Origin of the sequence: Bradyrhizobium oligotrophicum S58 (assembly GCF_000344805.1) — a bacterium.
GTDB lineage: Bacteria > Pseudomonadota > Alphaproteobacteria > Rhizobiales > Xanthobacteraceae > Bradyrhizobium > Bradyrhizobium oligotrophicum.
Window position 1 is genome coordinate 6,412,154 of sequence record NC_020453.1, and the last position, 114,745, is coordinate 6,526,898.

108 protein-coding genes (2 of these 108 cut by a window edge) are annotated in these 114,745 nt (G+C 65.8%); 37 read left to right on the forward strand and 71 right to left on the reverse strand.

The features are described from left to right. The 17 genes from S58_RS27655 to S58_RS27735 form a co-directional block, all read right to left on the reverse strand. On the reverse strand, positions 1-280 hold the start of the coding sequence (locus S58_RS27655; protein ID WP_015668709.1) for a hypothetical protein. 434 nt of this gene lie to the left of the window's left edge; the window shows 280 of its 714 coding nt (coding positions 1-280); the start codon lies at positions 278-280; its stop codon lies off the left edge, out of view. Between the two features lie 277 nt (positions 281-557). Further along, positions 558-2,369, reverse strand: coding sequence for an ABC transporter substrate-binding protein (locus tag S58_RS27660; RefSeq protein ID WP_015668710.1), 1,812 nt, complete (start codon positions 2,367-2,369; stop codon positions 558-560). Positions 2,370-2,441: 72 nt separating this feature from the next. Continuing rightward, the gene (locus tag S58_RS27665; RefSeq protein WP_015668711.1) at positions 2,442-2,768 is read right to left on the reverse strand and encodes a DUF2160 domain-containing protein; all 327 of its coding nucleotides are present in this window, start codon (positions 2,766-2,768) and stop codon (positions 2,442-2,444) included. A gap of 191 nt (positions 2,769-2,959) precedes the next feature. After that, entirely contained in the window at positions 2,960-3,766 is an 807-nt protein-coding gene (locus S58_RS27670; protein ID WP_015668712.1) for a carbohydrate ABC transporter permease, read from the reverse strand. After that, positions 3,766-4,668, reverse strand: coding sequence for a carbohydrate ABC transporter permease (locus S58_RS27675; protein ID WP_015668713.1), 903 nt, complete (start codon positions 4,666-4,668; stop codon positions 3,766-3,768). The genes S58_RS27670 and S58_RS27675 overlap by 1 nt, the downstream gene beginning before the upstream one ends. A 3-nt stretch (positions 4,669-4,671) precedes the next feature. Next, complete coding sequence (locus tag S58_RS27680) at positions 4,672-5,751, reverse strand: ABC transporter ATP-binding protein (protein ID WP_015668714.1); 1,080 nt, start codon at positions 5,749-5,751, stop codon at positions 4,672-4,674. 12 nt (positions 5,752-5,763) lie between these two features. After that, positions 5,764-6,846: an ABC transporter ATP-binding protein gene (locus S58_RS27685; protein ID WP_015668715.1), complete on the reverse strand. Its 1,083-nt coding sequence runs from the start codon at positions 6,844-6,846 to the stop codon at positions 5,764-5,766. Beyond that, positions 6,843-8,396, reverse strand: a complete 1,554-nt coding sequence (glpD, locus tag S58_RS27690; RefSeq protein WP_015668716.1) for a glycerol-3-phosphate dehydrogenase — start codon at positions 8,394-8,396, stop codon at positions 6,843-6,845. Before glpD ends, S58_RS27685 begins: the two co-directional genes overlap by 4 nt. A gap of 153 nt (positions 8,397-8,549) precedes the next feature. Beyond that, the gene (locus tag S58_RS27695; protein ID WP_015668717.1) at positions 8,550-9,383 is read right to left on the reverse strand and encodes a DeoR/GlpR family DNA-binding transcription regulator; all 834 of its coding nucleotides are present in this window, start codon (positions 9,381-9,383) and stop codon (positions 8,550-8,552) included. Positions 9,384-9,519: 136 nt separating this feature from the next. Continuing rightward, a complete protein-coding gene (locus tag S58_RS27700) occupies positions 9,520-9,711 on the reverse strand; it encodes a hypothetical protein (RefSeq protein ID WP_015668718.1) in 192 nt (63 codons plus the stop codon). Between the two features lie 161 nt (positions 9,712-9,872). Continuing rightward, positions 9,873-10,115 carry a hypothetical protein gene (locus tag S58_RS27705; protein WP_015668719.1) on the reverse strand — a complete coding sequence of 81 codons (243 nt, stop codon included), beginning with the start codon at positions 10,113-10,115 and terminating at the stop codon, positions 9,873-9,875. A gap of 407 nt (positions 10,116-10,522) precedes the next feature. Then, a complete protein-coding gene (locus tag S58_RS27710) occupies positions 10,523-10,951 on the reverse strand; it encodes an acyl-CoA thioesterase (protein WP_015668720.1) in 429 nt (142 codons plus the stop codon). A gap of 50 nt (positions 10,952-11,001) precedes the next feature. Further along, positions 11,002-11,625, reverse strand: a complete 624-nt coding sequence (locus S58_RS27715) for a flavin reductase family protein (protein ID WP_015668721.1) — start codon at positions 11,623-11,625, stop codon at positions 11,002-11,004. A gap of 136 nt (positions 11,626-11,761) precedes the next feature. Next, positions 11,762-12,373 (reverse strand): TetR/AcrR family transcriptional regulator, encoded by a 612-nt coding sequence (locus tag S58_RS27720; RefSeq protein WP_042340265.1) that lies wholly within the window; start codon positions 12,371-12,373, stop codon positions 11,762-11,764. A 21-nt stretch (positions 12,374-12,394) separates the two neighbouring features. Further along, on the reverse strand, positions 12,395-15,529 hold the full coding sequence (locus S58_RS27725; protein ID WP_015668723.1) for an efflux RND transporter permease subunit: 3,135 nt from the start codon (positions 15,527-15,529) through the stop codon (positions 12,395-12,397). A 139-nt stretch (positions 15,530-15,668) separates the two neighbouring features. After that, positions 15,669-16,775, reverse strand: a complete 1,107-nt coding sequence (locus S58_RS27730; RefSeq protein WP_015668724.1) for an efflux RND transporter periplasmic adaptor subunit — start codon at positions 16,773-16,775, stop codon at positions 15,669-15,671. 174 nt (positions 16,776-16,949) lie between these two features. Continuing rightward, positions 16,950-18,281 carry an MFS transporter gene (locus tag S58_RS27735; RefSeq protein ID WP_015668725.1) on the reverse strand — a complete coding sequence of 444 codons (1,332 nt, stop codon included), beginning with the start codon at positions 18,279-18,281 and terminating at the stop codon, positions 16,950-16,952. Positions 18,282-18,409: 128 nt separating this feature from the next. Here S58_RS27735 and S58_RS27740 point away from each other — a divergent pair, with 128 nt between their 5' ends. Next, positions 18,410-18,859, forward strand: coding sequence for a ribosomal maturation YjgA family protein (locus S58_RS27740; protein ID WP_042340972.1), 450 nt, complete (start codon positions 18,410-18,412; stop codon positions 18,857-18,859). On the opposite strand, the gene S58_RS27745 is transcribed toward S58_RS27740, so the two are convergent. Both S58_RS27745 and S58_RS27750 read right to left on the reverse strand, forming a co-directional pair. Continuing rightward, positions 18,844-20,016, reverse strand: a complete 1,173-nt coding sequence (locus tag S58_RS27745) for a winged helix-turn-helix domain-containing protein (protein WP_042340973.1) — start codon at positions 20,014-20,016, stop codon at positions 18,844-18,846. The genes S58_RS27740 and S58_RS27745 overlap by 16 nt on opposite strands. Before the next feature lie 72 nt (positions 20,017-20,088). Beyond that, the gene (locus S58_RS27750) at positions 20,089-20,319 is read right to left on the reverse strand and encodes a hypothetical protein (protein WP_015668728.1); all 231 of its coding nucleotides are present in this window, start codon (positions 20,317-20,319) and stop codon (positions 20,089-20,091) included. 380 nt (positions 20,320-20,699) lie between these two features. Between S58_RS27750 and S58_RS27755 the strand changes: the two genes are divergently transcribed. After that, positions 20,700-21,350, forward strand: a complete 651-nt coding sequence (locus tag S58_RS27755) for an OmpA family protein (protein ID WP_015668729.1) — start codon at positions 20,700-20,702, stop codon at positions 21,348-21,350. Between the two features lie 66 nt (positions 21,351-21,416). Here the strand turns inward: S58_RS27755 and S58_RS27760 are convergent, their stop codons facing one another. Further along, positions 21,417-22,751, reverse strand: coding sequence for a phospholipid carrier-dependent glycosyltransferase (locus S58_RS27760; protein WP_015668730.1), 1,335 nt, complete (start codon positions 22,749-22,751; stop codon positions 21,417-21,419). Positions 22,752-22,883: 132 nt separating this feature from the next. Here S58_RS27760 and S58_RS27765 point away from each other — a divergent pair, with 132 nt between their 5' ends. From S58_RS27765 to S58_RS39480, 5 genes are all read left to right on the forward strand, one after another. Beyond that, positions 22,884-23,582, forward strand: coding sequence for a FecR family protein (locus S58_RS27765; protein ID WP_042340266.1), 699 nt, complete (start codon positions 22,884-22,886; stop codon positions 23,580-23,582). Then, positions 23,579-24,727: a hypothetical protein gene (locus S58_RS27770; protein WP_042340267.1), complete on the forward strand. Its 1,149-nt coding sequence runs from the start codon at positions 23,579-23,581 to the stop codon at positions 24,725-24,727. The genes S58_RS27765 and S58_RS27770 overlap by 4 nt, the downstream gene beginning before the upstream one ends. Positions 24,728-24,878: 151 nt before the next feature. Then, positions 24,879-26,333 (forward strand): MATE family efflux transporter, encoded by a 1,455-nt coding sequence (locus tag S58_RS27775; RefSeq protein WP_015668734.1) that lies wholly within the window; start codon positions 24,879-24,881, stop codon positions 26,331-26,333. 291 nt (positions 26,334-26,624) lie between these two features. Then, entirely contained in the window at positions 26,625-27,854 is a 1,230-nt protein-coding gene (locus tag S58_RS27780) for a TadE/TadG family type IV pilus assembly protein (protein ID WP_015668735.1), read from the forward strand. Positions 27,855-28,240: 386 nt separating this feature from the next. Further along, a complete protein-coding gene (locus S58_RS39480; protein WP_015668736.1) occupies positions 28,241-28,489 on the forward strand; it encodes a GTP-binding protein in 249 nt (82 codons plus the stop codon). A gap of 15 nt (positions 28,490-28,504) precedes the next feature. On the opposite strand, the gene S58_RS27790 is transcribed toward S58_RS39480, so the two are convergent. Further along, on the reverse strand, positions 28,505-29,023 hold the full coding sequence (locus S58_RS27790; RefSeq protein ID WP_042340268.1) for a cupin domain-containing protein: 519 nt from the start codon (positions 29,021-29,023) through the stop codon (positions 28,505-28,507). Positions 29,024-29,225: 202 nt separating this feature from the next. Between S58_RS27790 and S58_RS27795 the strand changes: the two genes are divergently transcribed. Further along, positions 29,226-29,441 (forward strand): CsbD family protein, encoded by a 216-nt coding sequence (locus S58_RS27795; protein WP_015668738.1) that lies wholly within the window; start codon positions 29,226-29,228, stop codon positions 29,439-29,441. Between the two features lie 362 nt (positions 29,442-29,803). Here the strand turns inward: S58_RS27795 and S58_RS27800 are convergent, their stop codons facing one another. Further along, positions 29,804-30,274, reverse strand: a complete 471-nt coding sequence (locus S58_RS27800; protein WP_244440649.1) for an FKBP-type peptidyl-prolyl cis-trans isomerase — start codon at positions 30,272-30,274, stop codon at positions 29,804-29,806. 852 nt (positions 30,275-31,126) lie between these two features. Beyond that, a complete protein-coding gene (gene ggt / locus S58_RS27805; protein WP_015668740.1) occupies positions 31,127-32,713 on the reverse strand; it encodes a gamma-glutamyltransferase in 1,587 nt (528 codons plus the stop codon). 132 nt (positions 32,714-32,845) lie between these two features. Between ggt and trhO the strand changes: the two genes are divergently transcribed. Both trhO and S58_RS27815 read left to right on the forward strand, forming a co-directional pair. Continuing rightward, a complete protein-coding gene (gene trhO, locus S58_RS27810) occupies positions 32,846-33,625 on the forward strand; it encodes an oxygen-dependent tRNA uridine(34) hydroxylase TrhO (RefSeq protein ID WP_015668741.1) in 780 nt (259 codons plus the stop codon). Further along, positions 33,612-33,839, forward strand: coding sequence for a SlyX family protein (locus S58_RS27815; RefSeq protein WP_015668742.1), 228 nt, complete (start codon positions 33,612-33,614; stop codon positions 33,837-33,839). The genes trhO and S58_RS27815 overlap by 14 nt, the downstream gene beginning before the upstream one ends. Before the next feature lie 13 nt (positions 33,840-33,852). Here S58_RS27815 and S58_RS27820 read toward each other — a convergent pair whose 3' ends face one another. Together S58_RS27820 and S58_RS27825 are read right to left on the reverse strand one after the other, a co-directional pair. Continuing rightward, a complete protein-coding gene (locus S58_RS27820) occupies positions 33,853-35,763 on the reverse strand; it encodes a diguanylate cyclase (protein ID WP_015668743.1) in 1,911 nt (636 codons plus the stop codon). Between the two features lie 170 nt (positions 35,764-35,933). After that, positions 35,934-36,182, reverse strand: a complete 249-nt coding sequence (locus S58_RS27825; protein WP_015668744.1) for a hypothetical protein — start codon at positions 36,180-36,182, stop codon at positions 35,934-35,936. A 171-nt stretch (positions 36,183-36,353) separates the two neighbouring features. On the opposite strand from S58_RS27825, the gene hemE reads away from it, so the two are divergent. Continuing rightward, positions 36,354-37,448 carry a uroporphyrinogen decarboxylase gene (hemE, locus tag S58_RS27830; RefSeq protein WP_377812026.1) on the forward strand — a complete coding sequence of 365 codons (1,095 nt, stop codon included), beginning with the start codon at positions 36,354-36,356 and terminating at the stop codon, positions 37,446-37,448. Between the two features lie 4 nt (positions 37,449-37,452). Here hemE and hemC read toward each other — a convergent pair whose 3' ends face one another. The 3 genes from hemC to S58_RS27845 form a co-directional block, all read right to left on the reverse strand. Then, a complete protein-coding gene (hemC, locus tag S58_RS27835) occupies positions 37,453-38,430 on the reverse strand; it encodes a hydroxymethylbilane synthase (RefSeq protein ID WP_015668746.1) in 978 nt (325 codons plus the stop codon). A 15-nt stretch (positions 38,431-38,445) separates the two neighbouring features. Then, entirely contained in the window at positions 38,446-40,071 is a 1,626-nt protein-coding gene (locus S58_RS27840) for a GMC family oxidoreductase (RefSeq protein WP_015668747.1), read from the reverse strand. A gap of 93 nt (positions 40,072-40,164) precedes the next feature. Further along, complete coding sequence (locus S58_RS27845; RefSeq protein WP_144058558.1) at positions 40,165-41,358, reverse strand: acetate/propionate family kinase; 1,194 nt, start codon at positions 41,356-41,358, stop codon at positions 40,165-40,167. Between the two features lie 164 nt (positions 41,359-41,522). On the opposite strand from S58_RS27845, the gene S58_RS27850 reads away from it, so the two are divergent. Both S58_RS27850 and S58_RS27855 read left to right on the forward strand, forming a co-directional pair. After that, on the forward strand, positions 41,523-42,557 hold the full coding sequence (locus S58_RS27850; RefSeq protein ID WP_042340977.1) for a uroporphyrinogen decarboxylase family protein: 1,035 nt from the start codon (positions 41,523-41,525) through the stop codon (positions 42,555-42,557). 138 nt (positions 42,558-42,695) lie between these two features. Further along, positions 42,696-43,316, forward strand: a complete 621-nt coding sequence (locus tag S58_RS27855) for a hypothetical protein (protein ID WP_015668750.1) — start codon at positions 42,696-42,698, stop codon at positions 43,314-43,316. Between the two features lie 12 nt (positions 43,317-43,328). Here the strand turns inward: S58_RS27855 and S58_RS27860 are convergent, their stop codons facing one another. From S58_RS27860 to S58_RS27880, 5 genes are all read right to left on the reverse strand, one after another. Then, complete coding sequence (locus tag S58_RS27860) at positions 43,329-44,309, reverse strand: PDR/VanB family oxidoreductase (protein WP_015668751.1); 981 nt, start codon at positions 44,307-44,309, stop codon at positions 43,329-43,331. Between the two features lie 11 nt (positions 44,310-44,320). Then, positions 44,321-45,073 (reverse strand): GntR family transcriptional regulator, encoded by a 753-nt coding sequence (locus S58_RS27865; protein WP_015668752.1) that lies wholly within the window; start codon positions 45,071-45,073, stop codon positions 44,321-44,323. A gap of 5 nt (positions 45,074-45,078) precedes the next feature. Then, positions 45,079-46,122 (reverse strand): aromatic ring-hydroxylating dioxygenase subunit alpha, encoded by a 1,044-nt coding sequence (locus S58_RS27870; protein ID WP_015668753.1) that lies wholly within the window; start codon positions 46,120-46,122, stop codon positions 45,079-45,081. 399 nt (positions 46,123-46,521) lie between these two features. Continuing rightward, positions 46,522-47,130: a nuclear transport factor 2 family protein gene (locus S58_RS27875; protein ID WP_015668754.1), complete on the reverse strand. Its 609-nt coding sequence runs from the start codon at positions 47,128-47,130 to the stop codon at positions 46,522-46,524. An 867-nt stretch (positions 47,131-47,997) separates the two neighbouring features. Next, positions 47,998-48,636, reverse strand: coding sequence for a hypothetical protein (locus tag S58_RS27880; protein WP_244440650.1), 639 nt, complete (start codon positions 48,634-48,636; stop codon positions 47,998-48,000). 464 nt (positions 48,637-49,100) lie between these two features. Here S58_RS27880 and S58_RS27885 point away from each other — a divergent pair, with 464 nt between their 5' ends. After that, positions 49,101-49,580: a VOC family protein gene (locus S58_RS27885; protein WP_015668756.1), complete on the forward strand. Its 480-nt coding sequence runs from the start codon at positions 49,101-49,103 to the stop codon at positions 49,578-49,580. A gap of 37 nt (positions 49,581-49,617) precedes the next feature. Here S58_RS27885 and S58_RS27890 read toward each other — a convergent pair whose 3' ends face one another. Then, entirely contained in the window at positions 49,618-50,337 is a 720-nt protein-coding gene (locus tag S58_RS27890) for a class I SAM-dependent methyltransferase (protein ID WP_015668757.1), read from the reverse strand. Positions 50,338-50,620: 283 nt separating this feature from the next. On the opposite strand from S58_RS27890, the gene S58_RS27895 reads away from it, so the two are divergent. The 4 genes from S58_RS27895 (at position 50,621) to S58_RS27910 (ending at position 52,832) form a co-directional block, all read left to right on the forward strand. Beyond that, positions 50,621-50,926, forward strand: a complete 306-nt coding sequence (locus S58_RS27895) for a hypothetical protein (protein WP_042340978.1) — start codon at positions 50,621-50,623, stop codon at positions 50,924-50,926. Positions 50,927-51,339: 413 nt separating this feature from the next. Continuing rightward, complete coding sequence (locus S58_RS27900) at positions 51,340-51,582, forward strand: hypothetical protein (RefSeq protein ID WP_015668759.1); 243 nt, start codon at positions 51,340-51,342, stop codon at positions 51,580-51,582. Positions 51,583-51,657: 75 nt separating this feature from the next. Then, positions 51,658-52,428 carry a sensor histidine kinase gene (locus tag S58_RS27905; protein WP_015668760.1) on the forward strand — a complete coding sequence of 257 codons (771 nt, stop codon included), beginning with the start codon at positions 51,658-51,660 and terminating at the stop codon, positions 52,426-52,428. Between the two features lie 32 nt (positions 52,429-52,460). Further along, positions 52,461-52,832 carry a hypothetical protein gene (locus S58_RS27910; RefSeq protein ID WP_015668761.1) on the forward strand — a complete coding sequence of 124 codons (372 nt, stop codon included), beginning with the start codon at positions 52,461-52,463 and terminating at the stop codon, positions 52,830-52,832. A 33-nt stretch (positions 52,833-52,865) separates the two neighbouring features. Here S58_RS27910 and S58_RS27915 read toward each other — a convergent pair whose 3' ends face one another. Beyond that, the gene (locus S58_RS27915) at positions 52,866-53,771 is read right to left on the reverse strand and encodes a LysR family transcriptional regulator (RefSeq protein ID WP_015668762.1); all 906 of its coding nucleotides are present in this window, start codon (positions 53,769-53,771) and stop codon (positions 52,866-52,868) included. 151 nt (positions 53,772-53,922) lie between these two features. Then, complete coding sequence (locus tag S58_RS27920) at positions 53,923-55,086, reverse strand: PcfJ domain-containing protein (RefSeq protein ID WP_015668763.1); 1,164 nt, start codon at positions 55,084-55,086, stop codon at positions 53,923-53,925. Positions 55,087-55,703: 617 nt separating this feature from the next. Here S58_RS27920 and S58_RS27925 point away from each other — a divergent pair. The 7 genes from S58_RS27925 to S58_RS27955 all read left to right on the forward strand — a co-directional run bounded on the left by S58_RS27925 (position 55,704) and on the right by S58_RS27955 (position 61,985). After that, a complete protein-coding gene (locus tag S58_RS27925; RefSeq protein WP_015668764.1) occupies positions 55,704-57,452 on the forward strand; it encodes a hypothetical protein in 1,749 nt (582 codons plus the stop codon). A 132-nt stretch (positions 57,453-57,584) separates the two neighbouring features. Further along, positions 57,585-58,547, forward strand: coding sequence for a PDR/VanB family oxidoreductase (locus tag S58_RS27930; RefSeq protein ID WP_015668765.1), 963 nt, complete (start codon positions 57,585-57,587; stop codon positions 58,545-58,547). Positions 58,548-58,560: 13 nt separating this feature from the next. Further along, positions 58,561-58,764, forward strand: coding sequence for a hypothetical protein (locus S58_RS27935; RefSeq protein ID WP_015668766.1), 204 nt, complete (start codon positions 58,561-58,563; stop codon positions 58,762-58,764). 184 nt (positions 58,765-58,948) lie between these two features. Beyond that, a complete protein-coding gene (locus S58_RS27940; protein ID WP_042340270.1) occupies positions 58,949-60,598 on the forward strand; it encodes a nitroreductase family protein in 1,650 nt (549 codons plus the stop codon). A 65-nt stretch (positions 60,599-60,663) separates the two neighbouring features. Further along, positions 60,664-61,407: an ankyrin repeat domain-containing protein gene (locus S58_RS27945; RefSeq protein ID WP_198409264.1), complete on the forward strand. Its 744-nt coding sequence runs from the start codon at positions 60,664-60,666 to the stop codon at positions 61,405-61,407. After that, a complete protein-coding gene (locus S58_RS27950; protein ID WP_015668769.1) occupies positions 61,404-61,718 on the forward strand; it encodes a hypothetical protein in 315 nt (104 codons plus the stop codon). The genes S58_RS27945 and S58_RS27950 overlap by 4 nt, the downstream gene beginning before the upstream one ends. 24 nt (positions 61,719-61,742) lie before the next feature. Beyond that, complete coding sequence (locus S58_RS27955; RefSeq protein ID WP_015668770.1) at positions 61,743-61,985, forward strand: hypothetical protein; 243 nt, start codon at positions 61,743-61,745, stop codon at positions 61,983-61,985. 131 nt (positions 61,986-62,116) lie between these two features. Here the strand turns inward: S58_RS27955 and S58_RS27960 are convergent, their stop codons facing one another. Then, entirely contained in the window at positions 62,117-62,566 is a 450-nt protein-coding gene (locus tag S58_RS27960) for a Rieske (2Fe-2S) protein (RefSeq protein ID WP_015668771.1), read from the reverse strand. A gap of 195 nt (positions 62,567-62,761) precedes the next feature. Between S58_RS27960 and S58_RS27965 the strand changes: the two genes are divergently transcribed. Further along, positions 62,762-63,406 carry a glutathione S-transferase family protein gene (locus S58_RS27965; protein WP_042340979.1) on the forward strand — a complete coding sequence of 215 codons (645 nt, stop codon included), beginning with the start codon at positions 62,762-62,764 and terminating at the stop codon, positions 63,404-63,406. Here S58_RS27965 and S58_RS27970 read toward each other — a convergent pair whose 3' ends face one another. Together S58_RS27970 and S58_RS27975 are read right to left on the reverse strand one after the other, a co-directional pair. After that, entirely contained in the window at positions 63,407-65,125 is a 1,719-nt protein-coding gene (locus S58_RS27970; protein ID WP_015668773.1) for an ATP-binding protein, read from the reverse strand. Positions 65,126-65,150: 25 nt separating this feature from the next. Next, positions 65,151-66,767: a flavin monoamine oxidase family protein gene (locus S58_RS27975; RefSeq protein WP_042340271.1), complete on the reverse strand. Its 1,617-nt coding sequence runs from the start codon at positions 66,765-66,767 to the stop codon at positions 65,151-65,153. 136 nt (positions 66,768-66,903) lie between these two features. Between S58_RS27975 and S58_RS27980 the strand changes: the two genes are divergently transcribed. From S58_RS27980 to S58_RS27995, 5 genes are all read left to right on the forward strand, one after another. Further along, the gene (locus S58_RS27980; RefSeq protein ID WP_015668775.1) at positions 66,904-67,308 is read left to right on the forward strand and encodes a nuclear transport factor 2 family protein; all 405 of its coding nucleotides are present in this window, start codon (positions 66,904-66,906) and stop codon (positions 67,306-67,308) included. 276 nt (positions 67,309-67,584) lie between these two features. Then, positions 67,585-68,103 (forward strand): hypothetical protein, encoded by a 519-nt coding sequence (locus S58_RS27985; protein WP_042340980.1) that lies wholly within the window; start codon positions 67,585-67,587, stop codon positions 68,101-68,103. A 92-nt stretch (positions 68,104-68,195) separates the two neighbouring features. After that, complete coding sequence (locus S58_RS38705) at positions 68,196-68,357, forward strand: hypothetical protein (protein WP_015668777.1); 162 nt, start codon at positions 68,196-68,198, stop codon at positions 68,355-68,357. Between the two features lie 69 nt (positions 68,358-68,426). Then, entirely contained in the window at positions 68,427-69,017 is a 591-nt protein-coding gene (locus S58_RS27990) for a cysteine dioxygenase family protein (RefSeq protein WP_015668778.1), read from the forward strand. Beyond that, positions 68,974-70,593, forward strand: coding sequence for a rhodanese-like domain-containing protein (locus tag S58_RS27995; protein WP_015668779.1), 1,620 nt, complete (start codon positions 68,974-68,976; stop codon positions 70,591-70,593). Before S58_RS27990 ends, S58_RS27995 begins: the two co-directional genes overlap by 44 nt. A 163-nt stretch (positions 70,594-70,756) precedes the next feature. Here the strand turns inward: S58_RS27995 and mmsB are convergent, their stop codons facing one another. From mmsB to S58_RS28085, 18 genes are all read right to left on the reverse strand, one after another. Continuing rightward, positions 70,757-71,947 (reverse strand): multiple monosaccharide ABC transporter permease, encoded by a 1,191-nt coding sequence (mmsB, locus tag S58_RS28000; RefSeq protein WP_015668780.1) that lies wholly within the window; start codon positions 71,945-71,947, stop codon positions 70,757-70,759. Between the two features lie 22 nt (positions 71,948-71,969). Then, entirely contained in the window at positions 71,970-73,520 is a 1,551-nt protein-coding gene (mmsA, locus tag S58_RS28005; protein WP_015668781.1) for a multiple monosaccharide ABC transporter ATP-binding protein, read from the reverse strand. Between the two features lie 83 nt (positions 73,521-73,603). Continuing rightward, positions 73,604-74,674 (reverse strand): multiple monosaccharide ABC transporter substrate-binding protein, encoded by a 1,071-nt coding sequence (gene chvE / locus S58_RS28010; protein WP_042340272.1) that lies wholly within the window; start codon positions 74,672-74,674, stop codon positions 73,604-73,606. Positions 74,675-74,783: 109 nt separating this feature from the next. Beyond that, positions 74,784-75,665 carry an SMP-30/gluconolactonase/LRE family protein gene (locus tag S58_RS28015; protein WP_042340273.1) on the reverse strand — a complete coding sequence of 294 codons (882 nt, stop codon included), beginning with the start codon at positions 75,663-75,665 and terminating at the stop codon, positions 74,784-74,786. Next, positions 75,665-76,747, reverse strand: a complete 1,083-nt coding sequence (locus S58_RS28020; RefSeq protein ID WP_015668784.1) for an aldose epimerase family protein — start codon at positions 76,745-76,747, stop codon at positions 75,665-75,667. The genes S58_RS28015 and S58_RS28020 overlap by 1 nt, the downstream gene beginning before the upstream one ends. A gap of 4 nt (positions 76,748-76,751) precedes the next feature. Then, a complete protein-coding gene (locus tag S58_RS28025) occupies positions 76,752-77,678 on the reverse strand; it encodes a Gfo/Idh/MocA family protein (protein WP_015668785.1) in 927 nt (308 codons plus the stop codon). A 1-nt stretch (position 77,679) separates the two neighbouring features. Continuing rightward, complete coding sequence (locus tag S58_RS28030) at positions 77,680-78,609, reverse strand: dihydrodipicolinate synthase family protein (protein ID WP_015668786.1); 930 nt, start codon at positions 78,607-78,609, stop codon at positions 77,680-77,682. Between the two features lie 9 nt (positions 78,610-78,618). Further along, complete coding sequence (locus S58_RS28035; protein WP_015668787.1) at positions 78,619-80,355, reverse strand: IlvD/Edd family dehydratase; 1,737 nt, start codon at positions 80,353-80,355, stop codon at positions 78,619-78,621. Continuing rightward, a complete protein-coding gene (locus S58_RS28040; RefSeq protein ID WP_015668788.1) occupies positions 80,352-81,092 on the reverse strand; it encodes a FadR/GntR family transcriptional regulator in 741 nt (246 codons plus the stop codon). Before S58_RS28040 ends, S58_RS28035 begins: the two co-directional genes overlap by 4 nt. Further along, positions 81,089-82,084, reverse strand: a complete 996-nt coding sequence (gene yjfF, locus S58_RS28045) for a galactofuranose ABC transporter, permease protein YjfF (protein ID WP_015668789.1) — start codon at positions 82,082-82,084, stop codon at positions 81,089-81,091. The genes S58_RS28040 and yjfF overlap by 4 nt, the downstream gene beginning before the upstream one ends. Beyond that, entirely contained in the window at positions 82,081-83,073 is a 993-nt protein-coding gene (locus S58_RS28050) for an ABC transporter permease (protein WP_015668790.1), read from the reverse strand. Before S58_RS28050 ends, yjfF begins: the two co-directional genes overlap by 4 nt. Further along, entirely contained in the window at positions 83,070-84,620 is a 1,551-nt protein-coding gene (locus tag S58_RS28055; protein ID WP_015668791.1) for a sugar ABC transporter ATP-binding protein, read from the reverse strand. Before S58_RS28055 ends, S58_RS28050 begins: the two co-directional genes overlap by 4 nt. Positions 84,621-84,749: 129 nt before the next feature. Continuing rightward, positions 84,750-85,715: a galactofuranose ABC transporter, galactofuranose-binding protein YtfQ gene (ytfQ, locus tag S58_RS28060; protein ID WP_015668792.1), complete on the reverse strand. Its 966-nt coding sequence runs from the start codon at positions 85,713-85,715 to the stop codon at positions 84,750-84,752. Positions 85,716-85,954: 239 nt separating this feature from the next. Beyond that, a complete protein-coding gene (eda, locus tag S58_RS28065; protein ID WP_083938689.1) occupies positions 85,955-86,599 on the reverse strand; it encodes a bifunctional 4-hydroxy-2-oxoglutarate aldolase/2-dehydro-3-deoxy-phosphogluconate aldolase in 645 nt (214 codons plus the stop codon). Continuing rightward, positions 86,596-87,492 (reverse strand): sugar kinase, encoded by an 897-nt coding sequence (locus S58_RS28070; protein ID WP_042340981.1) that lies wholly within the window; start codon positions 87,490-87,492, stop codon positions 86,596-86,598. The genes eda and S58_RS28070 overlap by 4 nt, the downstream gene beginning before the upstream one ends. 47 nt (positions 87,493-87,539) lie before the next feature. Next, positions 87,540-88,571 carry an L-idonate 5-dehydrogenase gene (locus S58_RS28075; protein ID WP_015668795.1) on the reverse strand — a complete coding sequence of 344 codons (1,032 nt, stop codon included), beginning with the start codon at positions 88,569-88,571 and terminating at the stop codon, positions 87,540-87,542. 28 nt (positions 88,572-88,599) lie between these two features. Further along, on the reverse strand, positions 88,600-89,367 hold the full coding sequence (locus S58_RS28080) for a glucose 1-dehydrogenase (RefSeq protein WP_042340274.1): 768 nt from the start codon (positions 89,365-89,367) through the stop codon (positions 88,600-88,602). Between the two features lie 8 nt (positions 89,368-89,375). Beyond that, complete coding sequence (locus S58_RS28085) at positions 89,376-90,572, reverse strand: mandelate racemase/muconate lactonizing enzyme family protein (protein WP_015668797.1); 1,197 nt, start codon at positions 90,570-90,572, stop codon at positions 89,376-89,378. Between the two features lie 154 nt (positions 90,573-90,726). On the opposite strand from S58_RS28085, the gene S58_RS28090 reads away from it, so the two are divergent. Next, positions 90,727-91,479 carry a GntR family transcriptional regulator gene (locus tag S58_RS28090; protein WP_015668798.1) on the forward strand — a complete coding sequence of 251 codons (753 nt, stop codon included), beginning with the start codon at positions 90,727-90,729 and terminating at the stop codon, positions 91,477-91,479. A 33-nt stretch (positions 91,480-91,512) separates the two neighbouring features. Then, positions 91,513-92,883 (forward strand): MFS transporter, encoded by a 1,371-nt coding sequence (locus S58_RS28095; protein WP_015668799.1) that lies wholly within the window; start codon positions 91,513-91,515, stop codon positions 92,881-92,883. A 43-nt stretch (positions 92,884-92,926) separates the two neighbouring features. On the opposite strand, the gene uxuA is transcribed toward S58_RS28095, so the two are convergent. The 4 genes from uxuA to S58_RS28115 form a co-directional block, all read right to left on the reverse strand. Then, positions 92,927-94,123: a mannonate dehydratase gene (uxuA, locus tag S58_RS28100; RefSeq protein WP_015668800.1), complete on the reverse strand. Its 1,197-nt coding sequence runs from the start codon at positions 94,121-94,123 to the stop codon at positions 92,927-92,929. Between the two features lie 35 nt (positions 94,124-94,158). Further along, positions 94,159-94,881 carry a GntR family transcriptional regulator gene (locus tag S58_RS28105; protein WP_015668801.1) on the reverse strand — a complete coding sequence of 241 codons (723 nt, stop codon included), beginning with the start codon at positions 94,879-94,881 and terminating at the stop codon, positions 94,159-94,161. Between the two features lie 18 nt (positions 94,882-94,899). Then, positions 94,900-96,762 carry a TRAP transporter large permease gene (locus S58_RS28110; RefSeq protein WP_015668802.1) on the reverse strand — a complete coding sequence of 621 codons (1,863 nt, stop codon included), beginning with the start codon at positions 96,760-96,762 and terminating at the stop codon, positions 94,900-94,902. A 72-nt stretch (positions 96,763-96,834) separates the two neighbouring features. Continuing rightward, positions 96,835-97,851 (reverse strand): TRAP transporter substrate-binding protein, encoded by a 1,017-nt coding sequence (locus S58_RS28115; RefSeq protein WP_015668803.1) that lies wholly within the window; start codon positions 97,849-97,851, stop codon positions 96,835-96,837. Positions 97,852-98,024: 173 nt separating this feature from the next. On the opposite strand from S58_RS28115, the gene S58_RS28120 reads away from it, so the two are divergent. Further along, the gene (locus S58_RS28120) at positions 98,025-99,035 is read left to right on the forward strand and encodes a Zn-dependent oxidoreductase (RefSeq protein WP_015668804.1); all 1,011 of its coding nucleotides are present in this window, start codon (positions 98,025-98,027) and stop codon (positions 99,033-99,035) included. A 14-nt stretch (positions 99,036-99,049) separates the two neighbouring features. After that, positions 99,050-100,531 (forward strand): mannitol dehydrogenase family protein, encoded by a 1,482-nt coding sequence (locus tag S58_RS28125; protein ID WP_015668805.1) that lies wholly within the window; start codon positions 99,050-99,052, stop codon positions 100,529-100,531. A gap of 61 nt (positions 100,532-100,592) precedes the next feature. Here the strand turns inward: S58_RS28125 and nikE are convergent, their stop codons facing one another. The 8 genes from nikE to hydA all read right to left on the reverse strand — a co-directional run bounded on the left by nikE (position 100,593) and on the right by hydA (position 110,894). After that, positions 100,593-102,254, reverse strand: a complete 1,662-nt coding sequence (gene nikE / locus S58_RS28130; protein WP_042340982.1) for a nickel ABC transporter ATP-binding protein NikE — start codon at positions 102,252-102,254, stop codon at positions 100,593-100,595. A gap of 96 nt (positions 102,255-102,350) precedes the next feature. Continuing rightward, positions 102,351-103,211, reverse strand: a complete 861-nt coding sequence (locus S58_RS28135; protein WP_173424463.1) for an ABC transporter permease — start codon at positions 103,209-103,211, stop codon at positions 102,351-102,353. A gap of 2 nt (positions 103,212-103,213) precedes the next feature. After that, entirely contained in the window at positions 103,214-104,245 is a 1,032-nt protein-coding gene (locus S58_RS28140; RefSeq protein WP_015668808.1) for an ABC transporter permease, read from the reverse strand. 17 nt (positions 104,246-104,262) lie between these two features. After that, positions 104,263-105,882 (reverse strand): ABC transporter substrate-binding protein, encoded by a 1,620-nt coding sequence (locus tag S58_RS28145; protein WP_015668809.1) that lies wholly within the window; start codon positions 105,880-105,882, stop codon positions 104,263-104,265. Between the two features lie 149 nt (positions 105,883-106,031). Continuing rightward, positions 106,032-107,459: an NAD(P)-binding domain-containing protein gene (locus tag S58_RS28150; protein ID WP_015668810.1), complete on the reverse strand. Its 1,428-nt coding sequence runs from the start codon at positions 107,457-107,459 to the stop codon at positions 106,032-106,034. Next, the gene (locus S58_RS28155; protein ID WP_015668811.1) at positions 107,456-108,217 is read right to left on the reverse strand and encodes an SDR family oxidoreductase; all 762 of its coding nucleotides are present in this window, start codon (positions 108,215-108,217) and stop codon (positions 107,456-107,458) included. The genes S58_RS28150 and S58_RS28155 overlap by 4 nt, the downstream gene beginning before the upstream one ends. A 1-nt stretch (position 108,218) precedes the next feature. After that, positions 108,219-109,190 (reverse strand): NAD-dependent epimerase/dehydratase family protein, encoded by a 972-nt coding sequence (locus S58_RS28160; RefSeq protein ID WP_015668812.1) that lies wholly within the window; start codon positions 109,188-109,190, stop codon positions 108,219-108,221. Positions 109,191-109,424: 234 nt separating this feature from the next. After that, a complete protein-coding gene (hydA, locus tag S58_RS28165) occupies positions 109,425-110,894 on the reverse strand; it encodes a dihydropyrimidinase (RefSeq protein ID WP_015668814.1) in 1,470 nt (489 codons plus the stop codon). 155 nt (positions 110,895-111,049) lie between these two features. Here hydA and S58_RS28170 point away from each other — a divergent pair, with 155 nt between their 5' ends. Further along, complete coding sequence (locus S58_RS28170) at positions 111,050-111,709, forward strand: aspartate/glutamate racemase family protein (protein WP_015668815.1); 660 nt, start codon at positions 111,050-111,052, stop codon at positions 111,707-111,709. 229 nt (positions 111,710-111,938) lie between these two features. On the opposite strand, the gene S58_RS28175 is transcribed toward S58_RS28170, so the two are convergent. Both S58_RS28175 and S58_RS28180 read right to left on the reverse strand, forming a co-directional pair. Then, on the reverse strand, positions 111,939-112,865 hold the full coding sequence (locus S58_RS28175) for an N-carbamoyl-D-amino-acid hydrolase (RefSeq protein ID WP_015668816.1): 927 nt from the start codon (positions 112,863-112,865) through the stop codon (positions 111,939-111,941). Between the two features lie 135 nt (positions 112,866-113,000). After that, a complete protein-coding gene (locus S58_RS28180) occupies positions 113,001-114,230 on the reverse strand; it encodes an amidohydrolase family protein (protein WP_015668817.1) in 1,230 nt (409 codons plus the stop codon). Between the two features lie 258 nt (positions 114,231-114,488). On the opposite strand from S58_RS28180, the gene S58_RS28185 reads away from it, so the two are divergent. After that, on the forward strand, positions 114,489-114,745 hold the beginning of the coding sequence (locus S58_RS28185) for a GTP cyclohydrolase II (protein ID WP_015668818.1). It continues 1,000 nt past the right edge of the window; the window shows 257 of its 1,257 coding nt (coding positions 1-257); it begins with the start codon at positions 114,489-114,491; the stop codon falls past the right edge of the window.

A 114,745-nucleotide genomic window follows, 5' to 3' on the forward strand; every position in this document is an offset into this window, starting at 1 on the left:
CGCGGGGGTGCCCTGCGGTCGCAGGCGCCGGAATGTCCCAGTCCCAGGAGAAGGCGCCGCGCTCGACCTGGATGTCGCAGGGCAGCAGGATCATCACGCCATGGGCCATCGCATCGACGAACGGCGGACACTGCTTGACGGTGCGGATGTCGCGGCCGTGCAGATCGGAATGGGCCGACGCCGGCATCCGGCGCAGCCAATCCGGCAGCGTCGTGCGCGCAGGCACCGGCCGCGGCAGATGCGGCTCCAGCGCGGGATCGCAGCGGAAGGTCATGCGCATGAACGGACTCCAAGCCATCCGGCGAACCCAGACCGATAATAGCCGTCATTGCGAGCGATAGCGAAGCAATCCAGCGCCACTCAAAGATTCTGGATTGCTTCGCTTCGCTCGCAATGACGAATGGCAAAAGGCCGGGATTGCTCCCGGCCTTTCGTGTTCATTTCCTCTCATGCCCCCCGCAGGCGAGGCATCCAGTCAACGCCGGCGGTCCAGAGCTGAGACGCCGCGGTGTACTGGATCGCCCGGCCGAGCCGGGCGATGACAGCCGAGCGTTGGCTCACTTCGCCTCGGCGCGCTTCGGCGGGCTGGCCGGCCACGACTTGATCAGCGTGTCGTAGTCGATGGTTTCGCCCTTCGGCTTCTCGTTCGCGAGCTTGCGCTGCGGAGCGATGTTGCCGTCCTTCGCCGACTTGGCGAACCAGTACTCCGCGGTCTCCTTCTTGTTCAGCTTCGGACCGCAATCGCCCTGCACCTTGGACTTCTCCAGACGCTCGAGGACGGAGTCCTGAGCGGCCGCGAGCGCGTCCATGGCCTGCTGCGGGGTCTTCGCACCGGACGACGCATCGCCGATGTTCTGCCACCACAGCTGCGCCAGCTTCGGATAGTCGGGCACGTTGTTGCCGGTCGGGGTCCACTGCACGCGCGCGGGCGAGCGGTAGAACTCGATCAGGCCGCCGAGCTTCGGCGCACGCTCGGTGAAGGACTTGTCCCAGATGTCCGACTCACGAATGAAGGTGAGACCGACATGGCTCTTCTTCAAGCTGACCGTCTTGGAGACGATGAACTGCTGATAGAGCCAGGCCGCCTTGCGGCGGTCGACCGGAGTCGACTTCAGAAGCGTCAGCGAGCCGACGTCCTGATAGCCGAGCTTCATGCCTTCCTTCCAGTACGAGCCGTGCGGCGACGGGGCCATGCGCCATTTCGGCGTGCCGTCGGCGTTCATCACCGGCAGGCCGGGCTTGACCATGTCGGCGGTGAAGGCGGTGTACCAGAAGATCTGCTGAGCGACGTTGCCCTGCGACGGCACCGGACCCGACTCGGAGAAGGTCATGCCTTGCGCCTGCGGCGGGGCATACTTCTTCATCCAGTCGAGATATTTGGCGATCGAGTAGACCGCGGCCGGGCCGTTGACGTCACCGCCACGCTCGACCGAGGAGCCGACGGGGCGGCAGCCTTCCATGCGGATGCCCCATTCGTCGACCGGCAGGCCGTTCGGGATGCCCTTGTCGCCGTTGCCGGCCATCGACAGCCAGGCGTCGGTGAAGCGCCAGCCGAGCGACGGATCCTTCTTGCCATAGTCCATGTGGCCATAGACCTTGGCGCCGTTGATCTCCTTGATGTCGTTGGTGAAGAAATCGGCGATGTCCTCGTAGGCCGACCAGTTCACGGGCACGCCGAGATCGTAGCCATACTTGGCCTTGAACTTGGCCTTGTAGTCCGGGTTGGTGAACCAGTCGTAGCGGAACCAATAGAGGTTGGCGAACTGCTGGTCCGGCAGCTGATAGAGATGGCCGTTCGGCGCGGTGGTGAATGACTTGCCGATGAAGTCGTTGACGTCGAGTCCGGGATTGGTGACGTCCTTGGCCTCGCCGGCCATCCACTCCGTCAGATCGACGGCTTGCCCGTAGCGGAAGTGGGTGCCGATGAAGTCGGAATCGTTGATCCAGCCGTCATAGACGTTCTTGCCGGACTGCATCTGGGTCTGGATCTTCTCGACGACGTCACCCTCCTGGATGATGTCGTGCTTGACCTTGATGCCCGTGATTTCCTCGAACGCCTTGGCCAGCGTCTTGGATTCGTATTCGTGCGTGGTGAGGGTTTCCGACACCACGTTGATGTCCATGCCCTTGAAGGGGGCAGCGGCCTTGATGAACCACTGCATCTCCTTCAGCTGATCGTCCTTCGACAAGGTCGAAGGCTGGAATTCGCTGTCGATCCACTTCTTCGCTGCCGCCTCATCGGCATAAGCGGGCGCGGTGATCGCGGCTGACGCCGCCATCAGCGCGAATGCGCTCGTCATCATCAGCGCTCTGGTCTTGAAGACCTTGGCCCTGGGCAAGGGCTTCTTCCCTTCCGGCAGATATCGCATGGTGTTCCTCCATTGCAGCGACACGTTTTTCAGGCCCGGGTTGCTTCCCGGATCTGCTCCTTTTCGTTCGCCTCAAACGGTGCGGAAGATCGCAACGGCTGACGCCAACGAAATCACGGTTGCGAGCCAGAGGCTCGAAAGTTCAAGTCCCTCTCCGATCGGGAGAGTCGTCAAGGGGTCGGTCCCGACGAAGCCGATCCAGGCCAGATGAATCACGGCCGCCGATATCAGCGACACGAACAGGCGATCGCCGCGCGTGGTCGGAATGCGCAGGATCCCGACGCGCTCGGCCTCCGGGTAGCGGGCGGCGAGCCAGGTCATGACAGCGAGCGTGCCGCCGAGCGCAACGAAGAAGATCGCCGTCGGCAACGTCCAGGCCATCCATGCGATGTTGTCCATGGCTCAACCCTTTCTGCTCGAGCGATCGAAGGCTCTAGCGCCGAATACGGTGCGCTCCCCTCCCCCTTGCGGGGATGGGTGGGGGGTGGGGGTCCCGACGAAGACTGCCCGTGGGGTACCCCCCTCCCCAGCCCTCCCCCACAAGGGGGGAGGGAGCGCACTGAACTTGTGGCTATGAGTTCGCACCATCATCACACCCGTCCCAGCGCGAAGCCGCGCGCGATGTAGTTGCGGACGAACCAGATCACGAGTGCGCCGGGAATGATGGTGAGCACGCCGGCGGCGGCGAGCAGGCCCCAATCCATGCCGGCCGCCGACACCGTGCGGGTCATCACCGCCGAGATCGGCTTGGCGTCGACCGAGGTCAGCGTGCGCGCCAGCAGCAGTTCGACCCAGGAGAACATGAAGCAGAAGAACGCGGCGACGCCGATGCCGCTCGCGATCAGCGGCACCAGGATCTTCACGAAGAAGCGCGGGAACGAGTAGCCGTCGAGGAACGCCGTCTCGTCGATCTCGCGCGGGACGGACGACACGAAGCCTTCGAGGATCCACACCGCGAGCGGGATGTTGAAGATGCAATGCGCGAGCGCCACCGCCCAGGGCGTATCGAACAGCCCGATCGCCGAATAGAGGTTGAAGAACGGCAATGCGTAGACCGCGGCCGGCGCCATGCGGTTCGACAGCAGCCAGAAGAACAAATGCTTGTCGCCGAGGAAGCGGTAGCGCGAGAACGCATAGGCCGCCGGCAGCGCCACCGCGATCGAGATCACCGTATTGATGATGACGTATTTCAGCGAGTTGATGTAGCCGGAATACCAGCTCTCGTCGGTGAAGATGCGCGCGTAGTTGGCCAGCGTCGGCTGATGCGGCCACAGCGTCATGGTCGAGACGATCTCGCCGTTGGTCTTGAAGCTCATGTTCACGAGCCAGTAGATCGGCAGCAGCAGGAAGACCAGGAACACCGACATGATGACGCGACGGCCGGGAATCGTATTCATCACGCGCCCCCGTTCGCCGGCCGGCGCTCGGCGCCGGCATTGGTCATGATGGTGTAGAACACCCAGCAGACGATCAGGATGATCAGGTTGTAGACCAGCGACAGCGCCGCGGCCTTGCCGAGGTCGAACTGGCCGAGCGCGATCTTGACGAGCTCGATCGAGATGAAGGTGGTGGAATTGCCGGGCCCGCCGCCGGTCACGACGAACGGCTCGGTGTAGATCATGAAGCTGTCCATGAAGCGCAGCAGCACCGCGATCAGCAGCACGCGGTGCATCTTCGGCAGCTGGATCGCGGTGAACACCGCCCAGCGCGAGGCACCGTCGATCTGCGCCGCCTGGTAATAGGCGTCGGGGATCGACTTCAGACCGGCATAGCAGAGCAGCGCCACCAGGCTGGTCCAGTGCCAGACGTCCATCACGATGACGGTGGCCCAGGCGTCGAGATCGTTGGAGACGTAATTGTAGTCGATGCCTATGCTCGTCAGCGTATAGCCGAGCAGGCCGATGTCGGGGCGGCCGAAGATCTGCCAGATCGTGCCGACCACGTTCCATGGAATCAGCAGCGGCAACGCCAGCACGACCAGGCAGAACGCCACCGTCCACCCGGACCGCGGCATCGACAGCGCTACGACGATGCCGAGCGGCACCTCGATGGCGAGGATCGCGGCCGAGAACACCAGATTGCGCCCGAGCGAGGCCAGGAAACGGCCGCCGAGATCGGTCGAGGGATCGAGCAGCTCCTTGAACCAGCCGACGCCGTTCCAGAAGAACTGGTTGTTGCCGAAGGTGTCCTGCATCGAATAGTTGACGACCGTCATCAGCGGCAGGATGGCGGAGAACGCGACCAGCAGGAACACCGGCAGCACCAGGAACCAGGCCTTGTTGTTGATGGTCTTGTCCATCACTCAGGCTCCTTCGACGAGACGGCTGTCGGCATAGACATGAACATAGGCCGGATCGAACTTCAGACCGATCGCCGACCCCGACGGCGAGAAGCCGGCCGGCAGGCGGGCGGCGAATTTGACGTCACCGACCCGGACACGCGCAAAGCGGATACGGCCGAGATCATCGACGCGCTCGATATTGGCGGCAAGCAGGCCCGGCGCCGGCGCTGCGACGTCGACGAATTCAGGCCGCACGCCGATCTCGATCTTGGCACCCGCCGGCAGCGCATCATAGCTGCGCGCAAGCGTCAGCGTATGACCGTCGATGCGGGCCTCGCGGCCCTTCACCTCGGCCGAGAGGATGTTCATGCCGGGCGAGCCAATGAAATAGCCGACGAAGGTGTGCGCGGGCTTGTCAAACAGCTCGGCCGGGGTGCCGCTCTGCACGACGCGGCCGTCATGCATCACGACGACGGTGTCGGCGAAGGTCAGCGCCTCGGTCTGGTCATGGGTGACGTAGATCATGGTGAGGTCGAGCTCACGATGCAGCGCCTTCAGCTTCGAGCGCAGCTGCCATTTCAGCTCGGGATCGATCACGGTCAGCGGCTCGTCGAACAGCACCGCGGCGACGTCAGAGCGCACCAGCCCGCGCCCGAGCGAGATCTTCTGCTTGGCGTCGGCCGTGAGCCGCGTCGCCTTGCGATTGAGGTCGGGCGTCAGGTCGAGCAGCCGCGCGATCTCGGCGACGCGCTTGTCGATCTCCGATTTCGGCACGCCGCGATTCTTCAGCGGGAAGGCGAGATTCTCGCCGACCGTCATCGTGTCGTAGATCACCGGGAACTGGAACACCTGAGCGATGTTGCGTTCCCGGGTCGAGGCTCGTGAGATGTCGACGCCGTCGAACAGGATCTTGCCGCGCGAGGGCGTGACGATGCCGGAAATCAGGTTGAGCAGCGTGGTCTTGCCGCAGCCGGACGGGCCCAGCAGCGCATAGGCGCCGCCCTGGCGCCAAGTCATCGTCACCGGCTTCAGCGCGTAGCTTTCGGGATCGTCGCCATTGCCGTAGGAGTGGGCGAGATCGACGAGGTCAATGCGGGCCATGCGGCATCTCCCTCAGATCTTGGGCGCCGCGACCAGACGGTCGCCGGCGTCGAACACGAAGACATTGGCGGGATCGAGCACGGCATCGAGGACCTCGCCGGGCTCATATTCATGGACACCGTGCAGCACGGCGACCCAGTTCATGCCGTCGCGCGTCAGATGCACGAAGCTCTCCGATCCCGTGATCTCGGTGACCGAGACGGTGGCCGGAAAGGCATGGCGGCCATGGCTACCGTCGCCTTGGGCCAAGCCGAGCTGATGCGGCCGGAAGCCGGCGCGGTAGGCGCCATCAGGCAGATCGGCATAGAGCCCGACCGCGGGCGCCTTCACGCCGCCGGCATAATGCACGCTGTCGCCGCGCTTTTCGATCTCCACCGTGTTCATCGGCGGATCGGAGAACACCTGCCCGACACGCAGCGTATCGGGACGGCGATACACGGACGCAGTGTCGCCGGTCTGCAGCGCCTGCCCTTCCCACATGCAGATGGTGCGGCCGCCGAGCAGCAGCGCTTCCGACGGCTCGGTGGTGGCGTAGACGAAGATCGCGCCCGAGGCTTCGAAGATGCGCGGCAGTTCGGCGCGCAGCTCCTCGCGCAGCTTGTAGTCGAGGTTGGCGAGCGGCTCGTCCAGCAGCACCAGATCAGCCCCCTTCACCAGCGCCCGCGCGATCGCGGTGCGCTGCTGCTGACCGCCGGAAAGCTGCAGCGGCGTACGCTTCAAGTAAGGCTCGAGCCGGAGCAGCCTGGCAGCCTCCGCCACACGCTTCTCGATTTCGTCGCGCGGCTTGCCCTGCACGCGCAAGGGCGAGGCGATGTTCTCGTAGACCGTCAGCGACGGGTAGTTGATGAACTGCTGGTAGACCATCGCGACCGAGCGCTGCCGCACGTCGGCGCCGGTCACGTCCTTGCCGTCGACGAGGACGCGGCCGGTGGTCGGACGGTCGAGGCCGGCGAGCAGCCGCATGATCGAGGTCTTGCCCGACAGGGTCGGGCCGAGCAGCACGCTCAGCGTGCCGCGCTGCAGGGTCAGCGAGACGTCGCGAATGGTGGTGACGCCGTCGACGATGCGGGAGACGTGATCGAGCGTGACGCTCATGCGCGTCCTCCCGCCTCACGCGCCTGCATGGCGGAGCGCTCCCGGTCGGCAACGATCCACGCGTCGAGCGCGGCAATCTCGGCCGTCGACATTCGCAACCCCAGCTTCGATCGCCGCCACACGATGTCCTCGGCCGTCAACGCCCACTCATCCGTCATCAGGTACCTGACTTCACGCTCCGTCAAGGTGCCACCGAAATCCTGGCCGAGATCGGCGGAAGATGTCGCACCAGCGAGCATGGTCGCAGCCCGCGTGCCATAGGCGTAGGCGATCCGCTTCGCATGTGCATCTGACAGGAACGGATAGGTCTTGCGGAGATCGGCGATCAGCGGCGCCACGGCCGAGACCTTCATATCGCCACCGGGCAACGGCGACTTGCCGGTCCAGCCCTCCTGCGCCTTGGTGCCCTTCAGATAGGGCGCGAGGCGCTCAAGCGCCTCCTCCGACAACCGCCGATAGGTGGTGATCTTGCCGCCATAGATCGACAGCAGCGGCAGGCCGCCGGGCGCGTCGAGCTCGAACACATAGTCGCGCGTCGCAGCCTTGGCCTCGCTGGCGCCGTCGTCATAGAGCGGCCGCACCCCGGAATAGCTCCACACGACGTCGCTCGGCTTGACCGGCTTGGCGAGATACTCCCCGAGCGCGGCGCAGAGATAGGCGATCTCCTCGTCGGTCGCCTTCACCTTCGCCGGGTCACCCTGATAGTCGCGGTCCGTGGTGCCGATCAGCGTGAAGTCCTGCTGATAGGGGATCGCGAAGATGATGCGGCCATCGGCGTTCTGGAAAATGTAGGCGCGGTCGTGATCGTACAGCTTGCGCACCACGATGTGCGAGCCCTGCACCAGCCGCACTTTCGCTTTTGCATTGACGCCGGCACCGGTCGCCAGCACCTGCTCCACCCAGGGCCCTGCGGCATTGACCAGCGCACGCGCCTTGATGGTCTCGCGCTCGCCGGTCTGGGTGTTCTCGGTGGTGACCAGCCAGACGCCGCCGTCCTGCCGGATCTCGGTCGCACGGGCGCGCGTGCGGATCACGGCGCCACGGTCGGCCGCATCGCGGGCGGTGAGCACGACGAGACGGGCATCGTCGACGAAGCAATCGGAATATTCGAACCCCTTGCTATAGCGTCCGGCGATCAGGGGACGGCCGACCTCGTCATGCCGCAGGTTGACCGAGCGGGTCGGCGGCAGGAGCTTGCGGCCCCCGAGATGGTCATAGAGGAACAGGCCGAGGCGCAGCAGCCAGGCCGGACGCAGGCCCGAATGGTGCGGCAGCACGAAACGTAGCGGACGGATGATGTGGGGCGCGATCTGCCACAGGATTTCGCGCTCGATCAGCGCCTCCCGCACCAGACGAAACTCGTAATATTCGAGATAGCGCAGGCCGCCATGGACGAGCTTGGTCGACCAGGACGAGGTTCCGCTCGCCAGATCGTTCATTTCACACAGGAAAACGGAATTCCCGCGTCCGGCCGCATCGCGCGCGATGCCGCAGCCGTTCACGCCGCCTCCGACAATGGCGAGGTCGTAGATCCGCTCCAACAGACGCATCCCCCGAGCAATCGCCTTCGACCGGCGATTTCACTTTCGCTTTCGAGTTAAACACAAACGAAAGTGAAAGCAAATCGAAATCCGCATGTTGGACCGAGATTGGGCAGAACCTGCCCAATCAGGGATCAAACAGCCCGGGATGATGGCGGAGCGTCAGGCGCGGCGCAGCACCGTTGACGAGGTGGTTTCGGTCGCGTCTGCGGCCTCATCCGTGTCGTCCGCGGGCATCGCCGAGATCACCTCGATGCCACGGCTATGGCAGAGGCTGGCCAATCCGTCCGGCAAGGGACGATCGGTGACGAAGGTCTGGATCTGGCTGAGATGGGCGATGCGCACCGGCGCACTGCGATGCAGCTTGGTGGAATCGGCGACCAGCATCACGCTGCGCGCATTGGCGATGATGGCCTGCGCGACCTGTACCTCGCGATAGTCGAAGTCGAGCAGCGCGCCCTCCTCGTCGATCGCCGACGCGCCGATGATGGCGTAATCGACCTTGAACTGGCCGATCAGCTGCGTCGCGGTCGAGCCGACCACACCGCCGTCCGAGCGCCGCACCGTGCCGCCGGCCACGATCACCTCGATGCGCGGATGCGGATACAACAGCATCGCGACATTGAGATTGTTGGTGATGACGAGCAGGTCCTGATGCGAGGACAGCGCGCTCGCCACCTCCTCGGTCGTGGTGCCGATGTTGATGAAGAGCGAGGAGCCGTTGGGAATGCGGGCCGCCGCGGCGGCGCCGATGGCCTTCTTCTCGTCGGCAGCGACGAAGCGCCGCGCCTCGTAGGCGAGATTCTCGACCCCCGAAGCGATGATGGCGCCGCCATGGATGCGTGTCAGCGCGCGCTGTTCGCAGAGATCGTTGAGATCCTTGCGGATGGTCTGCGCCGACACTTCAAACCGGCGCGACAGATCCTCCACCATGACGCGGCCAGAGGCGCGGGCGATGTTGAGGATGTCGGTTTGGCGTTGAGAGAGGACGGCCATGGCGAGCTTTCACGACGAGCTGCACCATGGTGAGGCTGATCGAGTCAAGCGTCAATCAACGAAGCGTCCCGGCGCAGTGCAGCATGACCGCCCCCCGCATCCATAGCCGAGGCGGCGCATCCTCCATCAGCGGGGCTCAGGCCGCAGCGCTGAACTCGCCGGCGATGAGACGAATCGCAGCCCGCTCGGCCTCACGCGCGGTACGAAACACCTGCCCCTCGAGCGCATTGAAACGGTGGGACGCTGCGAAGAAGCGGAAGCCACCGCGATCGCGGATGACGATCCCCGCCGCCTGGGAGCTGACCTCGATGATGTAGGTGTCGGACATTGCGCAATCCCGTCGTTCATTCCGGGGCGTATAACCGAGCTCCATGACGAATGTTCCGTGCAGGGAGCCACCGGCTATTCCGATGTGCATGCCAACAGGCAATTGTGTGGATGTTATGTTGGCTGCGCTGCACGCACTCACGCCGTGATACCCTTGCCGAATCAGCGAGGATCATCCGGAACGAGCGTGGCCTTGCGATGCGATGCATCGGCTCCGCCCAGCCGGTCGTGGTGCTGACCCAGCAACTGATAGATCGTGCGCAGATCTCTCAGCACCTCGGCGTGGTGTTCACGATACACACTGAGCTGAACTTCGTAGACACCGATTCGGCGCTCGGCATGGAGCAGCCGCTGTTGCAGCTTCTTGAGGACCTCCAAGGTCAGCTTCTCGTCGACGTCCGACATTGACCTGCTCCCACCCTGTTCTCGCAACACGTCCCCCAAACTATTCCCCTGTGTCGGCAATTTTTTCCGACTGGCCTGTTTTGCCGTTATGATCAGAAAAGGCGCCGCTGTCATCGATCGCCCGGTCGATACGCAATCAGAACGCGTAATGGGGCAGAGACGCGGCGGCGCGCGTCCAAACAACCAGAACTTGTAATCATCGTAAAGACGTCACCCCTGTGGACAAGGCGCACATCGCGCGAGATTGATCGGCAGCAGCTGCTGATGGCCGCGGATGATCACTCTCGCGAGCGTTTCGCACGATGAAAGTTAACGTGCGCGGTCAGATCGCGGTTCCTATGTCGGGCGATCGTCATATGCGACACCATTAACTGATGTTATTCCGGCGGGCGCGACGCGGATCGTGATCAGGCCGTGATCGCACCATCGCGCCGGATCGGCTGCGGCCGCCCGTCATCGTCGATCGAGACGTAGGTGAAGTTGCCGTCGGTGACGAGGATCGGCTGCTCCTCCTTCCGGCGCAGCACCCAGGCCTCGAGACGCACGGTCATCGAGGTGCGGCCGATGCGCACGAGGTGCGCGTAGACCGAGACGAGATCGCCGACATAGACCGCCTTGCGAAAGTTCATCGCCTCGATCGCCACCGTCACGGTGCGCGACTTCGCGAGCTTGGCGGCGAACACGCCGCCGCCGACGTCCATCTGGCTGAGCAGCCAGCCGCCAAAAATGTCGCCATTGGCGTTGGTGTCGGCCGGCATCGCCAAGGTGCGGATGCAGAGATCGCCGCGAGGCTCGGTCGGCGCCGACAATGCGGCATGAACGGTCGCTTCGGTCACGTCAGGTCATCTCCCCCGTAATATTCAGCAACGATGAGAAGTGGCGCGCATCAGTCCGGCCTGATCATCTCGAACATGTCTTCGGCCTTGATCTCGAAATAGTCGCCGCGGCGGCCGGCGCGCACGATCGGATGCGCCAAAGCGGTCTGGTAGACACCGTCCTTGATCAGCGCCTTGTCGATATGCACGGCGACGACCTCGCCGAGGGTCAGCCAGGCCTGGGCCTTGGTCCCGTCAGCCCCCTGCAGCTGGATGATCTGCGTGACCTTGCACTCGAACGCCACCGGGCTCTCGCCGACGCGCGGCACGTTGACGAATTTGCTTGGGACGGCGGTGACGCCGGCGAGCTTGAACTCGTCGACCTCGCGCGCGACATGCGCGGCGGTCGCATTCATGTGGGTCGCCAGATCGCGCGTCACCAGATTCCACACGAACTCGCCGGTGTCCTTGATGTTGGCGACCGAGTCCTTCCACTGCGTCGAGGAGAAGCCGATGATCGGTGGCGTGTAGTTGAAGGCGTTGAAGAAACTGTAGGGGGCAAGGTTGACGTGCCCATCCGGATCGCGCGACGAAATCCAGCCGATCGGACGCGGCGCGATGATGGCGTTGAAGGGATCGTGGCGGAGGCCGTGGCCATTCTTCGGTTCGTAGAAATGCAGGTCCCGTTCAATCACGCCGTCATCCCTTTCGTCATTGCGGAGAACGCAAGCGACGACTTGTCCGCCATAGCCCGGAGGGCGACGGCGGAAGCCATCCAGAGCTGCGCGAGCCGCCCTGGATTGCGTCGCTTCGCCCGCAATGACGGAGAACTTAGCTTGCAGCGCCCGTCGAACCAAGCCCCGCCAGGACGAAATCGATCATCTCGTCGATCGTCGGCCCGGGCTTGGTCGCGCATTGCGCGATCATCTGGGGGTGGAAGAATCGCATCATTGCCGTGCACGCGCATTTTGCCGCCACCGGCAGGTCGCTGACCGCGAACTCGCCCGAGGCGGCGCCCTGCCCGATCACGCGGCCGACGGTCTCGGTGATCAGCAGCATGTGCGCTTCGCAGACCTCCCAGCTCTGCTCCATCGCCACCGCGACCATCTCGTGCAGCTTGTTGTCGCCGACATAGCGCTCGGTGTTCATGCTGTGGATCGTGCCGAGCAGTTCGCGCAGGCGCGGAGCGGCGGGCCCGCCGCGATTGGCGATGACCATCGCCGCGACCTCGACCTGCCCCATCAGCGTGCGCGCGACTCCCTCGTGGATCGCCTTCTTGGAGTCGAAGAACCGGTAGACGTTCGCCGGGCTCATGCGGAGCTCCTTGGCGATGTCGGCGACCGTCGTCTTCTGGTACCCGATTTGCCGAAACAGGCGTTCCGCAACCACGAGGATTCGTTCGCGCGTATCGGGTTCGATATGGTCGGAAACCAGCGTCATCATGCCTGCTATCGTGGTCGTCCTCTATTCGGCTGCCTGGGCCAGCGGGATCTGCGGTGCATCAACGTGCTGCGGTGCAGAACGATCCTGCTCACCTGTCCCGCGCTGATCGAGGCTCTTACGGAACCATAGGGCATACAATCCAGGCAAGTACAGCAGCGTCAGGAAGGTTGCAACGAACAACCCGCCCATGATGGTGATCGCCATCGGCCCCCAGAAGGCGGAACGCGACAGCGGGATCATGGCCAGGATCGCCGCCAGCGCGGTCAGCACCACCGGCCGGGCGCGGCGGACCGTGGCCTCGATGATCGCCTCCTTGCGGGTCAGGCCATGGGCGACGTCGGTCTCGATCTGATCGACCAGGATCACCGCATTGCGCATGATCATGCCGGCCAGCGCGATCAGGCCGAGCAGCGCCACGAAGCCGAACGGCGCGTTGGCGACGTTGAGCCCGAGCGAGGCGCCGACGATGCCGAGCGGCGCGGTCAGGAACACCAGGATCAGCCGCGAAAAGCTCTGCAGCTGGATCATCAGCAGGGTCAGCATCACGATGACCATCAGGGGAAACAGCACGAAGATCGAGGCATTGCCCTTGGCGGATTCCTCGAACGCGCCGCCGGCCTCAATCCGGTAGGCGGGCTCGAGGTGGCTGCGGATGTCCTGCAGCTTCGGCGAGATCTGGTTGGTGACATCGGGCGCCTGGACGCCGTCGGCCACGTCGGCGCGCACCGTGATCGCCATGTCGCGGTTGCGCCGCCACAGGATCGGCTCCTCGTGCGAATACTCGATCTTGGCGATCTGCTGCAGCGGCACCGCCACGCCGTTCTTCGAGGTAATGGTGAGGTCACCGACATGGGCGAGATCCAGCCGCTCGGACGGCGCGGCACGCGCGACCACGCCGACCTTTTCGATACCGTCGCGGATGGTCGTGACCTGCACGCCGGAGATCAGCATCGCCAGCGCCTGCGAGACGTCCTGCGGGGTCAGGCCGAGCGCGCGCGCACGATCCTGGTCGACGACCAGCTTCAGATAGGGCGACTGCTCGTTCCAGTCGAGCTGCGGATCCCTGACATTCGGGTTCTGGCGCATGACGTCGCGCACCTGGTAGGCGATCTCGCGCACCTTGGCCGCATCGGGGCCGATGACGCGGAACTGGACGGGGAAGCCGACCGGCGGACCGAAATTGAAGCGATCGACGCGAACGCGCGCCTCGTTCAGTTCGCCATTCGCAGCCGCGGTCTCGATCTTGGCCTTGATCCGCTCGCGTGCGGCGACGTCCTTGGCGACGATCACGATCTCGGCGAAGGCCTCGTTCGGCAGTTGCGGGTTGAGGCCGAGCCAGAACCGCGGCGAGCCCTGCCCGACATAGGCGGTGTAGGTCTCGATGTCCTTGTCGTCCTTGAGCAGCTTTTCTGCCGATTTGGCGGCCTTCTCAGTGACACCGAAGGCGGTGCCCTCCGGCAGGCGCAGTTGCAGGAACAGCTCGGGGCGTTCCGACAGCGGGAAGAACTGCTGCTGGACGTGACCGAAGGCGACGATCGCGGCCACGAACACGCCGACGGTGGCAGCAACCGTGGTGATGCGATGATCGACGCACCAGCGGATCACGCGGCGCAGGCCCCGATACATGCGGGTGTCGTAGATCGCGTGCTCGTCATGGCCGTGATGCGCCTTCATGTCGGGCAGCAGCTTGACGCCGATATAGGGCGTGAAGATCACGGCGACGAACCAGGACGCGACCAGCGCGATGGCGACGATCCAGAAGATGCTGCCGGCATATTCGCCGACCGCTGAATTGGCAAAGCCGATCGGCAGGAAGCCGGCGGCCGTGACCAGGGTTCCGGTCAGCATCGGGAACGCGGTGGATTCCCAGGCAAAGGACGCCGCGCGCATCCGGTCCCAGCCCTGCTCCATCTTCACCACCATCATCTCGACCGCGATGATGGCATCGTCGACCAGGAGGCCGAGCGCGATGATGAGAGCACCGAGCGAGATGCGGTGCAGGTTGAGCCCCATGATGTTCATGACGATGAAGACGAGCCCGAGCACCAGCGGCACCGACAGCGCCACCACGATGCCGGTGCGCCATCCGAGCGCCAGGAACGAGACGAACAGCACGATCACCAGCGCCTCGACGAACGAGTGCACGAACTCGCTGACGGCATGCTCGACAACCTTGGGCTGATCGGCGATCTGCTCGATCTCGATGCCCTGCGGCACGGCCTTCATGAAGTCGTCGGCGGCCGCGTGCACCTCCTTGCCGAGCTCCAGGATATTGGCCTCCTTGGCGGTGACGACGCCGATGCCGAGCGCAGGCTTGCCCTCCTGGCGCACCTTGAAGCTCGGCGGATCGACGAAGCCGTGGCTGACAGTGGCGATATCGCCGAGCCGGAATACGCGTCCGTTGCTTTCGACCGGCGTCTCCGCGACCGCCTTGGCGCCGTCGAGCGCGCCGGTGACGCGCAGCGGCACGCGCTGCGACGAGGTCTCGACCGTGCCGGCCGGGGTCACATTGTTCTGCTTGGCCAGCGAATCGAACAGCGCCTGCGGCGTGATGCCGAGCGTGGCGAGCTTGGCATGGCTGAACTCGACATAGATGCGCTCGTCCTGGGTGCCGTAGAGATTGACCTTGGTGACGCCGGCGACCTTCAGCAGCCGCTGGCGCAAGCCTTCGGCCGTCTTCTTCAGCTGCGCATAGTCGGCGCCGTCGCCGGTCATCATGAACAGGATCGAGTCGACGTCGGAGAACTCGTCATTGACGAACGGACCGACGATGCCCGACGGCAACGACGACTGCACGTCGTCGAGCTTCTTGCGGATCAGATAGAAGAGATGCGGCACCTCCTTCGGCGGCGTCGAATCGCGGAAAGTGACCTGCATCGCCGTGAAGGCCGGCTTCGAATAGGTCTGCACCTTCTCGAAGTAGGGCAGCTCCTGGAGCTTCTTCTCGATGGGGTCGGCGACCTGGCTCTGCATCTCCGCGGCGGTCGCGCCCGGCCACATCACCGAGACGTTGACGACCTTGACGGTGAAGAACGGATCTTCGGCACGGCCGAGCTTCTGATAGGAGAAGAAGCCGGCGACGCCGAGCGCAATGATCAGGAACAGCACCAGCGGCGGATGACTGACCGCCCAGGCCGAGAGATTGAACCGCTTCATGCCACGCTCCCGATGATCCGAAGTTGTTAGTCCAGACCGACAGTCTCAGTGATCGTCATTCCGGGGCGATGCGCAGCATCGAACCCGGAATCTTGAGGTTCCGGGTCTGGTCCTTCGGACCATCCCGGAACGACGACGGTCAGAACGTCAGTGCCGAGACCACGCGCACCTTCTGCGCGGGATCGATCTTCTGCACGCCGAGCGCCACGACCTTCTCGCCTTCGTCGACGCCTGAGGTGACCAGCACATCCTTGCTGTCGTAGGACTTCACCTTCACCGGCTTCAGCGTCACCTCGCCTTTGTCGTTCACCACGTAGAGCGAGGGCTCGCGTCCCTCGCTGAACAGCGCCGACAGTGGCAGCCGCGCGACGCGCGTGGTGGCGGGATCGGCGAGCGTCAAGGTCGCGGTCATGCCGAGCGAGACGGCCTCGCCGGCGCCTGGAAGCGAGAACTTGGCCAGATAAGTGCGCGTCGCGGGATCGGCAGCGGGCGCGATCTCACGCAGCTTCGCTGCATATTTCTTGTCGGCTTCCGACCACAGCGTGACGTAGGCGCTCCCGGTCTTGGCCCGCTCGAGCAGGGTCTCCGGGATGGCGACCACGGCTTCCTTTTCGGAGAAGCGCGCGACGCGAATTGCCGCCTGGCCGGACGCCACCACGACGCCCGGTTCGATCAGGGTCGCGGTCACCACGCCGCGGGCATCCGCTTCCAGCGTCGCGTAGGACAGCGAATTCCGGGTCAGCTCGACCGAGCGCTCGGCGCGATTGAGCCGTGCACGGGCTTCGTCGGCGGTGGCTTTCGCCTGATCCAGCTGCGCGTCCGTGGTCCAGCCCCTGGACCGCAACTCCTTGGCGCGGGTCTCAGCCGCCGAGGCCTGCGCCAGCACGCCGGTGGCGGCGCGGAATTCGGCTTCGGCCTGCTCGGCCTGCAGCTTCAGGTCGACCTCGTCGAGGGTCGCCAGCGGCTGGCCGACCTCGACGGTCTGGCCGACCTCGACCAGGCGCTTGGCGACCTTGCCGGCGACGCGGAAGCCGATGTCGGCCTCGATGCGCGGCCGGATGGTGCCGACGAAGCTGCGCTCCGGCGTCTCGGCCTCGTAGTGGACGGGCGCGACCAGGACGGGCCTGATCGGCTCGGCCTTCTGGGCCACGGTCTCGTTGCAGCCGGCCAGCGCCGCCGCCATGGTGGCCAGCGCCAGGCCCGTCAACAGCTTGGAATAGCTTGCGAAAATCAACCGGATCAGCATTGGACACCCTCGCTGCAGTTGCGAGCAAGTGTCGATTGTTGACTGACGATTGTCAATATTCGTCAGTGATCAGGACTTCGTGAACGGCCGGACATGTTGCCGCAGGTGTATCGACACGCGGTCATCAGATCCGCGGTCGGTCGCCAAGCAACCGACCGGAGTGTCAGCGGAGTCTCACTCCGCCGGCGCCTGGCCCGCGAATTCGACCTTGCTCTCATGGCCGCCGAAGAACACCAGCAGTCCCGCGATCAGCGGCAGCACCGACAGGGCGAGCAGGCCGTGCGCCGTCGAGCCGGTGGTGTCCTTGATCCAGCCGACCAGATAGGGGCCGCCGAAGCCGGCGAGGTTGCCGATCGAGTTGATCAGCGCGATCGCGCCGGCCGCGGCCGTACCCGACAGCCACGCGGTCGGCAACGTCCAGAACACGCCGAACACGCAGAACACGCCGATGGCGGCGAACGTCAGCGCCACCATGGTCATGGTCGGATCACCCAGCCGGCTCGATGCGGCCAGCGCGACCGCGATCAGGATCATCGGCGCACCGACATGGACGACGCGCTCGCGCGTCGCATCGGAATGCCGCGCCCACAGGATCATCGCGACGGTGCCGAACGCATAGGGGATCGCGGTGACGAAGCCGGTCTGCACGTTGGTCAGGCCGAACGCCTTGACGATCTGCGGCAGCCAGAACTGCATGCCATAGAGCGCGCCGACGAAGCCGAAATAGATCAGGCTGAGCACGATCACCTTCGGCGACGACAGCGCCTGGCCGAGCGTCATGTGCCCCGCGGTCTGCTTGGCCGTCGTTTCGGCCTGGAGCCGTGCGGCCAGCCAGGCTTTCTGCTCCGACGACAGCCAGGTCGCATGCTCCGGCCGGTCGGTGAGGTAGAACCAGGTGACGACGCCAAGGATGATCGAGGGAATACCTTCGATGATGAACAGCCACTGCCAGCCCTGCAGCCCAAGCGCGCCATGGAGGCCGAGCAGCATGCCCGAGACGGGTGCGCCGATCACGGTCGACACCGGCACGGCGACGGCGAAGGCGGCGATGAAGCGGGCGCGATACTGCGCGGGGTACCAATAGGTGAGATAGAGGATGATGCCGGGAAAGAAGCCCGCCTCGGCGACGCCGAGCAGGAAGCGCAGCGTGTAGAAGCTCCACGGGCCGGACACCAGCGCCATCAGCGCCGAGATGATGCCCCAGGTCACCATGATGCGTGCGATCCAGCGGCTGGCGCCGAACCTCTCCAGCGCCAGGTTGCTCGGCACCTCGAAGATGAAATAGCCGATGAAGAAGATGCCGGCGCCCCAGGCGAACACCAGCGGGGAGAATTTCAGCTCGGCATTCATGGTCAGCGCGGCGAAGCCGAGATTGACCCGGTCGAGATAGGAGAAGAAATAGGCCAGCATCAGAAAGGGAATCAGGCGCCAGGAGATGGCGCGGATGGTCGATGCCTCGATGTCGGAACGGCCCGGTGCGGCCGGAATGGTGGCGGACAGACTCATCGATCTCCTCCCGGGAGCTTTCTGGACTTTGGTAGTTGATGGCGGTGTTGAGCATCGGTCGTGGCAAGTCAATCGGAAAACGAGCGATCCCACAGCTTGCCGACGTACCGCCGGGGCACGGCTCGCGCATGACGACGTCGTCGCCCGGAACGCCGGCCTCAGCTGACAAGCGTCGCCGCGCGGCCATGGCGCTCAGCGTGACCGTGATCGTCATCACGCTTGGGCTTGCCTTGCGGATCTACGGGCGCGGCCTCGGACTTCCCCCCTTTATCGTCAAGTATGGCGGCTCGCTGCTGTGGGCGACGATGGTCTACGCGTTGCTCGTGGCGCTGCTGCCCCGCCTGTCCTGGCGGCTACTCGGTCTGCTCGCCCTTGCGGTCGCCGTGCTCGTCGAGGCCAGCCGGCTGATCCACGCGCCATGGCTGGACGGCTTCCGCCTGACGCTGACCGGCGCGCTGCTGCTCGGACGCATCTTCTCGCTGTGGAATATCGTCGCCTATGCCGCCGGCATTTTACTGGGCGTCGGCATCGATCGGGCCACCACTGCGTTCGCGCAAGCGCGTCAGTCGCCGAGCTGAAACCGCTGAAACCGGTGCAGCTCGTCCTCGATCTGCCGCTTCAGGTCCTTGCGCACCGCACCCCGCGCCGCCCTGCCCGTGCCGACCCAGCTCCATTTCTGCATCAGGAGCTTGCCGTTCTGCCGGTCGGTCTTGAGATCCAGCGCCGCGACGATCTCCTCGCCGACCAGCACCGGCAAGGCGAAATAGCCGAGCTGGCGCTTCTCCTTGGGCACATAGGCCTCGAACAAATGCGTGTAGTCAAAGATCGCCTTCGTCCGCTTGCGCTGGATGATCAGCGGATCGAACGGCGACAGGATGTGCACACGCGCGGGGTCGATCTCGACCGGCTCCTCCAGCGCAGCCGGCATGGCCCAATGCTCCTGCTTGCCGGCGCCCTCCAGCGCCACCGGCACCAGCTCGCCGCGCCGGACCCTCGACTCGATGATCCGGCGCACGTCCGCCTTGCGCTGCGCGTCGAGATGGCAGAGCGAGTCGAGGCTGACGATGCCTTGCGCGCGCAGGCCGCGGTCGAGCAGGTAGGCCGCGATCTCACGCTCGGTCGCGCCCTTCGGCAGCCGGTCCCAGCCGAAATGCCGCGTCGTGAGGTCGTAGGTCTTGAGCATGCCGTCGCGGCCTGACACCGTCAGCACGCCTTCGTAGAAGCCGAGCTGCAGCGCCCGCTTCGACGGCTTGCGGCTCGCCCAGGCGTGGTCCTTCTCCCGCAGCACGTCGTCGTCGATGTCGCGGATCGTCAGCGCGCCGCCCTGGCGGATCAGCCGCAGCACCTTTCGCGAGTCCTCGGGCTTCACCGTCTGCAGCCAGCGGTGTCCCTCGCGGCGGTAGCGCCGCATCGCCGGCACGAAGTAGCGAAAATCCTGCGACGGCACGTAAGCGAGCGCATGCGTCCAATATTCGAATACGGTCTTGTCTGCGCTCTGCGCCTGCCTGAGATCGGCACGCCGATAGGCGGGGATGCGGCTGAACAGGATGTGGTGATGGCAGCGCTCGATCACGTTGATCGTATCGATCTGCACATAGCCGAGATGCGCGACGGCGGCGGCGACGGCTTCAGGGCCGGTGCCGAACGGCGCCTCGGAATCGAGGCGCTGGGCGCGCAGCCAGAGCCGGCGCGCCGCGGTCTTGGAGAGCGGGATGGGCGTGGGAACGGCGGGCATGACCGCGCAATCGTGCGAGATTCGGCCGTGCGTCCGCAACCGCAATCGATCCGCCGGATCCATTCCCGGAACCTACGGCTTGGCCTTCTCCGGAATGCTGCCGGTGGCGGTCTCGGCCTTGCAGCTGGCGCGGCCCGGATCAGGCGCACGGCACTTGTAGACGCGGCCGGTCAGGCGGTCGACCAGCCAGGCCGTATCCTCGGCGGGACTTTCGAAGCCGACATAGCGATTGCCGACGGCCGTGATCAGCGTCGACAACAGAATGGCTGCAGCGATGATGCCGGCCCCGAGCAGGGTCGACATGGAACTGCTGGATCCGGTCTGGTCCTGGCTGCCCGCCCGATTGGACTGGTAGTCGCGCCTGGGTGATGAGTTGAACACGGCTTTGCTTTTCTGTTTGCGTTTCTTGAACTCAATTCGCCTTGTGCGTTTCGTGCTGCTCCCGTTTGCGATTTTTTTTCGGCGTTGGATATCCGGTAGAACCGCATCTGGCCGATTTGTTGTTCGTAGACCGGCCCAGCGCCGATGGCTTTGCGACAACGTGGCAGCGGGGGGAAGTTCCGTTGGCCTCGCAGCGGATGACGGCGCGTGCGTGACCCCGATCACATTCGAAACCTTTGAACCGGTTCTATCGTCCACGCATCCAATGGCCATAGGGCCATGACGACCCGAGGACGACGACGATGACCCAGTATTTTGGACATTTTGCAGTACGGGCGGCGGCGTTTTCCGCCGTGCTGGCGATGAGCGCGGCCACGGCTCTCGCGGGCGAGGCCGTGTCCGCCGACCAGATCCTGAACGCGCTGAAGCCGAAATCCGCCACCCGCGGCATCTCGGTCGGACCGCAGGCAACTCCGCCGGTCGATGCGGCGACGCAGGCGAAGCAATCGGCCTTCATCGACAGCATGCGCAACCGCAAGACGCGCTCACTGTCGCTCGGTGAGCGCGAGCAGATCGCCGAGCTCGCCGCGACCAAGCCGAAGATCGATCTCGAGATCCAGTTCGACTACAACTCGGCTGACATCAGCAAGGCGTCGATGCCGGCCGTCCAGGAACTCGGCAAGGCGTTGTCCGACCCGAACCTGAAAGGCTCGACCTTCGTGGTCGCCGGCCACACCGACGGCATCGGCGGCGACAGCTTCAACCAGGATCTGTCCGAGCGGCGCGCCGACACCATCAAGCGCTATCTGGTCGAGAAACACGGCCTCACCGGCCAGGACCTCGTCACCGTCGGCTATGGCAAGACCAAGCTGAAGGATGCAGCCAACCCCGCCGATCCGCTCAACCGCCGGGTCCAGGTCGTGAACATGGACACCAAAACCGCGGCGAAGTGAGCGCTCCGCCGCGCGTTTCGCCCTGCCTGCCGATGGTCCCCGGCGGCGGGGCGCTTTTTTGCGTGATCAGATCCAGCTCTGAAACAGCATCAGCCGGGTGAAGGTCTGCATCGTCGTGCCGATGAAGGCGGCGCTGACCGGCAGCATCACGATGAAGCCCAGGATCGCGACCGCGACATAGGTCCACATCACCCAGCGCGGAAAACGCATCAGCACGTGGACGAGCGCAAGGCTCGCCAGCGTCGCCGACGGCAGATAGTAGTAGAGAAAGCTCAGCGCGCGTGGCAGCAGCGCCCAGGGCAGATAGCAGCCGAGATAGAACGCCAGGATCAGGAACGCCGCCGCGCTGCGCGTTGCGACGAAATCCCGGACGCAGACGGCGAGCGCTGGAAGCGCCGGCCATAGCACCAGCGGATTGCCGAGCAGCACCACGGCGGCGATGTCAGCGTCGCTCACCTTGTCGAACAGGAACCATACCGGGCGGACGAGCAACGGCCAGCTCGGCCAAGCGCTCATATAGGTGTGGCCGGCGATCGCCGTGGTGACGCTGTCGGCAAAGATGCGCCGTTGCGCTTCGAAGATCGCCGTGACCGACAGGCCGTGCAGCGGCACGAACGTCGCGAGATAGCAGACAGCCGGCATCACGACGAGGCACAGCAGGATGTGCGCCCAGCTCAATTGCGGCCACTGCTCGGGTTGATACCAATCGGTCGGCTCGGGATCCCCGAACGAGGTCTGCCAATGCTGCAGCAGCTTGATCAGGGCGACGATGACAAGCGCGGTCAGCAGCGGAAACAGCCCACTCCATTTGCATGCGACCGCAAGCCCGAACAGCGCGCCCGCGAGCGCCAGGGCGAATTGCGGCCGTCGCTGCCGGAAGCTGAACAGGAACGCCGCGATCGCAAGCAGGCTGAAGCCGAGCGCGCCGATGTCGAGCATCGCCGTGCGCGCCTGCACGAACAGCATCTGGTTGAAGAAGGCGAGCAGCGCCGCCGTGATGGCCGGCAGTTGTGCCGCGAACAGCGCCAGGCCGCACAGATAGATCGCGACGACGGCGAGCGCGCCGAGCACGGTACCGGGATAGCGCCATGCAAACGCATTGTCGCCGAATGTCCTGATCGACAGCGCGATCAGCTCCTTGGCGAGCGGCGGATGCATCGGGTTGAGCTGCGGCGTCACGGGCGCAAGGCCAAGCATCTGCCGCGCCGCCGGCACGTAGTGCACCTCGTCGAACACGAATTTCGGCGGCGCCGCCAGCCCGACCATCAGCAGGACGTGGGCGATCGCAAAGATCAGCAGCGCCGTCAGCAGCGAGCGGCGAACCGACACGGCGCCGTCCGGCGCCGCATCGTCGGCGTCGTCGTCATCGTCGTAGCGAGCAGCGGATACCTTCGTGGCCATGCGATTGAACTGATCTCGTGGTGAGCGCAACTAAACACCGAGCGTGCATCGAGGCAAACTTGTGTCCAATTTACAACAACCTCGCGAGCCGTGTTCGGCTAGATTGACCGGGGACCAATCTTCGGTGTGGATATGAGTCTGCGTCGCCGAACATGCGTTGCTGCGATTGCGGCCGCCACGATGCTCTGCATCGCGGACGCGCGCGCCGACAGCCGCATCGGCGAGGCCGTGCTGGTGCAGAAGGACGTGCTGCGCATCGCGGGCGCGTCGACCAGCCCGATCAGTGTCGGCGATGGCGTCGTGCGCAACGAGACGGTGCGCACCGGCAACGACAGCGCGGCGCGTCTCGTGATGATCGACAGCACCAATCTCTCGCTCAGCGCCAACGCAACCCTGACGCTCGACCGCACCGTCTTCAACGACGAGACCAGCTATCGCGACATCGCGATCCGGCTCGGCACCGGCGCGTTCCGCTTCGTCACCGGCCATTCCGAGAAGGCCGCCTACAAGATCAACACCCCGCTGGCGACCATCGGCGTGCGCGGCACCATCCTCGACATCCGCTCGCAGCGCGGCCAGACCATGGTCGTGCTGCAGGAGGGCGCTGCGCGGGTCTGCACCCTCACCTTCCAATGCCTCGAGCTGACCCAGCCCGGCGACACCGCGATCATCACCGCCGCGGGCCAGGGCAGGAGCGCGATCAGGAAGACCAACAATCCGTCCTGGAGCTTTGCCGCGACCTGCGCGTCGACATCGGGCCTTTGCACGGTCACCGATCTCGCCAGCAGCGCGCCGCCGCAGGACTTCACCGGCATTCTGTGCGGGCGATGACGATGGCGACGCGCGCAGGCGGTTTCGCTTTCCTGATGCTGGCCATCGCCGGCGGATGGCTGGCGCTCGCCTTGCAGGCCGTGCCGGCCGCCGCGCAGAGCAGTTGCAACGTCGAGACCTTCGCGGCGGCGCTGTGCCCGACACCGACGCCCTCACCAAGCTCATCGCCGACCGCGACGCCGACGCCCACCGCAACGCCCACGCCGACACCGACGCCTTCGATCACGCCGACACCGTCCCCCTCGCCCACCGGCGCGGGAAACAGCGCCGGCACCATCAACGGCCTCGCCGACCAGCGCCTCAACCAGATGATCACCAACCGCGTGCTCGGGCTGGTGCTGCTCGGCGTCAACGAGCAGGTCAATTGCAACGACTGCATCAGCGCGTTCGGCTCGGCCGGCTCGTTCTCGGCCGGCATTCATGGCCGCAAGCAGCTCACCAACAATCTGGCGCTGCTCGCCGGCCTCGCCTACACGCATTACAACGAGAACGGCTACCACGTGACGTCGGCGCCGATCGGCGCCTTCGCCTTGCGCTACGATTTCACCGACTGGGGCTCGTCGCGGCCGTTCTTCGATCTCGGCACGATCCTGACGCCCTATGAGCGCGTGCGCTACGGCCGCAGCTACACGACCAGCCTCGGCAACGTCACGGTCGACGGCACCACCACGGCGTCGAACTATGCGGTCTATGGCCGCGCCGGCTGGATCAGCCGGATGTCGCCGCGCGACGAGCTCGCGGCCTCGGTCGAGCTGTGGCAGCTGTGGCAGAGCGTGGCCGGCTACCGCGATCCCGCCGCGGCCTTCAACCCGTTCGATGCGTCGATTGCCGGCGGCACCGACCGCACCAGCCTGGTCAAGCTCGGCGGCCAGTGGACGCATCTGTTCGGCTCCAGCATCGAGGCCAACATCAACGGCGGCTACGTGCAGTCGTTCGCCACGAAGTCCGGCATCGTCGCCGCCGTGACCGGCAACGGCACGGTGACGCCGACCATGGGCAACCAGGGCTGGTTCGAATATGGCGGCCGGCTCGGCTTCCGCCTGCCCCAGGGCTGGATCGCCGATTTGTTCGTCAACGGCACGCTCGGCCCGCAGCCGGTCGGCACCACCATCCACGGCGGCATCGGCCTGCGCATCCATTATTAGCGACCTTCATGCGACGATCAGACCAGCCCCGCTCCATCAAAAATTCATGATCGGCCTGCGCCAAGGTCTCCTTGACCGGCGCATGGCGGCGGTCCTATTGGATGATGATCGTCATCCAACGCAATGGCTCGCCAGGCGCGCGGAGAATCCGATGGACGTTTCCACCCAGGCGACCCGCGAGACCCGGCACAGCGCCATGTTGGCTCCGGAGGCGCCGCGTTCGCCCCCTCTCGCCCCGGCGTCCGATCCGCCGCGCGCCGAAGGCGCCTCGGCCCGCGCCGCGCTGCTCTCCGGCCCGGTGCTGCCGACCTTGTTCCGACTGGCGCTGCCGACCATGACCGTGCTGGTGGCGCAGACGGCCGTCAACGTCGCCGAAGCCTATTACGTCGGCTTCCTCGGCACCGATGCGCTGGCGGGCGTCGCGCTGGTGTTTCCGATCTTCATGCTGATGACGATGATGTCGAACGGCGGCATCGGCAGCGGCGTCTCCTCGGCGGTGGCGCGCGCCGTCGGCGGCGGCCGCACCGGCGATGCCGACGCGATCGCGTTTCATGCCATCGTGCTCGCGGTCGTCGCCGGTGGCCTGTTCACGCTCGCGACCACGCTGCTGGGTCCTGCGCTGTATCACGCGCTCGGCGGTCGCGCCGGCGCGCTGGACGCCGCGCTCAGCTATTCCAACTATCTGTTCGCCGGCGCCATTCCGGTATGGATCGTCAATCTGCAGGCGGCGGCGCTGCGCGGCGCCGGCAATGTGCGCGTGCCGGCGCTCGTCACCCTGGTCGGCGCGCTGGTGATGATCCCCGCCTCGCCGCTGCTGATCTTCGGCCTCGGGCCGCTGCCGGGCCTCGGCATCGCCGGCGCCGGCATCGCCTTCGGGCTGTATTACTGCGGCGCCATGCTGGTGCTCGTGCGCTATATGGCCTCGGGCCGCTCCAGCCTGCATGTGCGCGTCGCCCGGCTGCAGGTCCGGCTGTTCGCCGACATTCTCAAGGTCGGGCTGCCGACGGCGCTCAACGCCGTCCTGGTCAATCTCACCGTGATCCTGGTGACCGCGCTCGCCGGCCGCTTCGGCACCTCGGAGCTCGCCGCCTATGGCATCGCCTCGCGGCTCGACTACATCATGATCCCGATCCTGTTCGGACTGTGCACGGCGACGCTGACCATGGTCGGCATCAATGTCGGCGCCGGCCACGGCGCGCGCGCCCGCCGCATTGCCTGGATCAGCGCGCTGACGGGCGCGGCACTGGTCGGGACCATCGGCCTGATCGTGGCGCTGTATCCGCCGCTCTGGCTCGGCCTGTTCAGCCACGACGCCGACGTACTGCACGAGGGCACAATTTATCTGCGGACCGTGGCCCCGGCCTACACCGCGCTCGGCTTCGGCTTCGTGCTGTCCTTTGCCGGACAGGGCGCGGGTCACGTGCTATGGCCGTTCGTCGGCTCCACCCTGCGCGTGCTGATTGCGGCCGGTGGCGGCTATCTCGCGATCGTCTGGTTTGGCGGCGGCATGGCCTCGCTCGCCGCAATGGTCACGCTGTCCCTCGTCGTCTACGCGCTGGTGTGCTGCCGCGTGCTCTCGGGCAGGATCTGGCGCGCGTCGGCTTGAGCCGCGTCGATCGACGAGCGCAATCCAGCGACTTGCAACTCATCAGTTGTCCGACGACCACCGCCAAATACAAGCAATTCGTGTCGGCGCTACCAGCGAGTGGTGCCAACGGCCAGCTCTCGCCGACTCCGAAAATGGACTGATAACCTTGAGCTCCCGCGCATCCGTGTTCGGGTTCCTTTGTGGAACCGGATTCAGTCTGCGGTAAGGTCTCACCGTGCTTCCTCGCAGCGGAAGGCTCGCATCTGCCGGCGTCGAGCCTCAGACAGCCATCAGCAGGAAGCGTCGCACATGCCCGCACCGATCTCATCCAAAGCTCTTCGCAGTCTGTCACGCCGGTTCTGGGACGCCCGGGACGGCCAGATCAGCGGGATCTTCGCCGTTGCGCTCGTTCCGATCCTGGTATCGGTCGGCGCCGCCGTCGATTTCGCCAAGACCGGCGATGTCAAGGCGCAGTTGCAGAAGTCGGTCGACGCGGCGGTGCTCGCCGGCGTCACCCAGGCCAGCGGCCTGCAGGTCTCGACCGCAAGCTCGGTCTTCTCCGCGAGCTACAAGGGCAGGTTCGACACCACGCCGACCGCCACCTTCACCGCCAACAGCGACGGCACGCTGACCGGCCAGGCCTCGACATCGGTGAAGACCTCGTTCCTGAACGTGATGGGGATGTCGTCGCTGGGCGTCAGCGCATCCGGTACGGCGAAGGCCGGCGCACAGAGCAGGTCGCCGGTCTGCATCCTGCTCGTCAGCACGATCAACTCGCAATCGCTGCTGGTCAATTCGGGCGCGCAGCTCAATGCGCCGACCTGCGAGGTGCACGTGCTGTCGACGCAGACCCCGGCCGTCATGTTCAACGCGACGCTGAACGTCAAGCGCATCTGCGTCAAGGGCAACAACGTCACCAAGAACGGCGGCGTCACGCCGCCGGTCGAAACCGGTTGTGCGGCGATCGCCGATCCGTTCGCCGGCAAGCTGCCGACTCCGAGCACCACCTGCACGGTCTCGTCCAACGTCATCAAGAATGGTGGCACCGCCTCTCTCGATCCGGGCGTCTATTGCGGCGGCGTCACCCTCAACGGCACGGGGACGCTGACGCTGAACCCGGGTCTCTATGTCATCAAGGGCTCGCCCTTCATTTTCAACTCGGGCTGGACGGTGAACGGGACCGGCGTGACCTTCTACTTCGCTGATTCCGGCGGATCGATCACCTTCAACGGCAACGTCACTGCCAATCTTTCCGCGCCGACCACCGGCACCTACGCCAACATCCTGATGTACGAACCCACGGGGCTGTCGACCTCTCAGTTACCGATCAACGGCACCAGCGGCTCGTCCTTCACCGGCCTGATCTATCTCCCGAGCCGCAACGTCACCATCAACTCGGTCTCCAACGTCAGCAGCAACAGCGTCACCATGGTGTTCAACACGCTGATCCTGAACGCCACCAACTGGAACATCGCTCCCGGCGCACTGTCGATGTCGGTCACCACCGGTCCGGCCGGCACCGCGTTTCTGTCGAGGTAGTTGCGCTTTCCAAAGGCAATCTTGGCGACTGGTGTGTCGATGGTCGTTCACCAGAACGGGCGGCTGGCCTTCACAATCGGACGCGACGCAACGCGTCGGCGGACGCAGATCCATAGCCGCCGAATTCAGTGATGCGCGCTGAACGTGCCGCCTGCCTTGTTTCGGAGATCACGCGGTATGGGTCCCCGCGTTCGCGGGGACGACAGGGCTGGCTTTTCGCAAGCGGCCGGGACCAATCACGCACGGTCCCATCGCTCACACCTTCGTCACTCCCTTCCCCTTGACACCTCGCGCCACTTCGGCAAATGTTATGTTATAACATAACTTACGAGGCAACATGCCCGCTCGTCGGCGCCCCCTCCCCCTGAAGAGGCTGTTCGATCTCGATGCGCAAACTCCTCGTCACGGTCTTGTCCGGCTTCCCCGGGGCTGGGAAGACCACTTTGCTGAACCGCATCCTGCACAACGGCTCGGGGCTGAAGGTGGTTTACGGTGTGGTGGCGAGCCGGCGCAGCGGCCTGACGATCAATCAGCAAAGCGCGCGTGACGGTCGCCCCTGCCGCGCGCGCCGAGGGAGCGGTACAGCCGCTCCCGCCATGGCGAGGCCGTCGCAAGATGGCCTCGCCATTTTCTAGAACGTCACATCAACGTCAGGACTTCGTCTCGGCCGGGTCGCGGTGCACCGGGTCGATCCACAGCACCGTCTCCGGCTTCTCGACCGGCTCGATGTCGATGTTGATGGCGACCGCCTCGCCGTCGCTGCGCACCAGCACGCATTCCAGCACCTCGTCAGCGCTGGCGTTGATCTCCTGATGCGGCACGTAGGGCGGCACGAAGATGAAGTCGCCGGGACCGGCTTCGGCGGTGAACTGCAGCCGGTCGCCCCAGCGCATCCGCGCCTTGCCCTTCACCACGAAGATCACGCTTTCGAGATGACCGTGATGATGCGCGCCGGTCTTGGCGTCCGGCTTGATGGTCACCGTGCCGGCCCACAATTTCTGCGCTCCGACGCGCGCGAAGTTGATCGCGGCCTTGCGGTCCATGCCCGGCGTCGACGGCACGTTGGAGTCCAGCTGATTGCCGGGAATGACGCGCACGCCATCGTGCTTCCAGCGCTCGTCGCCATGATCGTGGGAGTGGCCGTGCGCGTGATCGTGAGAACCTGACATGATGCTTGTTGTCTCGCAGAGGGAACCAGTTGGAACGACAAAATCTTGGAGCGACGGAACCACGGCACGGCAGCACCGCGGAATGACGGGACCAATGGCACCTTAGTCAAATTGCCGCGGCAAGGCCATTCGGGTTCCCGGCGAACCTTTCGCGGGGAGGCGCGTTGTCCCGGCAGTTCAGTCACGAAGGAGGAGAGACATCATGGGTGCGACCACCGACAAGATCAAGGGCACGGCCAACGAGGCGATCGGCAAGGCCAAGCAGGGCATCGGCGAAGCCACCGGCTCCGACCGCCTGCAGGGCGAAGGCGTGATCCAGGAAGTCAAGGGCAAGGGCCAGAAGGCCATGGGTGATGCCAAGCAGGCCACCAAGGACGCCGTGAACGAGACGGCCGCCGCGACCAACAAGAATCTCTGAGCGAGATGAGCGCGGGTCTTTGAAGACCCGCTGCTGATCAGCCGGAAGCGAGACGACGAAACCGGCCCCTTCGGGGGCCGTTTTTTTTTGCGGGCGTCTGTTAGAATGTAGGGTGGGCAAAGGCGCGACCGAACTATCAACTCGTCCGAAACCGCAATGGCGCCATGCCCACGGTCTCACCACAGCCTCTGCCGACACGATGGTGGGCACGCCGCCGCCCTGCGGGCGGCCGCTTTACCCACACCCGGATTGCATCTGTCGATGCAATCCGACGTCTCCCCGCAGGCGGGGCGAGGTTGCACCCAGCGAGCCGCAACACTGCGACTCAAACTTCCCAAGGCGAATTTTGAATCTGGCGCGTTCTACTTCACGCCCAGCAGTTCGACATCGAACATCAGCGTCGCATTCGGCGGGATCACGCCGCCGGCGCCGCGAGCGCCGTAGCCGAGCTCGGGCGGAATGATCAGCGTGCGCTTGCCGCCGACCTTCATCGACGCGACGCCCTCGTCCCAGCCCGCGATCACGCGCTTCATCCCGATCGGGAATTCGAACGGCTCGTTGCGGTCGACCGAGGAGTCGAATTTCTTGCCCTTCTGGCCGTTCTCATAGAGCCAGCCGGTGTAGTGCATCACGCAGGTCTGGCCGCGCGCCGGCGTCGCGCCGGTGCCTTCCTGGGTGTCGATGATCTGCAGTCCGGAGGGAGTGGTCATGGTCTTTCCTGTCGGTTTGGCGGAACTGGTCTGTGCCGAGGCCGCATGGGAGCCCAGCACGGCGCCGGCCGCGGCTGACGCCACTGTCACCAGCGCAACTCTTCGATCCATCAGACGCCGCATGCTTCAGACTGCCTCTGCTCGTTCACGGGAGCCGCGGTTTAGCCCATGCCGGCGCCGGTGACCAGCCTGCCCGAGATGCGGCCGGATCGCGCCGCGGGCCGGCAGTCATATTCTGAAAAAAATAAATTACTTGCGCTTTATCGGAAATCATGACTGTCTGTCGCCATCCCGCCTCACCGCAGAGGGGCGTTGCGCGCGATCGTCACGACACGCGAGGTGGGGATGCGATGGCCGCGAGAGATCGCAGCGTCTTCTCACGAGGGCGCGGACGAACGATCGCTCGCGGACGTGAAGTCGCAGCGTCCTGACACCCCGACGCTGGTGTCACGCGCAGTGCGCGCAAGCGCATTGTCGTTATGGTGGCCAACAAGCCCGGCGCACCAGGGAGACTGCGTATAAGCGTGAAGACCGTCGCGCAGGGAATGCCGGATGACCGGCTTTGCCTGTGGTACCTGCCGCCTGCATTCTTTTCGCAGGCGGGCCATGGGTGAGGCCCTCACCCGGCATTCCCTGCGCCCTCTGCATTCTTGCGAGGGACGAACTCATCGGACAACTCGGGCGTCATCAGCCGCGAGAACGCCTTTTCATGCTCTTCACCGTTCGAGTCGTCGCGCCGCCAACACCACCGCTGTCGTCCCGGACAAGCCGCGACGCGCGCCAGCGCGCCGCGGCGCCGATCCGGGATCCATACGCCGCAGCCGAAGTGAGGAGCAACAAAGCCAATGGCCAGAGTGCCTCAAACCGCTCCCTGGGGATATGGGTCCCGGCTCAAGGCCGGGACGACAGCGGAGTGTGAGGCTGTAGGAGTGTGAGGCTGTAGCGGTGTGTGTAGCAGCAAGAATCTCGACCGCCTCAGTACCCCAGCGCGCAGCCGTCCTTGCGCGGATCGGAGCCGCCGGTGAGCGTGCCCTTGTCCCAATCGATCCAGATCGCCTGGCCGCCGCCGAGCGGCGAGACCACCTTGCTGGTCTTGTGGCCGATCTTCTGCAGTCCTTCGACCACCTCGGCCGGCACGCCGTCCTCGAGCTGATAGACGCCCTCGTAGTGCAGACCCCTGGCCATATCGATCGCTTCCTGCACGTCGCAGCCATAGTCGAGGATGTTGGTCAGCACGTGGGTCTGGCCGACCGGCTGATACTGTCCGCCCATGACGCCGAACGACATCTGGGCGCGGCCGGCCTTGGTCGCGAGCGCCGGGATGATGGTGTGCAGCGGGCGCTTGCCCGGACCGATGCAGTTCGGATGATCGGGCTGGATGCGGAAGCCGCCGGCGCGGTTCTGCAGCAGCACGCCGGTCTCGTTGGAAACGATGGCCGAGCCGAACGAATGCGCGATCGAGTTGATGAAGGAGCAGACGTTGCGGTCGCGGTCGACCACCGTGATGTAGACCGTCTCCGGGTTCATCGGCGGCGCGACATTCGGCAGATCGAGCAGCTTGTCGAGGCTGATCTGCGAGATGTACTCGTCGGCGAACTCCTTGGCGAGGATGCTCGCCACTTCGGTGGTCATGTGCTGGGGATCGCCGATGTGCTGCTCGCGCATCATGTAGGCGATGCGGGCCGCCTCGGCCTCGAGGTGGAAGCGCTCGATGCTGAGCGGCGCGATCCGCGTCAGGTCGAAGCGCGACAGGATGTTGAGCATCACCAGCATGGTGATGCCCGGGCCGTTCGGCGGGCACTGCCAGACGTCGTAGTCCTTGTAGGTGGTGCCGATCGGCGAGGTCACCTCGGTCTGGTGGTTGGCGAAATCCTCCAGCGTGTGCAAGCCGCCGATGCCGCGCAGGGTCTGCACCATGTCCTCGGCGACGGCGCCGGTGTAGAAGCCCTTCGGCCCGTCCTTGGCGATGACGCGCAGCGTCTGCGCCAGCTCCGGCTGGCGGATCACGTCGCCCGCAGCCGCCGGCCTGCCATGCGGCAGCAGATAGCGCGCGGTGTTGGTGCCGTTCCTGAGCTTCTCGAACTGGTTGTTCCAGTCGAAGCCGACCCGCGGCGCCACCACGTAGCCATCCTCGGCAGCGCGGATCGCGGGCTGCAGCAGCCGGTCGAGCCCGAGCCGGCCATGGTCGCGCAGGATGCGGTCCCAGGCATCGATCGCGCCCGGCACCGAGACGGCATGGGCCGAGGTCAGCGGCACCGAATGGATCTTGCGCTCGAGGTACCAGTCCACGGTGGCCGCGGCCGGGGCCCGGCCGGAGCCGTTATAGGCCATGATCCGGCCCTCGCCCTTGGGCTGTACCAATGCGAAGCAGTCGCCGCCGATGCCGGTCGATTGCGGCTCGATCACGCCGAGCAGGGCGCAGGCCGCCACCGCGGCGTCCGCAGCGGTACCGCCGGCACGCAGCACCTCGATCCCGGCCAGCGCGGCCTGCGGGTGCGAGGTTGCGATCATGCCGTTCTGGGCGTGGACCGTGGACCTGCCGGGAAAGTGGAAGCTTCTCATCGTTGCTCGCTGCGTGATCGTGTGGTGGCCATAATGCCAGCCCTGGCCAGCTACATGGCACATTCCTTCCGGCCTCGGCAATGGCCGGGGATACCAGCTTTTCTATGGTCAGCTCTGCTGGTAAACGGCCGCATGCCGCTGACCGTCGCCGCCTTCTATCAGTTCGTCGCCCTGCCGGATTTCCGCGCCCTTCGCGCGCCACTCCAGGCGTTCTGCGCCGCGCGCGGCATCAAGGGCAGCATCCTGCTCGCCGAGGAGGGCATCAACGCAACCGTGGCCGGATCGGCCGAAGCGATCGCCGGGCTGATCGACGAGCTTCGTCAGGGGACGCTGTTTTCAGGCCGCCTCGACAATCTGGAGCTGAAATACTCGCAGGCCGCGGCCATGCCGTTCCAGCGCCTCAAGGTCCGGCTGAAGCGGGAGATCGTGACGCTCGGCGATCCCACCGCCGATCCAACCCGGCAGGTCGGGACCTATGTCAGTGCCGCCGATTGGAACGCGCTGATCGCCTCGCCCGATACGGTCGTGCTCGACACACGCAATGCGTTCGAGGTCGCGATGGGGACGTTCGAAGGCGCCATCGATCCCGGCCTGACAAGCTTTGGCCAGTTCAAGGATTTCGTGGCGACGGCGCTCGATCCTGGCAGGCACAAGCGGATCGCGATGTTCTGCACCGGCGGCATCCGCTGCGAAAAGGCGAGCGCGCTGCTGCTGGCGCGCGGCTTTTCCGAGGTCTACCACCTCAAGGGCGGCATCCTCCGATATCTCGAGGACGTCCCGGAAGCCGAGAGCCGCTGGCGCGGCGGTTGCTTCGTGTTCGACGAGCGGGTCGCGCTCGGCCACGGCCTGCAGGTGCAGGCGGCGGCTGCGATCCAAGACAACGCGGAGGGCGGGAGCGATGAGCAGCTCTGAGCAGTCGAACCAGGAATTGAGCGAGCGGATCGACACGCTGGAGATGCGGCTGGCGTTCCAGGACGACACGATCGAGACGCTGAACCAGACCATCACCGCGCAATGGCGCGAGATCGACGCGTTGAAGCGGCAGATGGCGCTGCTGGTGGAACGGCTCGAGGACGCGCAGGGCAACGCCGAGGGGGCGCGCAATGAGCCGCCGCCGCACTACTGACGACGGAGCGATCTCAGGCCGGAACGGTCGCCGGCGCGTTGCTGGACGGCAGGTCGATCACCTCGCCGGCCAGGACCACGCGGTCACGACCGCCGTCCTTGGCGGCGTAGAGCGCGCGGTCGGCCGCCTCGACCAGCGAGGCCGGACCGGCCGATCGCTCGAATCCCGGGCGGCAGATGGCGCCGCCGATGCTCGCAGTCACGATGCCCGGCGGATTGTGCTCGTGGGTGATGCGCGCCGCGTGCAGCGCCCGCCTGATGCGCTCGCCGAGCCGGGCACATCCCCCGGCGTCGGTGTTCGGCAGCAGGATGGCGAACTCCTCGCCGCCGTAGCGGGCCGCCATGTCCGCGCTGCGCTGCGCCTCGTCGGCGAGAATGCCGGCGACCGTGTGCAGACACTCGTCGCCCGCCGGATGACCATAGGTGTCGTTGAACGCCTTGAAGTGGTCGATGTCGATCATCAAGAGCGCCAGCGAGGTCTTGTCGCGGTAGGCCCTGCCCCACTCCTCCAGCAGCCGCTCGTCGAACCGGCGACGGTTGGCGAGCCCGGTGAGGCCATCCTCGATCGCCAGCGTCTCGAGCCGCCCCTGCAACGTCTTCTGCTGCGTCACGTCGCGGGTGACCGCGACGAATCCGTCGAGCTCGCCGTCCGGTCTGCGCGTGGCCCGGATCGTGGCTTCGACCCAGATCTCGGACTTGTCGCGCCGGCGCATGCGGTAGGTCGCGCGCGCCTCGTCGACCACGCCTTTCCTGAGCTGATCGAGGATCTCCTGAAGCTGCGGGCGATCGAGCGGATTCACGCCGGAGAGCGCGCGCTTGCCCAGCAGCTGCGACGGATGCCAGCCCAGCACGCGCATGGTGGAGGGCGACACGTAGCCGATGCATTCGTCGAGCTCGATACGCGTCACGATGTCGCTGGAGCCCTCGGCGAGCAGGCGGAAGTTCACCTCCTTGGCCGCCAGCGCCGCAGCCAGCTGCTGACGCTGCAGCAGCTGCTTGACGAGGAAGATGCCGATGGCGACGACCAGTGCGATCAGGCCGACGAGGACCGCGAGGCGCACGAGCGCATCGCGCTTCCACGCGGCGAGGACATCCGCCTCCAGACGTGTCGTCAGGATGAAGAACGGATAGCGCTGTGCGTGCTGGTAGAATCCGAGGCGCTCGGACGGCTCACCCAAACGGCGGAAGTGCAAGGTGCCGGACGTGGGGTGATATGGGATCGTTTCGAGGATCGGGCGCCCGAGCATCTGCGGATCCGGATCGGCGTTGTCTGCGAGCACGGATCCGTCGCGGTTCGCCAGGCTGATCGTGCCGAGTTGGCCGACGTCGAACTTGCGATAGAACTGAGAGAAATAAGCAACCTCGATGGTTGCGAGCACGACGCCACCGAACCGGCCATCGCCGCGATTCCAGCGCCGCGACAGCGTGATGACCCACTGCCCGCTGGACTTGCTTTGGACAGGGCGGGCGATCAGCAGCGAACGGTCGGCCGAGACCCTGTGGTGAACGAAGTAGTCGCGGTCGGCATTGTTGTAGTTGGCGAGATTGACGTCCTCGGTGGTGGCAAGCCACGCCCCGGTCTCGTCGTAGGCGAAGATTCCTCTGATCCGCCCGAGAGTGGCTTTTCGTGCAGTCAGAAACGACTGCAGCCGCTCGATGCGGTCGGGCTTTCCCTCGTCCCGCTCCAGCGCCGTCACCACACCCCGAAGCAGCGAATCCGCCAGCTCGAACGTGTCCTCGACATGCTGCGTCAACGATCGGGCGAGATTGCCGAGCTCGATCTCGGCGTTGCGCAGTTCGTTGTTGCGCGTCTCCCACTCGCTCCAGCCGCTGAAAGCGAGGATGGCGCCGCACACGAGCGCAAGCACGCCGGCCGCCCACACGGGCAGGCGGCTCAGATCTGCTCTGGTCGCACCAATGTCCATTCCGCGGGACTCTCCGGCCGGTGCGAGAGTCCCATGGACATCTTATTTATCTCTGAAATGAGGCCTCTCGGCACGGCTTGGCAGCAGCCCGTAAGACTACGGCATCTGCCGTATAACTACGGGCTGATGAGGATCACGCGACGAATGCGACCGGCATCCATGTTGTTAGTTCAGCGGGCAAAGACCGAGCGCACCTTCTCCCATAGCGACGGAGCATGCGGATCATCGTCGTCTGCATGCGTCTCGCCACCCTTCACGCGCGTCGTCGAGGGTTGCTGCAGGCTCACGGGATCCGACGCCGGAAACGTGTCCATCAGTCCCTTGTCGAGCTGCGTCGCGGTGTCCCGATCCAGGCGCGCGGCCTCGCGCGGATCGACGGCGTGCTTGTCATGCGGCGCGGGATCGAATTTCTCAGCCATGATCAATCTCCCTGTGAGACGACAACGCCGCGGCGAAGGGCGTGTTCCCCGGTCCCTGACGCGGCATGTTGCTGCGACGGTGTCGCACGGAGGTTTGAGCGCCCATCCTGCGCCGACGACGTCCCGCGAGGACTCGCGGGGCGATATGATCTTGGCCGGAACCGCGCGGCCATGTATCACGGGCGGTATACTGTTCCCGAACGGTTGCGGAGCCCCAGCGTGAGAGAGACTGCCGTGAACAAGCCTTTCATCGACGTGCTGGCCGGTCAGCGGCAGAGCGTGCCTCCGATCTGGATGATGCGGCAGGCCGGCCGCTATCTGCCGGAGTACCGCGAGGTCCGCGCCAAGGCCGGCGGCTTTCTCGATCTCTGCTTCAATCCGGAACTCGCGGCCGAAGTCACCCTGCAGCCGATCCGCCGCTTCGGCTTCGACGCGGCCATCATCTTCTCCGACATTCTGGTGATCCCGCATGCGCTCGGGCGCGGCGTTCGTTTCGAGGTCGGCGAAGGGCCGCGGCTCGATCCGCTCGATACACCCGAGAAAATCGCGACGCTGTCGGCCGAGGCGGATCTCTCGAAGCTCGAATCGGTGTTCGAGGCGCTGCGCCGGGTCCGTGCGGAGTTGCCGCAGAGCACAGCGCTGATAGGCTTTTGCGGCGCGCCGTGGACGGTCGCGACCTACATGGTGGCGGGCCAGGGCACACCCGACCAGGCGCCGGCGCGGCTGCTGGCCTATCGGCATCCGGAGGCCTTCAACAGGATCATCGATGCGCTGGTCGACAGCTCGATCGCCTATCTCCTGAAGCAGCTGGAGGCCGGCGCCGACGCGCTGCAGATCTTCGACACCTGGGCCGGCGTGCTGTCGCCGCGCGAGTTCGCCCGCTGGTCGGTCGCGCCGACGCGACGCATCATCGAGGGCGTGCGCAAGGTGCGGCCGGACGTCAGGATCATCGGTTTTCCACGTGGCGCCGGTGCCCTGCTGCCGGGCTTTGTCACCGAGACCGGCGTCGATGCCGTCAGCATCGACTGGACCGCGGAGCCCGGCTTTGTCCGCGAGCGGGTGCAGAGCAAGGTCGCGGTTCAGGGCAATCTCGACCCGCTGGCGCTGATCACCGGCGGCGCGGCGCTCGACCGGGCGGTCGACGACGTGCTGGCGAGCTACTCGGGTGGACGGCACATCTTCAATCTCGGCCACGGCATCCTGCCGGAGACACCGATCGCTCATGTGGAGCAGATGCTTAAGCGCGTGCGCGCCTACAAGGGATGACTTGTTAGCGCGGCCGGCTGCGCTCGATCAGCTCCGCCGCGCCGTTGGCAAGCAGCTCGAGCCCGACCGCGCGGCCGAGCTCGCGCGGGCGATCCGCGGGCGCCGAACGCTGCGCCTCGATGAAGCGGCCGCCGTCCTCGTCGAGCACCGAGGCGGTCAAGGTCATCTGCGCCCCGTCGATGGTCGCAAAACCCGCGATCGGCGAGTTGCAGTGGCCGTTGAGCACCCACAGCACCTCGCGCTCGGCATCCGCGCAGGTCCGCGCCGCCGCGTCGTCGATGGTCGCCAGGATGCGCCGCGTCTCCCAGTCCGAGACCGGGCACTCCACGGCGACGATGCCCTGCCCGACCGCCGGCAGCATCTCGGCGACCGGGAAGTCGAACGAGGCGCGATCGGAAAGGCCGACCCGCTCCAGCCCCGAGCGCGCCATGATCAGCGCGTCCGCCGGTCCCACCGAACCGCCGTTCGGCAGCTTCTGCAGCTCGCCATTGTCGAGCTTGCGGATGCGGGTATCGGCCGCGCCACGGAAATGGATCAGCTCGGCGTGCGGAAACAGCCGCCGCGCATAGGCCGCGCGGCGCACGGCGTTGGTGCCGATCTTGAAGCCCCGGCCGCCGGCGTTGCGGAATTGGTCCAGCGACAGCCCTCGCCGCAGCACCAGCACGTCGCCCGGCGGATCGCGCGACAGCAGCGCCGCAACCACCAGGCCGGGCGTCTCCTCATTGCCGGGCATGTCCTTCAGCGAATGCATCGCTGCATGCAGCTTGCCGTCCAGCATGGCGCGCCGGATCTCGGCGACGAACGCCCCGCCCTTGCCGCCATGGGTGAGCAGCTTGCTGGTCTGGTCGGAATCTCCCGTCGTCTCGAACTTGACGATCTCGATATCCAGCGACGGGATCGCGGCCTGCAGCCGGCGCGCGATCTCCTCCGTCTGCGCCAACGCCATCGTGCTCTTGCGGGTGCCGATCCGGAAACGTGTCACGAGGTCATTCCTAGGTCAGCGCGCGTCCTGCAAGATCATGTCGGATGCCTTCTCGGCGATCATGATGACCGGCGCATTGGTGTTGCCCGAAACCAGATCCGGCATGATCGAGGCATCGACGACCCGCAGGCCATCGATGCCGCGCACGCGCAGGCGTTGATCGACGACGGCGAGAGCATCGGTCCCCATCCGGCAGGTCGAGGTCGGATGGTAGATCGTGCTGCCGGTCTGCCGGCAATAGGCCAGAATGTCGTCGTCGCTCACGACCTTGGATCCCGGATAGGCTTCATCCGAGACATACGGCTTCAGGGCGGGCGCCGCCAGGATTTTCCGCAAGGCTCGGAGGCCGTCGATATTGGCCCTTCGGTCGGTTTCGCTGGCGAGATAGTTGATGCGGATTTCCGGAGGTGCCGCCGGGTCGGCGCTCCTGATCCGGAGCGAGCCGCGGCTTTCAGGCCTGAGCTGGCAGACCGAGGCGGTGAAGCCGGAGAAGGTGTGCAGCTTCTCGCCCATCTTGTCGGTCGAGAACGGGATGAAATGGATCTGGATGTCCGGGCTCGCGAGCCGCGGATCGGTCTTGAAGAAGGCCCCCGCCGTACCCGCCGCGATCGTCAGCGGCCCGCTGCGGAAAGCAGCGTAGCGCGCGCCGGCCAGCATTTTGCGCATGGGGTGGTTGACGATGTCGTTGAGCGTGATGCGCTGGCTGCAGCGCATGACGATGCGCACCTGGAGATGATCCTGCAGGTCGCTCCCGACGCCGGGCGCATCGAGCACCACGTCGATGCCATGCTGCCTCAGCAGTTCGCCCGGACCGACGCCGGACAGCTGCAGCAGCTGCGGCGAGTTGTAGGCGCCGCTCGACACGAGAACTTCCTTGCGAGCGCGCGCAGTCCGTATCCGGCCACGCTGGCTGAACGTCACGCCGCACGCTCGGCGTCCGTCGAACAGAATCCGCTGGGCCAGCGCATCGGTCTCGACATGAAGGTTACTGCGGCCGAGCGCCGGCCGCAGGTAAGACACCGCGCTGCTGGCGCGCCGGCCACGCCGGGTCGTCGTCTGGAAGTACCCCGCGCCCTCCTGGCTCGCGCCATTGAAGTCGGCATTGAACGGCAGGCCGGCTTCGACCGAGGCCTTGACGAAAGCTTCGGACAAGGGATCCTCGTGCCGCCAGTCGGACACCGGCAGTGGGCCGTCGACGCCGTGATAGTCGTCGGCGCCGCGCGACTGATTTTCCGCCCGCTTGAAATAGGGCAGCACGTCGTCATGGCCCCAACCGACATTGCCACGCTGCCGCCAGCGGTCGTAATCCTCGTGCTGACCGCGGACATAGAGCAGGCCGTTGATCGAGCTGGAGCCACCGAGCACCTTGCCGCGCGGTTGGAACACGGAGCGGCCGTCGAGCCCCGGCTCAGGCTCCGTCTGGTACATCCAGTTGACGGTCTTTTCCTTGAACAGCTTGCCGTAGCCGAGCGGGACGTGGATCCAGATGTTGGTGTCCTTCGGACCCGCCTCGAGCAGCAGCACCGTGTGCCTGCCGTCGCTGCTGAGCCGATTGGCGAGAACGCAGCCGGCCGAGCCGGCCCCGACCACCACGTAGTCGAACTCGAGGTCCGCGTCACGCAACGCCGCGCTGCCGTCCATCGTCCCCCCAATGGCTGCTCTTGTTGTTCTATTCTGGAGATACCAAAATGCAGGCACATGCAAGGGGGATTTCAGCAAGCCTGATCGGCATAGTCAGCTGTTGCCCCGCTCGACGATCAGCCGCGCGGTGTGGCGCGCGATCATCATGTCCTCGTCGGTATTCACGATGAACACGCGGACGCGCGAGCCGCCCGCGGAGATCACGGTCTCACCGGCGCGATTCAGGCTCTCGTCGAGCTCGATCCCGAGCCAGTCGAAGCCCTGGCAAACGCGATCGCGAATGCGCCATGCATGCTCGCCGATGCCGCCGCAGAACACCAGCGCGTCGAGGCCCGCGAGGACCGCAGCCATGGCACCGAGCTCACGCCGGATGCGGTCGACGAAATAATCAATGGCCTGCGCCGCCTCAGGCGTCCCGGCCGCTTCCAATTCGCGCATGTCGTGCGAGAGACCCGAGAGTCCCTTGAGGCCAGAGCGCCGGTACAGGAGGTCGGTCATCTCCGGCGCCGTCATTCCCTTCTCTTGTAGCAGATAGAGAACGACGCCCGGATCCAACTGTCCGCAGCGCGTGCCCATCGGCAATCCGTCGAGCGCAGTGAAGCCCATCGACGAACCGATGCTCTGTCCGTCGCGGATGGCACACATCGAGGCGCCATTGCCAAGATGCATCACGACCACGCGGCCTTTCTCGTCCTGCGGCGCGATCTCCTTCAGGCGCGAAGTGACGTACTCGTAGGACAGGCCATGGAAGCCGTAGCGGCGGACACCCTGGTCGTAGAACTCACGCGGCAAGGCGTAGGTGTCGTTGACCCAGGGGTGCGAGCGATGGAACGCGGTGTCGAAGCAGGCGACCTGCAGCGCATCGGCAAAGGCGCGGTGGGCCGCGCGCACACCGGAGAGGTTGTGAGGCTGGTGAAGCGGCGCCAGCGGATTGAGCGTCTCCAGACGTGTCAGGACATCGTCGTCGATGACGGTCGGCCGCGTGAATGCGAGGCCGCCATGGACGATCCGATGACCGACAGCGTCGACCGTGGTCCGACCGATGGCGCGTTGCAGCACGTCGAGCACGACGTTCAGAGCCGCCTCATGATCAGCCGCACTCGCCGCATCGAGCCTTTCCTCAGCAAGCGCGCTTCCTCTCAGCTGGGCTTCGAGATGGGGACTCGCCGTGCCAAGCCCCTCGATCTGGCCGCGCAGAGCCTCGCTCAGGCCGTCATGTTCTTCGAACAGCGCGAACTTGATCGACGAGGAGCCGGCATTGAGGGTCAGGATGTGTCGCACGATGATGCCGCCTCGGGGAGATGACGAACTCACAAACTGGAGAAAATACGACGCATTTTCATGACGATCCGAAGACAAACAAAACGCTAGGTTGCATCGCCATAGTCAACGTATCCTCTGCTGATATGCTATCAAAGCGAGTCGGACCGCGGGAGGACCATTGCGTGAATTTGCCTTCACATCTGCTGCCGACCACGGTGGTCGGAAGCTATCCGCAGCCGGATTGGCTGGTCGATCGCGCGATGCTCTCGAAGTCCGTTCCACGCATCCGGCTGCAGGGCATGTGGCGCATCCAGCGGCCGCAGCTCGACGACGCCCAGGACGACGCGACGATCGTCGCCATCCATGACATGGAACAGGCCGGGATCGACATCGTGTCGGACGGCGAGATCCGCCGCGAGAGCTACTCCAACCGCTTCGCCACCGCGCTCGACGGCATCGACGCCGACAATCCCGCGATCATCACATCGCCCTCCGGAATCAAGACGCCGGTGCCGCGCGTGGTCGGGCCGGTCCGACGGATGCACCCGATTGAACTGGGGGACATGGAGTTCCTTCGCCGCAACACGAGGCACGCAGCGAAGATCACCTTGCCCGGGCCCTTCACCCTGAGCCAGCAGGCGCAGGACGATTTCTACCGCGACGACGAGGAGCTCGCGATGGCCTTTGCCGAGGTCGTCAATGCCGAGGCGCGTGACCTGCAGAGGGCGGGTGCCGACGTCATCCAGCTCGATGAGCCCTGGGTGCGCAACAATCCGCAGGCGGCGCGGCGCTATGCCGTCAAGGCGATCAACCGCGCGCTCGATCGCATTACGGTGCCGACCATCGTTCACGTCTGCTTCGGCTACGCCGCCATCGTGCCGGGCTCGAGCAAGCCGAGCGGATATGCGTTTCTGAGCGAGCTCGCCGAGTGCTGCGCGAGCCAGATCGCGATCGAGGCGGCGCAGCCGCGGCTCGATCTCGGTGTCCTGAAAGACCTCTCGGCCAAGACCATCGTGCTCGGCGTGCTCGATCTCGGCGATCCCGTAATCGAGCCGGTCGCCGTCATCGCCGAGCGCATCCGCAACGGCCTCAAGGTCGTCTCTCCCGAGCGGCTCGTAGTCGCGCCGGACTGTGGCATGAAGTATCTGCCGCGCGCCACCGCCTTCGGCAAGTTGAAGGCGATGAGCTCGGCGGCGGCGCGGGTGCGCGAGGAGCTTGCCTGACGGGGCAATGTGGCAGGTGGGGCGCATTTGGGGCGACATCCTCCACGGTGGCGCCACCCTGCGCCCCCAATCGCGGAATAAGGCAGGCGGTGAGCGCCGAGGGTCGGCTGGGTCGACCTTGTCGGAAGGGAGGCTCCGATGGCCGTCTGCATCACGACCAGCAATTTCGCCCGCGCGATTGCCGCGCTCGGCAGCATGGCGTTTTGCGGGACTGCAAGTGCCGATCCGCTCGACGACGTCATGGGCGGCCTGATGCGCGACGCCCGCAGTTCGTTTGCGCGGATGGTGCCGATCGACCTCGTGCCCACCATGCCATCGCTCCAACCGCCTTCCATCCAGCCCCCCGCCGCAACTCAACCGGCAGTCCCCGCCAAGCCGCAGGCCGTGGTCAAACCGATCCGCCCACGGCCGCCGCTCAGTCCGGCGGCGGCGGCGCTGGCTGCGGCCGAAGCCGCGGAAAACACAGCCGACGCCAATCTCGATGCCGCGCTGGCGGCCAACGAGAAGGCGGTGTCCGAGCGCGACGCCGCGGAGGCGCAGGCGAAGGCCAATCCCTCCCCCGCCACTATCGCGGCGGCCAAGGCCGCGGTCGATGCGGCGTACACCGCGGAAGCCAATCTCACCGACGCGCTGCTGGCCGACAAGGACACCGATGCGCGCCTGAAGGCGGCACGCGCCGCCGCTGCAGCGGAGCAGACCGGCCGCAGGTCCTCGACCCGGCCGCAGGCGCCGATGCCGGTCAGCCTGACGGACAAATAGTTCGGCGCGAACTCACAGCGCGTCGGCGCGCTCCAGCGTATCGATGGTGACAACGCCATGGGCGCGGGAAACGCAGGCGCACAGCTTGCGGTTCTCGTGCTTCTGCGCTTCGCTGAAGAACACGTCGCGATGGTCGATCTCGCCGGCGATGTCGACCACGTCGACCGTGCACACGCCACACTCGCCGCGCCGGCAATCGGCCATGATCTCGTGGCCCGCGGCATTGAGTACGTCGAGCATGGAGCGGTCGCGCGGCACCACGATCTCCTCGCCGCTGCCGCGCAGCCGCACCTTGAACGGCTCGGACGCCAGTCGCCCGCTCGACCCGAAGGTCTCATAGCTCAGATCGGTCGGCGCACGGCCGCAGGCGGACCATGCGCTGCGCGCCGCATCCAGCATCCGCATCGGCCCGCAGAACAGCACGGTCGCGCCACTGGACAAGCCGTTGAACAGGCGCCCCAGGTCGAGCCGCTGCTGCTCGTCGGCGGCATACACCGTCAGGCGGTTGCCGAGCAGCGCCGCCAGCTCCTCGACATAGGCGGCCTCGCGGCGCGAGCGCACGGCGTAGTGCAGCGAGACGTCGGCGCCCTTGCGCGTCAAAGCCTGGGCCACTCCGAGCAGCGGCGTGATGCCGATGCCGCCCGCGACGAGGCAATATTGCGGGCGCTGCCAATCGACCTGCAGCAGCGAGGTCGGGCTGGTCACGTCGAGATGGGCCCCACGCTGCAGCGACCACAAATAGCGCGACCCGCCACGTGAATCCTCAGCGAGACGCACCGCGATCCGATAGCCTTGCGGCTCGGCTTCGCCGACCAGGGAATAGGAACGCACGTCGGGCTGGCCGCCGACGAGAACGCCGACCTTGATGTGGCTGCCGAGCGCATAGGGCGCGCAGGGATAGTCGTCGGGCCGCAGCGTGAATTCGCGGATACCCGGCGCGAGGTCGCGCGTCGAGACCAGGGTCGCAGGCGACCAATTGTCCTGGAAGCGCATGATCGTCTCCGTTAGTTCGCAGTCTGCTTGATCAGCACGGCGGCCGGTACGAGATCCATCGGCCCGCGGGCCTTGACCGCCAGCCGCAGATTGCGGGCCGCGAGGCGGGCATGCTCGCGCATGATCCCCTCGGCGCGGGCGCCCTCGCGGTTCTCGATGGCGTCGATGACGATACGATGGTGCTCCTGCGCCACCACCAGGATGTGACGCGCCTCGGGCAGCGCCGACTGCGCCATCACGAACCCGCTGGGCGAAGCGAACGGCAGCGCGCTGGCCCGATCGACCTGGCGGATGACCGGCGGACTGCGGGACAGCTCGGCCAGAAGGGCGTGAAAGCGCGCGTTGAGCGCGACATAGGCCGAGAACGCGTCGAAGGAGAGCTCCGCCGGCGCAATCAGCTCGTCGATCTGCGCCAGGCATTCGCGCATCGGCTCGGTGTCGCGCACCGAGACTCCGCGCTCGGCGGCGAGCCGGGCCGCCAGGCCTTCCATCGTGCCGCGCACCTCGATGGAGTCGAGCACGTCACGCTCGGAGAACGACTTCACCATGAAGCCGCCGGAGGGAATGGCTTCCAGCAGCCCCTCCTCCTCCAGCCGCACCAGCGCCATCCGCACCGGAGTGCGCGAGACACCGGCCACCTCCACCGCCTGCAGCTCAGAGATGCGCTCGCCGGGGCGCAAGCCACCGGTCAGGATCAGGTCGCGCAGAGTGAGCTGCGCCCGGACGGTCTGCGAGATCGAGCGCTCGTTGTCACGCTCAGCCATTTGATTTACTCCGCGGCTTCGCGCAGCGGCGTTTCGCGTGCGATCATCCGATCGATGATCCGCCGTGCCCACATTGCGCCTGCATCGATGTTGAGATTGTAGAACACGCGGCCCGGATTCTCGTCCATCGCGCGCTGCTGCGCTTCCAGGATCAGCTCATCCTCGCGGAAGATGCCGGACACGCCCTCGCGGATCTCCGTCGTCAGCCGCTGCTCGGAGATCTGGTAGTTGCGGGCGAACGCCCAGAAATAGTGGCAGGTCCGCTCGGTCTCCGGCGTGATCGTGTTGAGCACCATGCCGTTGACGCCCTGTGAGCGGTCGCCTTCCGGCGCCCCCGTCCCGGTCGGTGCGACGCCGACGTCGATCGTCACCGTGCACGGCGCCTCGAAGCGGATGATCTGCCAGCGGTCGACCAGACCTTCCTTGCCGAGCTGCCTGGCCCAGAACGGCGGCGGCTCGATGCCGTGCATCCAGCGCGTCACGGTCGCGGTGCGCTCGCCATGGGTGACGTCGAACGGCGCTTCCGTCAGCGCCTCATTGCCGATCGACGAGCCGTGCACGAAGGTTTCGTGCGTCAGGTCCATCAGATTGTCGACGACCAGGCGATAGTCGCAGTTCACGTGGATGGTCTTGCCGTCACCGGCCCAGGCCGGATCGTGATTCCAATGCATGTCGGGAATGGTAGCGGGATCGGCCAGCGCCGGGTCGCCCATCCACAGCCAGATGAAGCGATGGCGCTCCACCGCCGGATAGGCACGCACGCAGGCCGAGGGATTGATGGTCTCCTGCGACGGCATGAAGGTGCAGCGGCCCTGCGGATTGAACTTCAATCCGTGGTAGCCGCAGACCACCGTATCGCCCTCGAGCCGCCCCTTGGACAGCGGCACCAGACGGTGCCAGCAGGCATCTTCGAGCGCAGCAACGGTGCCATCCGCCTTGCGGTACATCACCACGTGCTTGCCGCAGATGGTGCGAGGCAGCAGAGCCTGCTTGACCTCGGCATCCCAGGCGGCGGCGTACCAGGCATTCATCGGGAACGAAGCAGCCATCGCGTTTCCTCGTGTCGGTATACTTCCAACTCACTTCTGTATACAGCAAGTGGGTGGATTGACGCAAGTTCCGGCATCCTTCGAGCGAATTCCGGCTATTCTGTATACAATTGCCCCGACCGTCAGCGAGCGTGAGAGGCCCCTCAAAGCTCCAATCTGACGGAGGATTCCTTTGTGATTCATGTATTTGCGTTGATTCATCCGCTACCGCGACAAGAACCCCCCGCCCGGCTCAGCCAGTGAGCCGCCCGAAGGTCGAAATGCCCAGCCCGGTAACGGAACACGAGGTTCGGCGGATCAGGCGGTCCGGACCAGATGGCGGTCATAGGAGCGCCCGCAGGCGCGTCGCTCCGGCGCAGATGCTGCCCACAAGGCCGGCTGCGAGGCCGGGTTTGATGATCACAGCGGCTCGCCCCTGAGCCACGCGGCGCCGCGCGCATACAGCGCCTCGACCTCCGGTCCCTTCAATCCCGGCATGTCGCGCTTGACGGTGTAGCCGATCCGCGTCTGCAGATAAGCGAGGTGGCGATAGCCGACCGGAAACTGCTCCAGCAATGCGCGATCGAGCGCCGGCACGGCGCCCGGCGTGACCGGATCCATGCGGTCCTTCTCGTAGATCGGCTGGCGCAGCACGATGCCCCATTTGTCCGCGCGCTTCTCGATAAAGTCGTAGAAGCGGCCGGTGCAGAGCACATCGCACAGGACGCCCTCCACGTCGGCACGCTGCGAGATCGTCATCTTGGTCTGCGCGATCGCGCGGGCTCCCGCGAGATCGACCGAGATGCCGCCGAGAAAGTGCAGGATGTTGACGCCCTTGGCCCAGGCCGCCTTGCTGATCTCGATGAACTCGTCGCCGGTGCCCTGAGTCCAGGTCGCCATCATCCGCCCGTCCGGATGCCACACCGTGCTAAAGCGCTCCCAATCGCCGGCATCGCGCCAGATTGCCCAGTTCTGCAGGAGTTCGCGGATCAGACGGTCGTCCTCGATCTCGGCGGCGGCTTTGGTCATGTCGGCATTCCTCATTCGTTGTCGGCTGCTGGATACATGGATCGGGCGAGTGCTGCAAAATTGGCGGCGCTGACCGGTGGAAGATTGGCGCACGCCTCACATTCAGTTTCGTCCCAGGCAAGTCCGACAACGCGCAAGCGTCGGCGGACGCTGACCCGGGATCCATACGCCGCGGCGGATGGGGCTGGGCGAGATCGGTCAGCCATCGTGCCTCGCACGTCTCCCTGGGGTTATGGATCCCGGATCGGCGCGCGCGTTGCGCGCTTGTCCGGGACGACAGTTGAGTTGGTGGCGGCACCTTCGGCCACTTCACCGGCGGCAGGAGACCATCGTCGACCAAGAGACAGGCGTCCTCATCCCGCGGCGCGCCGCGCCCGAGGTGATGCATCGCTTGTCCCCCTGAATAACGAGAGGGCGCGAGGAAGGCCGGACCTCGGCTGAGGCCCGTGGCCCGCCTGCTCAAAAGAATGCAGGCGGCAGGTACCACAGGTACAGCCGGACAGACCCGGCCTTCCCCGCGCGACGGTCTTACGGTGTCCTTCGTGCTCTCCCTGGGGATCGGCTCTCTTGCCCCCATCGCCCGCGCGTGCCGTCAAGCAACGACCACGAACTTGACCTCAGCGTCGAGAGGCCAGGACCACACGACTTCGCCGTCCGCAACGCCTGCGCTCGTCTGGCACAGCCGTCACGTCCATCGCAGCCCACCTCCACGTTCGTGACGACGCGTACGTCCCTCTGCACGAGGCGGGTTGTCAGGAGATAAGCACGATTTCTGAAAAACAGCAACAAGAATCTTTTCGTCGCTGGTGCGCAATCGCGTGAAGCAACCCGCGCTCGCTCACATCCGCTGCTGTCCGGCGTGTCAGCTCACGGCTGACGAATCCGAACCGAGATCACCCGCCCGCCCTTCAGCTCGAACGAGAAGGGGTGCGGGGGATAGGTCCAGAGCTCGACATTCTTCAACTCGCTGGGCTCGAAATGGCTGGGCTGGCCGAACACGGCCACCAGCTCATCGGTGGTGCTCCCGAGCCCGACATGGCTGAAATCATAGCCGGGCGCAGGCGCGGTGCCGTCGCCGGTCACTTGCAGAGCAACGATCTTGTCCGCCGCCACGGTGACGACGAAATACGGATAGTGCTCGCGCTGCCCGATGAAATAGACCCACGCAACCTTGTCCTGCGGCTGATTCAATGTCCGGTGCGGCGGCCCGAGCGCTGCGGTGGCCGTATCGGCGCCATCGCCAACCACGAGCGGTCCAAGGCGCTGGCAGGCACGCGCCATCACCGCCAGCAATTGCTCCTGAGACAGCTGTCGCGGAGGAACGACCTTGCATCCGAACCCGGCTCCGGCCCTATTCCACTCGCCGCGCAGGTCCTTCAGGTCCGCCGGCACGGCTTGTGCCGGCGTGGGTGTCGGGCGTGCCGCCGATTGCGCATGCGCCGCCGGCGACAGCCATCCCGGCAGCATCGCGACGAGCAACACCGAAAGCGCCCTACCAGCGCGCACCACATTGTCCAGCATATCGACGCCTACTTCCCACGCTTGCCCAGGCCGCCAAAGGCCTCAGGATCGAATTTCCTCGGATCCACCGGCTCGTAGCCCGGCCATTCCATATCGGCAATCCCGCCGAATGGCCGAGCCCAGGCCGCATCCGCCGTCGCGTTGCCTTGCGCGACCGGTCGCAGCTGGAAGTGCAGGATCCTGCTCGGGCCGACCTCGGCGATCTTCTCGCCCTTCTTGAAGCGCGCGCCGATCGCCGGCAGACCACAACTGCCAGGGCGGCGACGGAACCGCCCTGCAGGGGGGCCAAAAAAATCTGCGGGGATCGTGGATCACGGTGTCGGACTGAGGCAGCCAGGACCGTCCTTGGGTCAGCCAGAGCGAAACCGACTGGCTTGAGCAGATCCAAACGGCCCGCCTATCAAAGTTTGACGCGCGGCCTGCATTCTGAACGGAAGGAAAGCCCTGCAATGGCAACACCCAAGAACACGATCTGTCTGTGGTTCGACAAGGACGCCGAGGCCGCGGCACGCTTCTACGCTGAAGTGTTTCCCGACAGCCACGTGAGCGCTGTGCACCGCGCGCCGGGCGACTATCCCTCCGGAAAGGCGGGCGACGTGCTGACCGTGCAATTCACCGTGCTCGGCATCCCCTGCCTCGGCCTCAATGGCGGACCGGTGTTCACACACAACGAATCCTTCTCGTTTCAGATCGCGACCGACGACCAGGCCGAGACCGACCGCTACTGGAACGCCATCGTCGGCAATGGCGGCCAGGAAAGCCAGTGCGGCTGGTGCAAGGACAAATGGGGCATCTCCTGGCAGATCACCCCGCGTGCGCTGACCGACGCGATGGCTGCCGGCGGCGCCGAAGCCAAGCGCGCCTTCGCGGCGATGATGACGATGAAGAAGATCGACATCGCCACGATCGAGGCGGCACGGCGCGGGTGAGGACTGCGTCGAGGCGGAGCGCAGGGGCGCTCCGTCCTCACGGGCGCAGGCAGCGCAGATGCAGGAACAGCGGCACGCGCAGCCAGCGCCGGCTGCTGTCGCGCGTGATCTTCGCCTCCGGAATCGACGGCTCACGCAGCGCCTCGATCAGAAATCCCGCCTCTTCCAATGCCGCAAAGTAGCTCTGCAGCGGCCGATGCGCGCTGTGAAAGATCATGCTGAGCCCGTCACGTTCGATCGGATCGCTGTAGCTGAACGAGTCCAGGTAGCTGCCCCGGACGACGAATGGCGCATCCGGCGCAAGGCTCTCGAAACGGCCGGCCGAGTTGAGCGGATGGACGATCGCCATGCAGAGCCGGCCGCCCGGCTTGAGCACCCGCGCGGCCTCACGCACCGCGGCGGGCATCGCATCGACGTCCTGCAGCGACATGAAGGCGATCGCGAGATCCGCGCAGGCATCGGCCAGCGGCAGCGCGGCCGCATCGGCGCGGATGACATCGATCGCGGGATCGGCCGATCTCGCCGCCGATATCAGCGACGGCGACGCGTCCAGGCCGATCACCCTGTGCCCTTCGGAGGCGAGACGCCGCGACAGCCGGCCCTCGCCGCAGCCGATGTCGAGCGTCAGCGCGCCGGGCGGCGGCAGCAGGCGGCCGAACTGCTCGCCATGATGGCGCCAGAAGCTGTCATGCCCCGGCGCTCTGGCCCAGGCGAGCCACTGGCCGGCCTGCGCTTGCCACTGCTCGCGCAAATTCATCAGGGCCCCTCGCCCGAGGCTTCAGTTTCAAGAGCCGCGCTTCTTAGCCCGCTTCCTCGCGAGAGTCATCAGCAGCGCGGATGGTCATGGGACGGGCACGCCCAATCGCGCCCCGCGCGGGACTAACAGGACGTCCTTGCCGATGGCGCCCCGACGGCGCGCAAGCGACCGTCCGATACCGGAGCCTCGGGCCGAAACAAAATGCTCCGCCGAGGGAACCATGCGATCGCGAGCCGATTGGCCCCATGACGCAATCCCTCACCCCCGGAGACATGTCATGGCCATGAAGGCTCTTACGCTCACTCTCGCAGCCGCAGCGAGCACATTGATGGCTGCAGCTGCCTCCGCTGCCCCGCTTACGGTCGGTGCATCGATTGTCCCGGAGAGCAGCATCCAGCAGGTTCGCATGGTCTGCAACGAGGACGGCCGCTGCTGGCGCGAAAACCGCGGCCGCCGTGTCGTGATCGACGAGGAGCACCGATATGGGCCTCGCGAGCGCTATATCGAGCGGCGTGATCGTGACGATCGCGGCGGCATCGGCATCCGTGCCCCGGGCGTGAGCGTCGGCATCGGGACCGGCCGCTACTGACGAAACAGCGAGGCAGGCACCCGGAAGGCCGCCGAGCAATCGGCGGCCGTCGAGGCTGCTTGCGCCGCAGCGCGGTTTTGCCGATGCATGCCGGTTCATGAGAGGCGAGTCGAGGCGAGCGCCGCGGGTGAGCAGTCTACTGAGCAGTTTACTTGGGCTGCACGACAAATAGTTTCGGCTGGACCTAGCCAATTGCGTCCGCACACACCACATGTTGGAGATCACCGCGCGTCCCACGGCTGCCATCGGTGACTGAGAGCATTGCGCTCCCGCCGCGACCAGGAAGCGGGGCCGCATATGTCGAACAGCTCGAAATCTGACATCACGATATCCAATTTGCGCGAGTGGATGGTGCCTCCTCTTCTCGTGCCGATCTCTTTTGGCCTGCTGATCGTGGCCGCGGTGCTGGTTCAATGGTAGCCGCCCGCAGCGGGCCGCGGCCAGTTCAGGCCGAGAGCTCTTCCGAGCCCACGAAGCGAGATCCCTCGTCGCTGGCCACGGCGCTCACCATCAGGGCGGAGAACGCGCTGAACAAGGCCGAGCAGATGCAGCCCGGCAGCGAACGCGGAGCCGCGATGAAGGCGGCCAAGATCCTCGCGAACGCCGCCGAGCTTCTTAGGCATTTCAGCCGGACGGTAGGCCTGCCGGTGAAGTGACGACCGGGTGCCGGTCTGCCCTCGCTCGACCGCCCAGGCTCCGATCGCGGCATTCGATGCAAGGACTATCGCCACATGCTCGAAATTCATCTCACGACAGAGCCGCCGCCTCACGGCGCCGTTACCGACCGCGACTTTTTGACTGCCGAGATTCGCAGCCTGAAACGTCTCCTCGCCGAGGCCGAGAGCGATGCAAAGACGCAGTTCAAGAAGGCCGAGATCGAAGCGAGAGAGCGCGAAGCAGTCGACAAGCTGCAGAAGCTGATTCTCGAGGAGTTGCACCACCGTATCAAGAACACGCTCGCGACCGTCGGCGCCATCGTCTCCCAGAGCCTGCGCAACCTGCCGGAAGCCGAGGGCGCTCAGCATGCCATCTCCGGCCGCCTGTTGGCGCTCGGGCATGCGCATGATCTCCTCCTGCAGGCAAAATTGTCCAGCGCCGATCTCCGTACGGTGATCCGCAGCTCCATCCAGGCCTTCGATACTCCCGACGAGTCGCGATTTTCGATATCCGGACCCGACGTCCTGGTGATTCCGGACGCCGTCATCGCCATTGCGATGACGCTCAACGAGCTGTGCACCAACGCCCTGAAGTTTGGCGCGCTATCGGTGCCGGAGGGGCGCATCGATCTTCTCTGGTCCGTCGATCACAAGACACGGCACGTGCACGTCGTCTGGAGCGAAAAGCACGGCCCGGCCGTCCAACAGCCCACCAGCCGAAGCTTCGGGACGCGGCTGATCCAAACGCTCGGCACGCAGATCGGGGGCAAGGTGCAGTTGACCTATGCGTCCACGGGTTTCTCCTACACGCTCGACGCGCCGATCGCCGTTCTGAACGCTCCGTAAGACCGATGCACGACAACAGATGAGGACCTCCGATGTCGCTAAACCAATTTCGCGTCGATGAGCAGCCGCATACGATGGACGGATTGCGCCTGCTCGCCCAGGATGGCGCCGTAGGGGTCGAGGCATTCGTCAGCCGGAAGGTGATGGACGTCTGGGCCGAATCGATCGAACACACGGGCGGCCGGCAAAGCCTGTTCCGCGGCCAGTACAATGCGCTGGGAAAACTGAATCTTGCAGCGCTCAAGCGGATCGTGAGCAAGAAATACGAGCGCGGCGCGACATCCAACCGTCAGTATCCCTTCATCGACGTGCTGTTCTCGGACATCGCCGACAGCGGCGAAACCCTCGATCTGAGCAAGCTGGTGCGCGAGCCGTTGCCGCCATCATTCCACCGGCTCCCCTGAGCCTGGCGGACAACACAATTGCCGTGTGACTGATCAGCGTGTGCGAGGCTCGGCGCAGATCTCCTCGAGGAAATCGAGGAAGGCACGGGCACGCGAGGAGATCAGCTTGCGGCTGGGGAAGATGGCGGTCAATTGCGCGGCGCGGGTGTCGAACACGACCTCCTTGCCGATCTCGACGAGCCGGCCCTCCTCGAGCAGCTCGACGCAATAATGCTCCGGCAGGAACGAGACGCCGGCGCCGTGCGCCACCGCGCGGCGCACCGCCAGGGGATTGTTGATGCGCGCGACATGCGGGCCGACGTCGAAGCGGACGAGATGGCCGTGCTGCTTGATCATCAAGGTGCGATCACCATAGCGGCGCTCGCAGATCATGAGATGGCGCTCCAGCGCGCGGACACCGTCGCCGATCTCGTGCGCGGCGAGATAGGCCGGGCTCGTCACCCAGATCAGGCGGCCGCCGATCAGCACCTTCTGCGCGAGCTCGGAACTCTCCTGCACACCGACCACGACCGCGATGTCGAAGCGATCGGCCAGCATGTCGATGGCGCGCGTGGTCGCCTCGACGTCGAGCTCGATGCGCGGATAGCGGTGGTGGAATTCGGCGAGCCTCGGCGCCAGGATCTCCTCGCAGAACGCCGGCGGCAGCGCCACCGACAGCCGGCCGTTGGGAACACCGACCAGCCCGGTCATGACCGCATCGGCTTCCGACACCTGGTCGAGGATCTTCTGGCATTGCTGGAAGAACAGCTCGCCCTCGCGGGTGACGCGGACGCGCCGCGAGTTGCGGTCGAACAGCCGGATGCGGAGATCCTGCTCGAGCCGGGCGACCGATTTGCTGACCGAGGATTTCGGCATGCCGAGGGATCGAGAAGCGCCGGTCATGCCGCCGGTCGCCACCACCGCATGAAACACCGGAATATCCTCGATCCGCCACTTCATCTCGGGCCTACATGTTCATCATCGGAAACGATCCGTGCACGGTAGCATCATTGTCCAGCTGAGGACACGTCGGGAAGTCCACCCAGCCGGGCGCGCGTCATTGCTCACCAGGAGGAATGCACCCAGCGCCGCCCTCGGGGGGCGACGCAGGTCATGTTTCCGGCAGGTTGATCCCGCGCGCCTTGGCCCAGCGCTCCAGGATCTTGCGCTCGTCGACGAAGGCCACGCGATTGGCGAAGCCGCGCACCTGCACCGCACGGTGCCCGCGGTCGAGCTCGATCGTCAGCAGCCGGTCGGTCTTGCCGGCGCCCCGATGACGCAACGACCAGATCGACGCGTGCCCGGCGATGCACTTCGCCGCGTAGCTGGCGACGCAATGCCGCATCGCCCGCGACTCCGCGACGAGATCCTCGGCCGTCCGCAATTGCGTGATGACATACTCATCACGCTTCGCGAACGCCTTGGACGACGGGCTCCACGACCACTCCGTCAGCGGTGAGCCCGGCCAGTGCGCCGAAAGCTCCTCTGCCCGCGCCGCCGTGCGATGACGCACCATCTCGGCCCGCCGCCGCGCCGCCTCGATGCGGGCGATCACCGAGAGGTCACGATGCCACGCCTGCATCAGCCGGCGCAGCGCGGCGAGCGAGCGCCCCTTGAGGCTGAACTCGCGCTCGCGCCGACGGCGCTGCGCAATGTAGTCGCAGAGATCATCGATCTCCTCGGCCGTCGTCGGCTGCGCGCAGAAGAACTGCACGGCCTCGCGCCAGAACGTGAGCTCCTCGCGTGGCGTCCGCGCGATCCGCGACCGCGCAATCCGGGTCACGAGGGCGGGATCGTCGGTGTAGGATCGCGCGATCGCCTGCCAGATCGCCTCGTCGAAGCCGACCGTGCCCAGCGGATTGAGGAAGCCGTGAACCTCCTTGCGCGACAACAACGCCGACGCGCCGGCCTTGTACAGCGAGCCGCCACCGGCAGCCACGATGTACCAGCACTTGCGCAAGCCGATCTCGTCGCCGCCGAGACCGGCACCGTCGATCCAGATCTGCTCCAGATGCGGAGCGACCGGATAGCGCGCGAACAGATGGCGCGCCGCCGCAAGGCGCAGACGCGCGGCATCGCGCGTCTTCAGCTGCGGCTTCCAGCTCTCGGGATCGCGAATGATGGCGGCCTCGAAGCCGCGGCGCGCCTCACGGATCGCGTTGTGCAGATCCGGCGGCGGACGCGTCTGCCGCGCAACGCGGCGCAGCGTCAGCTCATAGGCTTCAACCCGCGCGCGCGCAGCCTCCTGCCGGCGCTCTATCAATGACTTGGCCATGATCGTTCAACATGATGGAATGACGGTCAGCCGGACGCACCGCTTGCGTCGGCACGGATCGTGTCGAGCACAGTGGACTTGTCATGGCTGATGTCCTCTCGCGTTGAACGCTCTGGATTGAAACGGGCGACGCTCATACATCCGATCGGCGGTCCATGCAAGCGGGTAACGACTGCACGACAAATCCGGCCTTCGCGCCCGGGGCAACGACCGCACCCGCTTCGCGGCAAACGGCTGTTAGTTCACGTTCCGAACCGATCACATCGCGACGAACTTGTTAGTTAAGAAATATTTCTGCAAATGATTTGCATCACGCGGCACGATTCTCTCGTGCGCGAACGCCGCTAAGCGAACCTGCGACAGAACGCCGCAGCGTTCCTCGACCAACAAACATTTCTGCTCGCCCCGCAGAAACAAACAGACCGGAAAGCGCGCTGCCTGCCCGCGCGACGACGACTTCGCAGCGGCGCACGGCCGGATTGCGCCGTTACAAGCTCCACTACGTCACGACACGTACCGCCAACACGACCTCGCATCCGATCGATGCAGGCGTTCGCTGATCCATTGCCTGTTCGGCGGCACGTCGCGACAGCGGTAAAGCCAGAGGAGGCGATCGAATGGCAACCAACTTCAATGCGACAGCGCTTGCAAACGGCACGTCGAACCTGCTCACGCGGACGAGTGCGCTCAATCTGTCGACGGACCTGGTCCAGGCCGGCGTCGTCTTCAACGATGCGGTCCGGATCTCGCTGGGGCTCTACTCCGGCGGTCAGGGCAGCGGCAATTCCAATACGTTCCTGTCGAGCTACACGACGGACATCCATGCCGTGCAGAACGATATCGCCGCGATCCTCGCCAATCCCGGCGACCTGACGATTGGCGGCCAGACCTTCACGTTGAATTCGACCGACACGGCCGTCCTGACCAACATCCAGACCCAATTGAGCACGCTGCTGACGGCCGCTGCGCAGACCACGAATGCGACGACGATGACCGCGGCCTCGCAGACGATCCACGCGCTGGAGACACAGATCCTGTCGGAGATCAACAACGACGCCCATCTGTCGGCCGCACTCAACAACGTCACTTTCACCGCCAACACCGGCGCCACCGACGTCGCCTTCCAGAACCTTCCGGCAGGAGCCGATGATCCGACCACGCTCGCCGCGGCCACGGCCGGCACGAGCCTGAAGTCGGTCGGCGAGGTCTTCAACGCCGTCGTGTCCCTGGCGTCCGGCGACATCAACGCAGCCAATCTGACCGAGATCAGCACGGATCTCACCGCGGTGGCATCCGGCCTCACCGCGATCCTCAACAACAAGACCATGCTGGCGCAGATCGAAGCGGGCGAAACCGCCAACGCTGCGGCGGCCACCACGCTCCACCTCCAGACGGTGCTCAATCAGGTCAACCTGCAGCTCACGAAATATGACGCAGCCGCCGCGACCGGAAACACCACCGCCCTGCGCGGCACCGCCGACAACCTGCTCGACATCATCGACATCGTCCAGAACGACACCGCGCTGAACACAGCCGCCGGCGGCAACGGCAATCCGGGGCATACCGGCGGCTTCGCCGAGGACGCCGGCGGCCTTTCGGGCACCGTCACGAAATTCCAGGACAACCAGGCGCAGACGAATTTCTGGGCGACGTTCGTTGCGGAGGCCAACACGATCAATGCGCAGCTTGCTGCGATCGTCAACGGAACCGGGACCGCCAGCCAGGCGCTGATCACTCAGATCGAGAACTACAACAATTTCGGCGCCAGTTTCGACGCCGCCCAAGGCGCGGTGTTCCAGGGACGGTTCGACAACGAGCTAAACAACGGCACGCTGCAGGCTGATTCCTCCACCGCCATCAAGGCTCTCCAAGGCATCCTCAACGGCGATACCGGCACCACGCTCACGTCGGACCTAGCGGCGCTCACCGCCGCAGGCGAGGGCTTCGTCGCCGACGCCATGGACGTCAGCGGCAACAACATCGCGATCGGCGGCGCCACCTATGTCGGCTCGGCGACGACCGTCGCCACCGCGACCTCGGTCAACGGCCTCGCGCAGGGGACGACGAAGGTCACCGCCACGCCCAACATCGCCAACGGCACCGGAGGCGCGACGACCGCGAGCACCACGACCGCGAGCGGCGGCACGACGACCAAGACGGGCACCACCACGACCACTGCCAACAATACAACTGGTAACACCACCGCGACGACGACGAAGACGACCACGCAAAGCTCGAAGCACCATCATCACAATGATGGAACCGCCACGACCCACAGCTCGGCGTCCACGCACACCACGGCGGCCTCGCATTCGTCGACCGTGGTCGACCATCACCACCACGCCATGCAACACATCTGGGGCTGACGCCGCAGGACGGACTCTCGTTGCGGACATCAGGCGCCGGCCCAAGGGCCGGCTCCGACGGGAGCCATCACGCATCTGGCCCTCTCCTTGCATCGCCTCCTTCTCAGCTGGTTGGCATGATGGAGTTGTCAGATGTCCGACGCGCTGCATACGGTCGTCGTGGCCAGGAAGGCCATCGAGGCGCACAACATGGCCTCGTTCGAGCTCGTCCCGGCCGATGATCAGCCGCTGCCGGGATTCACCCCGGGCAGCCACATCGACGTCACCCTGCCGAACGGGCTGACGCGGCAATATTCGTTGCTGAACAGCGCCTCCGAGCGCAATCGCTACTGCATCGGCGTGTGGAAGGACGGCAACAGCCGCGGCGGCTCCAAGGCGCTGCATCTCGACATCAATGAAGGCGACCGTCTGCAGGTCAGCCGCCCGCGCAACCGTTTCAAGATCCCAAAGGACACCAAGCGGGCGCTGCTCGTGGCGCGTGGCATCGGCATCACGCCGATCCTGTCGATTGCCGACACGCTGAAGGCCAGGGCCATCCCGTTCGAGCTGCACTACGTGTTCGCACTGATGTCGCCGGATTCGTTCCGCAGCACGATCGAGGCGTCGTCCTTTGCCGAAAACACCACATACTACAAGGAATCGACCGAGGATAATCAGCTGCTCAAGCCGGCCGCCCTGTTCGCCGATCGTCCCGACGACACCCAGCTGTTCATCTGCGGCGTCGACTGGTGGATGGATCCGATCCTCGCGCTCGCCGGGCAGAAGGGCTTTGCCGAGGAGCGCATCCATGTCGAGCGCTTCACCGCGAAAACCGCCGCCGCGCTGCTCGACAAGGTGTTCGACGTCACCGTCAAGAGCACCGGCGCCACATTCAAGATCCCAGGCGACAAGACCGTCACCGCATTCCTCGAAGAGAACGGCGTCAAGATCGCCACCTCCTGCGAGCAAGGGATGTGCGGCACGTGCAAGACCAGGGTCGTCGACGGCGAGATCGATCATCGCGACAAGCGCCTGTCCGCGGCGCAGCGTGCCGAAGGCTACTTCCTGCCCTGCGTGTCGCGCGCCAAGGGCGACCGGCTGGTGCTGGATTTGTAACGGGCAATTGGCCGTGACCACCGAGACCGATCTATGGCAGACCGCGTGGATCATCGCCGAACAGCACGGCACCGACGGGCCCGCATTCGCGGCCCGCATGGCTGATAGTTTCAAATTGGGCCACAGGATCGACGCGCACCAGGCCTGGGTTTCGATCGCCGCCAAGGTGGCCGTGCTGATCGGAGCCAGCGCGGCCGGCGGTGCTCATCGGCACTGATGTCGAGAAGCGGACAGCGCCCCGCGCTCTGTCCGGAATCGCACACTCGGCTGCGCGAGCAACACGGATGCCGGACGCCGATCTGGGCACGGCTTTCCGGAATAGAACTTGCTATGTGGCTTCCGGTCACCGAGCGACCACAAGAGATGTGCGGCGGATGACGTGCCGCGCTTTGCGAGGAGCCATGTCCGTGACGACCTCCCGTGCGGCGGAAGCCTTTGCCCCCGCCGCCGCCGACATCGCGTTCGCCTATCACGCCCGCACCAGGCATAGCCTCAGGCGCTATGCCGCGGGTCCGGAAACATTGGACTGGGATGCGCAGCCCAATCCGTTCCGCGAATTCGCGGGCAGCCCGCGCAGCATGCTGCCGCTGACTTCTGATCGTCTGGCGACGACCTTCGCCGACAGTTGCAATGGGACGGCGCCGATCCATCCGCTCACCATCGACGGCACCGCGCTGCTGCTGGAACTGTCGTTCGGACTGGCGGCCTGGAAGGAGCTCGGCCCGGACCGCTGGGCGTTGCGCTGCAATCCGTCCAGCGGCAATCTGCATCCGACCGAGGCCTACGTCGTCGCGGACAATATCGCTGGCCTCAGCGACGGTCTCCATCATTACATCAGTCGCGAACACGTGCTGGAGCAACGCTGCCGCCGTGGCGCTGTCTCACACGCTCAACCGCGACTTTGGCTCGCGCTGTCCTCGATTCATTGGCGCGAGGCGTGGAAATATGGCGAGCGCGCGTTCCGCTACTGCCAGCTCGACATCGGTCATGCCCTCGGCGCCATCAGCTACGCCGCCACGGCGCTGGGCTGGCACGCCCGTGTCGTCGACGGCACCGACAGTGCGACGCTCGCTGCCATCATAGGCCTCGACCGCACGGATGATTTCGCCGGCGTCGAGACCGAGGACGCGGATGTGCTGGTTGCCATCACGCCGCGCGACATAAATGCGCCGGCACGCGCCGAATTGCCACCTCGCTACACAACCGACGACACATGGTACGGGCAAGCCAACCGGCTCGATCGCCATCCGCTCTACCACTGGCCGGTCATCCCGGAGGTGAGCACGGCCACGGCCGGCGAGGCGCAGGATGCGGTGACAGCATCATCGCCCCGCCCGCCTCTCGCCCAGCGTTCCCGAGCGCGCGCGGCCGACCTCATTCTCAACCGCCGCAGTGCCCAGCGCTTCGATGCCAAATTCACGATGGATCGCGCGGCGTTCCTTGCTCTGCTCGACGCGCTGCTGCCGCGCGCCATTCCGCCGTGGGATATCTGGCCGTTCGCGCCGCGGCTGCATCCGCTGCTGTTCGTACATCGTGTCGAGGGCCTTACCCCTGGCCTCTATGCGCTGCCGCGCAGCTCCGACGCCGGGACCAGCCTGCGCCGCGCGCTGCGCCCCGATTTCGACTGGCAGCGGGTCGAGCGCGCACCGGATCATCTTCCTCTGTTCCATTTGCTGCCGACCGACAGCCGCGGCGTGATCCGCACCGCGAGCTGTCATCAGGCCATCGCCGGCGACAGCTGCTTTGCGGTCGCGATGCTGGCCGAGTTCACAACAATGGTCAGCGAAAACCCGTGGCGCTATCGGCAGCTGCATTGGGAAGCCGGACTGATCGGCCAGGCGCTCTATCTCGAAGCGGAGGCCGCCGGCCTTCGCGGCACCGGCATCGGCTGCTTCTTCGACGAGTCCGTGCACGAGATGCTTGGCGTCGTCACGGCCGAATTCCAGACGCTCTATCACTTCACCGTCGGTCGTCCGCTGACCGACGATCGCATCACGACGCTACCGGCCTATCCGGGCCGCACGCGCAACGAAGCGGGAGTCCTGCCATGAGACCGCGCGTTCCCTTCCAGCGCATCGACATCGGCCAGGCCGCCGAACTGCTGCAGCGCGACGATATCTTGCGCTTCGACGTCCGCGACCAGGACTCGTTCGACGCAGCGCATATCGCCGGCGCGCAGCATCTGACCCAGCGCAATCTCTCCGAGATGATCGCTGGTTCGACCAAACGGACCCCCATCCTCATCTACTGCTATCACGGCAATGCCAGTCAGGAATATGCGCAGACGTTCTCCGATTTCGGCTTCACCGAGGTCTACAGCCTCGACGGCGGCTATGAGGCGTGGCGGCAGCGCTTCCCCGCACGCAGCGGCACAGCCGCGATCGGTCCGGCGCTCGCGTCATGGCTTGCCACGCAGGGCTTTCCCGCCGACGACATCGATGCCACCATCGCCAACCGCACCACGCCGCTGATGAAGGCCGCCCACCTCGGCAATGTCGCCGTGATCCGCGAGTTGCTGGCAGCGGGCGCCGCGATCGGCGCGAAAAATGCCGACGGCAACAATGCGCTCTGGCTCGCCTGCGTCGGCCAGCATCTCGACGTCGTCGATGTGCTGGCCGAGGCCGGCATCGACATCGACAACCGTAATGACAATGGCGCGACCGCGCTGATGTATGCGTCCTCATCCGGCAAGGCCGAGGTCGTCGCACATCTGCTCGCCAGAGGCGCGGATATCAGCACCGAGACGCTCGACGGTTTCAGCGCACTCGACATGGCGGCCTCGCTGGAATGCCTCACGCTGTTGCGCCACGCGGCCAAGGCGGCGGCGCAGACCGCATCCGCGGCCGGGGTCCAGCCGTGACCGTCATCGAGCACGATTTCGGTCTCGACCAGCGCACGGCCGAACGCCGCTTCCGCACGCTGCTCAGCCTCGACGCGCTGCACGAGGCCAATGTCCGCGCCAATCCAATCCCCTATCTGGAGCGCGCCAGCGAACGCATCTATCAGCTCGAGAAGGCGTTGTTCGACGCGCTGCAGGCGTCGAAAGCCGCAGCCGACGACAATGGCGAGACGGTCAGCATCGGCAAAGCCGAGTATGACCGCCTCCGGCAATGCCGGGAGATCCTCGAGAACGCCTATGCGCAGCTGGTCGCCGACCGGCCCGAAACCTGAACGGACGATGAGGTGGAGAACGAGATGTCGAGTGAAGGATTTTTCGTGGATTGGGATGGCAATTTGCGCAGCGCCGGGGATCCCGGCGGCGGCTATCTGTGCGAGATCGACATGGGCGCGCGCTATGTCGCGGTGACGATGAAGAACGGCACGCTGGTGCACGAGGCGACGCTGTTCAAGACCGCAGCCGATGTCGAGAAGGCCGGCATCAAGGCCCAGCTCGTGCCTGGTAGTCACCCCTGGGGGAAGAAGGCGGATGGCTTTTAATCTGGCGGCGCGTAGAATTGCCTCGTGATATTGCGCGTCATTGCGAGCGAAGCGAAGCAATCCAGGGCACAACCAAGATTCTGGATTGCTTCGTCGCTTCGCTTCTCGCAATGACGCCAGACAACCATCCATCAATCGGGATGGATCATGATTTCCATGGTTTCGTCGAGATCGTCGAACGGATCTGGAAAGCTGTTGTCCTCGACCAGCGCGACGCCACACAGGCAGACCTCGCCATCGATGATGGCGAGCGCGATCGGCTCCAGGCTCTGGCCTTCGCACGCACCACCATTGCACAGGCCGGTGTCGATCTCGAACGTCGCACCGTGACGGCCACAGCGCAGCTGCGTCCGATCGGCGTTGAAGAACTGGCCGCTGCCGATGTTCAGCCATTTGCCATCATGCGGGCAGGTGTTGACATAGCCGACGAAGCCGCCGGACGCCGTGCGGATGATCACGATCGGAAACGGCCGCGCCTCGCCATTGTCGCCGATCCGCGACAGGCTGAACGCCCTGGCCTCACCCGGCGCGATGCTCGTGGTCGGACAGATGACGAAGACTTCCGGCTCACGTTCGGTCATGCGCGGCGCTCCCTGGACAGCGCGACGGGAGCGGCGGGACCGTGATGACGTCTCCTGTCGCAAACCTGACGACGGCGGTCCGTATTGTCGAACCACGCGCAGTCACTTTCGAAACTGTCCCGATCCTTGCATGAAGCGTGCCGTGCGCAATGAAAGCGTGCGCGCGATGTCGGCTTGGAGACCATGATGGCCGCGATGAAGTTCTACATGACGCCGGGATCTTGCTCGACCGGCATCCACATCATTCTCGAAGAGCTCGAGGAAGTGTTCGAGGCCCATATCGTCAACCTGCCGGCGGGGGACAATTTCAAGCCTGACTATGTCGCGATCAACCCGAAAGCGACGATCCCAGCGCTGGTGCGCGGCGACGGCGGCGTGCTGACCGAAGTGCCCGCGATCGCCTATTGGCTCGGCCGCTCGCGGCCTCGGGCGAAGCTCTGGCCTTCCGACATCGAGACCGAGACCCGGCTGCTCGAAGCCATGACCTACATCGCCGGCACGGTGCATGGCCACGGCTTCGCCCGCATCTTCGCCACGCCGACCTTCAGCCGCAACGAGGCCGATCAGGACTCCGTGCGTGCGCTCGGCCGCAACATCGTCGTGAAAGGCTTTGCGATCCTGAACAGGATGCTCGGTGAGCAGCCCTATCTCGGCGGCGAGTTCAGTGTCGCCGATCCGATCCTGTTCTATGTCGAATTCTGGGCCGACAAGACCGGCATTCCGCTGCCCGCCAACCTGCTCGCGCACTACCGGCGCATGCTGGCGCGCCCGGTCGTGCAGCGCGTGCTGCGCGAGGAAGGCTACAATCCGGCGACGCTGGGGAATCTTGCGGCGCCGTAGCTACTCCGCCGCCTCCGGCAGCAGGTCGTGGTCGCCGAGGTCGATGCCGCGGAAGATGGCGCAGCGGCGGAAGACCTCGATCGTCGGACGCACGCTCTTGTGGTGACAATATTTCGCGACGAGCTTCGCCAGCCCCTTGATGTCGCGTCCCGAGGCGGCCGGAAACGTCTCCACCAGCAGATCGATCAACGCTGCCTCGACCTTGAGCCCGAACTGCTCGCACATCACCCGCCAGATCCGCCCGCGCGCCTCGGCGTCCGGCGCCTGGAACTTGATCAGCGCGATGCAGCGCGACACGATGGCTTCATCGATGTCGCCAATGCGGTTGGTGGTGAGGAACAACAGGCCGTTGAAATATTCGAGCACGCGCAGGAACACGCCGACGACCGCATTCATGGTCATGTCGTCCTCGCGGCGCTTGATGTAGACGTCGGCCTCGTCGATCAGCATCACCGCGCCCCAGCGCTGTGCGCGGGTCAGCGCGTCCTTCAGCGCGCTCTCCATCGCCGCGACGCTGAGCCCGAGCTGGCCCGAATGCACCCGGTACAGCGGCCGGCCGATGATCTCGGCATACACTTCCGCCGTCAGCGTCTTGCCGACACCCGGCGGCCCCGCGCATAGCACGGTGGTGCCGCCCGATTTGCCGGCGACGATATCGTCCATCAGCAGGTCCATCTCGGCAGTGAGGATGTCGATCAGGTCGGTCTGCTCCTCCGGCAGGATCAGCTTCTGCTTGAGGTCGGGCTGATAGGCATAGGGCATCATGTCGTCGGCATGTACCCAGAGATAATGATGCAGGTCGAGATGAAACATCAGCATGTAGGGATGGACCGGAATGCGGCAGAAGATGCCCTTCGGAATCGCCGCCTTGGACTCCTCGACCTCCCGCTCGGCGTCGTAGAGATTGCTCTTGGCCGCCTTGCGCAGATATTGCCCGAGAATGTCGCCGGTCACCTCGAGGGTCAGTGCGCGCTCGGTCAAAATGCCCTCGTCGTTGACGAGGCGCGCGTTGCCGCCGCCGGACGACAGCACGATCACATCCTTGCGCGACCAGTCGATGTCGCGATGCGAGGAGTTCGGATCGTCGGCGAAGAAGCCGATGCCGCGGCCGGAGAACTGCGCGCCGTAGCGGCCGCGCCAGGCGAAGTAGCGCTCCGCGGTCTCGTCATAGGCCGCGACCAGTTCGCGCGTCTCCTTGAGAAACCCCTTGGCCGCGAAGATCTCGGCCACGGTCTTGCCGACGATGTCGCCGACGGATATCCGCAGCGTGCTCGTCGTGATCGATCCCTTGGCATTGGCCTTGAGCTCGATGAAGACGCGGCCGGCCTCGTCGTTCGATGGCGCGGTATAGTCGAGCCGCGTCACCACATAAGGCAGCGGCCGGCTGGCGACATTGGCCGTGAACATCCAGCCGCGGATGGCATCTGATATCAGGTAGCGCGCGATCGCCGGCAGCACCGATTCCAGCTCGTGCTCGGAAAAGCGGGTACCGGAATCGGTGAAGGCGCGCTGCAGTGTCGCGATCTGGGCCGCGCGCGCGTGCCATTCGGGCCCCGCTTTCTGATAGCTGTCGCGGAGGAAGTCGAGCTCGATGGCTGCGAGCTGCGCGACATCGACCTCGACCTTGTCGCCGAAACGCAGCTGTTCCTTGAGCGAGTCGAGATGCGGAAACGCCGCCGCCATCGCCTCGATTCTCGGCCGTTCGATCTGCAGCTTCATCGGGCGTCACTCGCTCCTGGCCGGCTCACGACGACACGCCCGTCGGCTCGCGGCGCGTCGCATCCGCCTTGGCGAGCAGCAGGCGGTTGGCGGCAAGCGAGAACTCCTGCCACGCAGCGGCGATGTCGCGCAGGATGGTCTGCACGTAGTCCTTCGACGGCTTGTGCTCATGCGGAAAGTTCGACAGCGCGCAGGAAGTGCGGTTGAAGGCGATGGCATCGTCGAGCAGCGACTGCATGACGTCGCGGAACGGCCTCTGGATCTCCGGCATCAGCGCCGAACGCCCGCGTTCGACGACGACGTCGCGCATGTCGAAGGTCAGCGCATCCAGCACCTGCAGCGCCGCGGCGAATACCTGCTCGGTCGCGCCGAGGATGGCAAGCTGCGTCAGTTGCTCGCGCTGCTGCGTGGCGAGGCTTCGGTTGAGCCGGTGCCGGTAGTCGTCGAACGCCGCATCGCGTTGAGATGCGACCCAGGAACCGAACCAGGCGAGGCTCGCGTCATTGCCCGAGAGTCGCTCGCCGACCGCAGCAGCGGCACGTGGCCCTGTAGTCTCGGTCGCCAGGCGGGCAAGCGCGCGCTCGATGCGCCTGGCTGCATTCAGCGCGCCTTCGAGATAGCCGGCCGCGTGGCTCGCGGTCTCGGCGCCACCGAGATGCAGCCGCCCATCCCACAGCGCCCGCCGCAGCATCGGGTTCGCGATCTCGCTGTGCTCGCCGCGCGGCATGGTGCGATCCAATGCGCTGCAGGTGAAGCGCTCAGTCGCCCAGTCCTGATAGTGCTGCTCGCCGCCGTCCAGCGCGGCGCCGAACAGCTGCACCATCTGGCTGTCCATCAGCAGCGGCAGTCCGACGGTGAAGGCTTCGCGCAGATCCGGCGGGAAGGCGAGGAAGCCGCCGAGCGCGGCGCGGTCGCCGCCGACATCGCAGGCATCGAAGATCTCGCCGATCACCGCCTGCTCATGACTGACGAAAGCATTGCCGGACTGCCCCTTGTCGCGCCAATGCGCCTGATCGTAGGCGATCACGACCTTGGCCTGCGCCGCCATCCAGGTCTCGGCATTGCGCATCGCCTCCGAGGTCGCCTCGTCGAGCTCAGGAAAGAAGCCGACGTGATCGAGCAGCAGCCGCGGCGGCAGCGCGAGCACGGCGCGCTTGGCCTCGATCGCGACCGATTCCGTTGCCGTGGCGAAGATCAGCCGCACATGGGTGCCGCAATCGACAATGCGCGTCAGCTCATGGCCGAGATGGATGACGGACTGCGGCAGATCGCGTACCAGCGTCTCGATCAGCTTTGTCATGCCGCCAGACAGCCGGCGCGCGCCCTGATGAATGGGGGGACCGCTGATCTGCTCGGCCGACTTGTCCGCGTCTTTCAGATGAAGAACCGTGCCGTCATCGTGCTGGGCGAAGTGGGACAGATCGAGCTCCGCGATCAGGCCGGTCAGCAGCGGCTGGGTCTCGGGCCAGAACCAGGTCGGGCCGAGGTCCAGCGCGAGCCCCGCCTTGCTCCTGGCCGACAGCACACGACCGCCGAGGCGATGTCGCGCTTCGAACAAAGCGAACGTGCCGCCGCGCTGCTGCAGGCTGCGCGCGAGTGCTATTCCGCACAATCCACCTCCGACAATGGCCGTTTCGAGCATGACGAGGACCTCGGCTGATGCGTTGCGATGGCGTCTCGACCGGGTCCTGCAAGAAACTTGCAAGTTTTTGCGGGCGCCGCATGTACGTTTCCAAACATTGCTTGATTTTGCCGCCGGCTTGGCTCACCCCAACAGGATGAGCGACGAGAGCCAGATTCTGGCCGCCAATGCGGCCTTCTATGCAGCCTTCGCGGCTGGTGATTTTGCCGCGCTCGCGGCGCTCTGGGCCGATCGCGACGGCATCTCCTGCATTCATCCGGGATGGCCGGCGATCGTCGGTCGCGCTGCCGTGATCGGCAGCTGGCGCGATATCCTTGCCAACCCGGAGCGACCGAACATCGTCTGCGCCGATCCGCACGCGATTGTCGACGGCGACCACGGCCACGTGCTGTGCATCGAGCTGGTGGACGGCGCAGCACTTGCCGCAGCCAATCACTTCGCGCGCGTCGACGGCGCCTGGCGGATGGTCCACCACCAATCCAGCCCCATCGCGCAGCTCGCGACGCCGGATGACGATCCGGACGGCCATAGCCTGCACTGACCTCCACGCGTCTGGCACGAAACTTGATCTACCATCCATGACCGGCAGCAATGTCGGCGATTGTTGATTTTCGTCGCGTCGGATTCGGACCAAATCTCCGTCTCCGCGCCAGGCCACTGCACGCTGCGACCAACGTCGTGCAGATGTCGACGGGAGACACGGGATGGCACGCCTACCGACCGCCTATCTGAAGCGCAGCGATGCGCCGATGCGCACAGCGTTGCAGCAGGCCATCGACCTCGCGTTCGGACAAGCGTTGGGAGCACCGGCATGAACATGACGGCTCCACTTCAGCCGACGGCGATCCATGCTGTACCTGCCGAGCTATGCGACTGTGGCTTCCGCCTGCTGATGATCCGCCAGTTCAATGTCGGCGCGGTGCCGCCGGCCTTCGCGATCATCGACCAGCGCGTGATGCGCATGCCGCAGCGGCTCGGCCGCCATGGCGTGTCGTTTGCCGCCACGTTTTTGCCCGAGGTGATGTCCTGGCTGATCGATCATCTCGGCCGGCCATCGCTGCATGATGACACCGGCCGCTCCTACCGCAATCCGCGCTGGCCCGTGGTGTGCTGGCATGACCAGGAACGCTACTGGCCGAGCGGCGCCGTCACGGTCGAGTGGTTCGCCGAGGTCGCGTTCCAGGATCATGCCTCGTGGATGGCGTTCCGCACCCATTGGCACGACAGCCTGACGGGCCGGACTGCCGGTGCAGACGCGAATGATGGAGAAGCAGAGCAGCGCGACGCCTACGATGCGGAAAAGGAATTTGCCGGCAAGGCGCTCCAGCGGGCATGATCTGCCAAAGTGATGCAGACCCGCGCCGGGCTCTGTTCGATGCCGGTCGAGGCGTGATATCGAGGACGTGATCAAACCGCGCGGAGGCTCTCATGCGCTACGTCTCGTGGTTCGGAGGCTGGCTCGGTCATTTGCTGCCGCAACGGCGTGCTGACAGCCGACTCAAGGCTCACGACGTGCTCACCCGGCGCGCGGCCGCCGAGTTGTCGAATGAGGACCTGTTCTACATCGCGATGCTCGGCCCTCACGTCTGAGCGACCAGATCCCTCCGCCATCGCGCCGCCCGCAGACTTCCTTCCCACTCGATCCGACATGAGTCCGACATGACTGACATCGCGCGTTTCCGCGACTTCGTCGCCGATACGGCACGCCTCGTCGCAGGCACGACAAAGGAGCCGGAGCTGCTCGCCGCGCTCGCACCGAGACTGAAGGAGCTGGTCGCGCATGACGACTGGCTGCCTGAGGGCTTTGCGGTCGCCGAGGGCGGCCGCTACCAGCAATATCTGCTGTATGCCGATCCGCTCGATCGGTTCTCGATCGTGAGCTTCGTCTGGGGCCCGGGCCAAGGCACGCCGGTGCACGACCATCGCGTCTGGGGCCTCGTCGGCGTGTTGCGCGGCGAGGAACTCTCGGTCAGCTATGCGCGGCAGCCGGACGGCAGGTTGCGCGCGGCTGCGCCGGAGCGGCTGAGGGCTGGACAAACGGCTGCTGTATCGCCAGAGATTGGCGACATCCACGCCATCTCCAACGGTCTGGCGGACCGCTCGTCGATCAGCATCCACGTCTATGGCGGCAATATCGGCCGCATCCGCCGCGCGGTGTACGATGTGGAGACCGGCGCCGCCCGAGACTTCATTTCCGGATATTCGAATGACACCGTCCCCAACCTCTGGCCCGACCGCACCACCGCCTGACGGCGTCAGCATCATCACACCGACCGAATTGCGGCGGCGCTGGCGCGCCGGCGAGGAGGTGGCGCTGTTCGATGTCCGCGAGGAGGGCCCCTACTCGCTGTCGCACCCGTTCTTCGCGGTGTCGCTGCCGCTGTCGCAGATCGAGTTGCGCATCCTCGATCTCGCGCCGCGGCTGACGGCTCCGATCGTCGTCTATGATGACGGAGAAGGCTATGCCGTGCGCGCGGTGCCGCGCATTCGCGCACTGGGCTACACTGACGTGTCAGTCCTCGAGGGCGGGCTGTCGGGCTATGCGCGCCAGGGCGAGGTGTTCCGCGATGTCAATGTGCCGAGCAAGTCCTTTGGCGAATTGGTCGAGGCCATCAGGCACACGCCGTCGCTGTCGGCCGATGAGGCCAAGGCGCTGATCGAGCGCGAGTCGAATCTGGTCGTGCTGGACGCCCGCCGCTTCGAGGAATATCGCACCATGAGCATCCCGCGCGGGGTCAGCGTCCCCGGCGGCGAGCTGGCGTTCCGGGCGCGGGAGCTCGCGCCGTCGCCTGATACGACCATCATCGTCAACTGCGCTGGGCGGACGCGCTCGATCATCGGCACGCAATCACTGATCAATGCCGGGCTGCCGAACAAGATCTACGCGCTGCGCAACGGCACGATCGGCTGGACGCTGGCCGGCCATCAGGTCGAGCGCGGCAAGACCGCGCGTTTTCTCGACAGGCCGCAGACGAGCCACACGGCGGCGCTGGACGACGCCAAGGCCTGGGCCGGGCGCGTCGGCGTCACGTTGCTCGATGCTGCGACGTTCGCGCGCTATCAGGCGGAAGCCGGCGCGCGTACGCTCTATTGCCTCGATGTGCGCACGCCGGAGGAATATCTGGCCGGCCATCCCGCCGGCTTTGCGTCGGCGCCGGGGGGACAATTGGTGCAGGCGACCGACGAATGGGTCGGCGTGCGCGGTGCCCGCCTGGTGCTGTTCGACGATGACGGCGTGCGCGCGCGCATGACCGCGTCGTGGCTGAAGCAGATGGGCTGGGATGCGTCCGTCGTCGGGCCGGACGTTGTTACACCGACTCAGACTGCGGTCGTCGTGCCGCGCCGGCCGCCGCTGCCGGATCTCGGTGCAGCCACGATCAGTGTCACAGAGCTCGCGGCCGATCCCGCCGCGCGGACGATCGTCGATCTCTCGCGCAGTCCGGGCTACAAGGCCGGGCATATTCCGGGCGCACATTTCCTGCTGGCGTCGCGCTTTGCCGATGATCTCGCCAGGCTGCCGGGCAGCGGCGCTGTCGTGCTGACCAGCGATGACGGCGCCGAGGCGGCTTTCGCGCTGGCCGATGCACGGGCTGCGACGCGGCGCGAGATCCGCGTGCTCTCAGGCGGCACACGGGCGTGGATGGCAGCCGGCCACGCGTTGGAGACGGAGCGGCACGCGTGGATCTCGCTCGCCGACGACGTCTACAAGCGCCCCTATGAGGGCACAGACAACGCGGCCACGGCGATGCAGGCCTATATCGATTGGGAGCTGCAACTCGTCGCCCAGCTCGCCAACGACAGCGTGTCGAATTTCCACGTGGTGTAGCTGTGATGAATGCGTAGGGTGGGCAGAGACGCATTCGCGACGCGAATGCGGCGTGCCCACCGCACTACTACGCGGATCACGAAACATAGTGGGCACGCGCCGCCTTACGGCGGCGCTTTGCCCACCTACGTCGCTACAGCATCACCGGGAGCTGCGCGCACACTCAGCGGCGCTGGTTGTAGACGTCGATGCAGACGGCGCCGAGCAGCACCAGGCCCTTGATGACCTGCTGGTAGTCGATGCCGATGCCGAGGATCGACATGCCGTTGTTCATCACGCCCATGATCATGGCGCCGATCACGGCGCCGCCGACCCGTCCCACGCCGCCATAGGCCGAGGCGCCGCCGATGAAGCAGGCCGCGATGACGTCGAGCTCGAAGCCGAGGCCGGCCTTGGGCGTGGCCGTATTGAGTCGCGCAGCGAAGATCAGACCCGCCAGCGCGGCCAGCACGCCCATATTGACGAAGGTCAGGAACACCAGCCGCTCGGTCTTGATGCCCGACAGCTTGGCCGCCTTGGCATTGCCGCCGACGGCATAGATCTGCCGGCCGACCACGGTGCGCCGGGTCATGAAACCATAGAGCGCGATCAGCGCCGTCATGATGACGAGGACGTTCGGCAGGCCGCGATGCGACGCGATCAGGTAGGTGAAATAGAGTAGCACGCCGGCCAGCACGACATTCTTCGCGGCGAAGAAGGCGAACGGCTCGACCTCGATGCCGTGCTCGACCTCGCGCGCGCGCCCCTTGACGCTGGCATAGACCAGGATGAGCGTCAGCACGGCGCCGATCGCGAGTGACGTCGGGTTGAGATTGCCCGCGCCTGTAATCAGCTCAGGAATGAAGCCGGACGACAGCTTCTGGAACGTGCCCGGAAACGGCCCGACCGACTGCCCCTGCAGCAGCGCCAATGCCAGGCCCTTGAACACGAGCATGCCGGCCAAAGTGACGATGAAGGAGGGAATGCCGAAATACGCCACCCAATAGCCTTGTGCGGCGCCGATGGCACCGCCGACGATGAGGCAGGCGATGACCGCGAGCGGGAAGTCGATGTGATAGCGCACCATCAGCACGGCCGCGACCGCGCCGACGAAGCCGGCGACCGATCCGACCGACAGGTCGATGTGCCCGGTGACGATGACGAGCAGCATGCCCAGCGCCATGATGACGATGTAGCTGTTCTGCAGCACGAGGTTGGTGAGGTTGAGCGGCTGCAGCAAGGTGCCGTCGGTCATGAACTGGAAGAACAGCATGATGACGAACAGCGACAGCAGCATGCCGTAGCTGCGCAGATTGTTCTTCAGGAAGCCGCCATGCGACTTCTCCTCCGGGAGCGAAACCGTCTTGTCGGTCATTGGTGGTGTCCTCCCGACCGCTTTACGCGGCCGTCTCCTGGTTCTTGATGGCTTCGTTGCGCATGATGGCGCGCATGATCTTTTCCTGCGTCGCCTCCGAGCCGGCAAACTCGCCGACGAAGGCGCCGTCATTCATCACGCAGATGCGGTCGCAGATCCCGAGCAGCTCCGGCATCTCCGAGGAGATCACCACCACACCCCGGCCGGCATCGGCGAGCTCCTGGATGATACAGTAAATCTCATATTTTGCGCCAACATCGATGCCGCGCGTCGGCTCGTCCAGGATCAAGACCTTGGGATCGGTCATCAGCCATTTCGAGAGCACGACCTTCTGCTGGTTGCCGCCGGAGAGCTGGCCGGCCTCCTGGTAGACGTCCGAGCAGCGGATCCGCATGCGGCCGCGGTAACCGGACGCCGCCTTCAGCTCGGCGATGTCGTCGATCACTCCCCTCGGCGCGACCTGGGCAAGGCTGGCGAGCGTGATGTTTTTGCGAACGTCGTCGGCGAGGACAAGCCCGAGCTGCTTGCGGTCCTCGGTGACGTAGGCGAGGCCGGCATCGATTGCGGCCGGCACGCTGGTGAGATGGACGTCATGGCCTTCGAGACGGGCGCGACCGGCGATGTTGACGCCCCAGGAGCGGCCAAACAGGCTCATGGCGAATTCGGTCCGTCCCGCCCCCATCAGGCCGGCAATGCCGACAATCTCGCCGCGGCGCACCATGAAGTCGACGTTCTTGATCACCTGCCGGTCGGTATGCTGCGGATGGTAGACCGACCAGTTCTCGACCGTGAAGACGGGCTCGCCGATCTTGGGCTGCCGCTCCGGGAAGCGGTGCGCCATGTCGCGGTTGACCATGCTCTTGATGATCCGGTCCTCCAGCACCGGCTCGGCGCGGCAATCGATGCTGTCGACGCTGCGTCCGTCGCGCAGCACCGTGATGCGGTCGGCGACCCGGGCGACCTCGTTCAGCTTGTGCGTGATCAGGATCGAGGAAATGCCCTGCTCGCGGAAGCTGACGAGGCGGTCGAGCAGCGCCTGACTGTCGGCCTCGTTCAGGCTCGCCGTCGGCTCGTCCAAGATCAGAAGCTTGACGCGCTTGGACAGCGCCTTGGCGATCTCGACCAGCTGCTGCTTGCCGACGCCGAGATCGGTGATCAGCGTATCCGGCGATTCCTTCAGGCCGACCTGGGCCAGCAATTGCTGGGTGCGCCGATAGACCTCGTCGCGGTCGATGACGCCGAAGCGTGACGGTGCATGCGACAGGAAGATGTTCTCGGCGATCGACATCAGCGGGATCAGCGCGAGTTCCTGGTGGATGATGATGATTCCGAGGGCCTCGGAATCGTTGATGTCGCGGAAACGCCGCTCCTCGCCCTCGAAAATGATCTGGCCCTCATAGCGGCCGTAGGGATAGACGCCGCTCAGCACCTTCATCAGCGTCGACTTGCCGGCGCCATTCTCGCCGACCAATGCGTGGATCTCGCCCGCCTCGACCGTGAAGCTGACGTCGCGGAGCGCCTGCACGCCCACGAAGCTCTTGCTGACGCTGCGCATCTCGAGGATTGCCGTCATGGCCTTGTATCCCGCAACACTTGAGCTGAACTGGATGAGAGTGGCCGGCGAGCGCATTGGCCGCGCTCGCCGGCCGGCCGATATCACTCGACCTGCGACTTCTTGTAGTAGCCGCCTTCGATCAGGACCTTCTCCCAATTGCTCTTGTCGACCACGACCGGCTTGAGCAGATAGGCAGGGACGACCTTGACGCCGTTGTTGTAGGTCTTGGTGTCGTTGACCTTGACTTCCTTGCCGCTCAGCGAGGCGTCGACCATGTCGGCGGTCACCTTGGCGAGGTCGCGGGTGTCCTTGAAGATGGTCGAGTACTGGTCGCCACGCAGGATCGCCTTGACCGACGGCACCTCGGCATCCTGGCCGGAGATGATCGGCATCGGCTGGTTGCCGCTGCCATAGCCCACGCCCTTCAGGGACGAGATGATGCCGATCGAGAGGCCGTCATAGGGCGACAGCACCGCGTCGACACGCTTGTTGCCGTAATAGGCGCTGAGCAGGTTGTCCATGCGGGCCTGGGCGGTGGCACCGTCCCAGCGCAGGGTCGCAACCTTGTCCATGCCCTTCTGGCCGGAGGCCACCACGAGCTTGCCGGAATCGAGGTAGGGCTGCAGCACGGACATGGCGCCGTTGTAGAAGAAGTAGGCGTTGTTGTCGTCCGGCGAACCGCCGAACAGCTCGATGTTGAACGGTCCCTTGCCGTCCTTCAGCCCGAGCTTGTCCACGATCGACTGCGCCTGCAGCACGCCGACCTGGAAGTTGTCGAAGGTCGCGTAGTAGTCGAGGTTCGGCGTGTCGCGGATCAGGCGGTCATAGGCGATCACGGTGATGCCCTTGGCCTTGGCCTGCTTCAGCACGTCCGACAGCGTGGTGCCGTCGATCGCGGCGATCACCAGCACCTTGGAGCCCTTGGTGACCATGTTCTCGATCTGAGAGAGCTGGTTCGGGATGTCGTCTTCGGCATATTGCAGGTCGGTGTTGTAGCCGCGCTCCTTCAGCACCTTCACGATGTTGTTGCCGTCGTCGATCCAGCGCGCCGACGACTTGGTCGGCATCGCGATGCCGACGGTCGCCTTGCTCTGGGCAAGCGCGGCGCTGGACAGCGCCACGGCGCCGAGGCCGGCCAGCGCGGCGGCCAAGATGGTCTTCATTCTCGACATGTCTTCACTCCCTTTGAATTTTCGAATTTGGACAATGAATACGCGATTGCGTATCTTGATACCAGATAGCTGTTAGACTGAACCAACGCTTGACTGATTGTTCCTCCTCTCAGGTGGAGAGCTTGACGTCGGGCTCGGCGCGGCCGCGCGTGCCCACATCCAGCAGGAAGGTTTGGCCATGGCCAGGGTCGGCCGCCTTGGCCGCCTCATCCATGTCCTGCCAGGCCGATGTGACCAGCAGCCGCGACAGGTCCGGGCCCACGAAGGCCGGGCAGCTCGCCTGGCTGGCCGGAACCGCAATGCTGCGCAGATGCTCGCCCTGCGAGCTATAGACATCGACGCAACCGCCGCCCCAGCGCGCGTTCCAGATCCGCCCCTCGACATCGACGACGGCGCCGTCGAGCCCGCCGATCCCGGTATGGCGCAGCAGCACCTCCGGCTCGCCGCGCGGCAGGCCTGTCTCCGGGTCGAGCACGACGCGGTAGAGCACGTTCTCGTCCGTATCCGCGAAATAGCCGATTGTGCCATCCGGCGAGAAGCAGATCGCGTTGGGAATGGTGACGTTGGGGAACAACTTGATGATTTCGCCGCGATGCAGCGCATAGATCGATCCCAGACCGCACTCGGCCCTGCGGCCCATGGTGCCGATCCAGAACGTACCGGAGGGATGGACGCGCGAATCGTTCGACCGCGTCGCCGGATTGTCGGCCTCGAGCGGCAGATACAGCGACAGCGCGCCGTCCGCGATGGTGCGGATATAGAGTCCGTCCTCAGCCACGATCAGCTGCCTGTTGGCATCGATGCGGCCGAGCGCGCTCGCCATTTTCCCAAGCACGTGGCGTCGGACCGCGCCGCTGGCAATGGTCGCCTCGAACAGCAGGCCTTCGCGGATATCGAACCACCAAGCGGTGTCGGTGTGGGGATCATAAGTCGGCCCCTCGCCGAGATGGCAGCGCTCGGCGCAGAGGATCGTGGTCGGCACCTGCTCCATCATGCGGCCCCTCCCGCGATCGAGAAGCGATACACCGTCTCGTGGCGATAGACCTCGTCCGGCAACAGGCGCGCGCTCGGGAAATCCGGCCGGTTCGGCGCATCCGGCCACACTTGCGGCTCCAGACAGATGGCGTCGGATTGGCGATAGACCCGCCCCTTGCCGCTGACCGTCGCGTCGATGTAGTTGCCGGAATAGATCTGAAGGCCGGGCTGATCCGTGAGCAGCTCCATGGCCCGCCCCGAGCGCGGTGATTCGAGCCGCGCCGCGAAGCGAACGCCGCTTCCCTCGCGCAGACAGAAATTGTGATCATAGCCACGGCCGCATCTGATCTGCGCATCGTCGGCGCGGATGCGCGCGCCGATCGGCTGTGCTTCGCGGAAATCGAACGGCGTGCCCTCGACGGCGTGCGGCGGTCCCTCCAGCGGAATCGCGGTCTCGTCGATCGCAAGATAGTGGTCCGCAGCCAGGGTCAGTCGATGATCGAGAATGCCGGTGCCGGCCGCGAGGCCGTCGAGATTGAAGAAGCTGTGATTGGTGAGATTGACGACCGTCGCGCGGGTGGTGCGCGCGCTGAAGGTGATGGCCAGTTCCATCGGCCCGGTCAGCTGATAGGTGACGCGGACATCGAGCCGGCCCGGATAGTTCGCCTCGCCATCCGGGCTGACATAGAGCATCGTGACCGACGGCTGCGCGCCGCCTTCGGTCGCGACAATCTGCCAGAGCTTGCGGTCGAAACCGTCGGGCCCGCCATGGAGCGCATGCGCGCCATCATTGGCCTCCAGACGCACGTCCTGATCGTCGAGCGTAAAGCGCGCCTTGGCAATGCGATTGGCGTAGCGGCCGACGGTCGCGCCGAAATATTTCCGCAACAGCAGATAGCTCAGCAGATCGTCATGGCCGAGCACGATGTCATCGACACGGCCCTGCGCGTCAGGAACCAGCAGCGCCTGCAGCGCGGCGCCATAGGTGATAATGCGCGCCTCGAAGCCACCGGCGCCGCGCAACGTCACGCGCTCGACCTCGCGACCGTCCGGCAGCGTCCCGAACACGTTCCTGGTGATCCGTGCCTCATCCGTCATGGCTTCAGTCCTCGAACGGCTCGACGAGGGTGCGGCGGCCGAGCAGGAAGGCGTCGGCCACCAGCCGCAGCGGCGCGAGATCAACGTCGCTGACGCCGGTCTTCGTCAGCGCGACGAAGCGGCGATAAAGGCCGGGGTATTCGCGCTCCTTCTCGTCGACCATCAGCTGATCGTCCGCGGTCATGCGCGCGCCGCCCAGGGACAGCTTCAGCTGCCCGGTGTCGGTCTCGATCCGGATGTCCCAGCTCTGCGGTCCGGTCTGGCGGAAATCGAATTCGGCCGCGATCGGCAGGTCGCTGGCCGTGGTCAGCGACAGGTTGGCCGCAATCGGCGCCTGACGGTTGGACGGGAACGACAGCTCCGCCTCCGTCACGAACACCGGCTCGGGCAGGATGCGGGTCAGGATCGACAGCGCGTTGATGCCAGGATCGAACACGCCGAGCCCGCCCGGCTCCCAGATCCAGCCCTGCCCCGGATGCCAGACGCGCACGTCCTCCTTCCAGTCGATCCGCACGCTGCGGATCTGGCGCTGTGACAGCCATTCCCGCGCGGGCTCGACGGCCGGCGCGTAACGCGAATGCCAGGTCGCAAACAGCGTGCGCTGCTTGGCGGCGGCGAGCGCCATCAGCGGATCGAGCTCGGTGACGGCCGCGCCCGGCGGCTTCTCCAGCATCACATGCTTGCCGGCCTCGAGCGCCGCCAGCGCCTGCACGCGGCGCACCTGCGGCGGCGTGCACAAAGCAACCGCGTCGATCTCGGGTCCGTCGCGCAGCAGCTCCTCGATCGTGCCGAAATGCGGCAGGCCGGGCAGCGAAGCGTTGCGGCTCGCGACCGCGGTCAAAGTCACGCCCTCGGTGGCGGCGATCGCCGGGACGTGCTGATCCCGTGCGATCTTGCCGAAGCCGACGATGGCGACACGAAGCTCGCTCATCTCAGCGTCCCCAGCGCAGCACGACCGGATCGAGCCGCCGCGCAATGTCGATCAGGCCCTTTTGTGTCGCCGGATGAATCGCCGGCTGCGGACTGCGCAGCGTGTCGTGACGGATCACGCCGCCCTCCTTCATCAGGATCTTGCAGGTCGCAAGGCCGCACTGCCGGTTCTCGTAGTTGATCAACGGCAGCCAGCGCTCATAGGCCGCAGCCGCGGCGTCGCGGTCGCCCGCGAAATAAGGATCGATGATCTTGCGGATGCCGTCGGGATAGCCGCCACCGGTCATCGCGCCCGTCGCGCCGGCGTCGAGATCGGCCATCAAGGTGATCGCCTCCTCGCCATCCCACGGCCCCTCGATCGCGGCACCACCTGCCTCGATCAGCGCGCGCAGCTTGTCGGCCGCGCGCGGCACCTCGACCTTGAAGTAGGCGAGGTTCTCGATCTCCTTGGCCATGCGCACGAGCAGCGGCACCGACAGCGGCGTGCCGGCCACCGGCGCATCCTGCACCATGATCGGGATCGAGATCGCGTCGGAGACGCCGCGGTAGAATTCGTAGATCGAGGTATCAGGCACGCGGAAGGTGGCGCCGTGATAGGGCGGCATCACCATCACCATGGCAGCGCCCTTGTCCTGCGCGCGCCGTGAGCGCTCGGCACAGACGAAGGTCGAGAAATGCGTCGTCGTGACGATGATCGGCACGCGGCCGGCGACATGCTCCAGCACCGTGGTCATGACGAGATCGCGCTCGTCATCGGTCAGCACGAACTGCTCGGAGAAGTTGGCAAGGATGCAGATGCCGTGCGAACCGGCGTCGATCATGAAATCGATCGCGCGCTTCTGGCCGTCGAGATCGAGGCGGCCGTCAGCATCGAAGATGGTCGGCGCCACCGGAAACACGCCCTTGTAGAGCTCTCTGGATGAAGCGGTCATGCGGCACCTCTAGTGATTGTCGCGCGGCACGGGCGAGCCGCTGCGACCGACCAGGAAATCGAAATCGACGCCGCGGTCGGCCTGCAGCACGTGATCGATGTAGAGCTTCTGATAGCCGCGCGCCGCATGCGGCTTGGGCGGCGTCCAGGCGGCGCGGCGCGCGGCCAGGTCCTCGTCGCTGACATGCAGATGCAGCGACCGGGCGGCAACGTCGAGCGTGATCATGTCGCCATTCTTCACCAGCGCCAGCGGGCCGCCAACGGTCGCCTCCGGCGCGACGTGCAGCACCACGGTGCCATAGGCGGTGCCCGACATGCGGGCGTCAGAGATGCGGATCATGTCGCGCACACCCTGGCGCAACACCTTGGCCGGCAGCGGCATGTTGCCGACCTCGGCCATCCCGGGATAGCCCTTCGGGCCGCAATTCTTCAGCACCATGATGCAGGACGCATCGATGTCGAGGTTGTCGTCGTCGACAGCGTCATGCATCTCCTCGACGCTCTCGAACACGACCGCGCGTCCCGTGTGCTTCATCAGCTCCGGCGAGGCCGCCGACGGCTTGATGACGGCGCCGTTGGGCGCGAGATTGCCGGAGAGAATGGCAATGCCGCCTTCCGGCTTGAACGGTGCCTCGAACGGCGTGATGACCTCGGCGTTCCAGTTCGGCGCCGCGGCGACGTTGTCCCATAGGCTCTTGCCATTGATGGTGCGGGCGTCCTTGTGCAGCAGGCCGCGCTCGCCGAGCGCGCGCAGCACGGCCGGCAGGCCGCCGGCGTAGTAGAAATCCTCCATCAGGAAGCGGCCCGAAGGCATCAGGTCGACGAGGCAATGCACGTCGCGGGACAGCCGGTCGAAATCGTCCAATGTCAGCTCGACGCCGACGCGGCCGGCGATGGCGAGCAGATGCACCACCGCATTGGTCGATCCGCCGATCGCGGCCAGGGTGCGGATCGCATTCTCGAACGCCTGTCGCGTGAGGATGTCCGACGGCTTGAGATCCTCTCCGACCATCTCGACGATGCGCCGCCCGGCCATGCGCGCGAGCAGATTGCGCCGCGCGTCAGCGGCCGGAATCGCGGCATTCTCCGGCAGACCGATGCCAAGCGCCTCGACCATCGAGGCCATAGTGGAGGCCGTGCCCATCGTCATGCAGCTGCCGGCGGAGCGGTTCATCGCCGCCTCGGCCTCGTGGAATTCCGCCAGGGTGATCTCGCCGGCGCGCAGCTGCTCGCTCATCGAGATGATGTTGGTGCCGGAGCCGATGATCTGGCCGCGGTAGACGCCGCGCAGTTGCGGGCCGCCGGAGACGCCGATGGTCGGCAGGTCGGCGGAGGCCGCGCCCATCAGCAGCGCCGGCGTGGTCTTGTCGCAGCCCATCAGCAGCACGACGCCATCGAGCGGATGCGCGCGGATGGCCTCCTCGACGTCCATCGAGGCGAGGTTGCGGAACAGCATCGCCGTGGGGCGCATGGTCACCTCGCCGAGCGAGGACACCGGGAATTCGAGCGGATAGCCGCCGGCATCGAGCACACCCTGGCGGACGTGCTCGGCAATGACACGGAAATGCCCGTTGCAGGGCGTCAGCTCCGACCAGGTGTTGCAGATGCCGATGACCGGACGGCCTTCGAAGCGATCCTGCGGCGTGCCGCTGTTCTTCAGGAATGAGCGATAATAGAAGCCCATCTTGTCCTGGCGGCCGAACCACGCCTGGCTGCGCAGCTGCTTGTCTGACTTGTCGTTGCTCATTGCTGGTCCGTTCGTGCAGCCGATAGCGCATGGCGCCGCCGGCCGTTGTAGATGACTTCGATCATGGCCTCGGAGGCGGCCTCGGGGTCGCCGGCGGCGATCGCGTCGATGATGCGCTGGTGCCAGACCAGCACGGTGTCGCGATCGGCGGTCTCGACGGGCGCGCTCAGGACGAACGAGGCACGCAAAGCGGCTTCGATGACGGCGCCGATCGAGCGCATGAAGGGATTGCCCGAGGCATTGGCGATCGCGATGTGCAGGGCCAGGTCGGCCTCGGCGAAGGCGATCGACGTCGACGGCTCCCGCTCCATCTGCGCCATCGCCTTGCCCATCTCGACGAGATCGCCCTCGCTGCGCCGTTCCGCGGCGAGCGCCGCGGCACGCGGCTCGATCGCAAGCCTGATCTCGGCGAGGTCGGAGAGGAAGCGCTTGTCGATGCCGGCATCGAGATGCCAGGCCAGCACGTCGGGATCGAACATGTTCCAGTCCGAGCGCCCGCGCACCACCGTGCCGACGCGGGCCTTGGTCGTCAGCAGCCCTTTGGCGACCAGCGTCTTGACGCTCTCGCGCAGCACCGGTCGCGACACTCCGAACATCGCCGTCAATTCGGCGTCGCCGGGCAGCCGCGCGCCCTCGGCGTAGCGGCCGGCGATGATGTCGATGCCGATGCTGCGGGCGACCTCGGCATGGTTGGAGTGGGCGCGCCGGGTCGGAATGACGACGATGTGCGACGTCATGTCCGCGCCCCCACCGGCTTGGCCCCAGCGGGCTTGACGGACGAGCGGCGCGCGAGCGCCATCAGACCTTGCTGCAGCGCAATGAAAACGAACAACAGAACCCCCGTGGCGATCTTGGTCCACCAGCTCGACAGCGTACCGTCGAAATTGATGTAGGTCTGGATCATGCCCTGGATCAGGACGCCGAGGAAGGTGCCGATGACGGAGCCCTGCCCGCCCGTCAACAAGGTTCCGCCGATCACCACCGCCGCGATGGTGTCGAGTTCGACGCCGACGGCGGAAAGCGAATAGCCGGCGGCGGTATAGAAGGAGAAGACGATGCCGGCGAGCCCCGCAAGCACGCTCGACAGCATATAGATGCGGATCGTCATCGGCCCCACTGGAATGCCCATCAGGGCGGTCGCGGCGCGACTGCCGCCGAGCGCGTAGACGTTGGCGCCGAACCTGGTGAGGTGCAGCAGCAGCGCGCAAAGCACCAGGATCACCAGCATCGCAATCGCGATCGCCGTGAGCCGCCCTCCCCCCGGCAGCCTGATCGCGAAGTCGGACACGGCGCTGTAGATCGGCGCGCTGATCGGGATCGATTCGGTCGACAGCAGGAAGCTGACGCCGCGGGCCAGGAACATGCCGGCGAGCGTCACGATGAAGGGCGGCAGATCGAAGACGTGGATCACCGCACCCATCGCGGCGCCGAACAGGGCGCAGAGCACCAGCACCAGCGCAAAGGCCGCGAACGGCGGAATGCCCCAGCGCTCGATGGCAAGCGCCACGAACACCGTGGTGAAGCCGATCACCGAACCGACCGACAGATCGATGCCGCCGGAGATGATGACGAAGGTCATGCCGGCCGCGACGATGCCGAGGAAGGCGTTGTCGGTCAGCAGATTGGCGACGACGCGGGTCGAGGCGATGTTCGGGAACTGCAGCGCGCACAGCGCAAAGCCGGCGACGAGCACGAAGGCGGTGATCGCAACCGAGGTTGAGGCCTTCATGGTTTGGTCCTCCGCCAGCGCGCGGTGAAGCGCGAGAGATCGCCGAGCCGCGGCGACTGTGCCAGCAGGACGGCGAGAACGACCACGGCCTTGACCAGCAGATTGAGCTCCGGCGGATAGCCCGACAACAGAATGCCGGTGTTCATCGCCTGGATGATCAGCGCGCCGGCCACAGCCAGCACCAGGCTGAAGCGGCCCCCGAACAACGAGGTGCCGCCGATCACGACGGCCAGGATGGCATCGAGCTCGAGCCAGAGACCGGCATTGTTGGCATCCGCGCCCATGATGTCGGCGGCCGCGATGACACCGGCGAGCGACGCGCAGAGGCCGCACCAGACATAGACCGACAGGATCATGGCACGAGTGCCGACGCCCGACAGCTCGCTCGCCCGCGCATTGCCGCCGGTCGCCTCGATCAGCAGCCCCAGCGCGCTGCCGCGCACGACGGCCGCCGTTACCAGCAGCATGCCGATCGCGATCACGATCGGCATCGGCAGGCCGAACACGGCGCCGTTGCCGATCCATACCAGATCGGGCGAGGTGAAGGTGACGATGCGCCCCTCGGTGATCAGTTGCGCGATGCCGCGCCCCGCCACCATCAGGATCAACGTGGCGACGATCGGCTGGATGCGCAGGATCGCGACGAGAATGCCGTTCCAGAGCCCGCAGACGAGACCCACGCCGAGCGCGGACGCGATCACCACCGGCAGCGAATGCGTATCGGCAAGGCTTGCCGCGGTGGCGCCGGCGATCGCCATGACGGCGCCGACCGAGAGATCGATGCCGCCGGTCGCGATCACCAGCACCATGCCGAGCGACAGCAGCGCCACCGGCGTGCCACGATTGAGCACGTCGATGACGCTGCCGAACAGCCGCCCATCCTGCAGATGCAGGTTGAAGAACTGCGGCGACACCGCGCGATCGATCATCAGGATCACGATCAGTGCAAAAGCTTGCGCAAGCCCGCGGCGCGGAATCCGGAGCGTCATGATGCGGCCTCGTGAACGGGCTCGGCATCGGCCGCGATGGCGGCGAGGATGCTGGAGACTTCGACCGCCTCGCCCTTGAGCTCCTCGACATGGGCGCGATCGCGCAGCACGACGACGCGATTGGAATAGGTCACGATCTCGTCGAGTTCCGATGAGATCACGAGCAGCGCCAGCCCCTGCTCGCACAGCTCGCGCACCAGGCGGATGATCTCGGCATGCGCTCCGACATCGATGCCGCGGGTCGGCTCGTCCAGCACGAGAAGCTTCGGCGAGGTGGCGAGCCAGCGCGCCAACAGCGCCTTCTGCTGATTGCCGCCCGACAGCAGCCCGATCGGCCGCTCCGGATCCGGCGGCCGGATGTCGAGCATGCGGATGTAACGCATTGCGATCTCGTCCTGCTCACGCCGCGACAGCGGCCGGTGCAGGCCGCGCCGCGCCTGCAGCGCCAGCACGATGTTCTCGCGTACGGTGAGATCGGCGACGATGCCTTCGGTCTTGCGCTCCTCCGGGCAGTAGCCGAAGCCGAGGCCGGCCGCATCGCGCGGCGAATTCAGCCTGATGGTCTCACCATTTACGGTAGCCGTGCCGCTGTCGGCGCGCTCGGCGCCAAACACCAGCCGCGCTGTTTCGGTACGGCCGGACCCGAGCAGGCCGGCGAGCCCGACCACCTCGCCGCGGCGCAACTCGAGATCGAACGGGGCGAGGTAGCCCTGCTTGCCGTAGCCCTTGAAGCTGACGCAGACCTCGCGCGCCGTGTCCGGCTGGCTCGCCGCGCGTTCGTGGGTGGTCTCGGCGAGCTCGCGCCCCAGCATCATGCGGATCAGGTCGAGCCGCGGCAGATCGGCAATCTCGCGCGTGCCGATCAGGCGACCGTTGCGCAGCACGGTGACACGATTGCAGATCTCGTAGACCTGATCGAGGAAATGGCTGACGAAGACGATGCCGATGCCATCAGCCGCGAGCTTTCGCATCACCTTGAACAGGATTTCGACCTCATGGCGGTCGAGACTGGCGGTGGGCTCGTCGAGAATGAGCACGCGCGCGGAGAGATCGACGGCGCGCGCGATCGCCGTGATGTGCTGGACCGCGACCGAGTAACTCGCCAAGGGCGCGCCGACGTCGATATCGAGCCCGTAGTCGAGCAGCAGCGCGTGTGCGCGCCGCCGCATCTCGGCCTCGCGCACGACGCCGAACCGCGTTGGCTGCCGGCCGAGATAGAGATTTTGCGCCACCGAGAGGTTCGGCAGCAGATTCACTTCCTGATACACCGTCGCGATGCCGGCATCGACGGCGTCCTTCGCCGAGCGCGGCGCGATCTCCCGATCCGCGAGCCGGACGGAGCCGGCGTCCCGCGCGAACACGCCGGTGACCACCTTGATCAAGGTCGACTTGCCGGCGCCGTTCTCGCCGAGCAGCGCGTGGATCTCGCCCTCACCCAGGGTGAAGTCGACGTGATCAAGCGCCTTCAACGCGCCGAAGCTCTTGGTCAGGCCAAGGATCTCCAGAAGAGAGGGACGCGCCGCCGGCGGAGCTGAACTGTCAGACATGGCGAACTACTTGGGCGGGACCGGGAAGTCGACGCCCACACGGAGTGCGGACGTCAACGATTGATTTCCGTCGCCCTGGCCTGGGCGCAATTGCGCACGCGGCGCCAGGACGACGGCGATATCTTCAGCTCAGTAGCCCAAGCCCTTCTTGCTGTCGTAGACCTTCTGCGGATCGTCCGTTGCGGTGTAGAGCTTCGACTCGGTCTGGATCCACTTCGGCGGCGTGGTGCCCTTCTCCTTGAAGGCCACGATCGCATCGAACGCCGGGCCCGCCATGTTTGGCGTCAGCTCGACCGTTGCGTTCGCTTCGCCGGCAGCGATTGCCTTGAAGATGTCCGGCACGGCGTCGATCGAGACGGTCAGGATGTCCTTGCCCGGCTTGAGGCCGGCTTCCTTCATCGCCTGGATGGCGCCGACCATCATGTCGTCATTGTGGGCGTAGACCGCGCAGATCGACTTGCCGCCGTTCTCGGCCTTGATGAAGCTCTCCATCACCTCTTTGCCCTTGGCGCGGGTGAAGTCGCCGGTCTGGCTGCGCACCACCTTCAGGTTGGCGTTCTTGGCGACGACGGCGTCAAAACCCTTCTTGCGGTTGGTGGCGACGCTGGCGCCGACCGTGCCCTGCAGCTCGACGACGTTGCAGGCCTTGCCGCCGACGGTCTTGGCGAGCCACTCGCCGGCCACCTCGCCCTCATGCACGCTGTCGGAGGTCACCGCGGTCAGATACAGATCCTTGCCCGAGGGATCGATGTCGCGGTCGAGCAGCACGACCGGGATCTTGGCTTCCTTGGCTTCCTTCAGCACGGCGTCCCAGCCCGAGGCCACGACCGGTGCGAGGAAGATCGCGTCCACGCCCTGGGCGATGAAGGAGCGGATCGCCTTGATCTGGTTTTCCTGCTTCTGCTGCGCGTCGGCGATCTTCAGGTTGATCTTGCGCTTGGTGGCTTCCGACTTCGAGACCGAGGTCTCGGCGGCGCGCCAGCCGGATTCGGATCCGATCTGCGAGAAGCCAACAGTGAGTTCAGCTGCGCTGGCGGAAGTAGCAAGCAACAAGGCGGCCGTCGCCGAGGCCGCAAAGAGGGCTTTCAGGGTCATCAGGCGTTCTCTCCCAAAAAGTATCTGTTCTGGATGCGCCGCCGCGTTGAGCGGTGTCGTCGCACCTTTCCTCCAGCCTTGGCGGCCGGCGGCGCCCGTTATTCCACGGAACCTCGGGTCTGACTAGTCATATTATTTGACTGTAATACTTTTTGAGGACGCCCGCTTTGCGGTACGCGGACGTAGGCTGCCGGAGATCGTCGGCGGTTACAAACAAAATTTAAAGTTGTCAAAAGCGATCAGCGCAGCTTCGTTGCCTCGCGGGCGCGCTGCTCGATCGCAGCCCAGGCGCCGGCCTTGATGTCGGCCGCGGGGGCGATCCAGGAGCCGCCGATCGCAACCACCTTCTTGTGCGCGAGCCATTGCGCAGCGTTGCCGGCGTTGATGCCGCCGGTCGGGCAGAAGCGCACGTTCGGGAATGGCCCGGCCAGCGCATCCAGCGCGGCGAGCCCGCCGGCCGGCACCGCAGGGAAGAACTTCACCAGCTCATAACCTCGGGTCACGCAGGCGATCAGGTCGGACGCGGTCTGAATGCCCGGCGCGAACGGCAGCTCGCCGGCATTGGCGGCGTCGAGCAAGCCGATCGACAGACCAGGGCTGATCGCGAAGGCGGCGCCGAGCCTGGCCGCACGCTCGTAGTCGGCCGGCGTCAGCACCGTGCCGATGCCGACGACGGCGTCCGCCACCTCGTTGATGATCGCGCGCGCGGCATCAAGCCCCGCCTGCGTTCGCAAGGTGATCTCGATGACCCGCAAGCCGCCAGCGACCAGCGCCCGCGCGAGCGGCACGGCATCCGCCGCGTCCTCGATCGTGATCACCGGAATCACCGGCGCCAGCGCGAACACGGCATCGAGCTTCGCGCGCTTGTCCAAATTGTTCATCACGCCTCGCTCATCGTCAGAATGTCCCGCGGCATCGCGGTGGCCGGGATCACCGCGCCCGGCGCCATGATCACGGCGCCGGCGAGCCGGTGGCCGGCCAGCGCCGCCTTGCGGGGTGGCGCGCCATGGATGCGGGCGGCCAGATATCCGGCATTGAAGGAATCGCCCGCCGCCGTTGTGTCGATCGGCTTGAGCACCGCAGGCGGCGCGATGTCGACCAGCACACCATCGGCATGGATCAGGCAGCCACGCGCGCCGCGCTTGACGACGACCTCATTGACCCCGGCGTCCTTGAAACGACGCAGGCTGACGGAAGCATCGGCATCGCCGAACAGCATCTGCTCGTCCTCCAAGGTCGGCAGCGCGATGTCGACCAGCGGCAGGACGGCGCGGAACGCGCGTTGCGCCACCTCTCGGCTGGCCCAGCCGCGCGGCCGGTAGTTGCCGTCGAAGACCACGCGCGCGCCGCGCTTGCGCGCCACAGTCAAGAGCTCGCGCAGCTTGGCCTTGCCCGTCTCGCCATAGAGCGAGAGGCTGATGCCGGAGAGATAGATCCAGTCGAAGCGGGACAGCCGGTCGAGCATGTCGCGGTCGGCGCGATCGAACAGTTCGCGCGCCGGCGCGCGGTCACGCCAATACAGGAAGCTGCGCTCGCCCTTGGCATCGCGCTCGATCATGTACAGGCCGGGCACGCGGCCCTCGACCTTCAGCACCTCGGAGGTGTCGATGCCCTCGGCCTGCCAGGCCGCCAGCATCATTGCACTCAGGGGATCATCGCCGAGCGCGGTCACGTAGGAGGTGGGCACGCCGAGCCGCGCCAGATAGAGCGCCGTGTTGAGCGTGTCGCCGCCAAAGCCGCGCCGGAACAGCGAACCGTCCTCCTGCGCAAACTCCACCATGCACTCTCCGATGCAGGCGACTTTCATCGGCGTCAATCCATCCATCAAAACGTCAAATGAACCTTCATCGACCGGCTTCGATCGCTGGCGAGCTCGAAGGCGGCGACCGCCTGCTCGAACGGCAGCACAGCCGAGATCAGCGGCTTGACGTCCAGCAGCCCCTCGCCCATCAGCCGCAGCGCCAGCTCGAATTCGCGGTCGAACCGGAAGGTGCCGCGCAATTGCAGCTCCTTCGTGACCAGCGTATTGACCGGCAAAGTCATTTCGCCGCCGAGCCCGAGCTGGACGATGACGCCGCCGGGCCTCATGACGTCGAGCGCGGACCGCAATGCGGCCTGGTTGCCGGACGCCTCGAACAGTACGTCGAATGTGCCCTTCCCGGCCCGCCACGGATCCAGCGCCGACGGCTCCGCTCCGACATTGAACGCATGGCTTGCACCGAGCGTGCGCGCCACCGCGAGCGGCGCGTCGGCGACATCGGTCACCACGATCTCGGCCGCGCCGCCAAAACGCGCCACCAGGATCGACAGCGCGCCGATCGGGCCACAGCCGGTCACCAGCACGCGCTTGCCGAGCAGCGAGCCGGCCTGGTGCGCGGCATGCAGACAGACCGACAGCGGCTCGGCCATCGCAGCTTCACTTGGCGACAGCGACGGCGCGATGGGCACGGCCTGAGAGGCATCGACGGTGACGAATTCGCGGAAGCCGCCCTGCACATGCGGATCGCGCATCGCGCTGCCCATGAAGCGCATGTCGAGGCACTGGTTGCGCAGCCCCTCGCGGCAATAGCTGCATTTGCCGCATGGCAGGCTCGGATTGACGGCGACGCGCGTGCCCTCGGCGAGACCGGTCACGCCGGCGCCGACCGCGGCGATGACACCAGCGATTTCGTGCCCCAACGCCATCGGCTGCTTGATGCGCACGGTGCCGAAGCCGCCGTGATGATAATAGTGCAGATCCGAGCCGCAGATGCCGCCGGCCTCGATCTTGACCCGGACCTCGCCCGCTCCGGGCGCCGGGTCGGGAAAGCTGTCGATGCGCAGATCCCTGGGCGCATGAATTACGACGGCACGCATGGCTGGTCCTTTCTCGTCCCGTCCGATCCTACATCGCCGCCAGCATGCCGCCATCGACATAGATGGTCTGGCCGTTGACGTAGGTGGAGGCATCAGAAGCCAGGAAGATCGCCGTGCCGACCAGTTCGTCGGGGCGGCCCCAGCGCTTGGACGGGATGCGCGACATTAACCAATTGTTGAAATCGGGATTGCTCATCAGTGCCTGGTTCATGTCGGTCAGCATGTAGCCCGGACCGATCGCATTGGCCTGGATGCCGTGCGCGGCCCATTCGACAGCCATGGCCTTGGTCAGATTGCGGATGCCGCCTTTGGCCGCAGTGTACGGCCCCACGGTGGGGCGCGCCAGCTCGCTCGCCAGCGAGCCGATATTGATGATCTTGCCGCTCCCCCGCGGGATCATCCGCTTGGCCGCCTCGCGCCCGATCACGAAGGCGCCGGTGAGGTTGGTCTCGATGACGCGGCGCCACTCGTCGGTGGTGAACTCGACCAGCGGCTTGCGGTGCTGGATGCCGGCATTGTTGACGAGGATGTCGATCGCGATCCCCTCGGCATCGAAGCGCGCGAAGGCGCTGACGACGGCATCCTCGTCGGTCACGTTGAAGGGACAGGCCTCGGCCTGATGGCCGGCGGCGCGGAATTCCTCCACCGCCGCCTGCGTGCGCGCGGGATCAGTACCGTTGATGACGAGCCGCGCGCCGGCCTTGGCAAAGCCCTCCGCGATGGCGCGGCCGAGGCCACGCGAGGACCCGGTCACCAGGGCGGTCTTGCCGGAGAGATCGAAAAGCGACGTCGACATGTTTTCACTCACGCGTTGCTGCGGCGGACGGTCAGGTCGGAGCGCTCGAACACCGCGGGCAGCAGATCGACGCCGAGGCCCGGCCCTTCCATCGGATAGACGTAACCATCCTTGATCAGCGGCATCGTCGTGACAAGCTCGTTGTACCAGCCCTTGTAGAAGGCGCGCACCGATTCCTGGATCAGGGTGTTGGGCTGGCTGAACGACATGTGCACCGCCGCGATGAAGCCGACCGGGCCGATGCAGTCATGCGGCGCAAACGGGCGGTGATAGGTTTCGGCCATCGCCGCGATCTTGCGCCCCTCGGTGAGACCGCCGGTCCAGCACAGGTCTGCCATGACCACATGCGCGGCGTCGCGGTCGAGCATGTCCTTGTAGGGGTAGCGCGAGCCGAGCGTCTCGCTCGCGGTGACCCAGACATGGGTCGAGCGGGCATATTCGGCCAGCGCCTGCGGTGAATTCATGCGGATCGGATCCTCGTACCAGGTCGGCTGATAGTCCTCCAGCACGCGAGCGATCTGCTTGGCGGTCGGCAGATTCCACAGCGAGTGGAACTCGACCATGATCTCCATCCGGTCGCCGACCGCGCGTCTGATCTTCTCGAACGGCGCGACGGCCTGCTTCATCTGCGCCGCCGTGATGTAGAGACCCTGGTTCTCCTGCGCCGCCGGATCGAACGGCCAGATCTTCATCGCCGAGATCCCGCTTTCGAGCAGGCTCTCGGCGAGTTGGTCGGCGCGGTTCATGAAGCCGTCGAGGTCCTCATACTGGCTGTCCGTCCCGAGGCTCCAGTTGGAGACTGGGCTGATATTGGTCGAGCGCACGTAGCGCGTGCCGGCGCAGGTGTTGTAGATGCGCTGCTTGTCACGGCAGAGGCCGCCGAGCATCTGGTGCACCGGCTGGCCGCACACCTTGCCGAACAGATCCCACAGCGCGATGTCGATCGCGGAGGCCGCGCGATATTCGACGCCGGTGGACGATTGCGCCATCGGCAGGTTCAGCATGTCGCGGTGGATGGCCTCGATCCGCAGCGGATCGCGTCCGAGCAGGCGACCGGCAAAGGTGTCGTGAATCTGGGCTTCGACGGCGCCGGCGCCGTAGAACGTCTCTCCAAGCCCGATCACGCCGGCATCGGTGTGGACGCGGACCCAGATGACGTTGGCGAATTCTTCCGTTCGCAATGTCTCGATCGCGGTGATCTTCACGCTCATCTCCTCCCGCCGTTTTGCTCGTATTGGACCGTTGGGCCGACGCCAGCCATACGCTCTCTTGTAATATATCACAATATGTTTAAGGTGACCGCCGTGCCGCGCCGAAGACGTGGCCTGGGGATATCAGGGAAACACCAGGGGGACACGCATGGCGCGCCGCAAAGCCTCGCTGAAGGCGGTGACCGAGGACGACGCGCCCAGGCAGAACCGGGTCAATCTGTTCGAGCTTGCCTATCAGCGGATCGAGGATCTGCTTGTCAATTGCGAGCTCAAGCCGGGCCGCCTGCTCACGGTCCTGGACCTGCAGAGCATCACCGGCTGCGGCCGCACGCCGGTGCACAGCGCCGTCAATCTGCTGGCCGCCGACACGCTGATCCTGATCCGGCCGCGCCACGGCCTGCAGATCGCGCCGATCGATCTGGCGCGCGAGCGCCTGCTGCTCGGACTGCGACGCGACATGGAGCGGTTCGTGATCCGCCTTGCCGCCGAGCGCGCCTCGCTGTCCCACCGCAACCAGATGCTGCACATCGAGCGCCTGCTGCGTGAACGGCGTTCGACGTTGTCGATCGACGAGTTCAACAAGCTCGACCGCAGGATCGACGCGCTGATCCTCGCCGCGAGCGGGGAACCTTTCCTGACCCATACGATGCGGCCGCTGCACACGATCTACCGCCGCATCGGCTTCATCTATCACCGCCTGCTCGCCGATCATGCCGATCTGACTGGAACCATCGACCGCCACGTCGCCATTCTCAACACCGTCGCCAACCGGCATGCGGAGCGCGCCGTCACAGCGAGCGATGCGTTGATCGATTTCATGGGCCAGATGTTCGAGGACATGGAAGCCGGCATCGATCCCCGCCTGCTCGACTGCAGCATCGAGCCGCTACCGGGCGCCTGACACTTCATCGCGACAACATACGGGAGGAACGACATGTCCATAACGACCGCGGACGCGCCACATCAGGTGGCGATCGATGGCGCCGTGCGCCATCTGGTTCAGAACTACAGCCCGAAAGGCAGCCGTGTCGGCTGGCTGATGATGGCCTCGATCCTGGTCGAGGCCTGGGATCTCTACTCGATCGCCTTCGTGCTGATCTTCATCAAGGAGCAGTACAATCCCGGCGCGCTGGAACTCGGCCTCGCTGCAGCCGGCACGCAGGGCGGCGCCCTGGTCGGTGCGCTGCTCGGCGGCTGGTTGTCCGACAAGATCGGCCGCCGCTGGATGTTCCTGGGGACGATGACGATGTTCGTCGTGCTCGCGCTGGCGCAGGCCTTCGTGCCCAACATGACCTGGCTGATCGTCGTGCGCTTCCTGCTCGGCGTCCCGCTCGGCAGCGACATCTCGACCGGCTACACCTACATCATGGAGTCGATGGCCAAGGGCGAGCGCGAGGTGATGGGCAACCGCTGGCAGTTCATGTTCGCCGTCGGAGAAGTCCTGACCCTCGGCGTCATCGCGATCTTCATCGTCGCCGAAATCAACCACGAAACCTTGTGGCGGGTCACGCTCGGCCTCGGCGCGGTGCCGGCGCTCATCATCCTGTTCCTGCGCCATGACGTCCCCGAAACCGCCGTGTGGCTGGTGCAGCACGGCCGCTTCCGCGAAGCCAAGGCGGTGGCCCGGGACATGTACAATGACGACCTCGCGATGCTGCCGGACCAGGACGCCGTGGTGCCGAAGCCGCAGCCGCTCAGCTTCCTGGCCGATTTGCGCAAGGACCCGATCCGCTGGCGCGCCACGCTCTATGGCTGGATCGCCTGCTTCGCCCAGGCGAGCGAGTTCTCGACCTTCGCGTTCTACCTGCCGGTCATGTTCGCCATGGTCGGCGTCTCCAGCCTGCTCGGCAACAACCTGGTCACGATGGCGCTGTTCAGCTTCGCCGCGATCTCCGGCTGGGTCGGGCCGCTGCTGACGCCGAAGATCGGCCATCGCGGCATCGGCATTGCCGGCTTTTCCATCGTACTGGTGTCACTGCTGGTCGCCGCGGGCGCGCTGTATACCGACCACAAATACATCCTGCCATTTGCGGCGGCCGGCATGTTGTGGGGCCATTACTGGGATGCGTCGAACTGCATGACGATTCCGACCATGGTGGCCAAGCCGAAATATCGCGGCACCGCGAGCGGCTTCGCCTACATGTTCGTCAAGCTGCCGTCGTTCCTGGCGATCTTCCTGTTCCCGTCCTTGTTCGGGGCGATCGGCCAGGCCAACGCAACCTTGTTCGTCGCGATCTTCCCGCTGATCGGGCTGCTCGCCGCGATCTTCATCCTGCCGGAAGTCTACGGCTACGAGCACGATTGACAAGAAAGTGCGGAGCCGCCGACGACGCGGCTCCGCCCTTCTCTCACACCGGCAAGCGGTTGATGGCCGCGACCGCGGTCATCACGCCGCGGATCTCGGCAAGGCCCTTGAGCCGGCCGACGAGAGGATAGCCGGGATGCGTGCCGCGGCCGATGTCGTCGGCCAGCTCATGGCCGTGATCGGGACGGAACGGGATCCGCCAGTCCGGCTCGCCCTCGGCCTTGCGGCGGGCCTGCTCCTTCAACAAGGTCGTCACCACCGCGACCATGTCGACGTCGCCGCGCAGATGCTCGGCCTCCATGAATGAGCCGTCCAGCATCTTGGTGACGTTGCGCAAGTGCACGAAGCGGATGTGCGCGGCAAAACGTTCGGCCAGCGCCGGCACGTTGTTGTGGCCGCCGGCGCCGAGCGCGCCGGTGCAGAAGGTGAGGCCGTTGGCCTTCGACGGGGCGGCATCGACGATGAATTGCAGATCGTCGGCGCTCGAGACCACGCGCGGCAGCCCGAAGAGGTCACGCGGCGGATCGTCGGGATGGACGCAGAGGCTGACGCCGCATTCCTCCGCCGTTGGCGCCACCTCGCGCAGGAAACGCGCGTAGTTGGCGCGCAGCTCGGCATGGCCGATGCCGCGATATTTGTCCAGCATGCGGCGCAGGCCGGGCACGTCGTACCGATCATAGGCGCCGGGTAATCCCGCCATGATGGTCGCGAGCAGGCGGTCCTTGTCGGACAAGGACGCCTGCGCCACCCAGGCCTTGGCGCGGTCAAGCACGTCGGCGGAGAACTCCGCCTCGGCACCCGGCCGCTGCAGGATGTAGCAGTCGAACGCGGCGAGACGGTCGAGATCGAAGCGCAGCGCGGTCGAGCCGCCGGGCAGGCGGAAGGCGAGCTCGGTGCGGGTCCAGTCCAGCACCGCCATGAAATTGTAGCAGACGGTCGTGACGCCGCAGGCGGCGAGATTGCGCAGCGACTGCCGGTAATTGTCGAACAGCTCCGTGAGGTCGCCCTCGCCGAGCTTGATCGCCTCCGACACCGGCAGGCTCTCGACCACGCTCCAGCGCAGCCGCAGCGACGAGTCGCCTTCGATCAGGCCGATGCGCTTGACGATCTCGTCCGTGCTCCACACCACGCCATAGGGGATGTGATGCAGCGCCGTCACGATGCCGGTGGCGCCGGTCTGGCGCACCTGCGGCAGGGTGATGGGATCATCCGGTCCGAACCATCGCCACGTCTGTTCCATGTCGTCCACCTCTCAAAAACAATGTCGACGTCCGATCAGCGCCGCCGTCGCGCCCGCGTGCGCGGCTCGGCCTCAGCCAGCTCCTCCTGACGCGCAAAGATGCCGTCGGCGCGGCGGAAGACCTCGCGCAGATGGCGCCGCATCGCGGCGACCGCCTGGGCCTCGTTGCAGGCCGCCAGCCCGTCCAGGATCTCCTGATGCTGCGCGATCAGGAGCGGAATATGGCCGGCGTCCTCGATCAAGGTCAGATGACGGACCCGGTCGAAATGGACTTTGGTTTGGCGGATCACCTGCCAGACATGCGGATGGCGGCTGGTGCGGGCGATGGTCTGGTGGAACGCCTCGTCATGGGCGTAGAACTCCGCCGGCGTCGCCGCCGCCTTCTGCTTCTCGATCAGATCGTTCAACTCGCGCAGCGCCGTCGCATCGATGTAGCGCACGGCCTCGGCAACCAGCGCGCATTCCAGATGCTCGCGAATGAACTGAGCTTCGCCGAAGGCCTCGCGCGATACTGGCGCCACCACGCTGCCGCTCTGCGGATAGATGCGCACGAGGTCGACATCGGCAAGCTTGATCAGCGCCTCGCGCACCGGGGTGCGGCTGACGCCGAGCCGCTCGCACAAATCGAGCTCGGCCATCGGCGTCCCCGGCGGCAGCGCGCCGGAAACGATGTCCTCGAGCAGCCGTTCATAGACCTGGTCGGCGAGCCGGCCGGCCTTGCCATCCATTTTCGTGAGACGTGTCAGATCGTCATCCATGGCGGCACTCTATCCGATTCACAGGAAGCCGATCGATATCCATGGCAGGAACACGATGAGCAGCAGCGCGATCAGCAGCGCGGCGAGATGCGGCCAGACATGGCGGATCACCTCGTCGGGCGAGGCGCGGCCGATGGCGCAGGCGAGATAGAAGCCGACACCGAAGGGCGGCGTGAACAGGCCGAGCCCCATCGCGAACACGGCGATGATGGCATAGTGCACCTCGTGCACGCCCATCATGCGCGCGATCGGGAATAGCAGCGGTCCGAACAGCACCACCGCCGGCACGCCTTCGAGCACGCTGCCGAGCACGACGAAGGCGAGCGCCGAGATCAGCAGAAAACCCCAGCGGCCGCCGGGCACGGCCACCATGAGGTCAACGAGCTGCTGCGAGAAGCCGGACTGGGTCAGCGCCCACGCCATGCCGGTCGCGGCGCCCACCACCAGCAGGATCGCGCCGGACAGCGACGCCGTATCGACCAGGATCGGATAGACCCGCTTCCAGTCGAACTGGCGGTAGAAGAAGATGCCGACCAGCACGGTGTAGATGACGCCGATGGCCGCGACCTCGGTCGCGGTGGCGACGCCCTCGACCACCGCCGAGCGGATCACGATCGGCAGGCCCAGGCCGGGGATGGCAATCGCGAACAGCCGCAATCTCGTCTTGGCATCGTAGCGCTGCGCGCCGCTCATGTCCTCCTTGCGGGTCTGCAGAAAGACTACCACGGAGAGCGCGATCAGGCCGACGACCGCCGGCAGCAGGCCGCCGGTGAACAGCGCCGCGATCGACACGCCGGTGACCGATCCCACAGTGATCAGCACGATCGAGGGCGGGATCGTCTCCGACATCACGGCGGAGGCCGACAGCAGTGACACCAGGTCGCCTTCCGAGCTGCCGCGCTGCTTCATCTCCGGAAACAGCGCCGGCGCGACCGCGGCCATGTCGGCCGCCTTGGCGCCGGAGATGCCGGACACCAGGTACATCGCGCCGAGCAGCACATATTGCAGGCCGCCGCGCATGTGACCGATCAGCGAGACCAGGAACAGGATCATCGCCCGTGCCAGCCCGGCGATCTCGATCAGGGCGCCGAGCAGCACGAACATCGGCACCGCGAGCAGCACCATGTGCGACATGCCCTCGCTGACCCGGCCGGGCACGATCAGCACCGGCACCGTGGTGCTGAAATGCAGATAGGCAACGGTGGCGAGCAGGAAGCTGAAGGCGATCGGGGTGCCGATCACCATCGCGGCTGCGACGAGAACGAAGAAGAAGATCAGGAGATTGTAGTTGCCGAGATCCTCCAGCACGGGCGCCGCGGCGTAGAGCAGGCCCGCGCCCGCCAGCACCAGCGCCAGCGCGCCGACGATCTGCAACGGGCTCGCCTGCTGGATCAACCGGTCGACGGCGGTGAGCAGCATCAGCAGCACGCCGACCAGCATCGCCGCCTCGCGATAGCCTTCACTGATCTCCAGCACCGGCATGTTGCTGATCAAGTGGCTTTCGACATGGTGCCAGGACGGCATCACCAGCGCCACCAGCACGGCGCAGACCAGCATCAGGCCGAGCGCGTCGGTGCGCGCCCGCCACGCCGGCGACAGATTGCGGACGAAGGCGGTGAGCCGCATGTGCTCGGCGCGCCGCAGCGCGACGACGGCGCCGAGCATCGCGAGCCAGACGAACAGCACGGTGGCGAGCTCGTCGGACCAGATCAGCGGTGCATTGAAGAGGTAGCGAGCGGCAGTGGCCGTGCCGAGCAGGACCAGCTCGGCGACGACGAGCGCCGCGGCCAGTGCCTCCACCGTGCGGCCGAGCAGATGATCGAAACGCGCAAAAGCGCCATGCGACGGCACAGCGGTCGTCGCTGTCATGTCAACGGCCATTCCACCCTCCCCGCAATGTCTGCCCATGTCCGCGATTCGCGGACATGCATCACCGACGCAACCGCGACCCGCTCAGAGCTGCCCGACGGACTTCTCCAGCAGCCCCCAGGCGTCGGCGCCGAACTTAGTCTTCCATTCGGTGTAGAAGCCGGCGGTGCGCAGCGCGTCGCGGAACGGCTTGGTGTCGACCTTGTTGAAGGTGACGCCGGAGGCCTGCATCTCGGCCTGCGCCTTCTCGTTGAAGCTCTGGATGTCCTGGCGCTCCTTGAGGGCCGCATCAGACAGCGCAGCGGTGACGGCGTCGCGGACGTCGGCAGGCATGCCATTCCAGCGCGCTGCATTGGCGAAGATGTAGTGGCCGTCCCAGATGTGGCCCGAGAGCGCGATGTACTTCTGCACCTCGTAGAGCTTGGCGCTCTGAATCAGCGCCAGTGGATTCTCCTGACCATCGACGATGCGGGTCTGCAGCGCCGCATAGAGCTCGCCGAAATTGATCGGCGTCGGCGCAGCACCGAGCGTCTTGAACAGCGTCACCCACAACGGATTGCCGGGCACGCGGATCTTGAAACCCTTGAGGTCGTCGGGCGAGGCGATCGGCTTGGCGCCGGAGGTGATGTTGCGATAGCCGTTGTCGAGGCACTTCGGCAGCACGTGCAGGCCGACCTTGGCGAACTCGCCGCGCACATGGTTGCCGAGATCGCCATCCATCGCCGACCACACCTGGTCATAGCTCTCGAACGCAAAGGCGATTGCATTGATGCCGCCGATCGGCACCACGGTCTGATTCACGCCTGATGTCGACATGAAGTCGAGCGCGCCGCTGCGAACTTGCGAGAACATGTCGGGCTCGCTGCCGAGCTGGCTGTTCGGATAGACCTGCAGGTCGACCAGACCATTGGTCTGCTTCTTGATGAGCTCGGACGCTTCGATGATTCTGATAACGCCGGGATGGGTGGCCGGAAACGCCGTGCCGTAGCGCAGGCGGTACTTGGCGGACTGGGCGTGGGCCGGGCCAAACGCCAGGGCCGAGGCCCCCGCGAGCGCGGTACCGACGAAGCTGCGACGGGACATGGATGTGGGCAAAGACATTGGCAAACCTCCCCTGCCGGCCCGCTACGGGGCCTTTTGTATGTCATTCCGGTATCTCAAGCCTATAATGGATACCAAAATACGTTTCAATAGATAACTTGTATCCAAGTTTTGGGATTGCTATACGACGCCGGCTCACGGTCGAGATGAGCGCTGAAGGGACGGAGGGACGCGTGAAGAGCCTCGTGGTGGAGCGGCCCGGCCGCCTGTCGATCGAAACGCGCCCCATTCCCGAGCCCGCTTCCGGCGAGATCAGGATCAAGGTCGAGCGGGCCGGCATCTGCGGCTCCGACATCCACATCCTGCACGGCAGCAACCCGTTCGCGCGCTATCCGCGCGTGATCGGCCATGAGTTCTTCGGCCGCATCGACAAGCTCGGCGACGGCGTCGACGCACTGCTTGGCGCCCGCGTTGTCGTCAACCCCGTCGTCGCCTGCGGCCGCTGCTATCCCTGCTCGGTCGGCCGCCCCAATGTCTGCGCTCAGCTCGCCGTGCTCGGCGTCCACCGCGACGGCGGCTTTTCCGAATATGCCTGCGTACCCGCCACGAACGCGCACCTGCTGCCTGATGGCGTCGACGACGACAAGGCGCCGCTGGTCGAGCCGTTCTCGATCGCTGCCAACATCACCGACCACACAGGCGTGTTCGCTTCCGACGTCGCGCTGGTCTATGGCGCCGGCCCGATCGGTCTGACCGTGATCCAGGTGCTCAAGCACGTCTATGGCGTGAAGCAGCTGATCGTCACCGACCGCATCGATTCCCGGCTCGAGGCCGCGCGGCACAACGGCGCCGACCGCGTCATCAACACCGCGAACACCGCCCTGCCCGCAGCGCTGGCGGAGATCGATCTGAAGCCAACCTTGATCATCGACGCCGCCTGCCATCCCGCCATTCTCGCCGAGGCGATCGAGATCGCATCGCCGGCCGCGCGCATCGGCCTGCTCGGCTTCTCGGCGGAGCCATCGACCATCGTGCAGCAGAAGGTCACCGCCAAGGAGCTCGCGATCCACGCCTCGAGGCTCAACAGCGGCAAGTTCGCCAAGGTCATCGACTGGTTCGCACGCGGCACCTTGCAGCCGGAGCGCCTGATCACCCACCGCTACGGGCTCGACGCCTACGCCACCGCGTTCGACACGTTCGAGCACAACCAGACCGAATGCTGCAAAGTGCAGCTCATCTTCTGACAAGCCGACACGCCATGGACCGCCTCAGCCCCACGACGCTCCACCGCCTGCCCATCGGCATTCTCAAGCCGGACTACGACCGCGCGAGAGTCGCGACCGGCATCGTCCATCTCGGGCTCGGCGCATTCCATCGGGCTCATCAGGCCGTCTACACAGATGCACTGCTGAAAGAGGATCCGCGCTGGGGCATCCTTGGCGTCTCCCTGCGCTCGCCAGAAACGCGCAATGCGCTGGCGCCGCAAGGCGGGCTCTACAGCGTGACGGCGAGCGACGGCGCCGGTCATCAGCGCCGCGTCATCGGCGCGCTGACCGGCCTTGCCGTCGCACCGGAAGATCCCGCGGGCCTGCTCGCTGATCTCGCCGATCCCCGCGTGCGCATCGTCTCCACCACCGTTACCGAGAAGGGCTACAGCCACGATCCGGCAACCGGCGCACTGCGCGCCGACGATCCCGACATCCGTCACGACAGCGCCAATCTCGGCCATCCCCGCAGCACGCTCGGATTCATCGTCGGCGGCCTGCGGCTGCGACGGCAGCAGGGCCTGCCGCCCTTCGCGGTGCTGGCCTGCGACAATCTTCCGGCCAACGGCCACACCTTGCGCGGCCTCGTCATCGCCTTCGCCGCGTTGATCGACCGCGATCTCGCGGCATGGATCGAAGGCGAGGTCCGCTTTCCTTCGACCATGGTCGACCGCATCGTGCCGGCCACGACCGATGCAGACCGCGCCGAGATCGGCGCCGCGCTCGGGCTCGACGATGCCTGGCCTGTCGTGAGCGAGCCGTTCAGCCAATGGGTCATCGAGGACGATTTCGGCGGCGACCGTCCGGCCTGGGACCTGAGCGGCGCGCAGTTCGTGCGCGACGTCGCGCCGTTCGAGCTGATGAAGCTCAGGCTGCTCAACGGCGCGCATTCGACGCTCGCCTACCTCGGCTACCTCATGGGATGTCCGACGGTCGCAGCCGCGATGGCCGAGCCCGATCTCGCCGGCCTCGTCGCGGACATGATGCGCGAGGAGGTCACGCCGACCCTGCCGGCGCTCGACGGCTTCGATGTCGCGACCTATCACGCCGCGCTGCTGCAGCGCTTCCGCAATCCCGCGCTCAAGCACCGGACCGCGCAGATCGCGATGGACGGCACGCAAAAACTGCCGCAGCGGCTGCTCGGCACCATCCGCGACCGCCTGGCGCGCGGCCTGCCGATCACCCGCCTCGCGCTCGCCGTCGCCGCCTGGTTGCGCTACGTCAGCGGCACCGACGAGCAGGGCCAGCCGATCGACTTGCGCGATCCGCTGTCTCAGCGCCTGCGCGCGCTCGCCGACGAGGCCGGCCCGGTCGCGCACCGACTCGCGCCGGCGCTGCTGTCGCTCACCCCGGTGTTCGGCAATGATCTGCCGAAAGATTCCCGCTTCTCGTCAGCGGTGGAGTTGGCGCTCGATCGCCTGTTCCGGAACGGGACCCGCGCGACGGTCGAACATATCAGGCAGTCGGCGCGCTGATCGACACCTCGCTTCGACAGGCCGTCAGATCGGCTCGTTCTAGGGTGGCAGCGGGCGGGGCTCACGCCGGCAGCAACTCAGCCGGCGCGGCGATATGCGGCACGGCGTCGACCAGTTCGCGCGTGTAGTCGGTCTGCGGGTTGGCGAACAGCGCGCGGCTCTCGCCCTGCTCGACGATGACGCCGGTACGCAGCACGATGGTGCGGTCGCACATCATGCGCACGACGTTGAGGTCGTGGCTGACGAACAGGAAGGCCAGATTGTCCTCGCGCCGGAGCCGGTTGAGGAGCTGCAGCACCACGGCCTGCACGGAGACGTCAAGCGCCGCGGTCGGCTCGTCCAGCACCAGCAGCCGCGGCTTGCAGGCGATGGCGCGGGCGATGCCGACCCGGGCCTTCTGGCCGCCAGAGAGCTGATGCGGAAAACGCGGCAGCAGCTCACGCGGGAGGCCAACGCGATCGGCGCATTCCTCGACGCGCTGGCGCAGACGGTCGCCGCCGCGCATGTTCAGCAGCCGGAGCAAGGGATGGGCGATGCAGTCGAACGCGGTGTAGCGCGGGTTGAGGCTGTCGTTCGGATCCTGGAAGACGATCTGGATGTCTTTCCTCAACGCGGAGCGGTGGAAGTCGCGTGCCGGGATCTGTCCGATCGATTGCCCGTCGAACAGGATCTCGCCGTCGCTTGGGTCGATGAGACGGCAGATCATCCGCGACGTCGTACTCTTGCCCGAGCCGCTTTCGCCGACCAGGCCGACGCTTTCACCGCCGCGCATCGTCATTGAGAAATCGGCAACCCCGACCGTGCCATCATCGAAGCGCTTGCCGATGGCCTTGACGTCGAGCAGCAACGGCGTGCCGTGTGGCGGAGGTGGCAGCTCAGCGACATCGACCAATGGAATGCGCTCGCCATCCGGCACCAGGTCCTCGATGCGCGAGGACGCCGTCGGCGACGCCGCGACCAGGCGCTTGGTGTAGGGATGCTGCGGACGGTGGAACAGCGTCAGCGGCGCGGCCTCCTCGACCAGCCGGCCCTGCTCCATCACGACGACGCGCGCGCAATAGCGTGCGGCGAGCCCGAGATCATGGGTGATCAGGATGGTCGCCATGCCGCGCTCGGCCGCGATATGCGCGAGCAGGTCCATCACCACCTTTTGCGTGGTGACGTCGAGGCCGGTGGTCGGCTCGTCGGCAATCAGGAGCTGCGGACTGCAGGAGATCGCAATCGCGATCATCACGCGCTGGCACATGCCGCCGGACAGCTCGTGCGGATAGGCACTCATGCGCCGCTCGGGATCGCGGATCTGCACGGCGCGCAGCAGCTGCAACGCCTCGGCCTGCGCCTCCCGCCGCGACAGGCGGCGATGGGCGAGGATCGCATCCGCGATCTGCTGGCCGATGGTGCGGATCGGGTTGAGCGCCGCACGCGGATTCTGGAAGATCATCGCCATCGCGGCGCCATGCAGGCTGCGCAGATCGGCGCTGCCGGCGCGGGTGATGTCCTGGCCCTTGAAGCGGATGCGGCCATCGGTGATGCGGCCGGCCTTGTCGAGCAGATGGGTGATGGCGAAGCCGGTCACCGATTTTCCGGAGCCGCTCTCGCCGACCAGCCCCAGCATCTCGCCCGGCTTGAGCGACAGCGAGACGCCGCGCACGGCCTCGACGAAGCCGCGGCGGGTCGAGAACGTCACCTTGAGATTTTCGAGCTCCAGCAGCGGCGCCGTCATGTGCGCATCCCCGGATGCGCCGAGCATTCTGTCGTCTGAGGAGACATCATGTGCGCATCCGGGGATGCGCCGAGCATTCTGTCATCTGAGGAGACATCATGTGCGCATCCGGGGATCGAGGATGTCGCGCAGTCCGTCGCCGAGCAGATTAAAGCAAAGCACGGCGCTCATCAGCGCGAGGCCGGGAAACGCCACCAACCACCAGCGCCCGGTGGAGATGAAGCGCGCGCCCTCGGCGACCATGATGCCCCATTCCGGCGTCGGCGGCTTGACGCCGAGACCGATGAAGGAGAGCCCCGCGGCGTTGAGGATCGCCCAGCCGAGATTGAGCGACACCTGCACCGCCATCGCCGGCAGCACGTTCGGCAGCAGGAAGCGCAGCACCACCGCGACATGGCTTTCGCCGCAGGCCCGAGCGGCCTCGACCCAGCCGACGTTCCGGCGGATGTTCACTTCTGCGCGGGCGAAGCGGATGTAGAACGGCAGGTTGATGATCGCGGTCGCGATCACGATATTCTCGACGCGGTTGCCGAGCGCGGCGACCATCGCCATCGCCAGCACGAACAGCGGGAACGCCATCAGCACGTCGACGAAGCGGCCGACCGCCTTGTCGAGCCGGCCGCCGCCATAGCCGCACAAAGCGCCGATCACCGAGCCGATTGCGAACGACACGGCCACCGCGGTCACGGCAATCGTGAGATCGAGCCGGCTCGCGACGATCAGGCGGCTCAGCACGTCGCGGCCCAGTTGGTCTGTGCCGAACCAATGCGCCGCGCTCGGCGGCTGCAGCGCCGCCGGGACGTTGGACGCGATCGGATCGTAAGGCGCGAGCCACGGCGCAAAGATCGCTATCAAGGCGAGCAGCAGCGCGCCACAAGCCGCGATCGCCGTCACGGGATTGCCGCGCAGCACGAAGGCGGCGTGGCGCAAAGTCGATGAGGTCTCGATCGTGCTCATGCTCATGCGACCGTCGCCCGGGGATCGGCGATACCGTAGAGCAGGTCGACCAGGAGATTGACGATCACGAAGATCGTCGCCATCAGCAGCACAAAGCCCTGCACCGGCGCGTAGTCCGAGACCAGGAGCGCATCGAGCGCGTAGGACGCGACGCCGGGCCAGGAGAACACCTTCTCGACCAGCACGTTCGCGCCCAGCATGGTCGAGAACACGATGCCGGCGATGGTGATGACCGGCAGGACGGCGTTGCGCAGCGCGTAGGTCACGACGATGCGCCACCACGACAGCCCGACCGAGCGCGCCGTGCGGATGAAATCGCTGCCGAGCGACACCAGCATCGAGGCGCGGGTGATGCGCGCCAAGGGCGCGATCACGAACAGCGCCATCGTGAAGGCCGGCAGCATCAGCTGCCGCGCCGCCGCCGACCAGCCGTCGAGATCGCCGGCGAGCAGGAAGTCGATCAGCAGGAAACCGGTGCGCGACGGCGGCAGAGTGGTGAAGATGTCGATCCGTCCTGTGGGGTCCGGGGCGAAGCCGAGCAGATAGTAGAACACGTAGATCAGCAGCAGGCCGGAGACGAAGGTCGGCACGCAGACGCCGAGCGAACAGAACAGCCGCACGCCATGATCGAGCAGCGATCCCGGACGGAGCGCCGCGACGACACCGAGCGGCACCGCCGAGACCAGCGCGATCAGCAGCGCCGTCAAGGTCAGCTCCAGCGAGGCCGGCAGCCGCTCCTTGAGATCCTTGGCCACCGCCTGCCCGGTCATCATCGAGCGGCCGAGATTGCCGCGGGCGACGTCGGCGAGATAGATCGCCAGCTGGTTCGGCAGCGGCTTGTCCAGCCCGAGCTGCCGGCGGATCACCTCGATCTCCTCCTGGCCGGCATTGGGGCCCGAGGCGAAGAACACCGCGGGATCACCCGGCAGCACGCGCATCAAGAGGAAGGTGAAGACCAGCACGCCGAACAGCGCCGGCAGCGACGAGACGAAGCGCCGTCCCGCCCGAGCCAAGGTCGCGCCGATCGTGCCCATGGTCCTCCGCCGCCCCTCTATTTGCGGCTCAGGTTACGATAATCGACTTGCCGGGTGAACTGGTAGACGTAGCCGTCCACCGTCGGCTGCATCACCGCGTCCTGCGCCGCCTGCCAGATCGGGATCTGGAACATCTGGTCGAAATGGATGGCGTTGAGCTCCTTGCCCTCTTCCTCGTATTTCGCCTTGTCGGCCTCGAAGCGCGCCGCCTGGGCCACCTTCTCGAGCTCGGCATTGTCGGTGGAGGAGTAGTTCCAGCGCTGCTTGCCGGTGTAGAAGTTGCGGTAGAAGTAATCGGTCGAGGGCAGCCAGGCGACGATGCCTTCGGTGAAGAACGGCAGCTTCTTCTCGTTGATCGCGGTCGACATCTGCGCGTCCGGCAGCTTCTGGATGTCCACCGTGATGCCGATCTTGCCGAGTTGCTCCTTCACCAGCGCCGCCATCGGCTCGGCGGTCGCGGCCTGGCCGACATTGAAGCTGAAGGTGGTCGCGAAACCCTCGGGCAGTCCGGCCTCCTTCAGATAGGCCTTGGCTTTCTCCAGATCGAGCTTGATCGGCTGCGGGATCGGATAGCCGCCGCTCGGCGGCTTGCCGTCGGCCCAGGTCGCACCGTAGAGCGGCGCGCCACGGCCGAACAGCGCCGCCTTGAACATGTCGTCATAGGGCAGCGCATAGGCGATGGCGCGGCGCACATTGACGTTGTCGAACGGCGGAATGGTGTTGTTCATCGAGATGAAGGTCACCGCATTGTATTGCGGCGTCGAGATCACCTTCAGCTTGCCCTTGCCTTCGAGCGCCTGCACGTCGCTGGCCTGGAGGTCGATGACGAGATCGGCATCGCCGCGCTCGACCAGATTGGCGCGCGTCGCCGGCTCGGGCACCGACTGGATGATCAGCCGCTTGAACGCCGCCGGCTTGTCCGCCGTGCCGCGATTCCAGGCGTCATTGCGCTTGGCGATCACCTGCTCGCCCGGCTTGAAGGTCTCGACGATGTAGGCGCCGCTGCCGGCCGCGTTCTCCTTGGTCCAGTTCAGCGCCCACGGATCCTCGGCGGTCGCATGCGCCTTGGCGAGCTTGGAGTTGATGATGATCGGATAGACGGTCGCAAGGTTCGGCAGCGCCAGCTTGTCCGGCTTCGGCAGCGTCACTTCGATGGTCAAGGGATCGATCACCTTGAACTGATCCGCCGAGGTCAGCGAGCCCGTCAATAGCTGCGCCTTGCCGAGGATCGGCGCGGTGACGCAACGGTCGAGCGACCATTTGACATCCTCGGCCGTGACCGGCGAGCCGTCCTGGAATTTTGCGTCGGGCCGCAGCTTGAAGGTGATCTTCAAGCCGTCGGGACTGACCTGAAAGGATTCGGCGAGCTCCCCGGTGATGGTGTCCAGATCGAACACCCATTTACCATTGAGCTGCTTGCGACCGAACGACACCAAGCGATCGTAGCTCGACATCGACAGCGCGAAAGCCTCGCGCGTCGAGCCCGGAATGTTCGGATCGAGCGTGTTGACGGTGGCGCCGGTGACGTAGCGCAGGGTTTCGGCGCGGCTCTGCGCATGCGCAGCCGGCGCGGCGAACGTCACTGCGAGCAAGGCGGACGCCGCGAACAACGAACGTTTGGACATCATGTAGCTCATCGCCCCTGTTCCCTCGGTAGTCTCGAAATCCGGGACCAAATCCCCTGCCAGCAGTCACCGGCGACCCCAGCGCAGCAGCAAATCACGTGCCATCGAAGATGACGAGAGGGTTCTGATTGATGCGGCGCCGCACGCGCGCGCGGGAAGGTTCAGCGCTCGGCTGCGGCATCACGCCGAACGGTGGCCTGCTTCACGTCGTAGACTTGGAAGGCCGCCCAATGCGCGTCGATGTCGGCCTTGAACAGCCCCCGCGTCAGGCCGTGCACCAGCTTCGGCACCGCGGTCGTCATCGCGTTGATGGACGAGCCCGACGCGCCGAAGCTCATCGTGGATGCGATGGCGAATACGTGGATGTCGCTGATCCACGGCGTCTCGCCTTGCCTGCGCTCACACAACGCATAGTCGTCGGCGAGGTAGGGGAAAGCGCCGAGCCGCTCGTTGCGCTCGCTTCCATCAGGCGTGTAGCGATCGGACCATCGGGCGATGTTCGCGGCAAAGCGCCTCAATTCCGGACGCTGCGTAAAATCCATCGTGATGCCGGTGGCGCCGATCACGAAATCGGCCATGATCTCGCCCTTCGCCGTCTGCAGCACCAAGCCATCAGCGGTGTCCCGCGCGCTCACGACGGGCGCTCCCTCATGCAGATGGAACACGGAATGAACGGCGCAGCGATCATAGGTGTGCTGCGGAAAGCCCTCGCGCAATTCGAGGACCGCGCGCATGAAGCGCCAGCGCCAGGCATCGTCGAGCTCGGAGAAATGCCGGAGGAAGCCGCGGAACGTCAGCCAGCGATACGGCTGGATCAGCTGGATCTCGGCACGGCGGCACAGCAGATCGACGCGCGCGGCGCCCGCCTCGAGCGCGACGGCCGCATTGTCGAAGGCCGACGCACCGGCGCCGATCACCGCCACACGGCGGCCGCGTAACGCACCGAAGTCGATCTCCGTCCCCGAATGAACGCAGCGCGTCGCCGGCAGATGGCGCAGCGGCGCCGGAATGCTCCAACCGCCCATGCCTTCCTGTCCGGTTGCCAGCACGATCTTGCGCGCATACAGCACCGTCTCGCCATCCTTGCTGCGCACCGTCGCCCGCAGCAGGCCGTCGGCCGCCGGCGCGATGTCGACGACCTCGCAGCCGTTGCGGACGGGAAGGTCGAGCACCTCGCGATACCACACGAGGTACGCTGCCCAATATTCGCGCGGAATGAGATCAAGATCGCGCCAGCTCTGTTCGCCGAATTTCGCCTCGTGCCACGCCTGATAGGTCAGACTCGGAATGTCGAGATCCGGTCCGGTGAAGTCCTTCGGGCTGCGCAAGGTCGGCATGCGCGCATAGGTCCGCCAAGGCCCTTCACGGCCGTGCTGCGCCTTGTCGAGCACCAGGATGTTGGTGACGCGCGAGCGCAGCAGCCCGAACGCGGTCGCCAGTCCCGACTGCCCGCCACCGACGATCAGCACATCGACGGCAGGTTGGCCGTCGGGACCGGTCCGCGGCTTCAGCCATTGCGCACTCGGATGCGCAATCCTTGCGAGATCGGCGCGGACTTGCGCAGTGAGCACGGCCAGATCGCTGCTCATGCTGCCAGCCAGCCGCCGTCGACCGGCAGCACGATGCCGGTCGTGAACGAAGCCTCGTCGCTGGCGAGAAACAGCGCCGCGGCGGCGACTTCGTCGGCCTCGCCGAAGCGCTTCATGGCATGGCGCTGGCGCGAGGCTTCGCGCACGGCTTGCGAATCGGCATGGCGGGCGAAGCTCCTGCGCAGCAGCGGCGTGTCGATCGCGCCCGGCGCCAGCGCATTGACGCGGATGCCGTCGGGCGCGAAGTCGACCGCCATCGTCCGCGTCAGGCTGATGATCGCGCCCTTGGCTGCGATATAGGCGCTGTTGCCCTTGCCGCCGGCGACAGCGAGTTGCGACGCCACGGTGATGATGGACCCTGACTTTTGCCGCTGCATGATCGGCACCGCGACCTTGGCCCACAGCCAGGTGCCGCCGACATTGGCGCTGAACACTGCATCCCAATCGGCGGGATCGGTGCTGACGACGGTGCCGCCACAGGAGAAGCCGGCCGCGGTCATCAGCACGTCGAGGCGGCCGCGCGTCGCAGTCACGCTCTCGATCGTCGACCGGGCGAAGTCGGCGTCGCCGACATCGCCGACATGGACGCTGCCGTCGCCCCCTGCGGCGCGCAGCATTGCGAGCGTCTCGGCAGCGCCTGCAGCATCGCGATCGACCAGCGCGAGATGCGCGCCTTCGCGCGCGAACATTGCCGCACTGGCGCGCCCGATGCCCGAGCCACCGCCAGTGATGACCGCGACCTTTCCCGCCAGCCTCATCTCAGTCTCTCCCGTATTCATCGAACCAGCGGCCGAAATGCTCGGCGGACGCTGCGCAATCGAAACGCGCGCGCCAAGCGAACTCGTCCGCCAACCGCGTCGTCGACAGGCGTCCACGGTTCGGCGCAAACACCGGCACGGTCGGCGCTTCGTCCCGGTCCGCTAGCCGGCAGACGAAGCCGGGCCGGTCTAGCGCGAAGGCGCGGCCCCAAGCTTCAGCCGTGAACGTGGCTTCGTTGGAAATGTTGTAGAGCGTGTGCTGCGGCCGCTCCGCCGCCAGCAACAAGCAGACGGCATCGGCGACATCGACTGCGTAGACCCAGTCCTTGTCGCCCGGCTCGTTCAAAAATGCCGGCTCGTTGCGCGCGCAGCAGGTTGCGATCAGCGCCTGCGGCGACGGCGTGTCACGCACGCCGCCGCCACGCTCGAACGGGCCGAACACCGCCGAAAGTCTCACGCTGATCACGTCGGTCTGCCACAGATCCGACAGCCGCGCGGCGACGCGCTCGGAGGCAAACTTGCTGATCGCATAGAGCGACACCGGCTCGCATGGCGTGGTCTCCTCCAGCACGGCGAAGCGCTGGCCGCTGGCGCCATAGGCGGCCGCCGATGACAGGTTGATCACGCGGCGGACATCGGCGCTGCGCGCAGCCTGCAGGATCGGCACCTGCGCCAGCAGGTTGACCGCGAGAATGCGCTCGGGGTCGGCGGCATCGCGCTCAGGACCCGCGGTGATCGCCGCCCCCAGCACGACGGCATCGCAGCCGCCGGCTACGGCGGCCGCGACAGCGCTCGCGTCGGTGACATCGCCGGTGATGACGTGCAGACGCTCACCATGCGACGCGAAGGCGCGCTGCGCGGCCTTCGGCAAGGGAGCCGCATCGAAGATGGTCACGACATGCCCGCGCTCGAGCAGACCTTGCGCGACGTTGAGCCCGACGAAGCCCGCGCCACCGAAGATCAGGACATGCATGGAATCGCCCCTTCCCCGCGCACCGATCGAAGATGGGCATCCAGCTCTCTCCACACGTCATGGCCGGGCGCCGTCCCGGCCATCCACGTCGTTCGTCGTCGAGAGAAGGTGGATGCCCGGGCCTTCGCCGCGCTGAAGGGGCTTCGGCCCCGCAGGCGGGTCAAGCCCGAGCATGACGACTGAGTACGATGTGAAAGCGAGACCATCACGAGCGATTTCACCGCGCCCTTATCTTCACAGCAGCTTCGCCCCGAAATTCTGTTCGGGATCCATGTCTGGCACCAGGCGCCCGATCGGCTTCGCGGCCTCGCCGCCGCTGCGCGCGAGGAACTGGCCGGAGCCCGGCCGCGCTGAGATCTTGCCGCCGTCGACGATGACGCGGCCGCGGGACAGCACCGTCACCGGCCAGCCCTGCACGCTACGGCCGGCAAACGGCGTGTAGCCGGCAAGGTCATGCATCATGGCATCGCTGATGGTGACGCGCTTGTCCGGATCCCACAGCGCGATGTCGGCATCGGCGCCGATCGCGATCGCGCCTTTCTTCGGATGCAGATTGTAGATCTTCGCTGGCGCCGTCGCGGTGAGCTCGACGAACTTGTTGAGGCCGAGCCGCCCCTTCGACACCATCGCATCGAACAGCAGCGGCAACCGCAGCTCCAGCCCCGGCAGGCCGTTGGCGACCTGCTTGAAATTGGGATTGGGGCCGGCGCGCAGCTTGCCGGTCTCGTCGAACCGGTACGGCGCGTGGTCAGACGAGATGGTCTGCAGATCGCCGAGCGACAACGCCTGCCACAGCGCCTCCTGGTCGGGCGCGCGGCGCGGCGGCGGGCTGCACATCCACTTCGCGCCCTCGATGCCGGGCTTGTCGAGATCCTCAGCCGTCATGAACAGATATTGCGGACAGGTTTCCGCGAACACCTTCAGTCCCTGCCCGCGCGCATCGCGGATCACCTTGGCGCCCTCAGCCGTCGAGACGTGGAAGATCATGATCGGCTGATCGACCAGCGCGGCCATGCCGATGAGACGGTTGAAGGCCTCGGCTTCGGAGAAGCGGGCGTGGCTGATGGCATGATATTTCGGCGCGGTGTAGCCGCGCGCCAGCAGCCGCTTGACCATCCAGGAGATGATGCCGTGGTTCTCGGCGTGCGCACACAGCATCGCGCCGCCCTCGCGCGCGGCGACGAGAATGTCGAGCAGCGGCTCGTCATCGATCTTGAGTCGGTCATAGGTCATGAAGATCTTGATCGAGCCGTGGCCCTGGCGGATCAGTGCCGGCAGGTCGCGCTCCAGCGTCTCCCTGGTCGGATCGGCGACGATCATGTGGAACGCGTAGTCGATGACCGCGCCCTTGCGCGCCAGCCCGTGATAGTCCTCGACCACCTGCGACAGCTGCATCCCGACATGCTGGGCCGCGAATGAGATCACGCTGGTGGTGCCGCCGAACGCGGCGGAGGTGGTGGCGCTCTCGAACGTGTCGGCGTTGACGATGCCCGCCGCCGACAGCTGCTCGATATGGCAATGGCTGTCGACGCCGCCAGGCAGCACGAACTTGCCGCGCGCATCGATCTCGCGCTTGGCGGGCCCAAGGCCGCGGCCGATCGCCGCGATGCTCTCGCCTGATATGGCGATATCGGCCTCGAACATGTCGGTCGTGGTGGCGACGCGCCCTCCCCGGATGATCAGGTCATAGGCCGGCTCGGTCATCGCGATCTCCTCGTCAGTTCTGCCATATGGAACACCGCGTCGTTGCGGGGCGCCGTCGCGTCAGCGCATGATGGCATCATCGGCACCATTGCGTCATCCGTGGCATAGTGATTGCCTGTCACGCGCCGTCAACACAGAAGAAGCAGGTCCCTCCCATGTCCCGCCCGCGCATCACCGTGATCAACCCGAACTCCAACCAGATGGTCACGGATGGGCTCGCCGCGGCACTGACGCCACTGATGTTTGCGGACGGACCGGAGATCGTTTGCGAGACCTTGAAGGAAGGGCCGTTCGGCGTCGAGAGCCAGAAGGACGCTGACAGCGTCACCCTACCGCTGCGGCGTTTCGTCGAGGGCGACAATGCATCGAGCGCCTTCGTGATCGCCTGCTACAGCGACCCGGGACTGCATGTCTGCCGCGAGGCCACGACGCGCCCGGTACTCGGCATCGCCGAGTGCGGCGTGCTGACCGCGCTGACCCGCGCCGACACGTTCGGCGTGATCGCGATCGCGCAGCGCTCGATCCGCCGCCACATCCGCTATCTCCGCCAGATGGGGCTGATGGACCGGCTCGCCGCCGAGCGGCCGCTCGACATGACGGTCGCGGAAACCGCTTCAGGCGAAGGCACCCTGGCAAAGATGATCGCGGTCGGCCGCGCGCTGAAGGACGAAGACGGCGCCGGCGCCATCGTCATGGGCTGCGCCGGCATGGCGCGCCATCGCAAGAACCTCGAGGACGCGCTCGGCATTCCCGTCATCGACCCGACCCAGGCCGCGGTGACGATGGCGCTGGGCGCGGTGGCGTTTGCGGGGTGAGTAGCGATTTCGGGCAGGCTCCGCTGACTGCGCCATATTAAGCTGTCGTCCCGGCCTTGAGCCGGGACCCATAACCACCGTCCGTGGTGAGGCAGGCAACTGCCAGTTACGTCCCTCGATAGCTTCCGCGGTATGGGTCCCCGCGTTCGCGGGGACGACACCATTATTGTAGCGCTTTAGAGCACAACAACCTTGTATGGCTCATCTCATCAGCTCAGACAGCGCCGCTTCACTCCGGGGGCACCGCGCCCGTCCGACTCGTGATCAAACCATAATGCTCGATGCGGCGATGCCGGGCGAAGTCGAAGATCGTTTCCTTGCCGAACCTGGTCGCATCGAGGTCGCACGGCACCACCAGCACCTCGTCCCCTTCCGTCACCGCCTCAGCGACGATCTCGCCATCGGGATTGACGATCAGGCTACCGCCGAACAGCGCATGCCCGTCCTCGACGCCGGCCTTGGCGACGGCCACAACCCAGCAGGAGTTCTGATAGGCGCCGGCCTGCACGGAAAGACGATTGTGAAACAGTCGCTGCGTGACGCCTTCGGCCGGCTTCTGCGCATTCACCGACGGCGTGTTGTAGCCGAGCACGACCATCTCGACGCCCTGCAGGCCCATCACGCGATAGGTCTCCGGCCAGCGGCGATCGTTGCAGATCGCCATGCCGATGATGCCGCCGAGATTGCGCCACACCGGAAAACCGAGATCGCCCGGCTCGAAATAGCGCTTTTCCAGATGCTGATGGCTGCGCTCGGTATCGTATTCGACATGCCCGGGCAGATGCACCTTGCGGTACTTGCCGACGATATTGCCATCACGGTCGGTCATGATCGCCGTGTTGAAATGATGTCCATCCGGCGTGAGCTCGGCATAGCCAAAGTTCATCGCGATGCTGTGTTGCCTGGCCCGGTCGAACAGCGGCTGCACGGCCGCGTTCGGCATCGTCGTTTCGAACCAGGCGTCGACTTCCCTCTGATCCTCCATGTACCAGCGCGGAAAGAACGTCGTCAGCGCCAGCTCGGGATAGACGATGAGATCGGCGCCCTTGCGCTTGGCCTCGTCGAGCAGCGCGATCATGCGCGCCACGACCGCCTCACGGCTGTCGGCCCGCTGAATCGGTCCCATCTGGGCGGCGGCAACGTTGATGACGCGCATGATTGATCTCCGATTTAAGTTCCACCGTCATTGCGAGCGAAGCGAAGCAATCCAGGGCCGCGCAAGAACTCTGGATTGCTTCGCTTCGCTCGCAATGACGCGTGTTGAAACACCTTCATTCGATGACCGCCTTCGTCACACCGGCCGATGCAGCACCGGCCGGGTGCGCGAGAACGACGGGCGGCCGCGCTTGAGGCCCCACAACGGCTGCGCCAGGGTCGCGATCGCCTCGGTCGGACTGCGCGCATCGATGCAGACGAGATCGGCCGGTACACCGACCTTGATGCCGTAATCACGAAGCCGCATCAGCTTCGCCGCATCGTGCGTGACCATGTCGAGGCAGCCGGCGAGATGATCACCCCGCGAGACGTGGCAGACATTGGCATAGAGGTTGGCCATCCGGATCAGCGAGCCGTCGCCATACGGCGTGAACGGGTTGAGCACGTTGTTGGTCGAGATCGAGCAGGTGACGCCCGCGGCGCGCAGCGGCTCCAGCGGCACCACGCCGCGCGGGATCGCACGATCCTGCCGGCGCCCCATCAGATGCAGGTCGGTCGAGGGCAGCACGGTGACCGCGACCCCGGCATTGGCGAGCTGTCCGGCGATCGCATTGAAGCGGTCAGGCGGTAGCAGTGACAGCTGCGTGACATGGCCGACCGCGACGCGGCCGCCCCAGCCATACTCCTCGGTCTTGCGGCAGACATATTCGATCTGCATGTGATCGAGCGTCTCGGCGAGATCGAGATGCATGTCGATATCGACATCGAACTCGCGCGCGATCGCGAAGATGCGATCGATCTGCGCCGGCGGATCGGTGTCGAAATAGGGCGCGGCACCGATGGTGCGCGCGCCCCGGCGCAGGCCTTCGATCAGCAGTTCCTCGGTCCCGGGATAATTGGTGAGACCTTCCTGCGGAAACACGCAGATCTCGAGATCGAGTGCCCAGGCATAGTCGCGCGCGAGCTGCTGGATCGCTTCGAAGCCAATGAAGCCGATGCCGGGATCGAGCTCGACATGCGTGCGCATGCGCATCGTGCCGTGGCTGACGCAGCGCTCCACGGTCTGCTTCGCCCTGGTGTAGACGTCGTCCGCCGTGAAGTTGCACTTCGCCGCTGCCGTCTCGCGGACGGCTTCAGCGACCGTCCCTTCCCTGATGGTGCAGCGATCGAGGATGCAGGTCTTGTCGAGATGGATATGGGTCTCGATCAGGCCGGGGACGAGCAAGCAATGTTCGGCGTCACGCTCCTCGCCTTCCGCCCGCAACGAAGATTCGATTGCGACGATCGAGCCGTTGGCGATGCCGATATCGGCGCGCCGCAGCTCGCTTTGCTGCGCCAGCACCGCGTTGCGTATGATCAGGTCCATGCCGTCTTCGCCGCCGAGGAGTCCATCCGGGCGCCAAGCTGGCGGCCCGGCGGCAAAAAGGCAAGCGCCGTGCCAGAGCCGGACGCTGCGTCGCAAAGCCGGCGCGTGCCAGACACTGTTCGTTTACAAATAGACGATGGTCCGGAACCACTTGTTTGGCGGGGAAAAACTGCTATATTGGTTTATGGAAAACGTGAACGCGTTCTGCTCAGGCCCGTCGTCAAGGCGGGCCGTTGCCGTTTTGGGGGTCGCTGTCCGATGACTCGCTCCAACCGTACGGATCACATCCGCCTGACCTCCCACCCGGTGCCAGGCGCCAAGCATAATTTCCCGCTCCAATGGGGCGCGGAGAACGCGCGCGAGCGCGGCCCGATCATCGGCACGGTGTCGCGTCCGCAGGACCGAAACGTGATCGGCAGCCATGGCGGCTCCTACACGGTCTATCGCGCGCTCGCGGTATCATCGGGCGCGCTCGATCCGATCCGCCGCCCCGATCTCACCAACACCCATCCCGC

Bases quoted from the DNA above. Each gene is read 5' to 3' on its own strand.
- glpD (WP_015668716.1), bottom strand. From the start codon at position 8,396: ATGCGTCTGTTGGAGCGGATCTACGACCTCGCCATTGTCGGAGGCGGC.
- S58_RS28035 (WP_015668787.1), bottom strand. From the start codon at position 80,355: ATGAGCAACGACAAGTCAGACAAGCAGCTGCGCAGCCAGGCGTGGTTC.
- S58_RS28170 (WP_015668815.1), top strand. From the start codon at position 111,050: ATGTCCCGCCCGCGCATCACCGTGATCAACCCGAACTCCAACCAGATG.
- S58_RS28125 (WP_015668805.1), top strand. From the start codon at position 99,050: ATGGACCGCCTCAGCCCCACGACGCTCCACCGCCTGCCCATCGGCATT.
- S58_RS27875 (WP_015668754.1), bottom strand. From the start codon at position 47,130: ATGACCAAAGCCGCCGCCGAGATCGAGGACGACCGTCTGATCCGCGAA.
- S58_RS27770 (WP_042340267.1), top strand. From the start codon at position 23,579: ATGACGATGGCGACGCGCGCAGGCGGTTTCGCTTTCCTGATGCTGGCC.
- S58_RS28040 (WP_015668788.1), bottom strand. From the start codon at position 81,092: ATGACGTCGCACATCGTCGTCATTCCGACCCGGCGCGCCCACTCCAAC.
- S58_RS27775 (WP_015668734.1), top strand. From the start codon at position 24,879: ATGGACGTTTCCACCCAGGCGACCCGCGAGACCCGGCACAGCGCCATG.
- S58_RS27915 (WP_015668762.1), bottom strand. From the start codon at position 53,771: ATGAAGTGGCGGATCGAGGATATTCCGGTGTTTCATGCGGTGGTGGCG.
- S58_RS27905 (WP_015668760.1), top strand. From the start codon at position 51,658: ATGCTCGAAATTCATCTCACGACAGAGCCGCCGCCTCACGGCGCCGTT.
- S58_RS27985 (WP_042340980.1), top strand. From the start codon at position 67,585: ATGACGGCTCCACTTCAGCCGACGGCGATCCATGCTGTACCTGCCGAG.
- S58_RS27720 (WP_042340265.1), bottom strand. From the start codon at position 12,373: ATGATGACGCTGGTTTCCGACCATATCGAACCCGATACGCGCGAACGA.
- S58_RS27980 (WP_015668775.1), top strand. From the start codon at position 66,904: ATGAGCGACGAGAGCCAGATTCTGGCCGCCAATGCGGCCTTCTATGCA.
- S58_RS28180 (WP_015668817.1), bottom strand. From the start codon at position 114,230: ATGGACCTGATCATACGCAACGCGGTGCTGGCGCAGCAAAGCGAGCTG.
- S58_RS27685 (WP_015668715.1), bottom strand. From the start codon at position 6,846: ATGAGCGTCACGCTCGATCACGTCTCCCGCATCGTCGACGGCGTCACC.
- S58_RS28155 (WP_015668811.1), bottom strand. From the start codon at position 108,217: ATGAGGCTGGCGGGAAAGGTCGCGGTCATCACTGGCGGTGGCTCGGGC.
- S58_RS27900 (WP_015668759.1), top strand. From the start codon at position 51,340: ATGGTAGCCGCCCGCAGCGGGCCGCGGCCAGTTCAGGCCGAGAGCTCT.
- S58_RS27995 (WP_015668779.1), top strand. From the start codon at position 68,974: ATGACACCGTCCCCAACCTCTGGCCCGACCGCACCACCGCCTGACGGC.
- mmsB (WP_015668780.1), bottom strand. From the start codon at position 71,947: ATGACCGACAAGACGGTTTCGCTCCCGGAGGAGAAGTCGCATGGCGGC.
- S58_RS27860 (WP_015668751.1), bottom strand. From the start codon at position 44,309: ATGCGCTTCCAGGACAATTGGTCGCCTGCGACCCTGGTCTCGACGCGC.
- S58_RS27755 (WP_015668729.1), top strand. From the start codon at position 20,700: ATGACCCAGTATTTTGGACATTTTGCAGTACGGGCGGCGGCGTTTTCC.
- S58_RS28105 (WP_015668801.1), bottom strand. From the start codon at position 94,881: ATGGATGACGATCTGACACGTCTCACGAAAATGGATGGCAAGGCCGGC.
- S58_RS28090 (WP_015668798.1), top strand. From the start codon at position 90,727: ATGGCGCGCCGCAAAGCCTCGCTGAAGGCGGTGACCGAGGACGACGCG.
- S58_RS28160 (WP_015668812.1), bottom strand. From the start codon at position 109,190: ATGCATGTCCTGATCTTCGGTGGCGCGGGCTTCGTCGGGCTCAACGTC.
- S58_RS27955 (WP_015668770.1), top strand. From the start codon at position 61,743: ATGTCGAGTGAAGGATTTTTCGTGGATTGGGATGGCAATTTGCGCAGC.
- S58_RS27930 (WP_015668765.1), top strand. From the start codon at position 57,585: ATGTCCGACGCGCTGCATACGGTCGTCGTGGCCAGGAAGGCCATCGAG.
- S58_RS27925 (WP_015668764.1), top strand. From the start codon at position 55,704: ATGGCAACCAACTTCAATGCGACAGCGCTTGCAAACGGCACGTCGAAC.
- S58_RS27815 (WP_015668742.1), top strand. From the start codon at position 33,612: ATGAGCAGCTCTGAGCAGTCGAACCAGGAATTGAGCGAGCGGATCGAC.
- S58_RS27745 (WP_042340973.1), bottom strand. From the start codon at position 20,016: ATGCCCGCCGTTCCCACGCCCATCCCGCTCTCCAAGACCGCGGCGCGC.
- S58_RS27940 (WP_042340270.1), top strand. From the start codon at position 58,949: ATGTCCGTGACGACCTCCCGTGCGGCGGAAGCCTTTGCCCCCGCCGCC.
- S58_RS28055 (WP_015668791.1), bottom strand. From the start codon at position 84,620: ATGTCTGACAGTTCAGCTCCGCCGGCGGCGCGTCCCTCTCTTCTGGAG.
- S58_RS27725 (WP_015668723.1), bottom strand. From the start codon at position 15,529: ATGAAGCGGTTCAATCTCTCGGCCTGGGCGGTCAGTCATCCGCCGCTG.
- S58_RS28025 (WP_015668785.1), bottom strand. From the start codon at position 77,678: ATGAGCGAGCTTCGTGTCGCCATCGTCGGCTTCGGCAAGATCGCACGG.
- S58_RS27965 (WP_042340979.1), top strand. From the start codon at position 62,762: ATGAAGTTCTACATGACGCCGGGATCTTGCTCGACCGGCATCCACATC.
- S58_RS28080 (WP_042340274.1), bottom strand. From the start codon at position 89,367: ATGTCGACGTCGCTTTTCGATCTCTCCGGCAAGACCGCCCTGGTGACC.
- S58_RS27800 (WP_244440649.1), bottom strand. From the start codon at position 30,274: ATGCGGCGTCTGATGGATCGAAGAGTTGCGCTGGTGACAGTGGCGTCA.
- S58_RS27825 (WP_015668744.1), bottom strand. From the start codon at position 36,182: ATGGCTGAGAAATTCGATCCCGCGCCGCATGACAAGCACGCCGTCGAT.
- S58_RS27920 (WP_015668763.1), bottom strand. From the start codon at position 55,086: ATGGCCAAGTCATTGATAGAGCGCCGGCAGGAGGCTGCGCGCGCGCGG.
- ggt (WP_015668740.1), bottom strand. From the start codon at position 32,713: ATGAGAAGCTTCCACTTTCCCGGCAGGTCCACGGTCCACGCCCAGAAC.
- S58_RS27970 (WP_015668773.1), bottom strand. From the start codon at position 65,125: ATGAAGCTGCAGATCGAACGGCCGAGAATCGAGGCGATGGCGGCGGCG.
- S58_RS27700 (WP_015668718.1), bottom strand. From the start codon at position 9,711: ATGTCCGACACCTACATCATCGAGGTCAGCTCCCAGGCGGCGGGGATC.
- yjfF (WP_015668789.1), bottom strand. From the start codon at position 82,084: ATGAAGGCCTCAACCTCGGTTGCGATCACCGCCTTCGTGCTCGTCGCC.
- S58_RS27705 (WP_015668719.1), bottom strand. From the start codon at position 10,115: ATGTCGGACGTCGACGAGAAGCTGACCTTGGAGGTCCTCAAGAAGCTG.
- S58_RS27820 (WP_015668743.1), bottom strand. From the start codon at position 35,763: ATGGACATTGGTGCGACCAGAGCAGATCTGAGCCGCCTGCCCGTGTGG.
- ytfQ (WP_015668792.1), bottom strand. From the start codon at position 85,715: ATGACCCTGAAAGCCCTCTTTGCGGCCTCGGCGACGGCCGCCTTGTTG.
- S58_RS28020 (WP_015668784.1), bottom strand. From the start codon at position 76,747: ATGACGGATGAGGCACGGATCACCAGGAACGTGTTCGGGACGCTGCCG.
- S58_RS27780 (WP_015668735.1), top strand. From the start codon at position 26,625: ATGCCCGCACCGATCTCATCCAAAGCTCTTCGCAGTCTGTCACGCCGG.
- S58_RS28110 (WP_015668802.1), bottom strand. From the start codon at position 96,762: ATGGCCGTTGACATGACAGCGACGACCGCTGTGCCGTCGCATGGCGCT.
- S58_RS27885 (WP_015668756.1), top strand. From the start codon at position 49,101: ATGGCAACACCCAAGAACACGATCTGTCTGTGGTTCGACAAGGACGCC.
- S58_RS27990 (WP_015668778.1), top strand. From the start codon at position 68,427: ATGACTGACATCGCGCGTTTCCGCGACTTCGTCGCCGATACGGCACGC.
- S58_RS28175 (WP_015668816.1), bottom strand. From the start codon at position 112,865: ATGCGCGTCATCAACGTTGCCGCCGCCCAGATGGGACCGATTCAGCGG.
- S58_RS28140 (WP_015668808.1), bottom strand. From the start codon at position 104,245: ATGGGCACGATCGGCGCGACCTTGGCTCGGGCGGGACGGCGCTTCGTC.
- mmsA (WP_015668781.1), bottom strand. From the start codon at position 73,520: ATGACGGCAATCCTCGAGATGCGCAGCGTCAGCAAGAGCTTCGTGGGC.
- S58_RS27895 (WP_042340978.1), top strand. From the start codon at position 50,621: ATGAAGGCTCTTACGCTCACTCTCGCAGCCGCAGCGAGCACATTGATG.
- S58_RS28115 (WP_015668803.1), bottom strand. From the start codon at position 97,851: ATGTCTTTGCCCACATCCATGTCCCGTCGCAGCTTCGTCGGTACCGCG.
- S58_RS28145 (WP_015668809.1), bottom strand. From the start codon at position 105,882: ATGAGCTACATGATGTCCAAACGTTCGTTGTTCGCGGCGTCCGCCTTG.
- S58_RS28030 (WP_015668786.1), bottom strand. From the start codon at position 78,609: ATGACCGCTTCATCCAGAGAGCTCTACAAGGGCGTGTTTCCGGTGGCG.
- S58_RS28095 (WP_015668799.1), top strand. From the start codon at position 91,513: ATGTCCATAACGACCGCGGACGCGCCACATCAGGTGGCGATCGATGGC.
- S58_RS28150 (WP_015668810.1), bottom strand. From the start codon at position 107,459: ATGAGCAGCGATCTGGCCGTGCTCACTGCGCAAGTCCGCGCCGATCTC.
- S58_RS27735 (WP_015668725.1), bottom strand. From the start codon at position 18,281: ATGAGTCTGTCCGCCACCATTCCGGCCGCACCGGGCCGTTCCGACATC.
- S58_RS27660 (WP_015668710.1), bottom strand. From the start codon at position 2,369: ATGCGATATCTGCCGGAAGGGAAGAAGCCCTTGCCCAGGGCCAAGGTC.
- S58_RS27840 (WP_015668747.1), bottom strand. From the start codon at position 40,071: ATGGACGGCAGCGCGGCGTTGCGTGACGCGGACCTCGAGTTCGACTAC.
- S58_RS28135 (WP_173424463.1), bottom strand. From the start codon at position 103,211: ATGAGCACGATCGAGACCTCATCGACTTTGCGCCACGCCGCCTTCGTG.
- S58_RS28050 (WP_015668790.1), bottom strand. From the start codon at position 83,073: ATGACGCTCCGGATTCCGCGCCGCGGGCTTGCGCAAGCTTTTGCACTG.
- S58_RS27765 (WP_042340266.1), top strand. From the start codon at position 22,884: ATGAGTCTGCGTCGCCGAACATGCGTTGCTGCGATTGCGGCCGCCACG.
- S58_RS27975 (WP_042340271.1), bottom strand. From the start codon at position 66,767: ATGCTCGAAACGGCCATTGTCGGAGGTGGATTGTGCGGAATAGCACTC.
- S58_RS27740 (WP_042340972.1), top strand. From the start codon at position 18,410: ATGACGACGTCGTCGCCCGGAACGCCGGCCTCAGCTGACAAGCGTCGC.
- S58_RS27680 (WP_015668714.1), bottom strand. From the start codon at position 5,751: ATGGCCCGCATTGACCTCGTCGATCTCGCCCACTCCTACGGCAATGGC.
- S58_RS27790 (WP_042340268.1), bottom strand. From the start codon at position 29,023: ATGTCAGGTTCTCACGATCACGCGCACGGCCACTCCCACGATCATGGC.
- S58_RS28075 (WP_015668795.1), bottom strand. From the start codon at position 88,571: ATGCGTGCCGTCGTAATTCATGCGCCCAGGGATCTGCGCATCGACAGC.
- S58_RS28015 (WP_042340273.1), bottom strand. From the start codon at position 75,665: ATGGAGCAGGTGCCGACCACGATCCTCTGCGCCGAGCGCTGCCATCTC.
- S58_RS27870 (WP_015668753.1), bottom strand. From the start codon at position 46,122: ATGGCTGCTTCGTTCCCGATGAATGCCTGGTACGCCGCCGCCTGGGAT.
- chvE (WP_042340272.1), bottom strand. From the start codon at position 74,674: ATGTCGAGAATGAAGACCATCTTGGCCGCCGCGCTGGCCGGCCTCGGC.
- S58_RS27865 (WP_015668752.1), bottom strand. From the start codon at position 45,073: ATGGCTGAGCGTGACAACGAGCGCTCGATCTCGCAGACCGTCCGGGCG.
- S58_RS27750 (WP_015668728.1), bottom strand. From the start codon at position 20,319: ATGTCGACCCTGCTCGGGGCCGGCATCATCGCTGCAGCCATTCTGTTG.
- S58_RS27675 (WP_015668713.1), bottom strand. From the start codon at position 4,668: ATGGACAAGACCATCAACAACAAGGCCTGGTTCCTGGTGCTGCCGGTG.
- hemE (WP_377812026.1), top strand. From the start codon at position 36,354: ATGTATCACGGGCGGTATACTGTTCCCGAACGGTTGCGGAGCCCCAGC.
- S58_RS27760 (WP_015668730.1), bottom strand. From the start codon at position 22,751: ATGGCCACGAAGGTATCCGCTGCTCGCTACGACGATGACGACGACGCC.
- S58_RS27910 (WP_015668761.1), top strand. From the start codon at position 52,461: ATGTCGCTAAACCAATTTCGCGTCGATGAGCAGCCGCATACGATGGAC.
- S58_RS27795 (WP_015668738.1), top strand. From the start codon at position 29,226: ATGGGTGCGACCACCGACAAGATCAAGGGCACGGCCAACGAGGCGATC.
- S58_RS27960 (WP_015668771.1), bottom strand. From the start codon at position 62,566: ATGACCGAACGTGAGCCGGAAGTCTTCGTCATCTGTCCGACCACGAGC.
- S58_RS38705 (WP_015668777.1), top strand. From the start codon at position 68,196: ATGCGCTACGTCTCGTGGTTCGGAGGCTGGCTCGGTCATTTGCTGCCG.
- S58_RS27855 (WP_015668750.1), top strand. From the start codon at position 42,696: ATGGCCGTCTGCATCACGACCAGCAATTTCGCCCGCGCGATTGCCGCG.
- uxuA (WP_015668800.1), bottom strand. From the start codon at position 94,123: ATGGAACAGACGTGGCGATGGTTCGGACCGGATGATCCCATCACCCTG.
- S58_RS39480 (WP_015668736.1), top strand. From the start codon at position 28,241: ATGCGCAAACTCCTCGTCACGGTCTTGTCCGGCTTCCCCGGGGCTGGG.
- trhO (WP_015668741.1), top strand. From the start codon at position 32,846: ATGCCGCTGACCGTCGCCGCCTTCTATCAGTTCGTCGCCCTGCCGGAT.
- S58_RS27670 (WP_015668712.1), bottom strand. From the start codon at position 3,766: ATGAATACGATTCCCGGCCGTCGCGTCATCATGTCGGTGTTCCTGGTC.
- hydA (WP_015668814.1), bottom strand. From the start codon at position 110,894: ATGACCGAGCCGGCCTATGACCTGATCATCCGGGGAGGGCGCGTCGCC.
- S58_RS27730 (WP_015668724.1), bottom strand. From the start codon at position 16,775: ATGCTGATCCGGTTGATTTTCGCAAGCTATTCCAAGCTGTTGACGGGC.
- S58_RS27890 (WP_015668757.1), bottom strand. From the start codon at position 50,337: ATGAATTTGCGCGAGCAGTGGCAAGCGCAGGCCGGCCAGTGGCTCGCC.
- S58_RS27695 (WP_015668717.1), bottom strand. From the start codon at position 9,383: ATGGCCGTCCTCTCTCAACGCCAAACCGACATCCTCAACATCGCCCGC.
- nikE (WP_042340982.1), bottom strand. From the start codon at position 102,254: ATGACGGCGCCGCTGCTGGAGCTCGAAAATCTCAAGGTGACGTTCTCG.
- S58_RS27665 (WP_015668711.1), bottom strand. From the start codon at position 2,768: ATGGACAACATCGCATGGATGGCCTGGACGTTGCCGACGGCGATCTTC.